Source organism: Streptomyces sp. A18 (assembly GCF_059026065.1).
Map to the genome: position 1 here is coordinate 1 of NZ_JBWLKL010000013.1, position 112,431 is coordinate 112,431.

Sequence of the window (112,431 nt, forward strand, 5' to 3'; positions counted from 1 at the left end):
GCCTACCTGATGATGTGGGGCTCGAACGTCCCCGTCACCCGTACCCCCGACGCGCACTGGATGGCCGAGGCCCGCTATCGGGGGCAGAAAGTCGTCACGGTCTCCCCCGATTTCGCGGACAACACGAAATTCGCCGACGAGTGGATGCATCCGCATCCCGGGACGGACGGCGCACTCGCCCTCGCCATGGGTCACGTCATCCTCAAGGAATTCTTCGTCGACCGGCAGACGCCGTTCTTCCAGGATTACGTTCGGCAATACACCGATCTGCCGTTCCTGATCACCTTGCGGAACACCGAGCAGGGGCTCGTTCCGCACAAGTTCCTGAACGCGTCCGACCTCGGTGAGTCCACCGAGAACGCCCTATGGAAGACCGTTCTCGTCGACGACACGACCGGCACGCCCGTCGTCCCGAACGGAACGCTCGGCCACCGGTGGGGCAGCAACGAAACCCCCGAGTGGAACCTCGACCTCGGCGACACGGTCCCCCGCCTCACCCTGTACGAGGAGGAGGGCGCGGACACCGCGGAGATCGTGCTGCCCCGCTTCGAGGAGGACGCGGACGCCACCGTACGGCGTGGCGTGCCGGTCCGGCGGGTCGGCGAGCACCTCGTCACCACCGTCTTCGACCTCATGCTCGCCCAGTACGGCGTCGCCCGCGATGGCCTGCCCGGCCAGTGGCCCACCTCCTACGACGACGCCTCACAGCCCGGCACCCCCGCCTGGCAGGAGACCCTCACCTCCGTCCCGGCCGCCCAAGCAGCGCGCGTGGCACGGGAGTTCGGAGAGACGGCCGAGCAGTCGCGAGGCCGCTGCATGATCCTCATGGGGGCGGGCACCAACCACTGGTTCCACTCCGAGACCATCTACCGCGCCTTTCTCGCCCTCCTCACCCTCACGGGCTGCCAGGGCCGCAACGGCGGCGGCTGGGGCCACTACGTCGGACAGGAGAAGTGCCGCCCGGTCACCGGCTGGGCCACCCTCGCCGGCGCGTCGGACTGGGGCCGACCGCCCCGCCACATGATCGGCGCGGGCTGGTTCTACCTGCACACCGACCAGTGGCGCTACGACACCCTGCCCGCAGAGTCCCTCGCGTCCCCGCTGGCCGACGGCCACTTCGAGGGGATGAGCGGGGCCGACTGCCTCGCCGCGTCCGCCCGCATGGGCTGGATGCCTTCCTACCCCACCTTCGACCGCAACCCCCTCGAACTCGGCGACGCGGCGGACCCCGTTCAGCACACCGTCGACGAACTCAAGGCCGGGCGGCTGAAGTTCGCGGGCGAGGACCCGGACGCTCCGCGCAACTGGCCCCGCGTCCTCACCGTATGGCGGGCCAATCTGCTCGGCTCGAGCTCCAAGGGGAACGAGTACTTCCTCAAGCATCTGCTCGGCACCCATTCCAACCTGCCCGACGACGGCCCGCGTTGTGCGCCGCGTGACGTGACCTGGCATCCGCAGGACGTCGAGGGAAAACTCGACCTGCTGCTCGCCATGGACTTCCGGATGACGTCCACCACGCTCCTTGCCGACGTCGTGTTCCCGGCCGCCACCTGGTACGAGAAGCACGACCTCTCCTCCACGGACATGCACCCCTTCCTGCACGCCTTCACCCCGGCCGTCGACCCTCCCTGGCAGGCCCGCTCGGACTACGACGCCTTCCTCGCACTCGCCCGCCGGTTCGGCGAACTCGCCGCCGAACACCTCGGCGTACGCAACGACGTGGTCGCGAGCGCGCTGCAGCACGACACACCCGGCGGGGAGATGGCACAGCCCGGCGGGGTCGCCCTCGACTGGTCGAAGGGCGAGTGCGAGCCGGTGCCGGGGCGCACCATGTACAACCTGACCGTCGTGGAGCGCGACTACGGCGCCGTCGGCGAGAAGTTCGCCGCCCTCGGCCCGCTCGTCGACACGCTCGGCGTCACCACCAAGGCCATCACCTTCGACGTGAGCGAGGAAGTCGCCTATCTCAGGGAGAAGAACGGCACCGTACGAGGCGGGATCGCCGACGGCCGCCCCCGCCTCGACACCGCCCAGCGGGCCTGCGAGACGATCCTCTCGCTCTCCGGAACCTCCAACGGCCGCTTGGCCACCCAGGGCTTCGAGACCCTGGAGAAGCAGGTCGGCACCGAGATGGCACACCTGGCGGCCGAGGCCGAGGGCAAGCGGATCACCTTCGCCGACACGCAGGCCCGTCCGGTGCCCGTCATCACCTCGCCCGAGTGGTCGGGCAGCGAGTCCGGGGGACGCCGCTACACCGCGTTCACCGTCAACACCGAGCACCTGAAGCCATGGCACACCCTCACCGGCCGCCAGCACTTCTTCCTCGACCACGACTGGATCCACGAGGTCGGCGAGGCGCTGCCCGTCTACAAACCGCCGCTGAACATGCACCGCCTGTACGGGGAGCCGGAGTTGGGCCGCGTGGACGAGAAGACGGTGGCGGTGCGCTACCTCACCCCGCACAACAAGTGGGCCGTGCACTCCATGTACCAGGACAACCTGTACATGATGTCGCTCGGCCGCGGCGGCCAGACGATCTGGATGTCGCCGCAGGACGCCGCGGCGATCGGCGTCGCCGACAACGACTGGATCGAGGCGGTCAACCGCAACGGCGTCGTCACGGCCCGCGCGATCGTCTCCCACAAGATGCCGCCCGGCACCGTCTACATGAACCACGCCCAGGAGCGCACCGTAGGTGTCCCGCGCACCGAGAAGACCGGAAAGCGCGGCGGCATCCACAACTCGCTCACCCGCGTGATGCTCAAGCCCACCCATCTCATCGGCGGCTACGCCCAGTTGACGTGGGCGTTCAACTATCTCGGCCCGACCGGCAACCAGCGCGACGAGGTCACCGTCGTACGCCGCCGCGCCCAGGAGGTGCAGTACTGATGCCCCGTGACGGAGTCACCAAGAGACGAGTGATGGCTCAGATCGCGATGGTGATGAACCTCGACAAGTGCATCGGCTGCCACACCTGCTCCGTCACCTGCAAGCAGGCATGGACCAACCGGCAGGGCACCGAGTACGCCTGGTTCAACAACGTCGAGACGCTCCCCGGCCAGGGCTACCCCCGCCGCTGGGAGGACCAGGAGCGCTGGAAGGGCGGCTGGGAGCGGACTCGCTCCGGCAAACTGCGACTGCGCTCGGGAAGTCGCATCAAGCGCCTGGGCAACCTCTTCGCCAACCCCGACCTGCCCGGCATGGACGACTACTACCAGCCCTGGAGCTACGAGTACCGCAATCTCACGGATGCACCCGCTGGGGACGACCTGCCCACCGCACGGCCCGTCTCGCAGGTCACCGGCGCTCCCATGGAGAAGATCGAATGGGGCCCGAACTGGGACGACAACCTGGGCGGCGCCCCCGAACACGGGCCGCGCGACCCGATCGTGGAGAAGATCCGCGACGAGGTGGGCGAGAGGATCCGCTTCGAGTTCGAGCAGTCCTTCATGTTCTACCTGCCCCGCATCTGCGAGCACTGTCTCAACCCGGCGTGCGTGTCCGCGTGCCCGTCCGGCGCTATGTACAAGCGGACCGAGGACGGCATCGTCCTGGTCGACCAGGACACCTGCCGGGGCTGGCGGATGTGCGTGAGTGCCTGCCCGTACAAGAAGGTCTACTTCAACCACACCACCGGCAAGGCAGAGAAGTGCACGTTCTGCTTCCCGCGCGTCGAGGTCGGTATGCCGACGGTCTGTTCCGAGACGTGCGTGGGGCGGATGCGCTACCTCGGGGTCCTGCTGTACGACGCCGACAAGGTCGCCGAGGCCGCCGCCGTCGAGGACGAACACGACCTGTATCCCGCCCAGTTGGAGAGCTTCCTCGACCCGCACGACCCGGCCGTGCAGGCCGCGGCGCGCACGTCCGGCATCAGCGACGAGTGGCTCGCGGCGGCCCGCCGCTCCCCCGTGTACGACCTGATCGCCACCTACCAGGTGGCCCTGCCGCTGCACCCGGAGTACCGCACGATGCCGATGGTCTGGTACGTGCCGCCGCTCTCCCCCGTCGTCGAAGCGGTCGCCGCGTCCGGGCACGACGGCGAGGACGCGGGCAACCTGTTCGGGGCGATCGACGCGATGCGCATCCCCGTCGAGTACCTGGCGGAGATCCTCACCGCCGGGGACACGGCCGTCGTCGACGCCGTGCTGCACCGAATGGCCGCCATGCGCGCGTACATGCGGCGCGTCAACCTGGGCGAGGAGCGCGACGAGCGGATCGCGCAGGCCGTCGGCCTGACGGGGGTCGAGATGGAGGACATGTTCCGTCTGCTCGCCGTGGCCAAGCTGGAGGACCGCTTCGTGGTGCCGAGCGCGGCACACGCGGACGCGGACGCACTCGCCGAAGCCCATCCGTTCGAGGACCCGGCACACGATCCGGCGCACGACCCGGCACAGGCTGCCTGTCCGGTCGCGGGACTGCCCGACGCCTCGGCATCCCCCGGCCGTGTGCTGCTCAACCTCGGAGCCACCCGGAGGAGCGCATGACCCCGCCCGTCGCCGCGCCCGTGGCCTCGCCGGTCACCGCGGACACCGTCACGCGGCTGATCGCCGGCCGCTGTCTGGAGTACCCGGAGTCCCGCCTGTACGCGGATCTGCCCTTCCTCCGCGCGGCACTCGACGATGCCTCCCCGCAGGCAGCCGCCCTCCTGGCCGAATTCCTCGATCACGTCGCCGCCACCGACCCACTGGACCTGTGCGCGCACTACACGGCCACCTTCGATACCCGCAACCGCCGCTGCCTGTACCTCACTTGGTGGGCGGACGGCGACACCCGCCGCCGGGGCATGTCCCTCGTACGCGTCAAGCAGATCTACCACGAGCACGGCCTGCGGTACGCCGACGAGGAGCTGCCCGACTTCCTCCCCGTCGTCCTCGACTTCGCCGCCCGCCGCCCCGATGCGGGCACCGAACTCCTCGAGGAGCACCGGGTCGGCCTGGAGCTGCTGCGCCTGGCGGTGACCGCGGCGGACACCCCGTACGGAGCGGTCCTCGAAGCGCTGTGCGGCACCCTGCCCGGCCCGTCCCCACAGACCAAGGAGGAGGCCAAGGCGATGGCACGCAAGGGGCCGCCGCAGGAACTCGTCGGCATCGGCTCCCCGCTGGAGCCGTTCGGCCCCGGCATCGACCTGCCCTGGCCCACCGTCAACGGAACCTCCGAAAGGCCGCCGGCATGACCGATCTGCTCCTGTGGGGCGTACTGCCCTACGTCTCGATCGCCCTGCTGATATCGGGCACCCTCTGGCGCGCCCGCTACGACCGGTTCGGCCGGACGAGCCACTCCTCGCAGCTCCACGAGTCACGGCTGCTGCGGATCGGTTCGCCCCTGTTCCACTTCGGCATGCTCTTCGTCGTACTCGGCCATGTGGTGGGCCTGTTGATCCCACAGAGCTGGACGGACGCGGTCGGCGTCAGCGACCACACCTATCACCTGGTCGCGGTCGGCACCGGCGCCGTCGCGGGCGCGGCGGCGGCCGTCGGGATCGGGCTGCTCGTGTACCGCCGCCTCAAGGTGCCCGCCGTGCGCCGGGCCACGCTGCGCAGCGACCACCTCATGTACACCTTCCTGCTCGGCGCGATCGTCCTCGGCCTGCTGGCCACGATCCTCAACTCGACCGGTGCGACGGATGGTTACAACTACCGCGAGGGCATCTCCCCTTGGTTCCGCTCGTTGTTCACCTTCTCGCCGGACTACACGCTCATGGCGGGTGCTCCGCTCGCCTTCAAGCTGCACATCCTGTTCGGCTTCACGTTGTTCGCGCTGATCCCCTACTCGCGGCTCGTGCACATGTTCAGCGCGCCGGTGCGGTACGTATGGCGGCCGTACGTCGTCTACCGCAGCCGCGACCCCAAGCGGCTCACGCCCGGTCCGGAGCGGCGCGGCTGGGAGCGGGTCCGATGACGACCGCAGCGCCTCGAAGGGCGACCGCAGCTCCCGGAAAGCTGGTGCGCACACCCCGGCACGCCGTCGCGGACCGCCCGTTCCTGGTCATCTGGGAGGCCACCCGCGCCTGCCCGCTGGCCTGCCTGCACTGCAGGGCCGAGGCCGTGACACGGCGCAGTCCGCACGAACTGGACGGGGTTCAGGCCCGCGCGCTGATGGACCAGATCGCTGCCTTCGGGCGGCCCCACCCGCTGTTCGCCATCACCGGAGGCGACCCCTTCCAGCGCCCCGACCTCTGCGAACTCATCGCGTACGGAACGGAATTGGGGCTGCGCGTGGCGGTCTCGCCGTCCGGTACGCCCACCCTCACGCGGGAGAATCTGACGGCGGTACGGGACGCGGGTGCCATCGCGCTCTCGCTCAGCGTCGACGGGTCGACCGCCGCGCGGCACGACGCCTTCCGGGGCGTCGACGGGGTCTTCGACCTCACTCTCGAGGGCTGGCGCACCGCCCGCGAGCTGGGCCTGAAGGTGCAGATCAACACCACCGTCTCGCGGCACAGCCTCGACGACCTGGCCGACATCGCCGCCCTGGTCCACCGCGAGAAGGCCATGCTGTGGTCGGGCTTCCTCCTTGTGCCCACCGGGCGCGGCGCCGCGCTCGACTCGCTCACCGCCGCCGAGACCGAGGACGTACTGCACTTCCTGTACGACTGCGGTGCGTTCATGGCCACCAAGACGACCGAGGGGCACCACTTCCGGCGGGTCGTCCTCCAGCGGACCGCGCTCGCCGAACGCGGCGAGGCGCCCCCTACCGGAGCGCTGCACGCACGGCTCGCGGCGCGCGCGGGAGCGCTCGGGCTCTTCGACGGCGTGCCGCGTGCTGTCCGCCGACCGCCCATGGACGTCTCCTCGGGGCGCGGCTTCGTCTTCGTCTCGCACACCGGTGATGTCACCCCCAGCGGATTCCTACCGCTGTCCGCGGGCAACACCAAGGACCGCCCGCTGACGGACATCTATCGGACGTCTCCGCTCTTCGTCGAACTACGCGACCCCGAGCTGCTGCGCGGCAAGTGCGGCCGCTGCGAGTACCGGACCCTGTGCGGTGGCTCGCGCTCGCGCGCGTACGCCGTCACCGGCGACCACCTCGCGGCCGACCTCTGGTGCGCGTACGAGCCCCCGGTGTCCTCTTCGTCTTCCTCTTCGTCTTCCTGTTCCTGTTCCTGTTCCCGCGACAAGGAGTCGTCGTGCGCTCTGTGATCATCATCGGCGGCGGCATCAGTGGCCTCGCCGCCGCCTGGGAGTTGCGCGGCCGGGCCGATGTCACCGTCATCGAGGCCCACGACCGCGTCGGCGGCAAACTGCGCACCGGCTCACTCGCGGGCGTACCCGTGGACGAGGGCGCCGAGTCCGTCATGGCGATGCGGCCCGAGGCCGTACGGCTCGCGGAGGAGACCGGCCTCGGCGACGCCCTGCGCGAGCCGGCCTCCGCACCCGTCACCCTGTGGACCCGCGATGCCCTGCGGCCGCTGCCCGTCGGGCACTTGATGGGCATCCCCGCCGACCCGTCGGCCCTCGACGGCACCGGCCTGCTCTCCAACGAGGGGCTCGCCGCGCTCGCCCGCGAAGAGGCGGTCCCCGCGCGCCCCGTCGACGCGGATGTCACCGTCGCGGGATATCTCGTCCCCCGGATCGGCCAGGAAGCGGTCGACCGTCTCGTGGAACCGCTGCTCGGCGGGATCTACGCGGGCCGCACCGACCAGCTCTCGCTGCGCTCCGCTATGCCGCCCGTCGCGGCCGTCGCCGCCTCCGGCGATTCCTTGCTCGCCACCCTGCGCCGCCGCACGCGATCGCAGCAGCCGGGCCCCAGGCCGAGCCCGGTCCGCGGCATAGCGGGCGGCACCGGGAGGCTGCCCCTGGCGGTGGCGGCCGCCGCCGGTGCACGCGTGCTGACCCGCAGCACCGCGCTCGCCCTCGAACGAGCCCCGGGCGGCGGCTGGCGTGCGCACGTCGTCACCGGCCAGGGGCCCGTGACGTTCGTTGCCGACGCGGTGATCCTGGCGCTGCCCGCGCCGGCCGCGGCCTCCCTCCTGGGCCCGCACTCACCGGCAGCACGGGCCGAGCTCACCGCGGTCCGGTACGCCGGATCGGCCGTGGTCACCATGGCGTTCGCCCGTACGAAGTCGGGTCCCTACCCGGAGCTGAACGGTTTCCTGGTCCCGCCGGTGGACGGCCGCACGGTGAAGGCCGCCACCTTCCTCTCCCACAAGTGGGCCTGGCAGCGGGACGAAGCGCCCTCGAAGCTGATCATGCGCACGTCGGTGGGTCGGATGGGCGAGGAACACCTCCTGGACCACGACGACCGTCATCTCACCCGGCTCGCACTGGCCGCACTGTCCGCCGCCGTGGGGCCGTTGGGCACTCCGCTGGCCACGAAGGTCACCCGCTGGGGCCAGGGCCTGCCGCAGTACGAGGTGGGCCATGCCGACCGCGTCGCCGCGATCCGGGACGCGACCGGCAAGCTGCCGGGCGTCGAGCTGTGCGGAGCGCTGTACGAAGGGGTGGGCATCGCGGCGTGCGTCGCCACGGGCCGAGCGGCGGCGCAGCGGCTACTGGCGGGCTGACGGACGCACACCTCTGCGTGGGTGAAGTCGGCACGGCTGACGGCGAACCGGCTACAGAATCCGCACCTCGGCCTCGGGGAGCTTCGTCCACCAGTGGTGGTACCGGCTGTAGACCGCCGTCTCGCGGTCACTGAGGAAGGCCGTCAGTGACCGGGCTTCCTCCGCGAGTCCGGCCCAGGTGGCGGGTGCCAGCGGGTGGAAGGCCGTGACCTCGATGCCGTCCTCCACCGAGCGCCACACTCCGGCGACATGGCCGTCGACCAGCACGGTGGGCAGTACGTCGCCGTTGCGCCGGATCACCCGAGGACGGTAGGCCGGAGGTATCAACCGGCCTCGGTCGGAGTAGGCCAGCAGGACGCTGTCCCACATGGCCATGAGCCGGGGAGGTGCGGGGGTGTCCGCGGGCGGCCGGGACGAACCCGGGAGGTCGAACAGCACATCCTTGTCCGGGCCTTGGAGTTGCTCCACGGTGTCACCCAGGGCGAGGAGTGCCGCACGGACGGGTGCCCTTTGCACCATGGCGAACTGCGCCATGTCCGGGACCGAAGCGGGCCCGAACCCCGCCAGGTAGCGCAGGATCAAGGCACGCAGCGCGTCAGGATCCATGGCCCGGCCCGCACGCGCCGGCCCGCTCGGGGCCGCGACGAACGACGGCCGATGGCCGAACGACCAGGGCGCGCCCGTCGGGGCATGGTGCAGGGGTGCGTACCCCTTCAGCCCCCACCACGCGCCGTCCTTCTTTTCGGCGCCGAGCCGTTCCTCGACCCATGCCTGCACCTGTGCCGAGGTCCGCGGCTCGCGGGCGAAGGCCAGCAACTCCGCCACCAGTTCGTCGGCGTCCGAGGGGCTCAGTCCCGCGTCGGCGAAGCGGAAGCCGAGCCGGGAGGCGTGCAGCGTGGGCTGCATCGCCGCACGGAAGACGGGATAGTCGTCTGCGTGCACGGCGTGCAGCGTGATCCTCATCAGGGTCGCCTTGACGATCGAACGCCCGGTGAACGCTGCGTCGAGGTCGTCCGCCGTGAACCCGGTGAGCCTGTTCCACAGCGCGAGGTACGGCGATGCCGGGTGCTGCGCCTGGAGCGCGACCACGCGCCGTACCCCGTCCTGGACGGTCAAGGGCTCACGTTCAAGGAGCAGTTGGCGGCTGAGGGTTGCTCGGTTGAGTTCGCGCGCGCTGATCTTCACAGTCCGGGATTCTGCCCTCCCCGCGCGCCTCGGACCAGGCGATGGCTCACCGGCTCCGGCCGGCGCGCCGCCGGCCAACAGCGGTCAGGTCCCGGCCGCCGGAACGGCGGCGGGGCGCGACGGCTCGGCGGTCGCGCCCCGCAGGGCCTTCCAGTCGTCCTCGAGGATGGAGTACTGGACGATGTCGTGCCACACCCCGTCCACGTGGCCGTAGTGCCGCAAGCGTCCCTCCCGCACCATGCCCGCCTTCTCGATGGCCCGCTGCGCAGCGATGTTGGAGGGCATGAAGCCCGACCACACGCGGTGCAGCCCGAGCCGGTCGAAGCCCAACACGCCCAGCAGGAAGCCGATCTCGACGCTGTGGCCGACGCTGACGCGGTCGGCGCGCAGAGCCAGACCCACCTCCGCGCTGCGGTAGCCGACGCGGACCATCCCGCCTTCGCCCGACTGGTCCTCGACGATCAGCTTCGCGGAGCCGATCAACTCGCCCGTGGCGATCTCGCTGACGCCCAGCCGGTAGTGCGAGCGAGGAGTCCGCCGGGCACCGGCCCTGGCCTGCTCAACGAGCGCCGAGGCCTCGGCACGGCGGAAGGGCGGCATGCCGAACTCGCGGGTCGTGCGGGGGTCACCGAAGATGCCGAGCACGCCGTCGACGTCGCTGGGCAGGAACTCCCGCAGTCGCAGCGTGGCGCCTTCGATGAGAACCCCACGCTGCTCCGGCTCCCGCGGCGGCCGTTCGTCGACCGGCGCCTGGCCCGGGTCTCGCGGAGCCCACAAAGGGGCTTGCTCCCGCTCGGCTTCCAGGCGATCCGTCATCTGCTGACTCCTTGGTGATGTTCCGACAGACCGAACGACACGCGCGTGACCCAGAGGGGTTTGCGCGTACGGATCGCCGGAAGAAAGTTGGCCAGGGGCAGGACCCACCCGCAGAGGAGGCCCCGGCCCCGTGGTTCGCGTACCGCTCGTACGGCGGCGATGTTCGGATGCACCGCGCGCAGCTTCCGCTGCTCCCTCGGCGTCATCCCCCAGAGCATGGGCGGCGGCCGGTACCCGGCGGGGTACTTCCACCGCCCCCGTTCGGTGCGGGCGGCCATCCAGGCGGGCGGGGTGTCGAAGACCAGTTCCGCTCCGGGGAAGCGGGCGGCGCAGGCTTCGATGAGCCGGTGCACCACATCCCGAGGGAGATACATGAGCATCCCCTGGGCGAGGATCAGTACCCCGCGCGTGGCGTCGACCTCGTCCATCCACCCCGCGTCGGTCGCCGAGCAGGACAGGGTGCGGTGGCGCGGCTCGTCCGGCAGCAGCCGCTGCCGCAGCGCCGCGACCTCGGGCAGGTCGACCCCGATCCAGCGCACCCTGCCGTTGTCCACCCGCCAGAACTGCGTCTCCAGGCCTTCCCCGAGCGAGACGACCGTGCCGTCCGGGTGATCCTTCAGGAAGCGGCGCACCTCTCGGTCGTAGCAACGCGCCCGTACCGCCATTCCTTGCGCCAGGCCCCAGTTGCCGGTGCCGAACCGCCGTTCAAAGGGGAAGTCGACGGCGTCGATCACCTCGATCGCCTTCGGGTCGAGCAGGGCCGAGCCAGGGTCCTTCGCGGCCAGAGCGCGGTGGTGCAACGTCCATAGCGTCGTCTCGGCGACGCCATCCAGCTTGGCCTTCCGCTTCTGTCCGTCCATCCGGCGATGGTCACAACTTGGGCGGCGGCCCAGCAAGGAGCGTCACTCGTGCGAGCGGATAGATCACTCCTTCAGTTGGGATTTCGTGGCCTCGGCCCTTTCGCGCTCGACGGTTTCGGCGTTCTCGGCCGCGTCCTCCGGTATGCCGACCGCGCCCCGCGGTCCTCGGGCAAGGACGTAGACGAACAGGGCGGCCATGACGCCGACGCCTGCCCACATGGCCTGTTGCCAGCCTTCGACGAACGACTCCTGGGCGGCACGGATCAGCGTCTGGGCCTGCGTACCGGCGCCGTCCGCGGCCTCAACGGCGTTGGCGACTCCTTCGCGTGCGGTGTCGGCGGCGCCCTGGGGGACGCCTTCGAGCCGGGAGTCGATGGCGCTTCGGTAGCCGGAGGACAGCAGCGCGCCGAGCAGGGCGATGCCGAGCGCGGTGCCGAACTCCCGTGTGACGTCATTGAGTGCGGAGGCGACACCCTGGCGCTCACGCGGCAGGGAGCCCGTGATGGCCTCGGTCGAGGGCGTCATCGACAGACCCATGCCGATGCCCATGGCGAGCATGCCGGGCAGTACGGAGAGGTAGCCGCCGTCGACGGAGACGAAAGCGGCCATGAGGCCAAGTCCGGCGCCCGCCAACAGAATTCCGGCCGCCATGGTCGACCGGGCCCCGATGCGCGCGGCCAGTTGGGGTGCAAGGCCCGAGGCCATCATCATCAGTACGGCCATGGGCATCAGCGCCAGCGTGGACAGTAGGCCCGACCAGCCCAACACGGCCTGGAAGAACGGGAACAGGACCACGAAGATGCCTGCCTGTACACCGAAGACGACCAGGAGCGTGACCGAGCCGCCTGCCAGCGAGCGCTCCTTGAACAGGCGCACGTCCAGGAGCGCGGCGTCCCGTCGGCGCAACTCCCAGGCCACGAAGCCGATGGCGGCCATGACACCGATGACGAGGCCGAGCAGGGTCGCAGCAGCGGTCCAGCCCCGCTCGGGTCCTTCCTGCAGGACGAAGATGAGCCCGACCACCGCGACGACGGAGGTGAGCGCGCCGACGGTGTCGAAGCTGCGCCCGGACGTCTCACGGGAGTTGGGAACGGACCGCAGCGCCATGGCGAGGGCCACGACGACCAGCACGACCGGCAGGACGAAGAGCCAGCGCCAGCTCGCCAAGTCGACGAGGGCAGCGGAGAGGAACATTCCCAGGACACCGCCACCGCCGGCGACGCCGGTCCACACGCCGATCGCCCGGCCGCGTTCCTCCGCGGGGAAGGTGGAGGTGATGACGGCCAGGGTGATCGGCATGATCATTGCAGCGCCGACGCCGCTCACCAGGCGTGCGGCGAGCATGACTTCGGCCGACGAGGCGAGCGGGGCCACCACGTTGGCGACGCCGAATATGGACAGGCCGGCGAGCAGCATGGGCTTGCGTCCCCAGCGGTCGCCCAGCGCGCCGAGCGGCAGGAGCAGTGCGGCCAGGCTGAGGGTGTAGATGTTGATGATCCACAGGACGGTGCTCTGCGAGGCGCCGAAGGCGACGGCGAGGTCGGGCTGGGCCACGTTCAGCCCGGTCACCGAGGCGATCACTGCCATCAAGGCGATACAGACCGCGATCAGAATGGTGCGACGGTGGCGCGCGTCCGGGACGCCCATACCGCCGCCCGGTGCGCCGCTGGGATCGGCGGCACTCAGCTGTGGAGACGGCTTTGGGGGAAGCTGTGGGGGCAGTTGAGGGGGCTGGTTCGTGCTCATGGATTCCTCTCCAAGGGCAGGTCCAAGGCCATGCCCAAGGGCAGGTACAAGGCCAGGTACAAGGGCATGCGGAGATCAGCGCCCCATCAAGCGATGGGGCGCAGCAGGGGTGATGGGTCGAGAGCGGGCAGCGCCGCCGGGGAATGGGCGGGTGGTCAGGCGTGGGTGAGCAATCGCTGTGTGGCTGCCAGGGCCGCTTCGGTGTCGGCGGCGGCCAGATCAGCGTTCATGTGGGCGCCGGCCAGGGCACCTGCCGCGGCCGATGCGCCGACCTGGGCGGCCAGGTCGGTGGCGTTGCCTGCCACCCACACTCCCGGCACATCGGTGGCGCCGGCCTTGCCGGTGGCGAAGTGGCGACCCATGCCGCCGGGCAACTCCTGCATCGGAAGGCCCAGTTCGTCCAGTCCCTCGGTGCGGGCCTCCATGGTGGTGGCGACGGCTAGGACACGCCGGGGCACCAGCTGCCCGTCGCTCAGGCGTACGCCCGCGATGCCACCGTCCTCGGCGGTCACGACCTCGCTCACCGGGGTGTCGACGACGCGGATGCCGCGGGCGGTGAAGCGCACACGGGTGTCCTCGTCGAGGTCGGTGCCGCGGGTGAAGTAGACGAGGTCGTCGGTCAACTGCCGGAACAGCAGCGCGTGGTGGACCGAGGCCGGGCCGACGGCGATGACCCCGATGGGCTCGTCGCGCACCTCCCAGCCGTGGCAGTACGGGCAGTGCACCACCCCGTGTCCCCAGTGCCCCGCGAGCCCGCGAACGTCGGGAAGGACGTCGCGCAGTCCGGTGGCGACGAGCAGGCGGCGCGCCGACAAGGTTCTGCCGTCGGCAAGGGTGACCGTGAAGCGCCGATCCCCCTCGGCGGAGGGGACGGCCGGGGCAGCGGTTGCCACTTCCCCGGTCACGACGAGGCCTCCGTAGCGGCGCACTTCCTCGCGCCCTCGCTGCAGCAGTTCGGCCGGCGGGATACCGTCGAGGCCGAGCAGTCCGTGGACACCTTCGGCGGGTGCGTTGCGCGGGGTGCCGCTGTCGATCACGACGACCGTACGGCGGGAGCGGGCGAGCATCAGTGCGCCGTTCAAGCCCGCGGCGCCACCGCCGATCACCACGGCGTCGACGGTCTCGCCCGGCAGCTGGCCGCTCGCATGCACAGCAGTGGCCTCAGTGCTCTCAGTGCTCTCAGTGCTCTCAGTGCTCTCAGTGCTCTCAGACATGGCTTCGCCCTTTCCTTCGCGCGAACCCCCCGCGGTTCGGGGGCTGCGGTCACGACGATAGGCGCGACTTGCGGACAGGGCATATGATGTTGCCTATGACGCAAGACAATGGCGAGATGGACAGCCTGGTACGCAAACGGATCCGTGCGCTGCGCGTGGCGCAGGGCTGGTCCCTGGAGGAGCTGGCCACCCGGGCATCGGTCAGCCAGTCCACGCTCAGCCGCATCGAGAACGGTCAGCGCCGCCTGGCCCTGGACCAGCTCGTCACGCTCGCCCGAGCCCTGGACACCTCCCTGGACCAGCTCGTCGAGACGGCCACCGATGACGTCATCACCAGCCCGGCGATCGACGCGGCCCATGGGGCCATGCGCTGGCCGATCAAGGCGGAGCCCGGCATGAGCGTCGTACGCCAGCGCATGACCGACCCGCCGCCCGACAGCCCCTCACGCATGCGCGCTCATCCGGGCCGCGAATGGCTCGTCGTCCTGTCCGGCACCGCGGTCCTGCTGCTGGGCAACCGGCGCCTGCGTGTCGAGACCAATCAAGCCGCGGAGTTCCCCACGATGCTCCCCCACGCCATCGGCGCCGAGGGCGGACCGTGCGAGATCATCGGCATCTTCGACCGCGACGCCCGCCGCGGCCACCAACGCGGCGAGGACACGTGAGCAGCGGGCAGTCCCCGCACACGCCCGGCAGGATCGCGATGACCGGACCGCACCGCGATGGTCGGCAGGTTTGCGCGGGCGGCAGCGCGGACGGCCATCTTCTTGCGCACTCCGGGATCCATGGTGCCGCCGGGGCATGACCGGCCTAGCGTCGCTGTCATGAACCACACTTCCTCGTACGCAGCCCACGCCCACGCCGCCGACGCCCACCACGGTCCGCACCACGACCAGGACGCCGACGGCCAGGCGGAGATCCTCGATCTGGACGCCGAGGTACTCGCCGAGCACATCGCGTCGATCACCGCGTGGCTGCCCCTCGAGAAGGCGCCGCGCTACATCGTCGACCTGGGATGCGGGACGGGGGCAGGCACGTTCGCCCTGCTCGCGCGCTTCCCGGAAGCGGAGGTGACCGCCGTCGACGCGTCGGCAGGCCATCTGAGCCGCCTGCGGGCGCGGGCCGAAGCGCTCGGAGTGGCCGACCAGGTGCGCACGGTGTCGGCCGATCTCGACACCGACTGGCCCGAGCTCGGCCACCCCGATCTGGTGTGGGCTTCGGCGTCGATGCATCACATGGCCGACCCCGACCGCACCCTGCGCAAGGTCCACGACCTGATCGCGCCCGGCGGCCTGTTCGCCGTGGTCGAGCTGGCCGGCTTCCCGCGCTTCCTGCCCCCCGACGCCCCGGAGGAGCGGCCCGGCCTCGAGGACCGCTGCCACGCAGCCCTCGCGCACCACGACGCCGAGCACGTGCCGCACCGCGGAGCCGACTGGGGCCCCAAGCTGGCGGCCGCCGGGTTCGCCGTCGAGGGCGAGCGCGCGATCACCGTGAACGTCGAGGGCTCCCGGAGCGAGGCGGTGGGCCGGTACGCACTCAGCAGCCTGAAGTTCTTGCGCGACAGCGCCACCCACTCTCTTTCCGCCGAGGACCTCCGCGCCGTCGACCAACTGCTCGACGCCGAGAGCCCGCTCAGCATTCTGCGCCGCGGCGACCTCGCGGTGCGCACCGAACGCACGGTGTGGGCGGCGCGCCGCGCCTGACCCTGCGAGAAACAAGAAGGGCGGGCCCGCCACGTGCGAACGGAAACGGGCCCACCCACAGCGTCCTCGGGAACGCATGCGGCCACCGTACGATCACCCGAGCCGACGCGCATGCCGAGCGCGGATGCCTGAGGCGTTCCCGCACCTTCGAACTACTGGCGCGCGCCGGGCTGAAGGCGGAGGACGGCCAGCCGTTCCTCACGACAACCGTGTCTCAGGACAACCATGTCTCAAGCCACCGGAACGGTGACTTCGCCTGTCGGCCCACTGTCCTCGGGAGAGTCTCCTTCCGGGCCCAGCGGGCGTCCCTCCCACACCAGGGCCCGCCAGCCCTCATCGGGTGAGCCCGTCAGGATGACCACGCCGGTGTTGCCCAGCGGGTGGCTCGACGCGTACGCCACGTCCACGTTGACCGCACGAGCGGCGACCCATGTCCGGATGGCGGCGCCATGGCTGACCATCGCCACCGTGTCCGCTCCCGTGGCGACCGCCTCGGCGACGACGGCGTCGAAGCGCCCCATTGCCTCCACGCCGTTCTCACCACCGGGCATCCGGCGCTCGGTGTCGCCCGCGGACCAGGCGAAGGCGGTGTTCATATAGACGGCTGCGGCCTCCTCGTCGCCACGCATCTCCAGATCCCCGGCGCTCAACTCCCGGATCCCGTCCCGGACCTGGACCTCCAGCCCGGTCGCGGCAGCCAGCGGCGCGGCGGTCAATTGGGTGCGCAGCAGCGTGGAGACGTACAGGGAGTCGATCCCCTCCCCCGCCAGGGCCTCCGGAAGCGCCGCCGCCTGGTCCTGCCCCAGCGGCGTCAGCGCCGGTCCCGGTGCCCCGGTGTCCAGGAGGTGCTTGAGGTTGGACGGGGTCTGACCATGACGTATGAGCAACAGACGCATTGCGGGGACTACCTCCACTGGACGGAACGATCTCTTCCACTCTGCCACCCGAGGCCTCCGCTCTGGCGCAGGGGCGAACCTGACGACCTCAGGAAGCCATGCCCAGCGGCAGCGCCCGTCAGGCTCTGACCACGCAGAGAGGAGTGCTGCGGGACGGTTTGATCAGGCCGGCGCGGAGCCCCGCCATCGGGAGCGTCCGGGGAAGCGAAGTCGACGGTCCCTCCCGAAACCAGAAGATCGGTGAGGCCGCTCCGGCGCAGGAATCAATCGCGATGACCGTCGCGCGGCCGCCGTCCAACCGCCGCCCTCCTCAGGCTGCGAACACCTGGGAGTCATCGGCGAACGCCTTGAACTCCAGGGCGTTGCCTGCCGGGTCGAGGAGGAACATCGTCCACTGCTCGCCGGTCTGGCCCTCGAAGCGGACGTAGGGCTTGATGACGAACTCGGCGCCTGCCGTGCGCAGCCGGTCGGCGAGTTCCTGGAAGGCGGGGATCGTCAGGATCAGTCCGAAGTGCGGCACAGGGACGTCGTGGCCGTCGACCGGGTTGTGTATGCGCTGGGCGCGCTCCGGCGCGAGGTGGGTGACGAACTGGTGGCCGTGCAGATTCCAGTCCACCCAGGTGTCCGCGCTGCGGCCCTGCTCCAGGCCAAGCACCTCGCCGTAGAAGTGACGCGCGGCGGCGAGGTCGTCGACCGGCATGGCCAGGTGGAACCGCGGGATCGGGGAGTTGAGCACGGTCATGACATGCCTTCCTGCCGTGGACTGGAGCGTGGAGGCCAATGTTAACATTCGGACAATCATCGAGGAGGCGCGGAACCGGACATGAGTGAGCAGCGCAAGGTGACCCCGGCCCGCCGTCGTGGCCTGGCCGATGAGGTCGCGGACCGCATCCGCGAGGCCGTCTTCAGCGGGGCCTACGCCCCGGGCGCGCAGCTGCGCGAGGTGGAGCTGTCCGGCGACATGGACGTCAGCCGCGGCCCCGTGCGGGAAGCCCTGCGGCTGTTGGAGCGCGAGGGTCTGGTCCACTGCGCGTGGCACCGGGGCACGACGGTGACGACCCTGTCCCCCGAGGACGTCGCCGAACTCGACAGCCTGCGCGGCGCCCTTGAAGATCTCGCCGTCCGTCAGGTCATCGCTCGGGCCTCGGACGAGGCCCTCGCCTCCGTCGCGAAGAGCGCCGACCTGATGGAGCGGGCCGCGGACGCGCACGAGATGGTGCGCCACGACATCGCCTTCCACGACGCGGTGTTCGCCGCCGCGGGGCACCAGCGCCTCACCGACGCGTGGGACGGCATCCGGTGCCAGGTCCACCTGTTCCTGCTGACCCGGATCGGCCGCAGCACCGAGGGCTACCTCGCCCGCGTGCCCAGTGAGCACCGCGGGCTCGTCGCCGCGCTGCGCGCACGCGACACCGGCGCCGCCCTCGACCTCTTCGCCGCGCACCGCCGCCTTGCCGTCGACGTGGTCACCGGCTCCACCACCGACGCGGACTGAGCGCCGCCGGTCACCCGTCCCGGCCGACCGGCTCGCAACAAAGGCTCGGCGGATGTCCCGACCGGTTCAGCCGATTCACGCTTCCGTAACCCGCCGGACCCATGCGGATCGCTCAGCTAACATGATCGAACTCACAACGAGTGCCCTGATCGCCCGTACTTCACCGCAAAACACTGCTATCTAGCACAAAGAGTGAGCTATTAAATAACATCTAACAAATCGGCCAAACCATTGATATCTATACCATCCGAAATGTTTTCACGGAAAAACGCCACAAAGCTGTTCGCCGCGTGGCGTCAGCCACGGGCGATCCTGTGGACCGCGGCAGTCGTGGTGGCCCTCGGGTTCCTCGTCGCACTGGAGATCGCCGCACGTCACTACGGCGTGCGGGGGCCGATCGCCAACCAAGTGCGTGAGGTGGTGTTCGCGCCCAAGTCCGGGCCGCTGCTGTACGCCTCCATGGCCTTGATGATGGTGGTGCTCACCTGGCGGCAACGACTCATCGCGGCAGGTGTCGCGGTCGGCATCGACATCGTCTTCTTCCTGGTGCGCTGGGCCGTCGGCGCCGACATGATGTTCGGCAACGGCGCACTGTGGGTGATCTTGGGCTATGCGGTCATCGCCGTCACGCGCCGTACCGGCCAGGAACGTGTCCTGCTGCTGAAGGGCGTCGGGCTCGGCCTGCTGCTCGTGGCCGGGCGCAAGACGGGCGACATCTGGCTGCTCATCACGTCCGAGACCCGCCCGATGGTGCTCGACCAGTACGTGGCCATGGCCGATCACGCGCTGGGCAATCCTTCGTGGGTGGTCGGCAGGCTGGTCTCGGCCACCGGCCCGGTCGGCGCGCACGTTCTCGACTACGTCTACATCCAACTCGCGGTGGCCGCGGTCATCGTCGCGCTGTACCAGCTGCGCAATGTGGCGGTCGAACGCCGCTTCCCGGGCCACCACCTGGTGCGCACGTTCCTGGTGATCGGCCTGCTCGGGCCCGCCATCTACATGATCTTCCCGGTGGTCGGACCGATCTTCACCTACGGCACGGGCGCCTTCGGCACCGGCGGCGAGCACTGGGCCCTCGCCAATCTATGGCCCAATACGCCGCCACCGATCGCCGCCCCGCACGAGATTCCCTTCGACGAGATCACTCCGCGCAACTGCATGCCGAGCCTGCACACGGCGTGGGCGACCACGATCTTCATCCACTCCCGCAAGGGGCCACGCCTCCTGCGCTACGCGGGTGTGTTCTGGCTGGTCGCGACGCTCGGCGCGACGCTGGGATTCGGCTACCACTACGGCGTGGACATCATCGCCGGTGTGGTGTTCGCCTTCACGATCGACGCCGCGCTGCGCTCACTCGACCGCGGCTGGGACCGAGCGGGAATCCAACTGGTCGTCTACGGCACGACGGTCTTCGCTCTGCTCTTGGTGTCGTATCGCTTTCTGCCGATGCAGATGGCCAAGCATCCGTGGCTGTTCGGACCGCTGCTCATGCTGGCGATGATCTCGGTGATCCACGGCTACGTACGGACCACCAAGCTGTGGGAGCCGAAGGCCGCACCCACGCAGCAACCGGAGCCACAGCCCGAACCCGTGTGAGGCGGGTGAAGCGCGTGGCGTCGATCTCTCGGCCGACCGCTTCCCGGGTGACGCCGGGAAGCGGGAACCGCCGGTCAGGCCACCGTCGCGTCCTGCTTTCTGCGCACCATCTCGGTGATCCAGGTGGGCGCGTACGGGGACGTGCAGCCCGGGGAAGTCGGGTAGTCCTTGAGCACCTCCAGGCGCTCACCGATGTCGAGCGCACGGGCGCGGTGCTCGGCGTGCTCGATGCCGATCTGAGCCAGGCAGTGGTTCATCGCCCACTGCAGCCGGTCCGGGGCGTCCTTCATCTCTGCCTCGACGACGTCGAGCAGTCCTGTCAGGTCGAGGCCCTCGGGCTTCTTCGCCACGCGCTCGGTGGTCAGGGCCCAGCCGGCACTCGCGACCACGGGATCCGGATCGGCCGTCCAAGCCACGCGCAGCTCTTCGGCGTGCGGGTTCTTCTTCACCACGTAGTTCACGAGCCAGTCGTGCACCTTGGGCGTGCGCGCCTCGCGCAACATCGCGTCCAATTCATCCCGCTCGAACGCCTTGGGGCGGCAGACCAGGAGCGCGAGCAGTCTCGCCGCGGTGTCATCCGTCCGCCAGAGCTCGCGCGCGAGTTCCTGCTGCGTCTTGAGTCGCTTGGCGATCGCGCGCAGTTTGCCGAGGTTCACACCGTGATCGTCACCGTGTCTCTCGTTCACCTCGCGCGCCTTCGGGTCCTCCAGCTCCGCCAGCTCGGCCATCACATCGGCCACCACCGTCTCGGCCACCTCAGCCTCCCATCCCCACCCGTTCCTGTCCTCACCTGCGGGATTCAGCCTACGAGGGAACCGGCCAGGCAGGTCACCCGCTTCAAGGACCTTCCCTAGGCCCCGCGCTTCTTCGCCGTCGTCTTCTTGCCGGTTGCCGTCGTCTTCTTCGCCGTGGACTTCTTGGAGGCGGTCTTCTTCACCGTCGTCTTCTTGGCGGTCGTCTTCTTGGCGGTCGCCGTCTTCGCGGTGGTCTTCTTGGCGGACCGCTTCTTCGGCAGCTCGTGGACGGTCGCGTCCTTGCCGCTCTCGCTCCGCGAAGCCTTCGCCTTGGACACGGATTCCTGGAGCGCGGCCATCAGGTCCAGGACCTGCCCGGCCGGTGCCTCCTCCTCGTCCGGCTTGGGCGGCCTCTTCCCACCGGCCTTCGCCCGGATGAGCTGCTCCAGGGCTGCGGTGTAGCGGTCCGTGGCCCAGTCCTGGTCGGCGATGCCATCGGTGGTCATGGAGTCGATGAGCAGCACCGCCCTGTCGATCTCCTCGTCGCTCACGTCGACCGCCTTGGGCGCCAGCTCCTGCGGATCCCGGACTTCGTCGTCCCACTTCATGGCGTGCAGCAGGATCACGCCGTCCTGCACGCGGAGCAGACCGAGGCGCTCCCTGCCGTGCCACGCGAATTTCGCGACGGCGGCCTTGCTGTTCCTCTCGAGGGCTTTGCACAGGAGCAGGTAGGGCTTGGTGGCCACCTGCCCGTCGGCCTCCAAGTAGTAGCCCTCCCCGATGCGGATCGGGTCCACGCTCTCGTACGGCACGAACGCCGCGATCTCGATGGCCTTCGCGGTCGGCAGCGGCATTTCGCCGAGCTCCTCGTCACTGACCGCGACGATCGTGTCCTTGCTGACCTCGAACCCCTTGCCGATCTCGGCGTTCGTGAGCTGCTTGCCGTCGAGATCGCAGATCTTCCGTGTGCGGACCCGGCTCATGTCCTCCAGGTGGTACTGGTGGAACGAGATCGAGTGGTTCTCGGTGGCGGGGAGCACCTTGATCGGGATCGTGACCAGGCCGAACGAGATCGCGCCGGACCAGACGGGGCGGGGCATGAGGTACCTCCAGAGCAGCCCCGAGAGGGCCAGGCTATGGCCCGCCTGCGACGGCGGCACGTCGGGATGGCATGCGCGGCCCGGCAGGGCGGGCGCACCCGCGGCCGTACGCAGTGACGTAGGGGCCACGGCGAGGAGCTTGACGCCTGGCTCGACGGCACCGGGCCCGCCCCCCTGGGAGAGAGCGGACGGCTATGCCTGACGGCGGTCAGCGCGGTCCGGCGTACCACTCCCCCGCCGACGGCTGCCCCGGCGTCAGTCGAGCCGCTTCACCCTGCTCAACGCGGCGACGCCCAGCGCCGCGAGCCCGATCTGGATGAGCCACTCGACCCAGTCGACGCCGTCGGTGTCCGCCACGTCCAGACCCGCGGCGACGGCCGTACCGACCAGGGCCGCCGCGATGCCGACGACGAGCGTCCAGAGAATGCCGATGTGCTGCCGCCCCGGTACGACGAGCCGCCCCAGTATCCCGATGACGGTGCCGATCACCACAGCACTGATGAGACCTGAAATCTCCACGATTGCCCCTCTGTTGGCGCCCTCTCACCGACCGAGTGCCCCTGGACCGGACGGATAGGCACCGCTCCCGCGGCCCGGCGAGCCGTCAGCCGTAGCCGGTTCTGTCCAGGCGCCTGAGCACGGGTGAGGCCGCCGCCCCGTGCAGCATCACCGACAGCAGGACGACGAACGTCACCACCGCCCACAGCTCCTCCTGGAACGCGCGGAGATCCTCCTCTCCCAGGGCGTACGCCAGATAGAAGACGGACCCGATGCCCCGGATGCCGAAGAAGGAGGTCACCACGCGTTCGCCTGAGGTGGTCCTCCCCCGCAGTTGGGCGATCCAGCCCGTGAGCGGACGGATCACGAGCAGGACCAGGACGGCCGTCACCGCGCTGCCCCAGGAGAGGGCGGAGAGACCGCCGCAGGCGATGAACCCCCCGATGAGGAACAGCACACCGGCCGTGAGCAGCCGCTCCACCTGTTCCATGAAGGTGTGCATCACCACCTGGTAGCCGTGGGCGCGCTCGGCGGACCGGATCGCGCAGGCCGTCGTGAACACGGCCAGGAACCCGTACCCGTGCAGCACTTCCGTGAGGCCGTACGAGAGAAAGGTCGCCGCGAGCGCGACGAACCCCTCCCTGTGCTCGGACAGCCGCAGCGCTTCCCAGCCCGCCCGGAAGAACATCCAGCCGAGCAGCCGGCCGACCAGCAGGCCGACCGCTACGCCGACCGTGACGCGCACCGCCAGGTCGCTCCACAGCCAGTGGCCCACCCACTCGCCCGACCAGCCCGTCTCCGTGGCGGCGAACATCGCGAGGGCCGCGAGGACCAACGGGAAAGCCAGTCCGTCGTTGAGGCCCGCTTCGCCGGTGAGGGCGAAGCGCACCTCGTCCTCGTCGTGCTCGCCGTCGGTCGGCTCACCTACGCGGACCTCCGCGGCGAGCACGGGGTCGGTCGGTGCGAGCACCGCGCCCAGCAGGAGGGCCACGGCCGGCGGCCAGCCCACCAGGCCCCAGGCCACGAGGGCGGTAGCCGCCACGGTCAGGGGCATCGTGATGCCCAGCAGGCGCCACGCGGTCGACCAGGACCCGCGGCCGAACGGTCTGTTGATCGCGAGCCCCGCCCCCATCAGGGCCACGATCACGGTCACCTCTGTGAGGTGCTCGAGCCACGCCCTGTGCTGGTAGGGGTCCAGGTCCGGAAGCCCGGTCGGCAGCAGATAGACGAGGAACCCCACGGCCAGAAAGACCATGGGCATGGACATGGGCTGGCGCGCCACCAGCCGGGGCAGGACCGCGGCGAGCAGGGCGCCGAGCCCCACGCAGGCGTACCCGACATCCGCAGCAGTCACTTCCATCTACCGGCACCTGTTCTCGTCGTCATCTCCCTCTCCGCCACCTGCTCCCCCCTTCTGCATGGCGGGAAGCGGCCCGATGGACGTGGGGATGTCAGGGTGCCGGGTAGGGCTTTCGGCCCAGCAGCTCGGCCAGGTGGAAGGCGTTGACCGCGAGGGCGTGCGTGGACGAAGCGACGGCGTCGGGAGTCTCGTCGAGGTCCTGGTAGTCAGTGCCCTGTTTGGCCTCGCCCACCCAGTAGGTGACCGCCCAGGGTGCCAGCGAGAAGCCGAGGTCGTTGCAGGCCTGGAAGACGTCGGCGCTCACCTTGTGGGCGCCGTCCTCGTTGCCCACGACTGCCACCGCCGCGACCTTTCCGTACATCAGGGGCCGACCGTCGTCGTCGGTCTCCGACATGTCCGCGTTCAGACGTTCCAGGACCCGCTGACAGACGCTCGACGGGTGCCCCATCCAGATCGGCGTGGCGATCAGCAGGATGTCGGCCCCCATCACCTTCTCGCGCAAGGACGGCCAGGCGTCGCCGTCGCCCAGGTCCACAGCGACCCCGGGGCGGATGTCGTGGTCGGCCACCCGGACCGTCTCGACCTCGACACCCAGCTTGTCGAATTCGGCCATGACCTGATCGGACAACGCGTGGCTGCTGGACGGCGTGGGCGAGGAATTCAGGGTGCAGACCAAGGACAGCGCGCGCATGAGGAGCTCCATTCGTCGGTGGCAGACGTCGTTGCCCTGTGAGGCGTGCCCACTTGGATCAGGCCTAATCGGGTGACCGCGCGACCGAATCACCTGCCGGACCCCTCATGGAGAATCTGCCGATAGTGGGAGCCGATAGCGGGAGCCGACGCCGAGAATCACCGAATTCCAGGGTGGTGAGCCTTTATAGCGCTCACGCCTTTTGGTCAACGTACCGTTCGAGCACATAGCAGGCGTGCTGGAACTCCTCCATGAGGCGGGTGGCCTCGACGACGAGAACTCCGTACGGGCGAGCCGGGTCGGCCAGCGGGAGGCCGGCCCGGCTCGCGCCGTCGGTCACGTTCCGGCAGTGTCCCCGCGCTTCGTCGGCCAGGTCTCGCAACTGGCGGGCCTGCTCCGCGAGGGAGTCCTCGTCCAGGTCGCCGAGCACCTGGGCGATCTGCGCGAGAGCCTCGAGGAAGTCGGCGTAGCCGAGGAGGAAGGCCCGGTCGTCGTGCCGGCCCCCCTCCTCCTCGTGCCACTGGTGCAGGCTGCGCGTCAGGGAGGCCACTTGGTACAGCGAGCGCTCCAGGGCTGCCAACACCGCGCCGTACCCCTCGAAGGAGGTCCTGCCCCGATGCCTGCGCAGCAGCCGCCGGGGGTTGTAGTAGAGGCTCTCCTCCGCCGTACGGAAACCGTCCCTGGCCTGCGTGATCAGCCCTCCGGTCTGCTCGGCCCTCCTGCGCCACTGCCGGCAGCGCTCCTCGTCCAACTCGCCCTCGCGCAGCACCGGATACATGTCGCTCATCAGCTCCCCTAGGGCGGTGGACAGCGAGCGGATCCCGTACTCGGCGCTGCGGTAGCGCATCGGCGGGGCCACCGTGACGTTCACGACGACGCCGATGCCGCAGCCGATGAGGACCAGCAGGATGATCTGCCCGAGCTGGGAGACCTTCTCGGTCGCGGACGTGGCGGCGGCATACGTGGAGAAGGCGAAGAACGCCGCCGTGGCGACCTGCGATCCTTGCGCGCCGAGTGCGGGCCAGCGTCCGATGGACAGGCCCACCAGGGCGACAAGGACGAACGTCAGCAGGTCGGGTCCGCCCAGGAACCCCAGGCCCGCCACCATGGCGACGCCTGCCGCCACCGCCGCCAGATAACGCAGCGACTGCAGTAGGGACTGGTACACCGTCACCTGCATGATCAGCACCGCGGAGAACGGCGCGAACGCCGGTGACGGCGCATCGAGCGCGTAGTAGGAGACCACCCAGGCCAGGGTCGCGGCCAACGTGCTCTTGAGGACGAGGAGCAGGGCATGGCGCTCGTACCCCGGCACCTCCCGGGCCCGCTGCCACCATTGCCGCACGCGGTCGAACCACCCCTGGGCCGCGACGTCCGTCCGCTGCCCTCCGCCCTCGCCGGCCATGCACCGACTCCGATCCGTTCAGCAGGTCATCGAACTCAGCCTGCTACCCGGCGGGGCCGTCCGCATGCGGACCCAGCAATGCGGAATGGCCTACCAGTAATGCTTTCGCCCGCCCACCGCGTGGCCGACGGTACCGAGAAGCCACAGGATCACACCGACGACGACGAGGATGACGCCGATGGTCCACAGAATGGAGATGCCGGCCAATAGGCCAATGAGGAGCAGGATTATTCCGAGTACGATCATTGCGCCCTCCGACCCTCAGAACTATTTCAAGTATGCACCTATGAAATTGGTGAATACACCCTCGTCTTGGGGCGGGCGGGCGGAATCGAGTTCGGCGACGACCGAGCCCTCAGCCGGGCCGGGCGAATGTGACCGAGCGTGACGCCGGGCCATCCCATCGTGCATTCACATCCGTGCTGATCTTGTGCATCTTTGCAGTCAGCGGCATGGAACCCGGACGAGAGCTCACATCTTGCTGAGCGCGCCTGTCGGGCAGCGTGATAACACGGAGTGATCAATTCCAAGGAGACGACGACATCATGGGTATCTTCAGCCGTCGCCAGACCGCGACCCTCGAATCGGCGCCTGTCGGCTCCGGTTCGTCCTTCAACACGGCCGACGGTGCCGCCCTCGACCCGGCGCTTCGTGCGCTGACCGGGCAGTGGACCATCGACCGTCCGCACAGCCGCATCGGATTCTCCGTGCGGCACGCGATGGTCACGACGGTGCGAGGTGCCTTCGCCGACTACGACAGCACGCTGTACTTCGACGGAGCCCGGCCCTCCGAGTCGCGGGCCGAGATCGTCATCCAGGTCGCCAGCGTCGACACGGGTGTGGAGCAGCGCGACGCGCACCTCATAGGAACGGACTTCTTCGACGCGCGCCGCCACCCGGAGATGGCCTTCCGCAGCACCTCCACCGTCCATGAGGGCGGCGAGACCTTCCGCATGGCGGGCGACCTGACCATCCGTGGCGTGGCCCGGCCCGTCGAGCTGCAACTCGACTACCTCGGCTCGGTCGTGGACCCGTTCGGCTTCGAGCGGGCGGGCTTCGACGGCACCACCACCATCGACCGCACCGACTGGGGCCTGGTCTACAACCAGCGTCTGGAGACGGGCGGCGCCATGGTGAGCGAGAAGGTCCGGCTGCAGTTCGACATCTCCGCGATCCGGGCCACGGCCCTGCCCTAGCACCCCATGAGAAGGAAGGGCCCCATCCCGGGCGTCGGGATGGGGCCCTGACTTCGTTCACCGGCCCGCAGGCCGCCGCTCAGTCCTCACCCTCCAGATTGCCTTCCGTCTCCAAGTAGGCCTGCCGCAGCGCAGCGAGCACCGCCGGGTCCGGCTTCGCCCACATGCCGCGGGACTCGGCCTCCAGGAGACGCTCGGCGATGCCGTGCAGGGCCCAGGGGTTGGCCTGTTGGAGGAATTCACGGTTGGTCGGGTCAAGGACGTACGTCTCGGTGAGCTTGTCGTACATCCAGTCGGCCACCACGCCCGTCGTCGCGTCGTACCCGAAGAGGTAGTCGACCGTGGCGGCGAGCTCGAAGGCCCCCTTGTAGCCGTGGCGGCGCATCGCCTCGATCCACTTGGGGTTCACCACGCGGGCGCGGAAGACGCGGGAGGTCTCCTCGACCAGCGTGCGGGTGCGGACCGTCTCCGGGCGGGTGGAGTCGCCGATGTACGCCTCGGGGGCGCGGCCCTTCAGCGCGCGGACCGTGGCCACCATGCCGCCGTGGTACTGGAAGTAGTCGTCCGAGTCGGCGATGTCGTGTTCGCGGGTGTCGGTGTTCTTCGCCGCGACCTCGATGCGCTTGTACGCCGTCTCCATCTCCTCGCGCGCCGGACGCCCGTCGAGCTCACGGCCGTAGGCGTAGCCGCCCCACACCGTGTAGACCTCGGCGAGGTCGGCGTCGGTGCGCCAGTCGCGGGAGTCGATGAGCTGGAGCAGGCCGGCGCCGTACGTGCCGGGGCGGGAGCCGAAGATGCGGGTGGTGGCGCGGCGTTCGTCGCCGTGGGCCGCCAAGTCGGCCCGCGTGTGGGCGCGGACGAAGTTCGCCTCGTCCGGCTCGTCGAGCGATGCGGCCAGGCGCACCGCGTCGTCGAGGAGGCCGATGGTGTGCGGGAAGGCGTCGCGGAAGAAGCCGCTGATGCGCAGGGTGACGTCGATGCGCGGGCGGCCGAGCTCCTCGGCGGGGATGGCCTCCAGGCCCGTGACGCGGCGCGACGCGTCGTCCCAGACCGGGCGGATGCCGAGCAGGGCGAGCGCCTCCGCGACGTCGTCACCGGCGGTGCGCATGGCACTCGTACCCCACAGGGACAGACCCACCGAGGTCGGCCAGTCGCCGTTGTCGGTGCGGTAGCGCTCCAGGAGCGAGTCGGCCAGGGCCTGTCCGGTCTCCCAGGCGAGGCGTGAGGGCACCGCCTTGGGGTCGACGGAGTAGAAGTTGCGGCCCGTCGGCAGGACGTTGACCAAGCCGCGCAGCGGGGATCCCGAGGGTCCTGCGGGGACGAAGCCGCCCTTCAACGCGTGGACGGCGTGGTCCAGTTCATCGGTCGTGGCGGCAAGGCGCGGTACGACCTCGCGGGCGGCGAAGGCGAGGATGTCGGCGACGGACCGCGGGTGCCCTTCGGCCACCCTCGCCACGGCGTCCGGGGCCCAGTCGGCGTCGTCCATCGCCTGGACCAGGGCGCGGGCCTGCTCCTCGACCGCGTCGGCGCTGGTGCGGGTGGCCGCCGACTCGTCGAGGCCAAGTGCCTCGCGCAGGCCGGGGAGCGACGCGGTTCCGCCCCAGATCTGGCGGGCGCGCAGGATCGCAAGGACGAGGTTGACGCGGTCGGCGCCGGCCGGGGCGCCGCCCAGGACGTGCAGGCCGTCACGGATCTGCGCGTCTTTGATCTCACAGAGCCAGCCGTCGAGATGCATGATGAACTCGTCGAAGCCCTCGTCCTCGGGGCGGCCTTCGAGCCCCAGGTCGTGGTCGAGCTTGGCGGCCTGGATCAGGGTCCAGATCTGGGCGCGGATCGCCGGCAGCTTCGCCGGGTCCATGGCCGCGATCTGTGCGTGCTCGTCCAGGAGTTGCTCGAGGCGCGCGATGTCGCCGTAGCTGTCGGCGCGGGCCATCGGCGGTACGAGATGGTCGACGAGGGTGGCGTGCACGCGCCGCTTGGCCTGCGTGCCCTCCCCCGGGTCGTTGACCAGGAACGGGTAGATCAGGGGCAGATCGCCCAGGGCGGCGTCGGGGCCGCAGGCGGCGGAGAGGCCCGCGTTCTTGCCGGGCAGCCATTCCAGGTTGCCGTGCTTGCCGAGGTGGATCATCGCGTCGGCGCCGAAACCGTTGTCGTCGGCGGAGGCCGCGATCCAGCGGTAGGCGGCCAAGTAGTGGTGCGAGGGCGGCAGATCGGGGTCGTGGTAGATCGCGATCGGGTTCTCGCCGAAGCCGCGCGGCGGCTGGATGAGGATGAGCAGGTTGCCGCGGCGCAGGGCGGCCAGGACGATGTCGCCCTCCGGGTTGCTCGACCGGTCCACGAACATCTCACCGGGGGCGGGGCCCCAGTGCTGCTCCACGGACTCGCGCAGCTCGGCGGGGAGCGTGGCGTACCAGCGGCGGTAGTCGGCCGCCGGGATGCGCACGGGGTTGCGGGCCAGCTGCTCCTCGGTGAGCCACTCCTGGTCGTGGCCGCCCGCCTCGATCAGCGCGTAGATCAGCTCGTCGCCGTCACCGGAGGCGAGGCCGGGCACCTCGTCCGTGCCGAAGTCGTATCCCTCGGCCTGGAGTCGGCGCAGCAGGGCGACGGCGCTTGCGGGGGTGTCGAGGCCGACCGCGTTGCCGATCCGCGAGTGCTTGGTCGGGTACGCGGACAGGACGAGCGCGATGCGCTTGTCGGCGGCCGGGATGTGGCGCAGCCGCGCGTGCCGGACCGCGATGCCGGCCACGCGCGCGGCGCGCTCGGCGTCGGCGACGTACGCGGGCAGACCGTCCTCGTCGATCTCCTTGAACGAGAACGGCACGGTGATCAGACGGCCGTCGAACTCGGGCACGGCGATCTGGCTGGCGGCGTCCAGCGGCGATACGCCCTCGTCGTTGTCCTCCCAGTCGGTGCGCGAGCTGGTGAGGCAGAGCGCCTGGAGGATGGGGACGTCGAGGCCGCTGAGGGCTCCGGCGTCCCAGGACTCGTCGTCGCCGCCCGCGGATGCTTCGGCGGGCCGGGTGCCGCCTGCCGCGAGGACCGTGGTCACGATCGCGTCGGCGGCGCGCAGTTCGTCGATGAGTTCGGGCTCGGGGGTACGCAGCGAGGCGACGTACAGCGGCAGCGGGCGGGCGCCCGCGTCCTCCATCGCGCCGCACAGGGCCTCGATGAAGGCGGTGTTGCCGCTCATGTGGTGGGCGCGGTAGTAGAGCACCGCGACGGTCGGCCCCTCGACCTGGCGTGCGGTGCGCTCCAGCGGGCCCCACGAGGGTGCCGGGGCGGGCGGCTCGAAGCCGTGGCCGGTGAGCAGGACGGTGTCCGAGAGGAACCGGGCCAGCTGCTCCAGGTTGTCGGGGCCGCCGTGCGCCAGGTAGGCGTGGGCCTCGGCGGCGATACCGATGGGGACGGTCGACGCGGCCATCAGCTGGGCGTCGGGGGCCTGTTCGCCGGTGAGGACGACCACGGGGCGCCCGGTGGCGATGACTTGGTCGAGGCCGTCCTGCCAGGCGCGTACGCCGCCGAGGAGACGCACGACCACCAGGTCGGCACCGTCCAGGAGCTGCGGAAGGTCATCGAGCGGGAGCCGGGAGGGGTTCGCGTAGCGGTAGGCCACCGGACCGCCGGCGGCGCGGGCGCTGAGCAGATCGGTGTCGGACGTCGACAGGAGCAGGATCATGCGGCGTCGGGCCTTCCTCGGGGTGTCCACGCCCCGGGTGGTGTCGATGGCGTCTCCCCTGCTCGAGCGGACGAGAGCTCGGGGAAGGGAGTTCCTGGCTCACCCGGCAGGTGCACCGGGCTCACAGTGGCGGGACCGCGCCGGAATCACACCGGGCTTCCTCCCCTTGTCGCCGTCTGTGGCGACGACGGGCCGGCTGGCCCGTCACCAGGAATACTAAGGGCCGATCAACTGCCGGGGGGCAGGCGGACCTGCTGCGATGGGTCGGTATGCTCGCCGCCATGCCCCCATCGGTCCCCTCGCCAGCACTCTCGGGAGACGAGTCTGCCCGCGGCCGCGGCGACGCCTGCCCCGGGACGCTGCGGCTGCACCGGGCCGACGACGGGGCCTTGGCCCGCGTCCGCATCCCGGGTGGCCTGCTGACAGCGGGGCAGGCGGACGTGCTGCGGGACCTGGCGGAGCGGCTGGGAGACGGGGAGTTGCATCTCACATCGCGCGGCAACGTGCAGTTGCGCGGACTGCCTTGGGACTGCGGGAGCGAACTGGCTTCTCTGCTGGGCACATCGGGACTTCTGCCGTCCGAACGCCACGAGCGGGTGCGTAATGTGGTGGCCTCTCCGCTCTCGGGTCTCGACGGCCTCGGAGAGCAGGACGTCCGCCCGTGGCTGACCGCGCTGGACGAGCTGCTGTGCGCCGGCGACCGGGCCGCCGATCTGTCCGGCAGGTTCCTGTTCGCCCTCGACGACGGCCGTGGCGATGTGGCGGCCCTCGGCGGTGATGTGACCCTGACGGCGCGGGGCGAGGACGAAGCACTGCTGCGGATCGGCCCCGCGCACGACGCCGTCCTGATCTGCGCCGAGCGGGCACCGCGCGCCGCCCTCATCGCGGCCGAGACCTTCCTGGAGCAAGCGCCCGACGCGGGTGCCTGGCGGGTGACGGATCTGCCGGACGGCGTCGGCCCCCTCTTCGACGCGGTAGTGAGCCGCCTGCGCCAGGCCGGGCTCCGCGCCACCACCACCACCGAACCGCTCCCCCGGGATGCGGGCGGGCCCACCCTCGGCATCGTGCCCGGCCCGCACGACACGGCCGCGCTCTCCCTCGGCCTGCCCCTCGGCTCCGTCAGCGCGCCCCAGTGGCAGACCCTGACGGACGCCGCACGCCACCGAGGTGGCGGCGAACTGCGGCTGACCCCCTGGCGGGGAGTCGTCCTGCCGGGAGTCGAGCGGTCAGCGGCCGGACGGCTCCTGGAGGAGCTCGGGGCCGCCGGTCTCATCACCGGGCCCCAATCGCCGTGGACCGGCGTGGGCGCCTGTATCGGCAGGCCCGGCTGCGCGAAGGCGCTGGACGACGTACGCGCGACGGCGACAGCCGCGGTGGGCCCCGTCGGGGCGCTGCCCGTGTACTGGTCCGGGTGCGAACGCCGGTGCGGACATCCGCACGGGGAGTGGATCGACGTGGTCGCCACTCCCGACGGGCACCAGATCTCCCGCGTACGCGGCGAGAAACGGGACACGCCGGCGACCATCCCCGGCAGCTCGGGCGCACTGGCCGCCGCCGTGGCCGCGGCCCGCGACTGACCACACATGAACACATGATCAACCCCGCAAGACCCGACTGTCCCCTGCCCTATCAAGAGAGCGAACGCACTGTGCACCAGTACGAGAAGGACGGACCGGCGATCTACCGCCAGTCCTTCGCCACGATCCGCGCGGAGGCGGATCTGGCGGGCCTGCCCGCCGACGTGAGCCAGGTCGCGGTCCGTATGATCCACGCCTGCGGCATGGTCGACCTCGTACGCGACCTCGCTTTCACCCCGGACGTGGTGGCCCGTGCCCGCGAGGCCCTGCGCGCGGGCGCGCCCATCCTGTGCGACGTGGCCATGGTCGCCAGCGGCGTCACCCGCAAGCGGCTGCCCGCGGACAACGACGTCGTGTGCACCCTGTCCGACCCGGCGGTGCCCGGTCTCGCGGCCGAGCTCGGCACCACCCGCAGCGCCGCTGCCCTGGAACTGTGGCGCGACCGGATGGAGGGCGCGGTCATAGCCGTCGGCAACGCGCCCACTGCCCTGTTCCGCCTGCTCGAAATGATCGAGGAGGGCGCACCGCGCCCCGCCGCCGTCATCGGTGTGCCCGTCGGCTTCGTCGGCGCCATGGAGTCCAAGGACGCCCTGGCCGCGCATCCGTCCGGCCTTGAACACATGATCGTGCGGGGCCGTCGGGGCGGAAGCGCCATCGCGGCCGCCGCGCTCAACGCGATCGCCAGCGAGGAAGAATGAGCGTGAGCGAGCACAAGACGGGTCAGCTGTACGGAGTCGGGCTCGGCCCCGGTGATCCTTCCCTCATGACGCTGCGGGCGGTGGAGGTCATCGCCGAGGCCGATGTCGTCGCGTATCACAGCGCCCGGCACGGACGGTCCATCGCGCGGTCCATCGCGGCCAAGCACCTGCGCGCCGACCACATCGAGGAAGCGCTGGTCTATCCCCTCACGACGGAGACCACCGACCACCCCGGCGGCTACCGGGGCGCGATGGAGGACTTCTACACCGAGGCAGCGGCCCGCCTGGCGGTGCACCTCGACGCCGGCCGCACGGTCGCCGTCCTCGCCGAGGGCGATCCGCTCTTCTACGGCTCGTACATGCACATGCACAAGCGGCTCGCCGACCGCTATCCCACCGAGGTGATCCCCGGCGTCACCTCGGTCAGCGCCGCCGCGGCCCGGCTCGGCACCCCGCTCGCCGAGGGCGAGGAGGTGCTGACCATCCTGCCCGGCACCCTGCCGGAGGAGGAGCTGACCGCCCGTCTTGCCGCCACGGACGCCGCGGTGGTGATGAAGCTGGGCCGTACGTTCCCCGCGGTGCGCCGCGCCTTCGAGACGTCCGGGCGGCTGCCCGAGGCCCGCTATGTCGAGCGCGCCACGATGGCCGGCGAGCGCATGGACGAACTGGCCGCGGTCGACGCCGACTCCGTGCCGTACTTCGCCGTCGCGGTCCTGCCCAGCAGGATCGACGCCCCGCGGCCCGAGCGCGCCGCGGACGCGGGCGAGGTGGCCGTGGTCGGTACCGGTCCCGCCGGGCCGCTGTGGCTCACGCCCGAGACCCGCGGCGTGCTTGCCGCCGCCGACGACCTGGTCGGCTACACCACCTACCTGGACCGGGTGCCGGTCCGCCCCGGGCAGGTGCGGCACGGCTCCGACAACAAGGTCGAGTCGGAGCGCGCCGAATTCGCCCTGGACCTCGCCCGCCGCGGTCGGCGCGTTGCCGTGGTCTCCGGCGGCGACCCAGGCGTCTTCGCCATGGCGACCGCGGTCCTCGAGGTGGCCTCGCAGAAGCAGTACGCGGACCTGCCGGTGCGGGTGCTTCCGGGGGTGACGGCGGCCAACGCGGCCGCCGCCCGCGCGGGCGCTCCGCTGGGCCACGACTACGCGACGATATCGCTCTCCGACCGGCTCAAGCCGTGGGAGGTCATCGCGCAGCGGCTGACGGCCGCGGCCTGCGCCGACCTGGTGCTCGCCCTCTACAACCCCGGCTCCCGCAGCCGGACCTGGCAGGTGGGCAAGGCCCGCGACCTGCTGCTCGAACACCGCTCGCCGGACACTCCCGTGGTGTTGGGCCGCGATGTCGGCGGGCCGACCGAGAGCGTGCGCACCGTGCGCCTCGGTGATCTCGATCCGGCCGAGGTCGACATGCGCACGATCCTGCTCGTGGGGTCCTCGCAGACGCGCTGGGAGCAGCGGGGCGACGGGCAGCACATCGTGTGGACGCCCCGCCGCTACCCGGAGGACTGAGCCCGAGGCTTCGCTAGGCCTGGCTGCCGACGTGTGCGCGCAGCCAGGCCAGGGCCTGCTCGGGGGTGTCGGCCACCGCGATGCCTTCGGGAACCGGCGGCCTGCGCACCACGACCACCGGGATGCGTGCCTCGCGGGCCGCGGTCAGCTTGGGGGCGGTGGCGGCGCCACCGCTGTCCTTCGTGACGACGACGTCGATGCGATGACGGCGGATCAGCTCGCGCTCACCCTCCAAGGTGAACGGGCCGCGGTCGAGCAGCACCTCCATGCGCGCGGGGTGCGGTGCGTCAGGGGCGTCCACCGAGCGCGTCAAGAACCACAGCTGGTCCAGATCGGCGAAGGCCGCGAGCCCCATGCGCCCCGTGGTCAGGAAGACACGCTGCCCCAGCGCGGGCAGAGCGTCGGCCGCCTCCGTCAGGGAGCCGACCGTGTGCCAGGCGTCGCCCTCGCCCGGCACCCAGCCGGGCCTGCGCAACGCCAGCAGGGGAACATGGGCGGCAGCGGCGGCAGCGGCCGCGTTGAAACTGATCGTCTCGGCGAAAGGATGGGTGGCATCGATGAGCGCGCTCACCCGGTGCGTCCGCAGCCATGCGGCAAGGCCGTCGGCTCCGCCGAAACCGCCCACGCGGACCTCGCCGGGCGGCAGCTTCGGGCTTGCCACCCGTCCGGCCAGTGAGCTGGTCACCTTCGCGGCCGCGGGCAGCGTCTCCACCAGTACCTCGGCGAGGCGGCGGGCCTCCGTCGTCCCGCCAAGTACCAGTACGTGCATCGGATCCATCCATGGGTGAGGCGAAAGGCGGGCGCAGCGCCCAACTCAAGCACACGGGTCTGCGGCCCGGCTGGACGACCGGTGCCTGCGCGACCGCGGCGGCGACGGCCGCGTACACGGCGCTGCTCAGCGGCGACTTCCCCGACCCGGTGACCATCACCCTGCCCAGGGGACAGACACCGGCCTTCGCCCTGGCCGTGGAGGAGCTGGCCGAGGGGCGGGCGACGGCGGGCGTGGTCAAGGACGCGGGCGACGACCCCGACGTGACGCACGGGGCGCTGGTGCGGGCCACCGCGCGGCGGCTGCCGCCGGGTTCGGGCGTGGTCTTCAAGGCGGGGCCCGGCGTGGGCACGGTCACGCTGCCCGGTCTGCCGCTCGACGTCGGCGAGCCCGCGGTGAACCCCGTGCCGCGGCAGATGATCCGCGACCACGTCGCGCGGGTGGCCGCGGAGCACCGGGGTTCGGGAGACGTGGAGATCACTGTCTCCGTGGACCACGGCGAGGAGATCGCCCGCTCCACCTGGAACCCGCGCCTGGGCATCCTGGGCGGCCTGTCGATCCTGGGCACGACGGGCGTCGTGGTGCCCTACTCCTGCTCGGCGTGGATCGACTCGATCCGCCGGGGCGTTGACGTGGCACGCGCGGCCGGGCACACGCACGTGGCGGGCTGCACGGGCTCGACCTCCGAGAAGACCGTGGTCGCCGAGTACGGCATTCCGGAGATCGCTCTGCTGGACATGGGGGACTTCGCGGGTGCGGTGCTCAAATACGTGCGCCGGCACCCGGTGGACCGCCTCACCGTGTGCGGCGGCTTCGCCAAGCTGTCGAAGCTCGCCGCCGGACACCTCGACCTGCACTCGGCCCGCTCCCAGGTCGACAAACCCTTCCTGGCCGAGCTCGCCCGCCGGGGCGGCGCGGACGAGGCCCTGGCGGGCGAGGTGGCAGTCGCCAACACGGGGCTGGCCGCGCTCCAGTTGTGCCGGGCGCGGGGTGTCCCGCTCGGTGACCTGGTCGCCGTGGCAGCGCGCGACGAGGCGCTGTCGGTCCTGCGGGGCGCACCGGTCGCCGTGGACGTCATCTGCATCGACCGAGCGGGCACGGTCGTGGGGCGCAGCGGCGTGCGCTGAGAAGGCACCGCTCGGCGGAGCCCTCAGCAGACGTGGCGATCGCGTTCCGGCGAGTAGAGGTGGCTGTCGCGGAACTGCTCGGCGCCCAGGGTCCGGCCCACCATGATGACGGCGGTACGGATCACGCCTGCCGCCTTCACCTGCTCCGCGATCTCGTCGAGAGGGCCGCGCAGGATGAGCTCGTCGGGGCGCGAGGCCAGCGCCACGACGGCCGTCGGGCAGTCGGCCCCGTAGTGCGGGAGGAGTTCCTCGACCACGCGGTCCACGTACTTGGCGGCCAGGTGGAGCACGATCAGGGCGCCGCTGCGGCCGAGCGTGGCCAGGTCCTCCCCCTCGGGCATCGCGGTGGCGCGGTTGGCGATCCGGGTGAGGATGACGGTCTGGCCGACGGTCGGCACGGTCAGCTCCCGCTTGAGCGCCGCCGCGGCGGCCGCGAACGCGGGCACCCCCGGCACCACTTCGTAGGGCACGCCCACCTGGTCCAGGCGCCGCATCTGCTCGTTGACGGCGCTGAAGACGGACGGGTCGCCCGAGTGCAGGCGGGCCACGTCCTGCCCGGCCTCGTGCGCGGCGACGAGTTCGGCGGTGATCTGGTCGATGTCCAGCTGCGCGGTGTCGACCAGGCGGGCGTCCTCGGGACACTCGGCGAGCAGTTCACGGGGCACCAGGCTGCCCGCGTACAGGCACACGCCGCAGGCGGCGAGCGTGCGCGCCCCGCGCACCGTGATCAGGTCGGCCGCACCGGGCCCCGCGCCGATGAAGTACACGGTCATCTGTTGTCTCCTGAGGGTTCTGCGGGGGCTTCTGCTGAGCGTTCCGCGGTGGGGGCGGTCGAAGGTTTGCGTACGGACCACTGGGTGACCGGCATCGCCTGGCGCCAGCCGGTGAAGCCGCCGACGGGCACGGCGTGCGCGACGGCGAGGCGGACCAGGTCTCCGCCGTGGCGGCGGTACCGCTCGGCGAGCAGTGCCTCGGATTCCAGCGTGACGGTGTTGGCGACCAGGCGGCCGCCTGCGGGCAGCGCGTCCCAGCAGGCGTCGAGCAGGCCGGGCACGGTAAGACCGCCGCCGATGAACACGGCGTCGGGCGTGGGAAGTTCGGCCAGGGCTTCGGGCGCACGCCCGGTGACCACACGCAGGGAGGGCACCCCGAGGTGCGCGGCGTTGCGCTCGATGCGCTGCGCCCGAACCGGATCGCGCTCCACGCTGATCGCCCGGCAGGAGGAATGCGTACGCATCCACTCGATCGCCACGGAGCCCGAACCGCCGCCGATGTCCCACAGCAGTTCGCCGGGGGCGGAGGCGAGCACCCCGAGGGTGGCGGCCCGGACGTGGCGCTTGGTGAGCTGGCCGTCGTGTTCGTAGGCGTCGTCGGGCAGCCCGGGGACGGCACCGAGGCGCGGGGTGTCGGGGGCGCGTCGGCATTCGACCGCGATGACGTTCAGCGGATCGCCCGGCGGATGCGCCCAGGCGTCCGCTGTTCCTTCTGCGTACGCCTCGTTCTCGCCGCCGAGCTGTTCCAGTACGCGGATGTGGCTCGGTCCGAAGCCGTGCTCGCGCAGCAGCGCGGCGACCACGGCGGGCGTGGTGGCGTCCGCGCTGAGCACGAGGAGTCGGCGGCCGTCGTGCAGGGCCGCGGCAAGCCGGGCGGCGGGCCGCCCGACCAGGGTGATGACCTCGGTGTCCTCCAGGGGCCAGCCGACGCGGGCGCAGGCGTAGGACACGGACGACGGGTGCGGCATGATGCGCAGCCCGTCGGCGCCGAGGACTTCGGTCAGGGCCCGGCCGATGCCGTAGAACATCGGGTCCCCGCTGGCCAGGACGGCGATCCTGCTGCCTGCGTGCGCGGCGAGCAGACCGGGAACGGCGGGCCGCAGCGGCGACGGCCACGGCACGCGGAGCCCTGCGCATTCCGGTGGAAGCAGGCCCAGTTGACGCTGGGCGCCGATCAGGACCCGCGCCTCGATGAGTTCCGTACGTGCCGCGTCGGGCAGTCCACCCCACCCGTCGGCTCCGATGCCCACCACGCTCACGGCAGGCGGGGCGGGGGGTGCGGCGGATGCGGGAGTCACGGACGGTACCTCGGTGTTCGGGGGGCTGACGCACCCGAACTCTACTGTCCGGCCCTGGCCGGACACCGGCCAGGTGGTCTTCGTCGTACCCGTATTGCACATGATTTGCAACAACTACCCCATGCGGTGGCGTCGCGCATGGACGAGCACGCCCGGTTCGGCGGAGTGGTGCCGGAAATCGCCGCGCGGGCGCGCGGCAGCCCAGGCTCGGCGGACATGACGGTTCTGATCACGGTGTGCGGAGCATCTCCCGGAGTGGGCAAGTCGACTCGCCCCCTATGAGGTGTCCCCGCCGGTGACCGACGCCGCGTCAGCGGTCGAGTATCTGCTGCGCGAGCATGCCGTGGCCCTTGGCGCAGTCCGCCGGGAGGGCGGGCGGCGCGCCGTGGTCGAGCGGGTCGATGAGCTGTCACGCGGTGAGGTGCTGCGGATCGCGCAGCGGGAGTTGAGGCCGTTGCCGGGCGGGGCTGTTCCCCGATGAGCTGATGCGTGTTCCCGGTGAGCCGGTGCGTGCGCGCCGGCCGCCCCATGCGCTTGTCCCCTTTCGCGGCACCGCACTACCTTGGCGCCGTGGATCTCTTCTCGCGTTCTTGGGCGGCCCTGCGCGCCGCCGTCGCCGACCTGCCGGACGAGGACTTCGCGCGGCCCTCCGGATGTACCGGGTGGCTCGTGCGGGACCTGGTGTGTCATCTGGTCATCGATTCCCAGGACGTGCTGATCACCCTGGTGACGCCCGCCGACACGGAGCCGACCCGCGACGCGTTGACCTACTGGGAGATCACCGAGGCGCTGCCGACCGGCGAGGACCCGCTCGACGCGCTGACCGTCCGGCTTGCGGCGGCGTACGAGGAGCCCTGGCTGCTCAAGTTCCACCTCGACGACGTCGGCTCGGCGGCCGGCCGCGCCGCCGAACTCGCCGATCCCGGCGCCCGGGTGAGCACCCGCGACGAGGTCCTCACCGCGGGCGACTACCTCCTGACGTACGTCATGGAGTGGACCCTGCACCACCTCGACCTGATCGCCCATCTGCCGCACGTGGCCGGACCGCCCTCGGAGGGCCTTGCTCGGAGCCGCCAGATGCTGGAGCAGATCGCCGGTGCCGCGTTTCCCGCGTCGTTCTCCGACGCGGACTCGCTGCTGGTCGGCACCGGGCGGCGTGCCCCGACCGACGCGGAGCGGGCCGAACTCGGTGAGCTTGCGGCAAAACTCCCCTTCGTCCTCGGGTGACCGGCCCGCCGAGCGGACCGGCTACCTCGCCCTGACCGCAGCCGGTCAGCGACGGCGTGGCCTCGAGGGGCTGCGGTCCTGTGGTGCTGTCAGCCGGTACGGACAGGGGGAATTGCGCGGTGCAGCGCCTGGGGCCGGGACACGAGGCTGCCGGTGGGCGCGACCAGCAACGAGTCGAGGCTCAGGCCGAGTTCCTCTCCCGCGTGTGCCGGCTCCGCGAGGGTGAGGGTCACGGGGGTCACCTGTCCGCCCCGTACGGAGAAGGGGCCGACCGCACGTCGGGTCAGGTCCGCGCCCTTCACCAGCCGGGAGTGCTTGCCGACCTGAACCCGGTAGAGCGCCTCGGGGCGGGCCTCGCCGCGTACCGCCACCGACAGCCGCTCGGCACGGTCGGCCGTGACGTGGGCGGTGTGCCGCACCGTGGTCCGGTGAGTGCTGGAGTAACTGCCGTCGTCGGCATAGCTGTAGCCGTGCTCGAGGTCGGCGCCGTCCAGGACGGCGGCCTTGTCCTTGCCGAGGGCGACCGTGTTCTTGGGGATGATCCTCAGCTCGCCGCCGAGTTCGACCTTCACGACGGGCAGCACCTCGTCACGCGGCCGGTCGGGCAGCGTCACCACGAGGTCGCCCCCGTCCCGGTGCCACGTGAGCCGGTCCGTCGCCCCGTCCTCGCGGACATCTCGTACGGAAGTGGCGAGGCCCGGCAGCCGCAGTTCATCGGAGTCGGGCCACTGGCTCACGTGCAGGAACAGGTCGCGGTCGTTGACCGTGACCTCGCCCCACGGCTGCCCGCCGAAGCGGGTGGCGGAGGCGCCGAGCACGGCGTCGGGGTGGCGGTCCAGCCAGTCGCCCATGCCGCGCAGGACGTCGGCCTCGAAATCGACGACCGAACCGTCGCCGCGCGGGCCGATGTTGAGCAGGTAGTTGCCGCCGCGGGCGCGTACGCCGGTCAGGCCGCCGACCAAGTCCCTGATCTTTCCCGGCAGATCCTCACGCTTCTGCCAACTGCGGTAGCCCCAGGTCTCGTGGTAGATCGAGGCGGGTGTCTGCCAGGCACCGTCGAGGGTGTCCGCGGGAATCTCGTTGTCGCCCAGGGTGCGGAAGTCGCCCTGGTTGTTCCACACCCGGCTGTTGATCGCCGCCTTCGGCTGGAGTTCGCGGACGATCCCGGCGAATTTCCGGCTCTGGGCGGCAGTGGGCGACGACATGTCGAACCACACCTCGGCGATCTCCCCGTACCGGGTCATCAGCTCACGGAGCTGCCCTTCGATGACGGGTTCCATCGACGCGGGGATCGGATTGTTGTTGTTGCCGTCGAAGTCGTGGCCCTGGTGCCAGTCGACGAGCGAGAAGTAGAAGCCGAACTTCAGCCCCTGGCCGCGGCATTCGTCCGCGAGTGCCTTCAGCGGGTCCTTGCCGTAGGGGGTCGCGTCGACTACGTCGTAGTCGGTGGTGTCGGTGTCGAACATGGAGAAGCCGTCGTGGTGCTTGCTGGTGATGACCACGTAGCGCATCCCCGCCCGCTTCGCGAGGGAGCAGATCTCCGCCGGGTCGAACTTGTCGGGCCGGAACCGCTGGGCCACTTCGAGGTACTCCTCCTCGGAGATGTCGGCCCACATCTGGATCTGTTCGCTGTAGCCCTTGGTGACCGGCTTGCCCTTCCACACACCTCCCAGTTCGGAGAACAGGCCCCAGTGGATGAACATCCCGAACTGGAGCTCCTGCCAGACCGCGAGGTCCTTGTCGTCGGCGGGTTCGATCTCGCCGGGTATGCCTTGGGTGCGGGGGCCGCCGGTCCGGTCCGCCTGCGTGGCGACCGCCGCGGGAGGACTTGCCACTGCCGCGCCGACGGCGAGCAGGAGCGCGAGCATGACGCCGATCACCTTGCGCATCACGATTCTCCTCTACAACTGCCCCTGCCGATTCATCCGATGTTAAGAGCCGATACGGAGGCCCTGAGTACCGAGAGGGAGTCATGGGGACGGGTACATCGGATGTTAGAGGCAGGACGGCGTGACGTCACCACCTCCGACCAGACCGGCTCGCGACAGATAACGTTTTCTGCGAAGCGATGCTCAACTGACCCTTCTCTCTTGAGTGTTCAAGCACGACCATGCTAGAAACCGCTTACTCTCCGCTCGTCGCACGGATGAACACAGCCACGCGAGCCCCTCCCCCCACTCGCAAGGAGCCCCTCATGCGCAAGCGAACCGGCACACTCACGGCCGCCGCCTCCTCACTGGTCCTGCTCACCGCGTCTCCCGCCGACGCCTCCGTCATCTGGGACGGGGACGCCTCCGGAGGGACCGGAGTCTTCTCCTCGACGCTGTGCGAAGCCCCCGGCAGCGTCACCGCACAGGACAACGGCGACGGCCGCGGCCAGGTCTTCAAGTTCAACAAGCCGCTCGGCCTTGAGCGTTGCGAGGCCCACGGGATCAGCGTCGGCGGCTCGCGCTACACCTTCAAGAACAACTCGACGTACTGGATCGGCTGGGACACCTCCACCAACACGCCGGACGCGGGCACGATCTTCCAGTGGAAGTCGTACGGCACCAACGACCAACACCAGCAGAACTACCCGGTGTTGATGAAGGTCGAGGGTGGCGTCCTCAAGCTGTTCCACATCGAGGTCGGCGAGAAGTGGACCCTGAAGTGGTCGACGCCCGTCACCACCAGTACGTACAAGCGCATCGTCCTCGGCATCCACACGTCGTCCGACGCCTCCGCCGGCTGGGTGGCGGCGTTCTACAACGGCACGAAGGTCGCCGAGTTCTCCGGCCGCACCTGGGACGACCTGGGCAACGACACGCGCTTCGGGTCCTACGGCTCCGAGGTCAAGGACAAGCGCGTCATCAACTGGATCGACGGGCTGAAGGTCGGCACGACGTACGGAGACGTGGACGGATAAGCCTGGACCTCAGGCCCGCTGGGCCAACCGCCCTTCGGCCAGCTCCAGGAGGCTGTCCTGATGGCGTTCGCGCAGGACCCGGTCGTGGGTCACCATCACGACCGGCCCTGTGAACTGCTCCACCGCTTCCTGCAGTTGCTCGACCAGGCCCAGGCTGAGGTGGTTGCTCGGCTCGTCGAGCAGCAGCAGGTGCGGACGTCTGGAGAACAGCAGCGCGAGTTCGAGCCGCCGCAGCTGCCCCACGGACAGCCGATTCACCGGGACCTCGAACTCCGCGGTTCCGAACAGGCCGAACCGAGTCAGTTCCCTCGCGGCGTCATCGACGTAGGCAGCGCGGTGGGCGGCGAACGCCTCCAGTACGCCGCGCTGCTCCTGGGAGAAGTGGCTCTCCTGCGGCAAGTAGCCGATCCGCAGGCCCGGCTCGGCCACGACCGCTCCCGCGTCGGGTGCCCGAAGACCGGCCAGGACGGACAGGAGCGTGGACTTGCCCGCGCCGTTCGCTCCGGTGATCACATGCAGCGAGCCCGGAGCGAGTTCCAGGTCCACGCCACGCACCACGTCGCCGACGACCAGACCCTCGGCCCGGAGCAGCACCCCGTCGGACAGCTCAGCGCCCTCGCTCTCCAGCGGCCTGAAGGCCAGCGGCTCGGGCGGGCGTTGCACCTCCTCGTCCAGCAGCCGCCCCAGGTGCTGGCGGGCGGCGCGGGTGGCGCGGGCGGCAGCGGCCTGGGCGCCGCCTCCGGCGAGGTTGTACGACAGCTTGTCGCTGTCCCGCATCCCGCCGAAGGTGCGGCCTGACCTCCCGGCCCTGTCGAGCCGCCGTTTGGTCTCCGCCAGTTCCTGGCGCCAGTCGCGGTACTCCTGCCACCACCGGGCTTGGTCGGCGGCGCGTTCGTCGAGGTAGTCGCGGTAGCCGCCGCCGTAGCGCACGGTGGAGCCGCGGGAGCCGTCCAGGTCGACGATGGCGGTGACGGCGGTGTCGAGCAGCAGCCGGTCGTGCGACGCGATGAGGCACGGCCCCTGGTACTGGGCCAGCCACTGGACGAGCCAGTCCACCGCACGGTCGTCGAGGTGGTTCGTCGGCTCGTCGAGCAGCAGCCCGGCGGGTTCGGTGAGGACCAGCCCGGCGAGCGCGAGGCGCGATCGCTCGCCGCCGGACAGCGTCTCGGTGGGCCGAAGCCGGTCCAGGCCGCCCAGGCCGAAGACGTCGAGGACCTCGCCGACACGGGCGTCGAGCTCCCAGCCGCCGCGCCGGGCGAACTCATCCTGGAGGCGGCCGTACTCACTGAGTACGTCGCGCAGATCGCCCCTGCCCGAATCACCCCTGCCGAAATCGCCCTTGCCTGAATCACCCTTGCCTGAATCATCGCAACCGGCATCGTCGTAGCCGGCATCGTCGTACCCGCCATCGCCGTAGCCGGAAGACATCAACTCCTCAGCGGCGCGCATCCGTTCGGCCATGTCACCGAACTCGGCGGTCGCCCGCGCGAGCACGGTCGCGATGGTCGCACCGGCCGGGAAGCCGGGCTGCTGCGGCAGGAACCCCACCTGCCCCGCGACCGCGCGTACGACCTGCCCGCGCTGCAGCGGCAGTTCACCGGCGAGGGCGCGCAGCAGCGTCGACTTGCCCCGGCCGTTCTCGCCGATCAGGCCCACCCGCTCGCCCCGGGACACCTTCAGCGAGACATCGCGCAGGACGAGACGGTCCCCGAGCGCGCAGTGCACGTTCTCGGCGAGGAGGTGCGCGGAGCGGTGGTCGCCGGACAGGACGTCCTGAGCACCGGGATGACCCGCCTTCGATTCTGACATCGTGAGAGAACTCCTGTAGTACGCGTCGATTTCGCCGCCCCCCGGCATGCGGATGGATCCGTCAGTCGGCCAACGGCGTCCCGCAGCGGGCGCAGTAGCGGGCGTCGTGTTCGGCCGCGAGTCGGCCGCACTCGGGGCAGACACGGTCGAGCAGGCAGACCGGCTCACCCGCCTCCGAACCACCGGCGGGACCTGTGCCGAGGAGCGGGCGGCGGCGGTGGGCGGTCGTGTAGACGATCCCCTCCTCCCCCGCGTCCACGCAGCGGGTGATCCCCGCGGGCAGCCAGGCGAGGGCGCCCGGCGCGAGGTGCCAGGCCATATCGGGGGTGCGGAGTTCACCGGTGCCGTTCAGGACGGTGAGCAGGACACCGAACTCCTCCTCCACGTGCTCGCCGACACTCGCCCCCGGCGCCAGCCGGACGACGTCGGAGTCCAGGTCCCTCGTGCGGTCGCCGAGCGACCACAGGACGCTGATCGGACCTCGCCCGACGGCCGCGGTCTGTTCCGGTCCGACGAACACCGGAGCGGAGGGGGCAGGGGTGCTCATGCGGACTCCAGTCGGCTGATGCGGGCGGCGCGGGAGGGACACCCAGGGGCGAGTCGGTAGCTTCGGCGCACCTCCTGGACGTACAGCTCTCGTGTTGGTCGGCTCCTGCTGGTCGGCTGCGGAGCCGGCGGGATTCGAACCCGCGGACAGGGAAGGGCAAGGCCCGCCCGGCTCCCGTCAGTCGACGTGAGAGGGGCTTCCCTCACGCCGATCGCATTGGGCCGCTCTGCCACGGCTCCGCAACCTACGAGACTGCGCGATCTCGCTCCGCCGAGGATAGGGACAGCGCCGGTCCGGGGGCGAGTTCATTATCTCGGCGCCCGCCCCGCGTGCCGAGCACCTTCCGGCACGCCTCATCGGCCCTCGCGTGCGATCGGCACCCCGGCCTGCCCGGCGAAGATCATCCGGTGCAGAATGACTCGTATGTCGATATCGAACACTCCGAAGACGGCAACAATCGAAGACGCTGCGCCGATCGGGCGCGCCCTGGCCCGTGCCTTCGACGACGACCCGATGATGCGCTGGTTCTTCCCCGACGAGGCCACGCGCGCCGTGGGGCTCGGCCGCTACTTCACCACGCTCTTCACCCGGCAGTACGTCCACCACGGCGTCTGCGAACACACCTCCGCGGCAGCCGCCTACTGGGTGCCGCCGGGCGCGCAGGACAAGGCCGTTCCCGACGCGGAGACCATCGAGGAACTCGTGGCGATCCTGGGCGACCGGGCCCCGCTGTTCCAGCAGGCCGTGGCGGCTGCCGCCGAGCACGGGCCCCAGGAGCCGCACTGGTACCTCGCCGTGGTCGGCGCGGACCCGGCCGCCCAGGGACAGGGCCACGGAGCCGCTCTCCTGCGCTCGGGCCTCGCCAAGGCGGACGCGGACGGTCTGCCCACCTACCTGGAATCCTCCAAACCCGCCAACCTCCCCGTCTACGAGCACTTCGGCTTCTCGGTGCTCGGAGAGGTGCAACTCCCGGGCGGCGGACCGACCTTGTGGTCGATGCGCCGCGAGCCGCGCCGCCACCCGGCCGAAGCCTGAGCCGGACGCGCCCGAGCCGGATGCGCCCCAGCCGGACGCCGCCTCAGCCGTGGCGGCGGGGCAGGCGTACGACCCGGCTGATCGGCCGGGCGTAAGGGGTGGTCACGTCAGGGCCTCTTCCTCGGGGGTAGTCCTGGGCGCCCGCGGCCACGGCGGCGACACCTGCCGGACCCCCGCCGTGGCGCTCTCGGAGGCCATCCGCGCGCCGGAAGTCCATGGCCGTGACGTCACCGCCCGCCCCCTGTCTCCCCGCCCCTCGTTACTGGCCCACCCTGCCGTCGACGCACTCGCGCAACAGGTCGGCCTGCCCGCAGTGACGGGCATACTCCTCGATCCTGTGCACCATCAGTTCCCGGACGGCGAACCCGTCCTTCCCCAGACGCTCCCCCAGGTCCGGGTGCTCGGCCAACTCGGCGTCCGTCGCGGCCTGTTCGCGCTCCAGGTCGGCGTATGCGGCATCGACCAGCGCTTGCTCGCCGACGGCTCCGTCGAAGTCCGCGTCCCGCTCGCCGTACAGCTTGGGCAGGGGGTCGCCCTCGCGGATCCAGTTGCGCCAGTCCCGCTCCACCTCGGCGAGGTGCCGCACCAGACCGAGCAGCGACATCGTGGACGGCGGAACCGACCGGCGGGCCAGCTGCTCCGCGTCCAGGCCCTCGCACTTCATCCGCAGGGTCAGGCGATAGTTCACCAGGAAGTCCTGCAGCGTGGCGAGCTCACCGTCCGGGCTGACCACGTCGCTGTTGCGGGGGTCGTCGTCCGGGTCCGACCACATGTCGGGGTAGGTGGTCGCCTGGCTCCATCGTTCGGGTTCGTCACTCATGCGGGCCATGGTGGCCCGTGCGGAGCCGGGCCACCACCGACTTATTGGTGGCCCGCCACCGACTTACTGGCTCGGCATGATCTGGATCAGGACTGGCTCTGCATGATCTGGATCAGGTTGCCGCAGGTGTCGTCGAGGACCGCCGTGGTGACCGGACCCATCTCCAGCGGCTCCTGGGTGAACCGCACCCCGAGCCCGCGCAGCCGGTCGAACTCTGCCGCCACGTCGTCCACGGCGAAGGACGTGGCCGGAATGCCGTCCTCGACCAGCGCCGTCTTGTACGGCTTCACCGCGGGGTGCCCGGAGGGCTCAAGGAGCAGTTCGGTCCCTCCTGGCTCCTCCGGGGAGACCACGGTCAGCCATCGGTCCTCGCCGCCCACCGGGACGTCGTGCTTCTTCACGAAGCCCAGTACGTCGGTGTAGAAGCGCAGGGCCTTCTCCTGGTCGTCGACGAAGACACTGGTCAGGTGGATCCTCATGGGGTGTTCTCCGATGTGTCGGGCTTGAGCCATCGGGTCACGATGACCTCAAGAGGTTCGGTGTTCAGGTCGTGGAACTTGTAGCGACCCTGCCGCCGGGAACGGACCAGGTCCGCGGATTCCAGGACGGCCAGATGCTGGCTGATCGCCTGCCGGGACAGCCCCAGACCGTGCTTGGTGAGAAGCCGCGCACATATCTCGAACAGGGTCTGGCCGTCCCGCTCCACCAGCTCGTCAAGGATGCGCCGACGGGTGGGGTCGGCCAGCGCCTTGAAAACATCCTCCGTCATGAGCCCACCATAGGCAAGTCACGACTTACCTATCAAGCGGGACCCCACGCCAGTCGGGACCACCCGATGCGGACGACGGCAGGCTTTCGACCTTCGTCTGGATCTCCCGCATGACGGACACGACACGACTCTGGTGCTCTTCGGTGAGCCGGGCCACGGGCACGGAGCAGCTGATGGCATCGACGGCCGGCACGTCGTACCGCAGGGCGAAGCCGAAGCCCGCGATGCCCGACACCGTTTCCTCGCGGTCGATGGCGTAGCCGCGTTCACGCACCCGCCCCAGGTCGGCGAGGAGTGCGGCGCGGTCGGTGTGCGTGCCCGGCGTGAAAGCGGTCAACGGGCCGTCGGCGAGCGGGAGTTCACCGTCCGGGCGCTCGGCGAGCAGCGCCTTGCCGAGGGCACCGGCGTGGGCGGGGACGCGGCGGCCGACCCGGCTGATGGTGCGCAGGTACTCGTGCGACTCCCGCGTCGCCAGATAGACGACGTTCGGGCCGTCCAGGCGCGCCAGATGGATCGTCTCGCCCAGGGCGTCCGAGGCCTCGTCCAGGTACGGGCGGATGGCGCGCACCCGCACGTCACTGTCGAGGTAGCTCGTGCCGGTGAGCAGCGTGCGGATGCCGATGCCGTAGAGGGATCCGGTGGTGTCCGTGCGCACCCAGCCGCAGTCGACGAGCGTGCGCAGCAGTTGGTACATGCTGCTGCGCGGTACGTCCAACTCCTCCGCGAGCTCGTCCAGACGGGCCGGCCTCTCGGCGCGTTCCGCGAGCAGTTCCAGGAGCGCGACGGTGCGCAGCGCCGACTTCACCCCGCGAACCCCGGCACCCCCACCACGCCCGGCACCGCGATCCACCCCGCGGTCCGTTCCGCTCTCCGCCATCTGCCCATCGTAGATCGGTGACGCCTGCCCATTGACCCCGGTCGTTCACGACTCTAGCCTCCATTCTCATACATGGACGCCATCTGCATATAGAGATGAGATTCGTGAACGAGCTCAGTACGAGACCCCAAGACGTGGCCCAGCGGCTGCGGGAGGGCATGGCCCGCGGCGTGCTGTCCTTCCCTCTCACCAGCATGCGGAGTGACGGCAGCCTCGACGCGGAGGCCTACCGGGCCTATCTGACGGCCCAGTTGGCGGCGGAGCCGGGCGTCGTGTTCCCCGCCTGCGGGACCGGCGAGTTCTTCTCGCTCGACGAGGAGGAGTACCGCTCGGTCATCAGGGTCACGGTCGAGGTCGCCGACGGCCGGCTGCCAGTGGTGGCGGGCACCGGATACGGCTGGGCCCAGTCGCTGCGGTTCGCCCGGATCGCGGAAGAGGAAGGCGCGGATGCCCTGTTGGTGATGCCCCACTACCTGGTCGATGCGTCACAGGACGGCCTGGTGGAACAGCTGCGCCGCATCGCCGCCGGCACCCGGCTGCCTCTCATCGCCTACCAGCGCGGCCAGGTCACCTTCAGCGCCGACACCCTGCGCCGGATCGCCGAGATCCCCACCGTCATCGGTCTCAAGGACGGGCACAGCGACCTCGACCGGCTGCAGCGCCTCACCCTTGCCGCCCCCGACGGCTTCCTCTTCTTCAACGGCGCCGCCACCGCTGAGATCCAGGCCCGTGCGTACGCCACCGTCGGCGTCCCCGCCTATTCCTCGGCCGTGCACGCCTTCGCCCCCGAGATCGCCAAGGCCTTCCTCACCGCGCTGCGGGAACGGGACGACATGGCGGTGGACCGGCTGCTGCGGGAGTTCTACGTCCCGCTGGTCGAACTGCGGGACCGGGCGCCGGGCTACGCCGTCTCGCTGGTCAAAGCCGCCGCCCGGCTGCGCGGTCTGCCGGTCGGCCCGGTGCGCGCGCCCCTCACCGATCCCGGCCCGGACGACATCGCCGAGCTGGAGAAGGTGCTCGACGCCGGACTGGATCTGGTCGCGGCGGTGCGGGACGACCGGCGGAGCCTGCCGGCGACTTGATCCACAGTTCGGAACAGTTCAAAGGGGAACTGAAATGCCGCTCGTCGTAGTCGGGGTCAGCGTCCTGATCCTGTTGTTCCTCATGACCCGGCTGAAACTGAACGGTTTCGCCGCGCTCCTGTTCGTGGCGGTCGCCGTCGCGCTGGTGCAGGGCATACCCGTGGCCACGATCCCCGACGTCCTCTCCGAGGGCATCGGCGGTCAGATCGGCGACACGATGCTCGTCATCGGGCTCGGAGCCATGGTCGGCCGCGTGATGGGGGACTCCGGTGCCGCACAGCGCATCGCCAACAAGATGCTGGACGCCTTCGGGCCGCGGTGGGTCCAAGTGGCCATGGTGGTCACGTCCATGCTCATCGGCGTCACCATGTTCTACGAGGTCGCCTTCATCATCATCGTGCCCATCGCGTTCACCCTGGTACGCGTCACCGGGGCGAAGCTGCTGTGGATCGGCCTGCCGATGTCCATCACGCTCTCCACGATGCACAGCTTCCTGCCGCCGCACCCCGGCCCCACCGCCGTGGCCGCCACGTTCCACGCCTCCGTCGGACTGACGCTGGTCTACGGCCTGTTCATCGCGATACCCGCCGGCGCGCTGATCGCGCTGGCCTGGCCGCGGCTTCCGTTCGTCAGGGCGATGAACCCCTCCATCCCCAAGGGCCTGGTCAGCGAGCGCGAGTTCACCGACGAGGAGATGCCCGGCACGGGCTGGGCCCTGGCCGTGGCGCTCTTCCCCGTCGTACTGATCGCCGGTGCGTCGGTGACCGAGATGGCCGCCTCCGGCGAGAGCCCGCTCCTCAACGTCATCACCTTCATCGGCTCGGCACCCATCGCGCTGCTGCTGACCCTTCTCCTGGCGATCTGGGCGTTCGGGCCGCGCATCGGCCGCAGCCTGTCCGACGTCAGCGCTTCCTGTACGTCGGCGGCGCAGGCCATGGCCATGATCCTGCTGGTGATCGGGGCGGGCGGCGCCTTCAAGAACGTACTGGTCGAAGGGGGCATCTCCGACCACATCAAGGACACCACCGACGGCTGGTCCATCTCACCTCTCGTCCTCGCCTGGCTCATCGCGGTGATCCTCCGCATCGCCCTCGGCTCCGCCACGGTCGCCGTCGTGACCGCGTCGGGAGTGGTGCTGCCGCTCCTGGCGAACAGCGGCGTCCACCCGGAGATCCTGGTGCTCGCCGTCTCCTGCGGGTCGATCGCGTTCTCGCACGTCAACGACCCCGGATTCTGGCTCTTCAAGGAGTACTTCAACCTCTCGGTCATCGAGGCGATCAAGGTCCGCACCACGTATACGACGGTGCTCGCGATCCTCGGCCTCGGCGGCGTGCTCGCGGTGGAGTGGGCCCTGGACGTCCTCAGCCTCTGACCCACCGGCCGGCACCGTACCGCTCCCCCGCATCTCTCAATCGAGGAGTCTTTGATCATGAACAGGCAGCCGACCGTCACCGCGTTCAGCGTCTATCCGGTCGCGGGCCGGGACTGCATGGAGCTCAACCTCTCCGGCGCGCACGGCCCATACTTCACCCGCAACATCGTGGTCCTGCGGGACTCCGAGGGCCGCACCGGTCTGGGCGAGGTACCGGGCGGCGAGAAGATCACCCAGACCCTGCGCGACGCAGAGCCCCTCGTCGTCAGCGCCCGCATCGGTGACTACAAGCGCGTCCTGCGCGGGATCGGCGACCGCTTCGCCGACCGTGACGCGGGCGGACGCGGCGCCCAGACCTTCGACCTGCGCACCGCCGTCCACGCAGTCACCGCCGTCGAGTCCGCGCTGCTCGACCTCCTCGGCCAGCATCTGGAGGTGCCCGTCGCGGCGCTGCTCGGCGACGGGCAGCAGCGCGACTCCGTCCGCGTCCTCGGCTACCTCTTCTACGTGGGCGATCCCGACCGCACCGATCTGGAGTACGTCCGCGAGCCCGAATCCCCTGTCGACTGGCACCGCATCCGGCACGAGGAGGCCCTGACCCCCGAGGCGATCGTCCGGCAGGCCGAAGCCGCCTACGACCGTTATGGATTCCGGGACTTCAAGCTCAAGGGCGGCGTCCTGAAGGGCGCCGATGAGGTCGCGGCCGTACGCGCCCTGAAGGACCGCTTCCCCCAGGCCCGCATCACCCTCGACCCCAACGGCGCCTGGTCCCTGCGCGAGGCGATCGAGCTGTGCACCCCCCTGACCGGCACGCTCGCCTACGCCGAGGACCCCTGCGGAGCCGAGGGCGGCTACTCGGGCCGCGAGGTCCTCGCCGAGTTCCGCCGCGCCACGGGCCTGCCGACCGCCACCAACATGGTCGCCACCGACTGGCGGCAGCTGACCCACGCCCTGGCCCTGCAGTCGGTCTCCATCCCCCTCGCGGACCCGCACTTCTGGACCATGCAGGGCTCCGTACGCGTGGCGCAGCTGTGCAACGCGATGGGCCTCACCTGGGGATGCCACTCCAACAACCACTTCGACATCTCCCTGGCCATGGTCACCCACTGCGGAGCCGCGGCCCCGGGCGACTACAACGCCCTGGACACCCACTGGATCTGGCAGGAGGGCCTGGAGCGCCTCACCACCGCCCCGCCCCGCATCACCGACGGGGAGATAGCCGTGCCCGACGCCCCCGGCCTGGGCATCGAACTCGACATGGACCGCCTCCTGGCGGCCCACGACCTCTACCGGCGGAAGGCGTTGGGCGCACGCGACGACGCCACCGGCATGCGCTACCTCATCCCCGACTGGCAGTTCGACAACAAGCGTCCCTGCTTGGTGCGTTGACGGGGCCGGGGCGGTCGGCAACCACTCACCCTCTTGGGCGCCGCCGAGTACCTCGGCGCCGACGCGGGTATCGCCGCGCTGTACGACCTGGCACTGGAGAAGCAGCAGGCCGAGGGTATGACGGCCCACACCGCTCCCGCGGCGGTGCGACAGCTCAGGATTTCCGGCTGACCGGCGGGGGCCCCTCGATGAGGGCCTCGATTCCGTCCAGGAAGCGCTCGAGCCCGAACTCGAAGAGTGTGCCGAGCTCCAGGCTGAAGTCGTCCTCGCCGAAGAGCGAGGACAGGACCGGATAGGCCGTGGCGGTCTGGATCGCTTCCATGCGGGGCTCGTTGGACGCCATCCACTCCTCGGGCGTCATGCCGGTGTCCTGCCGCGCCTGGGACTCCAGCTCGATGGCCAGCGCGACGCCCTGGGCGTACCCCAGGACCGCGAGATGGACATGGATCATCTGGTACGGCGTGAGCCCAAGGCCGCTCAGGACGGCCAGGACCCGCTCCGTGTACCGCATCGCGTGGGGCGATGCCATCGGCCGGGTCAGGCCGGCCATGGCCCGCCCGAGCCAGGGATGGCGCTCGTACAGACCCCACAACCACCGTGCCTCCTGGGCCAGTTGGGCCCGCCAGCCACGCGGTCGGGGCCCGGACGGTTCCTCGCTGAACACCGCCTCCGACATGAGCCGTACGAGTTCGCCCCGGCTCGGCACATGCCGGTACAGGGCCATGGTGGAGGTCCCTAGTTCGGCGGCCACGCGGCGCATGGAGAGAGCCGCGAGTCCCTCCACGTCGGCGAAGGCGATCGCGGTGCGGATGACGCGCTCGCGGTTCAGCCCCTGGCCGGGAGCCGCACGGGGTTCCCGGCCCGGCGGCTCGGCGACGACCGTGCCGACACCGGGTACGGCGCGCACCAGGCCCTCCTGGTTCAGTGCGGCGAGCGCCTTCGTCGCGGTCGCCATGGCGACGCCCCACTCCTGGGTGATGTGCCGGGTGGAGGGGACGCGATCGCCCGGAGCGAGATCGCCGGAGGCGATGCGGTGGCGGATGTCTCCCGCGATACGGAGGTAGGGCGGATCGGCGGCCATGCGTCCACTGTACTAGTGCACCGGATGCGCCATTCCCCGGGGCAGGAAGGGTACTCAGGGCAGTGCACTAGGTCTCTGTTTGCGGCGTACACGCCGAGCCGATTCCGTACCTGGCATGGAGAACACACCCGACCCCTTCGCGGGCCGCAAGGAATGGTCCGCCCTCTGCGTCCTCATGCTGCCCCTGTTGCTCGTCTCGATGGACGTGTCGATCCTCTACTTCGCGATTCCGTACATCACCCAGGACCTCGAGCCCAGCGCCACCCAGCAACTGTGGATCCTCGACATGTACGGCTTCGTCCTCGCCGGACTACTCATCACCATGGGAGCCCTCGGCGACCGGATCGGCAGGCGCACACTGGTGCTCGGGGGCGCCGCGGTCTTCGGCGCGGCCTCGGTGGCCGCCGCGTACGCGCACTCGGCCGAACTGCTCATCGCCGTAAGGGCATTGCTGGGGCTCGGCGGCGCCGCCCTGATGCCATCGACGCTCGCCCTGATCCGCAACCTCTTCCGCGACAAGAGGCAGCGGGCCAAGGCCGTGACCCTGTGGACGGCCGTCATGACCACGGGCATCTCGCTCGGCCCAGTGGTCAGCGGACTGCTCCTCGAACACTTCTGGTGGGGTTCTGTCTTCCTGATCAATCTGCCCGCCATGGCGCTGCTGCTCGCTCTTGTCCCTTTCCTGGTGCCGGAGTTCAAGTCGCCGCAGCCGGGCCGCTTCGACCTGCTGAGCGCGGCGCTGTCGCTCGCCGCACTGCTCCCAGTCATCCACGGCATCAAAGAACTGGCCCAGCACGGCTACGAACCGCTGCCCGCCCTCGGGCTCACCTCGGGCCTTGTACTCGGCTTCGTCTTCGTACACCGCCAGAAGCGCCTCGCGCACCCGATGATCGACCTGGGCCTGCTGAGCCGGCGCTCCTTCGGTGGACCGTTGTTCGCCAATCTCCTCGCCATGTTCGCCACGGTGGGCATGGCCGTCTTCCTCACCCAGTACCTGCAATCCGTCCTGGGCATGAGCCCGTTCAAGGCCGCCCTGTGGAGCATGCTGCCGGCGGTGGGCATGGCCGTCACGGCCCCTACCGCGGCGGCGCTGGCCCAGCGCTTCGACCGCGCATATGTGATGGGCGGCGACTTTCTCATCTCCGCCTGCGGCTTCCTCTGGCTGACTCAGGTGCACACCGACACGGCCCTCTGGGTCCCGCTGGCCGCCGCATCCGTCTACGCGGGTGGCCTGGTCGCCGCCATGACGCTCGCCAATGAACTCGCCCTCGGGGCCGCGCCTCCGGAGCGCGCGGGCTCGGCCGCGGCCGTCCTCGAATCGGGCCAGGAACTGGGCGGGGCGCTGGGCATGGCGATCCTCGGCTCCATCGGCGCGGCGGTCTACAGCCGCGACATGGCCGACGCCCTGCCTGCGGACGTTCCCCACTCCGACGCGGTACGCGAAACCCTGGGCGGCGCGACGACAGTGGCCGCGCACCTCCCCTCCCGAACAGCGGACATGGTGCTGACCGCCGCGCGGGACGCCTTCACCCACGGGATGGGCTTCGCCGCGATCGGCGCGGCGACCGTCATGGCCGGGGCGGGTCTCTTCTGCCTGATCGTGCTGCGCGGCGCGGGCAGGACCAGCCACCCGACCGAGCAGCACCCCGAACCCGAACTCGCGGCGCCGGGCCGTTGACCTGCACGTTCGCTGCAGGTTCGCCGCACCTTCTGCACCGCGGCACCACCGACGGCGCAAGCGGCACCGCAATGCCGCTCGCCATGGCGTCATTCATCCGCCATGGCGAGCGGCATTGGTAACGCACCCCTCGGCCTCGCAAGGCCGGGGGTGCACGTCGCACGGTTCGTGGTGCTGCGCCTTGTCGTCTTCGCACGCAGCCGCGCGCAGGCGGAAGCCACCGTGCGCGCCACCCGCCTGCCGGGTTCAGCGCACCTGGGGGCAAGTCCTTCCGAATGCCCGGCACTTGGCCTCGAAGTCCGGCGGCAGCCAGTGTCCGCCCAGGAGTCGAGGGTGAGCGGGGAAGGCGGCGCGAGCAGCCAGGGCGAATATCAACGACGCCCAGAGGCTGTGGAGTCGTATCAACCGTGACGCACCGTTGTACATGTCGCGGAAGGCGCACTCGAAGATGTCGGGCCCGACGAGGTCCACCGCGTCGAGACCACCCCATTCGAGATCCAACCAGCTCTGCGGATGCCCGAAATAGGCCCGTCTGTTGGTGACCGTCACCTCTCCATGACCATCGCCCACCCAGCGGGGCTGGGCATCCGCGGCCGCCCGATTCCGGCGCGCGGCATTGCCGAGCGCCGAACCGACCATGCTCCCGATGACGAACCCGGGCCCTCCGACGGCCAGCGTCGTGTTGGAGGTGTAGGAGCCGTCGCCGAGAGCACGCCACGTGACACGAGAGGCGGGCCCCACCGCCAGGGACAGTTCACCGGGCGCGAGGCGGGCCATCGAGGGCACCGGCGACCGTTCGCCGAGCCTGTCCTGCGCGACGTCGTCGACGACGAAACACGCGTACAGGAGATGATCGTCCAACGCGGTCCAGGGAGTTGGCCCTCCGTTCTGCGGCCCTCCCGTGTACGGAACATTAACCACGGCCCACCCCAACCGACACGACCCGACCCATCCGGTCACCCCACAACGACGATCAGCATCGTAGAGATCTTCGAAGCGCCGCGTCGACGCGGCGGCGCGATCCGATGTGCCCCACGACGGACCGCGCGGTCGGCGACGGTTCGGTGCGAGCCTTGCGATCGCCGCATTGGGCCTGGTCAGCGCAGTGATCACCGGACCTGACCACAGGCCGCTCGGCAGGGCTTCGTAAGATCTTGGGTGAGTACGCGGATGCCCCGACCCCGGGCCGCCGACGCTGCCCGCGCCCCCTGCCGACCGCACGGGCGGGTGTGGCGACTCCTGCCCTCTGTCACCCCGCCGTCCGGGTCCCCCGCCGGCTGAAGTCCGGAACGTCCTTCTCTTGAGCACCGACGAAATCATCGAGGCGCCGCCCGCGCCTGCCCCGCCGAGCTCCCCTGCCCGGGGTACACGCACACGCCCACGCATCCTGCCCCGCCTCGCGGGCCGCGCCCCCGCCCCGCCGCCCGCGGGCACCGCCCTGCACAACATCAGTGCCGTCACCGCCGTGCTCCTGGCGCTGGTCGCTGTCGGCTCCGTCGTCCACGAGCCGGTGCTGATACCCCCGCTGGCGGCGTCCGCCGCGATCGTGCACAGCGTGCCGCGGCTGCCGCTTGCCCAGCCGCGCAGCGTGATCGCGGGCCATCTGCTGTGCGCCGGGGTGGGGTACGCGATCCTCGCCGCGCTGGGCAGCGCCCCCTGGGCAGCCGCCCTTGCCGCGGGTGTCGGCCTGGCCGTCATGACCGCGGCACGCACTCCGCACTCGCCTGCCTGCGCGACCGCCGTCGTCATCGTCCTGCACCAGCCCCGGCCCACGACCTTCGTGCCCCTGCTCGCCGGGGCCGTCCTCGTGGTCGTGCTCGCGGGCTGGGCCGCCTCGTGCGCCCGTCCCAGCGCGCCGCGCTATCCCGCCTACTGGTGGTGAGGTTCTTGGCGTGAAGGCCGGGCATGGAGTGAGATGAATCCGGGCATCCGCGCTGACGGGTGCGGATCAGTGCATATGTGCAGAGCAGCGCAGAGCATGCGACCTGCAGAGTGACGAGAAGGGATTCGCGATGGCAGCGGCCAAGACAGTGACGTTCCCCTCCAGTGTGAGCGTGCCCGCCCTGGGCCAGGGAACCTGGCGCATGGGCGACGACCCCACGCGCCGCGCCGAGGAGCTTGCCGCCCTTCGCAGGGGCCTCGACCTCGGCATGACGCTGATCGACACGGCCGAGATGTACGGGAGCGGCGCCTCGGAGGAGTTGGTCGGCGAGGCGATTCGCGGACGGCGCGACGACGCGTTCCTGGTGAGCAAGGTGCTGCCGTCGAACGCCGACGCCCGCGGCACCGTCGACGCCTGCCACGCGAGCCTGCGCCGCCTTGGCACCGACCGGATCGACCTGTACCTGCTGCACTGGCGCGGCGGCGTACCGCTCGCCGAGACCGTAGAGGCTCTCGAAGGCCTGGTGAGCAGCGGAAGCATCGGCGCCTGGGGCGTGAGCAACCTCGACGTGGACGACCTGGAGGAATTCCCGGCGGACGCCCTCCCGCAGACGGACCAGGTGCTCTACAACCTCACCCGCCGCGGCCCCGAGTACGACCTCTTCCCCTGGTGCCGCGAACGCTCGGTGCCCGTGATGGCCTACTCGCCCCTGGAGCAGGGACGGCTTCAGCGAGGAGCGGGCGTCCAGGCCCTGGAGTCGGTGGCGTCGGCGCACGGGAGTACACCGCTTCAGGTGGCGCTGGCCTGGGTGCTGCGTCACGACGACGTCATCGCCATTCCCAAGGCCTCCACCGCGGCGCACGTGGAGGAGAACCACGCCGCCCTCGGCCTCGGCCTCACCGACGAGGACCTCAAGACGCTGGACGCCGCGTTCCCCGCGCCGGTGCGCAAGGAGCCCCTGGAGATCCTCTGAAGTGTGCGCTCCGCTTGTCGGGGCACCCGTCAGTCGCTGCGCATGCTTCCCCGAGCATGTCGCTCTAGGGTGAATCCGGGGCCCGCAACGCCCGGAGCCACAGGCTTCGGGCCCTACAGGAGGCACGCTCCATGCTCCTTGCCGCAAGCGGAACCTCCTCGCTGATGCTGATCATCGGCGTGGTGATCGTCGTCGTACTCCTCGCCCTGTTCTATTTCGGACGGCGCCAGGCCACCCGACGCCCCAACCCACCCCAGCAGCCCCAGCCACGCGCGGATTCCTGGGAGGAACCCGACGAGCCCCACGAGGACCGCCAGGATCCTCCCCAGTCGCGTTAGGCGCCACCAGGAGGAGCCCCGAGGAGGAACGGCATGCCCATCGCCACGGTCGATCCCGCCACCGGCGAGACGCTCAAGACCTTCGAGCCGCTGACGGACGCGGAGGTCGAGCACCGCCTGGCCGTCGCCCACGCCGCGTTCGGCCAGTACCGCACCAGCGCCTTCAGTGAACGTGCCCGGCTCTTGAACCGGGCGGCCGACCTCCTGGAGGAGGACAACGCGGCCATCGCCCGGACCATGACCGCGGAGATGGGCAAGCCCATCAAGGCGGCGAGGGCCGAAGCGGCCAAGTGCGTCAAGGCCATGCGCTGGTACGCCGAACGGGCCGAGGACCTGCTCGCCGACGAGCACCCCGCGCAGGCCGACGTGACGGACTCCGGCGCGACCCGGGCGATCGTCCGCTACCGCCCGCTCGGCGTCGTGCTCGCCGTGATGCCGTGGAACTTCCCGCTCTGGCAGGTCGTACGGTTCGCGGCCCCCGCCCTCATGGCAGGCAACGTAGGCCTGCTCAAGCACGCGTCGAACGTGCCGCAGACGGCTCTCTACCTCCAGGACCTCTTCCGCCGCGCCGGGTTCCCCGACGGTTGCTTCCAGACGCTGCTCGTCGGTTCCGGCGCCGTCGAGGGCATCCTGCGCGACGAACGCGTGGTGGCGGCGACCCTCACCGGCAGCGAACCGGCAGGACGCTCGGTGGCGTCCGTCGCGGGCGACGAGATCAAGAAGACGGTCCTGGAACTGGGCGGCAGCGACCCCTACATCGTGCTGCCGAGCGCCGACATCGACCGTGCCGCCGCGACCGCGGTGACCGCCCGGGTGCAGAACAACGGACAGTCCTGCATCGCCGCGAAGCGCTTCATCGTGCACGCCGACGTCTACGACGCCTTCCGCGATCGATTCGTCGCGGGCATGCGGGAGTTGACCGTCGGCGACCCGGCGAGCGAGGACACCGACGTCGGCCCGCTCTCCACCGAACAGGGCCGCAGCGATCTGGAGGAACTCGTCGACGACGCTCTCGCCCATGGCGCCACCGCGCTGTGCGGCGGGCAGCGCCCCAAGGAGCAGGAGCGGGGCTGGTACTACTCCCCCACCGTCCTCGCCGACGTGACCGAGCAGATGCGCATCCACAAGGAGGAGGCGTTCGGCCCGGTCGCCACGCTGTACCGCGTGGCGGACCTGGACGAGGCCGTGGCCCTGGCCAACGACTCGACGTTCGGGCTCAGCTCGAACGTGTGGACCCGCGACGAAGCCGACGTCGAACGCTGCGTACGGGACCTCCAGGCGGGCGGCGTCTTCCTCAACGGCATGACCGCCTCCCACCCCGGCCTGCCCTTCGGCGGCGTCAAGCGCTCGGGCTATGGACGCGAACTCGCGGGGCACGCCATCCGCGAGTTCTGCAACGCTACGACGGTCTGGTACGGCCCGTCGGACCCGAAGGGCTGACAGGAGCCGCCTTGTGCTGACAGGAGCGCCTTGCTCAGTGGCCGGGCAGCGGAGGCTCCCCCTGCTCGGCGCCCGTCAGGCGCAGCTGCACCTGTACCTCCTGGTCGCCGGATACGGTGCCGCCGGGTGAGACGACGAAGGCCGACTCCAGCGTGGTGCGCAGGCGGTCCACCGCCACCGGGCTGCCTTGCAGGTCGGCGGTGACCGGGCCCGCCAGGAGCACGCCCCGGACGGGTCCCGGGCTGCCGACGGCGAGGAAGCCGCCGGTCCAGACGGCGGGGCGGGGCTCTTCCGTCCGGTGCGGTGCGTCCTCGCCGCGGTCGCAGGGGAAGTGGGTCCGCAGCACGCCGAAGACGGCGTCCGCGTCGGCGGCCGAGCACTCGCCGAGTACCACCTGCACCAGATGGGGCGAGTCGGACTGGGCGATGGGGGAGGCCGGGCCGGGTGTGTCGTTCACGCTGTTCTCCAGTGGGGTCGCGGTACCTGCTGACGTGTGGTCACGGGTACCCGATGTGCGGGCAGGTATCTGAGGGGATCAGAGGTCGCGCAGGGCGGGCAGCAGCTTCTGCTCCGCCCAGTCGATGAAGGGGCGCTGGTGGTCTCCGCCCACCTGGACCAGGGCGACTTCCGTGAAGCCCGCCTCGACGTAGGGACGTACGGCGTCGACGAACGCGTCGACGTCGTCGCCGCACGGGATCTGGTCCGCGATGTCGTGACGGGTGACGTACTGGGTGGCGCCCGCGAAGCCGGAAGGTCCCGGCAGCTCGGCGTTGACGGGCCAGCCGCCGACCGACCAGCGGAACTGGTCGTGGGCGCGGGCGATCGCCGCGTCCTTGTCGGTGTCATAGCAGACGGGAAGCTGGCCGACGCGCGGCTTGCCGCTGCCGCCGTGCCGGTCGAAGGAGGCGAGCAGGTCGGCCTTGGGTTCGGTCGCGATGACCAGGTCGGCCAGGCGTCCAGCCAGTGCGCAGGAACGGCCGCCGGAGACCGCCACTCCAATGGGCGGCAGCTCGTCGGGGACGTCCCACAGGCGGGCGTTCGCCACGTCGAAGTGCGTCCCCTGGTGATTGACGTTCTCGCCGGTGAACAGCGCGCGGATGATGTCCACCGCTTCCTCGAGCATCTCCAGGCGGACCTGCGGCGACGGCCAGCCCTCGCCGACCACGTGCTCGTTGAGGTTCTCCCCCGAGCCGAGCCCGAGCCGGAAGCGGCCCTCGGAGAGCAACTGCATCGTCGCGGCCTTCTGCGCCACCACGGCCGGGTGGTACCGGACCGTCGGGCAGGTCACGTACGTCATGAGAGGGATACGCGACGTCGCCTGTGCCGCCGCGCCCAGGACGCTCCACGCATAGGGCGCGTGGCCCTGGGAACCGAGCCAGGGGAAGTAGTGGTCCGACGTGACGGAGAAGTCGAAACCGGCTCGCTCCGCCGCTACCAGGTCGTCGACGAGGGCGCGGGGGCCCGCCTGCTCGGTCATCATCGTGTAGCCGATTTGCACCATATGTGTACGCTTTGCCGAACTGTCCCCGCTGAAACATCACCACCAGCGGCCACGTGAGGCCACTGCCCGCGCGGCGCGGGGCTACCCGGGTCCCTCCGGCTGCACTTCACTTCCAGTCGTACGCGTAGGCCGCGACCCAGGTGATCTCCAGCTGTGCGCTGCTGCCGGGCGCCGCACCCGGCCCTTCCAGCGCACTCTCGTTCTGCAGGATCCACGACAGCGGGCGGTCCGGCACGCTGCGGGTGTCCTGTCCCGTCTCGCGTCCGTCCACGAAGAAGCGCACGCGGCCGGGGGTCCATTCGGTCGACACCGTGTGCCACTCGGTCCACTCGTCGGCGCCGTGGAACGTGCCTTGCTCCCCGCCGCCGCACGGGTGGTGGAACGCGGTGAGGGAGCCGGACCAGTTGCCCTCGGGGTGGTCCATCTCGCAGCCCCCGCCGTAGTGCAGCCACGCCGACTTGTAACCGGGGGCCGGCTTGGTCACCTTGATGCGTGCGCTGTACTTGCCGTACTTCATCTGCATGACGGCACGCGGTACGACCGCCGCGGCGTGGACCGGACCTCCGTCGTCCGGCCGCCACATCCGGACGCGCATACGGCCGTCGCCGTTCGCCGCAGGGCCCACGCTCACGGTGTCCTCCGGATGGTAGACACCGACGACGTCGCGGCCACGGTCGTTGGCCGTGTCGCGCCAACCGGTGGGGTAGGCCCACCAGTTGTCGCGGTAGGAGCCTTCGAGGCCGCCGCAGTACGCGGCGGACGTGTCGGCGTGGTGGTCGCAGTCACTGAAGGCGCCCAGCGGCACGCGGTCCCCGTTGAAGTCCTCGGCGACGACCTGCCAGAACGGCCCGCAGTCGCCGCGCGGAAGCTCGGTGCCGACGCTGCCGCAGGCGTCGGCCGACCGCGGCGCTCCCCCGGCGCTCGGGACGGCCAGCAGAGCGGCGAGCAGGGTGGTGCCGAGGGCCGCGAGCACGAACGGCCTGCGCCGTCCCGCCGCCGCGTGTGATCCCATCGCGATGCCCTTCCTCCCGGCCGCACACGCCCCACGGGACCCGGCGGACGCCTCATGCGAAGGGGGGCATCCTCGCGGAGGCCGGACGGCGCCGCCATACCGTTGACGCGGCCTCTCACCCGGCTCCGGTCGTCGAACGCGCCGAGCGTGAACTGGTGTACGCGTTCGGACGGTTGGGACGTAGGTTGTGCGTTGGAAAGTTTCACGCCTCGGTGGAAAGACGGACGCAACCCATGACCGATCCCGCGACGACGCCCGGACCTGCGGCGCATCACAACATCGACACATCGGTGCCGCACTCGGCCCGGATCTGGAACTACTGGCTGGGCGGGAAGGACAACTACCCCGTCGACGAGCAGGCGGGCGACGCCTACAGCGCCGTCTTCCCCGGCATCGTCACCGTCGCCCGCAGCAGCCGCGCCTTCCTGCGCCGCAACATCACCTTCCTGGTCACCGAGGCGGGCATCGGGCAGTTCCTGGACATCGGCACCGGCCTGCCGACCGTGGACAACACCCACGAGGTGGCCCAGCGGCTCGATCCCCGGACCCGGATCGTGTACGTCGACCACGACCCGATGGTCCTCGCGCACGCCCGCGCCCTGCTGACCTCCACCCCCGAAGGAGCGACGGCGTACATCGACGCCGATCTCTCCGACCCCGACCGCATCCTGGCGGCCGCGGCCGAGACGCTCGACCTCACCCGCCCCACCGCCCTGATCCTCAGCAACATCCTGGGCCACGTCGCCGACTACGACCAGGCACGGGCCATCGTCACCCGCCTGATGGAGGGCCTGCCCTCCGGGAGCTACCTCTCCATCAACGACGGCTCCCGCGGCACCGACGCCGACTACGAGCAGGCCCAGGACGCGTACAACGAAACCGGCGCCGTCCCCTATTTCCTGCGCCCGGTCGACCAGATCACCGCGTTCTTCGAGGGCCTCGAACTCCTGGACCCCGGGGTCGTCTCGGTCCCCTTCTGGCGCCCGGCCCCCGGCTCCCCCACCCCGGAGCCCATCGGCGAACACGGCGGCCTCGCCCGCAAGCCGTAACGGCAACGCTCTGGCCGTCCCCGTGGGTGAGTCGCTGCGCCGCCTGCGCGCGTCCGGCATGCCGGAACGTGGGTCCTGGCTCAGGCTGGTTACGCGGTCATACCGCAGACCACGCTTCGACGAGGGAGCAGAGCGCCATGGGGACCGATGTGTTCCGCTCGGAAGTGCCCCTGACGGTGAACGGCGAACCATGCCGCGTCACCGTCGACCACCGTTCGACACTGCTGGACGTCCTGCGCGAGCAGCTCGGGCTCACCGGTGCCAAGAAGGGCTGTGATCACGGCCAGTGCGGTGCCTGCACCGTCCTCGTCGACGGGCGCCGCGCCAACAGCTGTCTGCTGCTGGCCGTCGCCCAGGAGGGGTGCGAGATCACCAGCGTCGAAGGGCTGTGCGCCGCTGACGGTGAGGGTCTGCATCCCGTGCAGCGGGCCTTCCTGGAGCGTGACGCCTTCCAGTGCGGCTACTGCACCCCGGGACAGATCTGTTCGACCGTCGGCATGATGGCGGAGGCCGCGGCCGGCACCGCCTCGCACGTCACCGATCCCGGCGCGCACACCGGCGCCCCCGTGGAGCTGACCCGGGACGAGATCCGTGAGCGGCTCAGCGGCAACCTCTGCCGCTGTGGCGCCTATCCGCACATCGTCGAGGCCGTCGAGGACGTGACCCGGTGAAGCCCTTCCGCTACGTACGCGCCTACAGCGTCGAAGAGGCCGCCGCGGCGCACGCCGGACGACCGGGCTCCCGCTTTCTGGGCGGCGGCACCAACCTCGTCGACCTGATGAAGCTGGGCGTGGAAAGGCCCGGGACGCTGATCGACGTCAGCAGGCTGCCGCTGGACACGGTGGAGGAGCTGCCCGACGGGTCCGTCCGCGCGGGGGCGACGGTGCGCAACAGCGACCTCGCCGCCCATCCGCTGGTGCGCGACCGCTACCCCGTCCTGTCCCAGGCGCTGCTGGCGGGGGCCTCGGGCCAACTGCGCAACGTGGCCACGACCGGCGGCAACCTGCTCCAGCGCACCCGCTGCCCCTACTTCCAGGACCTGAGCAAGCCGTGCAACAAGAGGGAGCCCGGCACCGGGTGCGGCGCGCGCGACGGCGTCCACCGCGACCACGCGGTCCTTGGACACTCCCCGCAGTGCATCGCCACGCACCCCTCCGACATGGCGGTCGCACTCGCCGCGCTCGACGCCCGAGTGGAGCTGCACGGCGTGCGGGGCCGACGTGTGCTGCCCGCCGCCGATTTCCACCGTCTGCCCGGCGACCGTCCGGACCTGGACACCGAGATCGCACCCGGCGAACTCATCACCGGCGTACTGCTGCCGTCCGCGTCCGCGGGGCTGCCGTCCGCCTACCGCAAGGCCCGCGACCGCGCCTCGTACGCCTTCGCGCTCGCCTCGGTGGCCGTGGTCCTGGACGTCGAGGACTCCGTCGTACGCCAGGTGCGGATCGCTTTCGGCGGTCTGGCCCACCGGCCCTGGCGTGCCCGGCGTGCCGAGCGGGAGCTGCTGGGCTCCGCGCCGGGCGAGGAGGCGTTCCTGCGGGCCGTGGACGCCGAACTCTCCGCGGCCGAACCGCTGCGGGACAACGCGTTCAAGGTGCGCCTCGCCCGCAATCTCGCCTGTGACGTCCTGAGGCGTCTCGCCGACTCGACTGCGCCTCTTGACCCAGCCTCCTGACCCGTCCCCCGCCCGCCTCCAGGGAGAACCCCATGCCGGACACCGCCAGCGCCCTCGGGACGCCCGCCGAGCGCAGGGAGGGCCCCCAGAAGGTGACCGGGACCGCCCGTTACGCCGCCGAGCACACCCCCGAGGGGTGCGCCTACGCCTGGCCGGTCCCGGCCACGGTGGCGCGCGGCGAGGTCACGGGCGTCGACGCATCGGCTGCTCTTGCGCTGCCCGGCGTCGTCGAAGTCCTCACGCACCTGAACGCGCCGCGCCTCGAGAAGCCGGACGACGCCACGCTCGCCGTGCTGCAGGACGCACGCGTCCCGCACCGGGGCTGGTACGTCGCTCTCGTCGTCGCCGACAGTCTGGAGGCCGCCCGCGAAGCCGCCGCGGCCGTCGAGGTCAGCTACGCCGAGGAGAAGTACGACGTCACCCTGAAGGCCGATCACCCCGACGCGTTCGTACCGGAGGACGAGGACGGCACATCGGGTGAGCACGTGCGCGGCGACGCGGAGGGCGCGTTCGCCTCCGCGCCCTCCCGCGTCGATGTCTCCTACCGGGTGGCGCCCCTGCACAACCACCCCATGGAGCCGCACGCGGCCACGGCGCAGTGGCAGGACGGGCGGCTGACCGTGCACGACTCCAGCCAGGGCTCCAGCACGGTCCGCGACGTCCTGGCCGGTCTCTTCGCGCTGCCGAAGGAGCAGATCACGATCGTCTCCGAGCACGTCGGCGGCGGCTTCGGCTCCAAGGGCACGCCCCGTCCGCACGTGGTGCTCGCCTCCATGGCCGCCCGCATGACCGGCAGGCCCGTCAAACTCGCCCTTCCACGGCGCCAGTTGGCGGCCGTGGTGGGCCACCGCTCGCCGACCCTGCACCGGGTGCGTCTCGGAGCGGACAGGGACGGCACGCTGACCTCCGTGATCCATGAGGTGACCGCGCACACCTCGCGCATCAAGGAGTTCGTCGAGACGGCCGCCGCCGCCACGCGCGTCATGTACCCCTCGCCGCACGCCCGCACCACTCACCGTGTGGTGCCGCTCGACGTGCCGAGCCCGTCCTGGATGCGGGCCCCGGGCGAGGCGCCCGGCATGTACGCCCTGGAGTCGGCGATGGACGAGCTCGCCGCGACCCTCGGCATCGACCCCGTCGAGCTGCGCCTGCGCAACGACACGCACAGGGAACCCGACAGCTCCAAGCCCTTCAGCAGCCGTCACCTCGCCGAGTGTCTGCGCGAAGGCGCCCGGCGGTTCGGCTGGTCCGAGCGCGACCCGCGCCCCCGCTCGCGCGTCGAGGGGCCCCTCCTGGTGGGCAGCGGGGTCGCCGCGGCGACGTACCCGGTGATCGTCGCGCCGTCCCGGGCGAGCGCCCACGCCTACCCGGACGGCAGCTTCGTGGTCCGCGTCAACGCCACCGACATCGGCACGGGCGCCCGCACGGTCCTCGCCCAGGTCGCCGCCGACGCGCTCGGGGTCCCGCTGGACTCCGTGCGCACCGACATCGGCAACAGCGACCTGCCGGCCGCCTCGCTGGCGGGTGGTTCGTCCGGGACGGCCTCCTGGGGTTGGGCGGTCCACGAGGCCTGTACGCGGCTTGCCGAGCGGTTGGCGGGACAGCAGGGCCAGCAGCTGCCCCCGGAGGGCGTGGGTGCCACCGCGGACACGGCGGGCGAGGCCGACGCGGACAGCGACTACGCCCGCCACGCCTTCGGCGCCCACTTCGCCGAGGTCGGCGTCGACACGGTTTCCGGCGAGGTCCGGGTACGTCGGCTGCTCGGCGTCTACGCGGCGGGGCACATCCTCAACTCCCGTACCGCACAATCCCAGTTCATCGGCGCGATGACGATGGGCCTTGGCATGGCGCTGACCGAGGGCAGCACCATGGACGCGGCCTTCGGCGACTTCACGGAGGCCGACCTCGCCGCCTATCACGTACCGGCGCACGCGGACGTACCCGAGATCGAGGCGCACTGGATCGACGAGGACGATCCCCACCTCAACCCCATGGGCAGCAAGGGGATCGGTGAGATCGGCATCGTCGGGACGGCCGCCGCCATCGGCAACGCGGTGCATCACGCGACCGGGCTGCGACTGCGCGAACTGCCCCTCACTCCGGACCGCATCCTTGCGGGCGGCCTCTGAGACCGAGGCACCTCTGCCGCCGGGCCGGTCACGCGGTCCTCAGGCAGCGGCCCTGCTGTCCGCCGTCCAGGCCAGCAGCTTCTCCGCCGTCCAGGTCGTCACCACGCGCTCGGCGGGCACGCCGCACTCCTCGGCCCGCGCGCACCCGTACACCTGCCAGTCCAGCTGCCCCGGTGCGTGCGCGTCGGTGTCCACGGAGAACAGCACCCCTGCCGCCACGGCTTTGCGCAGCAGCCTGCGCGGCGGGTCGAGCCGCTCCGGACGGCTGTTGATCTCCACCGCGGTGCCCGCGGCGGCGCATGCGGCGAACACCGCCTCCGCGTCGAACTGCGACTCCGGTCTGCCGCGCCCGGTGACGAGGCGGCCGGTGCAGTGGCCGAGCACGTCGGCGCGGGGATCGCTGACGGCGGCGACCATGCGGCGCGTCATCGCGGCGGCGTCCATGCGCAGTTTGGAGTGCACGGAGACGACCACCAGGTCCAGCTGGTCGAGCAGCTCCGGCTCCTGGTCGAGCGAACCGTCGTCGAGGATGTCGCACTCGATGCCCGTGAGCAGCCGGAAGGGCGCCCAGCGCTCGTTGAGGTCGGCCACCACCGCCAGCTGCTCGCGCAGCCGCTCCGGCGACAGGCCGCGCGCGACGGTCAGCCGGGGCGAGTGGTCGGTGAGCACGGCCCACTCGTGGCCGAGCGCCTGGGCCGCGCGGCCCATCTCCTCGATCGGACTGCCGCCGTCGGACCAGTCGGAGTGCAGGTGGCAGTCGCCGTGCAGCAGCGCCCGCAACGGGGTGCCGCCCTCGACGAGCGGGGTGTCCGCCTCGCCCTCGAGCCGCTCCAGGTACCCCGGCACGTCACCGGCCAAGGCCTCGCGGACCACGCCGGCGGTCTTGGGTCCGATGCCCTTGAGCGACTCCAGGGACCCGTCGGCGACGCGCCGCGCGGCCTCGCCGTCGGCCAGGTCGCCGACCACCGCGGCCGCGGTGCGAAAGGCCTTCACGCGGTAGGTCGGGGCACGGCCGCGCTCCAGCAGAAAGGCGATCCGCTCCAGCGCCTCCACGGGATCCATCAGCACCTCCGGCCGTCGGGTCCTGCGACGGCGTACGTGTGCTTCCAGCGTGACCCACAAAGGGCTGCGGGGCATGCGAGACGCCGGGTCGTGACCGGATCCTCCCCCGCCCCGGGGGACGCCTACGCCGCGGGTTCGGCGGAGGGGGCGTCCGGGACGACCGTGATCGGCCCCCTGAAGTCCAGCACGGCCTCGGCTCTCTGCTGGGTCTCCTCGGCGGCCTTGCGGGCTGTCGCGAGGACGTCGCCGTGTTCCTGGACGAGGGTTTCGTAGATCGGCGCCTCAGCGGCGTCATGGGCTGGCATGACCAGCGGCTCCTTGTTCGGGTGACTGTGTTGGTTCAGTTCGGCCGCATACGGCCGGTCCGCGACCTTACGCTGCGCTTGCGGTCCTCTGCGGACCGGGGTCGACCGCTGAGACGGCGGGACCGCTGCGCCGGGGAGAGGGCGCGTACGCCCGAAATCCGGCTGGCGTAGGCGAAATGGGCGCCCTGTCGGCCCGCAGCCGAGCGGGATCCGGGGCCCGATGTGAGACTGCTGATGAGGCGGTGATCACAGATGTCGAGCCAGCCCAGGGAGCCCAGACCTCAGAGCCCGGGGACCCGGCCTGAGAGCCACGGGCCTGGAAGCGCCGGTGCCGGACACGCCGATCCGGGCAGCCCCGCCACGGAAGGCGCCGGTACCGGGAAGCCGAAGCCGGGCCCTCGGCAGCCCGGTCCCGGGGAGCAGTTGTTCGAGCAGCTGCTCGCTCAAGCGCACGCGGCGGCTCCGATGGAGCTCTCCGTCCTGGCACAGCGGTTCGCCGATGCCGTCGGGCTCGACCGCGTCGACGTCTACCTCGTGGACCTCCAGCAGCGGTGTCTGGTGCCGCTGGCCGAGGGGCCGCCCACCCTCGGTGTGGACACCTCCGTCGCCGGTTCGGCCTACCGGGCGCACGCGCTGCGCGTCGAGGAACTGCCCCAGGGGCGGATCGTCGCCTGGCTGCCGCTGATCGACGGCGCCGAGCGCCTCGGCGTGATCGGCGCCACGGCGTCGGTGATCGATGTCGCGCTGCTGCGGCGCTGTCGCATGCTGGCCTCCGTCCTGGCCATGACGATCACCTCGAAGCGTGCGTCGAGCGACAGTTTCGCGCGCCGGACGCGGTCTGAGGCCATGCAGCTGCCCGCCGAGATGCTGCGGGCCTTCCTGCCGCCCAGGACCATCGGCAACTCCCATGTGATCTCGACCGCCGTGCTCGAACCGGCGTACGAGATCGGCGGCGATGCCTTCGATCACTCGCTGACCCCGTCGACCCTGCACGTGGCGATCCTGGACTCCATGGGCCACAACCTCGCGTCGGGTCTGACGACCGCCGTGGCGATGGCCGGCTGCCGCAACGCCCGCCGGGCCGAGGCCGAGCTGCCCGAGCTCGTCGACACCGTCCAGCACGCGCTGGCCGGGTGGCTGCCCGAGCAGTTCTGCACGGGGATCCTCGCCCAGCTCGACCTGGCCGACGGCGTGCTGCGGTGGTGCAACTGCGGCCATCCGCCGCCTCTGCTGATCCGGGATCAGCGCGTGCTCGACCGTGCCCTCGAACGTCCTGCCCAGCCGCCCATGGGTACGCCCGCCCTGCTGGCCGACATGGTGTGGGAGGTGCACGAGGAGACGCTCGAACCAGGTGACCGGGTGCTGATGTACACCGACGGGGTCACCGAGCTGCGGACCGGCGGCGGCGCCGAGTTCGGCCTTGAGCGGTTCACGGACAGCATCATCCGCGCGACCGCCGCGGGCGAACCGGCGCCGGAGGCGCTGCGCCAGCTCATCCACTCCATCCTCGACCGGCAGGACAACCAACTGCGCGACGACGCCACGCTGCTGCTCCTCGAATGGCGCCCGCCGGGAACGCAGTGACTCCGCCCTCGCATGCCGGAACGTGTGTTCTGGATCAGGGTGGATAGGTGGACAGACGGCAGGACGACACGATCAGTCGCGCGTGAAGGAGGACGAGCACCGTGGGAAACGACGAGGTCATGGGCGACGAGGTCTACCAGCCCGACGCGGAGGAGGTCCGCGAGGACGAGGGCATCCTCGACGCGGAGGACACACTCAGCGACCGCGGGACGGATCCATACGACGAGGGCTGGTCACCTCCCGAGCGGCCGTTGGGAGTGGCCCAGACCGGCACCACCGCCCAGGAGCAGCAGGACGGCGAGACCCTGGCGGAACGCCTCTCCGAGGAGCGGCCCGACCCCGCGCTCGCGGTTCCCGGTCCTGCCGAGGACGACGACGGCATCGGGGACACGACCGACACCGACGGCGAGCCGATCGACGAGACACAGGTCGGCGACGCCCGCGCCGGACGCCTGTTCGCGCCCGATGACGGGGCGAGCGGTGACGCGGAGGACGACGCCGAACAGGACATGATCGGCGAGGACATGGGCATCGACGGCGGGGCCGCCTCAGCCGAGGAGGCCGCGGTGCACGTCATCGACGCGGACGCGGCCGAAGGGGCGGACACGCCGGGCTGACGCGCCGCCTCGGCACGGGTCCGCCGCGTCAGCGCAGGTCGAGCCGCATCACAACCCGGGGGTGACCGGCAAGGACGGAGGTCGTGTCGGCGGCGTAGGTGAATCCGGCCCGCTCGAAGTTCTTGCGGATCCCGGCGTACGCCATGGTCAGGTCGACCTTGGCGGCACCGTTGTCGAGCGGGTACGCCTCGACCACCGGCGCGCCGTGACTGCGGGCGAACTCGACGGCACCGGAGATGAGGGCGTGCGAGATCCCCTGCTTCCGGTGGCCGGGGCGCACGCGGATGCACCACAGGGACCAGACCGGCGACTCGTCTACGTGCGGAATCTTCCGGTTCCGTGCGAAGGACGTCTCCGAACGCGGCGCGACGGCCGCCCAGCCCACCGGCTCGTCGCCGTCGTAGGCGACCACGCCCGGAGGCGGATCCGCGCGGCACAACTCGGCGACGTACTCACCACGGGCAGGCCCGCGGAGCTCGTTGTTGAGCTTGGACGGGATCCGGTAGCTCAGGCACCAGCAGACATTGGCGCCAGGCGACTTGGGGCCGACCACGGCACGGACGTCCTCGAAGACCGAAGCCGGGCGCACTTCAATGGGCATGACACCACAGTGGCACGTGCGCCTCCGCTTCGCTGTCCACCGCCAAGCGGTACGACCGGGCAGAAGCGGAACGGCCCGGCAAGCTCTACACGATCTCCACGTGAACCCTTGCCCAACGGTTGACGCTTCGACCAACTCGCAGATCAGGGGCGCTTATTACTCAATCTTTGGCAAGTTTTTGCTCTGTCATCAGAGGTTAATGCGATGGCAAAGTGAGAGACACAGCCGAAGTACAAGCTGTCACCGGGGCGACGTCGTGCCCGCTGCCACTCAGCGGCCCCCGCCGCCTCACTGTCACCATCGACCCGACCACACCGCGTCCCGGCTCAGCCGCAGCGACGCAGGAGGCAGGCCAGCATGAAGTCCCTGATCGACAACGCCCGTTCCTTCGCCGCGACACACGTCGCGGCCCCGCAGAACACCGCGGCCTTCGAGGCCCTCGGAGCCGGGCAGTCTCCCGAAGCGCTGTTCGTCACGTGCTCCGACTCACGCGTCGTCCCGGCCCTGATCACCGGAGCACGCCCCGGCGAACTCTTCGAACTCCGCACGGCGGGCAACGTAGTACCGCCCTACCCCTCCGGCGACGACGCCGACCGGGAAGGCCACCCCATGAGCGAGGCGGCCACCATCGAGTACGCCGTGTGCGTGCTCGGCGTCCGCGACATCGTCGTCTGCGGGCACTCGCACTGCGGCGCGGTGGGCGCCATGGTGCGCAGCGAGGACCTGTCGGCCGTACCGGCCGTGCGCGACTGGCTCGACCACGCCGTCGCCCCGGACGCCGCCGTGCGCACGCTCGTCCCGGCCTCGGCCGACGTCGCCGAAGCCGTACAGACACACGTACTCGCGCAGGTGGAGAGGTTGCGCGCGTACCCCTGCGTGAGAGAGCGGATCGCCGACGGCACGCTCACCCTGCACGCCTGGTACTACGAGGTGCATACCGGCACCGTCACCGCCCATGGTCCGTCGTTCGACGACCGGCCGGCGTTCGGTCCGCTGTGAGAGCCGCCACGCCCCACCGACCGGCCCGCTCCCACGACAGGACCCCCCACCCTCATGTCCTCTTTCCTCTCCTCCCTCCGCTCCCCCTTCCGCCCGCTGCGTGAACCGGGCGTCCCGCGCCGGGACTTCCTCGCCTCGCTCGTCGTCTTCCTGGTCGCCCTGCCGCTGTGCGTCGGCGTGGCGGTCGCCTCAGGTGTGCCCGCCGAACTGGGCCTGGTCACCGGCATCGTCGGCGGCCTGGTCGTCGGTTTCCTGCCGGGCAGCGCCCTGCAGGTGAGCGGGCCCGCCGCCGGACTGACCGTGCTCGTCTTCGAGGCGGTGCAGGAGTTCGGGCTCGGCATGCTCGGCGCGATCGTGCTGCTCACCGGCGCCCTGCAGATCGTGCTCGGACTGCTGCGCTGTGGCCGGTGGTTCCGCGCCATCTCCGTGTCCGTCGTCCAAGGCATGCTGGCGGGCATCGGACTCGTACTGATCCTCGGTCAGCTCTACACCATGGCCGGGGCCGAGCAGCCGCGCTCCGGGCTCGACAAGATCGCCGGACTGCCCGGTCTGCTGGTCGACGTACTGGGTGACACCGCCTCACTGACCGCCGCGGCCCTGGGCCTTGGCACCATCACCGTGCTCGTGCTGTGGCCGAAGCTGCCCGCGGCGGTACGGGTGGTGCCCGCACCGCTGGCCGCCGTCGCCCTGGCGACCGCCGTGGCCGCCGGTCTGGGCCTGGACGTGGCCAACGTGACGGTGCGCGGCCTGTTCGATGCCATTCAGCCGCCGGGGTTCGGCGACTTCGCCGCCCTCGGCAGCGTCGCCGTGCTCGGCACGGTCCTGGCGTTCACGCTCATCGCCTCCGCCGAATCCCTGTTCAGCGCGGCAGCGGTGGACCGCATGCACGACGGGCCCCGCACGCAGTACGACAAGGAGCTGGTCGCCCAGGGCATCGGCAACGCTACGTGCGGCGTCCTGGGCGCGCTGCCGATGACGGCGGTGATCGTGCGCAGCTCGGCCAACGTCGAGGCAGGCGCACGCACTCCGCTCTCCCGCGTCCTGCACGGCGCTTGGCTGCTGCTGTTCGCCGTGCTGTTCCCCGCCGCGCTCGGCATCATCCCGCTGGCGGCGCTGGCCGGCGTCCTGGTCCACGCGGGCTGCAAGCTGATCCCCTTCAAGGAGATCGTCCCGCTGGCCCGCGCCCACCGTGGCGAGGCCCTGGTCCTCGCCACCACCGCGATCGCCATCGTGGTGACCAACATGTTCGAGGGCGTCGTGCTCGGCCTCGTGCTCGCGGTGGTCAAGTCCGCCTGGGACACCTCCCATGTGCACCTGGACGTACGGGAGTTGACCGGTGGCCGAATGGTGGTCACCCTCACCGGCAACGCCACCTTCCTGCGGCTTCCGCGAATTCTGGAGACCCTGGAGGCGCTGCCCAAGGACCGGCCCATCGAGCTGGACCTGACCGCGGTGCGCCATCTGGACCACGCCTGCCGTACGACGCTGGAGAACTGGGCGCTGCGGCACAACGACAGCGGTACGGAAGCCGTGCGGATGAAGACGTTCCCCGTGGCGGGTTCTCCGGTGGCCGAGGAACCCGCGGAGGCACCGCTGCGAAGCTGACGCCTTCCCACCGCGCATGACTGCGTATGACTGCGCATGACCCACCGCACATGACACACCGCGCCGCCCGCCACCCGCCCGGTGGCGAGCGGCGCGGTGCCATGCGCGCGGCGCGGTGCCATGCGCGCGGCGCGGATCCACGCGAAAACAACCGGCCGAAGCAGGCATGAGGCTCACTTCGGCGGGCACTCGTCTATGTGGCCCCGCCGCGTCCCCCCGTCGCGGCGGGGTCGCTGTGTTCCTCGGCAGGGCCGTGACCAGGCAGACCAGGCAGACCAGGCTCAGTCGACGATGGCCCCGCAGGAGATGTTCACGTCGGTCGACGTCAGCGTGCGGGCCCGGTCCGAGGCCACGAACGCGGCCACGTGGCCGACGTCGCTCAGCTCGGCGGTCCGCCCCAACTGCGTGGCCTGCTCCAGGCCGGCGACGATCTCGTCGCGTCCCGCGAAGCCCTCGGGGATGGACTCGGGCACGCCTCCCGACTTCAGGGTGACCACGCGGATGCCGTGCGGCCCCAGTTCACACGCCCACTGGCGGCGCAGCCCCTCAAGAGCGTCGAGGGCGATCTTGAAACCGCCCAGGCCGGGCAGGGTCTGCGTTCCGCCCCCTCCGAAGGCCAGGATGACGCCCGTGCCACGAGGGACCATGTGCCGGGCCGCGGCACGGGTGGTCAGGAACTGTGAGCGCAGCACGGTGGTGACGGGCTGCAGGAAGTCGTCCACCGAGATCTTCTGGAGCGGTTCCTGAACGTCGGCGGCTCCGATGACGTTGAACGAGACGTCGATCTGCCCGGCTCGGGCGACGATGCCGTCGACGCACTCGTCCACCGCCCGTTCGTCCAAGGCGTCGAGGACCACGGACTGCGCCTGGCCACCGCCCGCGCGGATGGCTCCGGCGAGGGCGTCGAGGGTGGCCCGGGTTCGCCCGGCGACGAACACCCGGGCCCCTTCGTCGGCGAAGGCGCGGGCAGCCGCTCCACCGATCGTCCCTCCAGCCCCGTACACCACAGCGACCTTGTTCTCGAGCAGCATGTCCACCACGCCCTTCCCACGCAGGCATCTCCGGATCTCCCGGCTTCCATGAGATACGTCGGAGCCGTCGGCCGGAATTCGACACGGCCGCCGGATGCCGCTGGTCGTGCGGTCAAGGACCGTGTCCTGCCGCTGCTCGGGCAGCGCGGAACCATGGCGGCGTAGCGAAGCACGCGGCAGCCGCCGCTAGCGGCGGCTGCGCACCAGCAAGTACACGAAGTAGGGCGTTCCGACGACCGCCGTCATGAGTCCCGCGCCCAGTTGGGCCGGGGCGATCACGGTCCGGCCAAGGAGGTCCGCGAGGCAGACGAGGGTCGCGCCAAGGAGCATCGCCACGGGGACGACCCGGATGTGGCGCCGGCCCACCAGCGCGCGTGCCGCGTGCGGCGCCACGAGTCCCACGAAGCCGATCGTGCCGGCCGCGGCCACCGCGGTGGCGCTGAGCAGGACGCTCACGATGAGGAACCCGAGGCGTCCGCGGGCCAGGTCGAGGCCCAGGAGCCGGGGCGTGTCCTCGTCGAGCGACACGAGGTCGAGTTCCTTGCGGCGGGCGAAGGCCACGACGGCCGCGGCCACCAGCACGGCGGCGACCGGCAGGATGTCGGTGCCCGTCCGTCCGTAGGTGGAGCCCGAGAGCCAGATCAGCGCCTTGGTCGCGCTGAACCGGTCGGTGAGCACGATCAGCAGGCTGATGAGCGCCATCGTTCCCGTCGACACGCCCATGCCCACCAGGACGAGCCGGCTGTTCTGGAAGCCGCCCTTCGCCGCGAGTCCGAAGACGACGACGGCGCTGATCGCCGCGCCGCCGAACGCCGCGCCCGCGATACTCCACGGCCCGGAGCCCGGTGCCGATGTGACGAGGAGGATGGCGCCGAGCGCCGCGCCCCCGGAGACGCCGAGGACGCCGGGTTCCGCGAGCGGATTGCGGGTCACGGACTGCACGAGCGTCCCGGAAAGCGCGAGCGCGGCACCGGCACAGAGCGCGGCGAGTACTCGTGGCACCCGGGTGTCGAGGACGAAGGTGATGGCCTGACCCGACTGGCCACGGACCCAGTTGACGACGTCGCCGAGCAGGAACGTGCTGTCGCCGACGAGCACAGCGGTGATCGTGACACCGACCAGCGCGCCCACGAGGAGCACCACGGTGATGAGGTAGGCGGTCCGGCTCGGGATGCGCAGCCGGTCCGGCGCGGCGGCACCGCCGCCGTCGCGGGTGCGCATCGCCATGACCACGAGGAACAGGGCGCCGACGACGCTGGTGATCACTCCCGTGGGCACGGTGACCGCGGTCTGGGACGATGTCACGGCGCGCAGGAGTACGTCGGAGCCGAGGACGAGGGCGGCGCCCACGAGACCCGCGACGGGGATGCGGGTCCGGTGTCGCAGCAGGGCACGGACGCGGCCGGCGAGTGGCCGCACCAGGGCCGGCGCGCACAGTCCCACGAAGGCGATCGGTCCGGCCAGCGTCACCGCGCCCGCCGAGAGCAGCGAGGCGAGGACGACGGCCGTGACGCGGGTGCCGCGGACCGGGATGCCGAGGCCGCGCGCGGCGTCGTCGCCCAGGGCCAGGGCGTCGATGCGGCGGGCGATCAGGAGCAGGCCCGCAAGGGCGGCCAGGACGACGGGCGCCATCTCGGCCACACCGTCGAAACCGTTCTGGCTGATGCTTCCCTGGCCCCACTGGTAGAGGCCCTCGGTCTGTTCGGGGAACAGCAGGAGCAGCGCCTCGGTGATGGCGTTGAGCCCGAGGGCGAGCGCGCTGCCTGCGAGCACCAGACGGACCGTGCCGGCGCCTCGTCCCGCGAGCGCGAGGACGACGGCGGCAGCCGCGAGGCCGCCGACGAACGCCACTCCCGAGGATGCGAGCAGCGGCGCCGTCGCACCGCTGGCGACCAGGAGGGTCATCGCCAGGTACGAACCGGCGTTGACGGCGAGGGTGTCCGGTGAGGCGAGCACATTGCGGCTGACCGCCTGGAGGGCGGCGCCCGCCGCGCCGAGCGCGACGCCGACGAGTATCCCGGCGACCATGCGCGGCAGGCGTGAGGCGATGACGACGGAGGCGTCGCCCTGCTCGGCCTGGCCGGTGAGAGCCGTCCACACCTGGGCGGGGCCGACGGAAGCGGTGCCCTGCGTGATGTCGACGACGGCGAGAACAGCAACCAGAAGAACGAGACCGGCCGTCACCGCGACCGCGCCCAAGGGGGAGGCGACCGCGCGCTCGGGCGTGGCTGAGTGCGTTGCGGTGACGGCCACGGCGCTACTTCTTCAGGGTGTCGATGAGGGCGTCGATGTACGCCTCCATCGCCCCGGGGCCGCCGAACATCCAGATGCCGTCGGGCAGACGGTGCACTTCGTCGTCCTTGACGAACGGCAGCGACTTCCACACGGAGTTGTCGGCGAGTTCGTCGGTGAACACGTCGGAGCTGTCGTCGCCCTTGTTGCCGATGTAGACGAACTTCACGTCGTCGTCAAGCTCCGTGAGGCCCTCGACGTCGGTGGTGGCGAGTCCGTAGTCCTTGTCGCCCTTCGCCTTCCAGGCGTTCTTGAGGCCGAGCTCCTCGTTGACGGCGCCGAGCAGGGAGTTGCTCGTGTAGCCGCGCAGGGAGACCTGGTTGGAGGCGGCGTAGCCGTCGCCGAAGGCGATCTTCGAGCCGTCGAGCTTGGCCTCCTTCAGCGCCTTCTTGCTTTCGGCGACCTTCGCCTCGTACGACTCCTTGACCTTCTTGGCCTCGCTGGTCGTGCCGGTGGCCTTGGCTATGGCGTCGAGGGTGTCGAACATCTGGCCCACCTGGTCGGAGGCGTCGGCGGCCTTGACCTGGAGGACGGGGGCAACCTTCTTCATCTGCTTCACCGCGGAGGCCGACATGTCGGTCGTGGTGACGATGAGGTCCGGGGTGAGACCGGCGAGGGTGTCCATGCTGGGCTCGCCGCGCGTGCCGATGTCCTTGGGGTCGTTCTTCAGCGGGACCGCGGAGTCCCAGGCCTTGTAGCCCTTGACGTCGGCGACGCCGACGGGCTCGACGCCGAGCGTGACCATGGACTCGACGACGTTCCACTCGGTGCCGACGACCTTCTTGGCCGGACCGTCGAGCTTCACCGAGGCGCCATTGGCGTCGGTGAGGGTGATCGGTCCGGACTTCTTGTCCGAACTGGTCTCGGCGGGCTCGGAGGTGCCGCAGCCGGACAGGATGAGGACCACGGCGGTGGCGGCGGCCGCTGCAAGGAGGGGGCGTCTCATGAGGAGGTGTGGAGCCTTTCGCTTCTGCTGTGGTGGCGGCCTATCGCGCGGGTGCGCAGCCGGCCGGTGAGGGGGTCGGTGTCGACCTCGATGCGGATGCCGTACGTCTCGGACAGGCGCTCCGGCTGCAGTACGTCCTCGGGGGCGCCGTCGGCGACGATGCGCCCGGCGTCGAGGAGTGCGATCCGGTCGGCGACGGCTGCCGCCTGGTCGAGGTCGTGCAGGACGACGCCGACGGCGATGCCGCCGTCGTCCGCGAGGTCACGCATCAGGTCGAGGAGTTCGATCTGGTAGCGCAGGTCGAGGTAGGTGGTCGGCTCGTCGAGGAGGAGCACGCCGGTCTCCTGGGCGAGACAGCTGGCGAGCCACACCCGCTGCAACTGGCCGCCGGAGAGCTGGTCGACGGCGCGGTCGGCGAGGTTCTCGACTCCGGTCAGGGTGAGCACGCGCTCCACCACGGCGGCGCCCCCGGCGTCGGCCTGGCCCCAGCGGCCCCGGTAGGGGTAGCGGCCGAACTCCACCACGTCACGGACGGTCAGACCGCCCGGTGTGGGGCGTCCTTGGGTCAGGAGTGCGACGCGGCGGGCGAACTGGCGGGCGGTGAGGTCGAAGCCGTCGGCGGCCTCGGCCGTGCCGGAATCGAGGGTCAGCGTGCCGAGCCGGGCGCCCTGAAGGCGGGCGACGGTGCGCAGAAGCGTCGACTTGCCGCTCCCGTTGGGGCCGACGAGTGCGGTCACTTCGCCGGGTTTGAGCTGGATGGCGGCGTCATGGACGACGTCGACGCCGTCGTACGACACGGTCATGTGCGCGGCGGACAGTTCGTGACCGCGCGGACGTAGAGCGCTACCTGCGCGTTCACCTGATCTCACGGCGTGAAGGTTAGCCTACCCTTAGTCTGGCTGGAAGTAGGGGGTTGGAATCCGGGCGAAGGGCCCAGCGGCACTCCCCCGGCGGCGGCTGCGACGAGCCGCCGCCCGCTACCCCCAACCAGACTTCACAGAAGCCGTGTTGACGCCGTCAGTACAGCTTGCCGACGGCCTTGAGGGTCGTGGACTTGAAGTCGGCCACCTGCGCGTTGGCGAAGTCGCCCATCTGTCCCCACTGGACGACCGTCACCGTCCTGCCGTCCCGGCCGACCGAGAACATGTTGATGTCGGACGCTCCCCACGTGGCCTCGGTGTGGAAGCCGTAGACGTGCGCGCCTTCCTCGACATTCAGCTTTCCGTAGTACTTCTGCGTCGCGGTGATCTCGGGATCCTGCTGCATCAGCTTCTCCGCGCAGCCGGCCAGGTCCTTGCGCAGCAGGACCGCGAAGTCCTTGGCTCGCTGCTCGCTGCGCTCGACCACCGTCACCTGGAGGGCGCCGGTGTCGTAGTCCGTGCGGTAGGCGCGGTGCACGGAGGTCGAGGGCAGCGCCTCTCCCACGCACATCGGCAGCGGGTCGGGCTGTCCGCCGGTCACCGGGCCCGCGGTCCACGCCGACGACGCGTGCGGCGGCAGTTCGGCCGGAGCCAGGAATCGCGGCGAGTCCGCGGCGGCCGCCGGACTCGTACCCGCGACCACACCCGCCACGGCCAGCGCGGCCCCCAGCGCACACAACCCGCGGTTCATACGAACGTTCATGATCGTCAACTCCCCGTCAGCGAAAGGTCAGCTTGCCTGACTCCACGCCACATACGACCCGCGACACCCTGCGGTCGTTGCCCCCTGCCTCGTCACGAATCCGTCCGCAATGTCACTGAATGGCAACGATGGCGGCTTATACCGGGAGGATGCCGCACCACAGGAGGACTGGCGGCGCGGTTGCGAGGAGAGCCGCGACAGCCGGGGCTGAGGTCTCCGCTCTCCGTGGACCACCGCCCGGGGCGGCTACAGCGGGCGAGTCGGGGAAGGGGAGGATTACGTTCCGCCCGTCATCGCGTAACGGATCCGCGCGGCCGGCGTCCAAGGGTGCAGCGGGAGGGCGGCACGGCGCGCCGCGGTGACAGACAACGAGGAGTAGCCCATGGACAGTTCCGCGACGCCCGCACGTACGGCGTCCGCCCGCGTCACGGAAGGGGCGGGCGCGCTTCCCGCTCCCGCCGGGCCTGCCGGGGCCCCTTCCCTCTGGGCGCGGCGGGGCGCCGCGCTGCGCCGCACCCCGGTGGCGATGTGGAACGACGACGTGTCGGACTGGGCCGCGGCACTGACGTACTACGCGATCCTCGCCCTGCTGCCCGCCCTCCTGGTCACGGTCAGCCTGATCAGCCTGGTCAGTCCCGACACGACCCAGACACTCATCGCCGAGGTCACCGACTGGGCACCCGCGCAGTCGGGCAGCGCCTTGAACGAGGTGCTCACCGAGATGGCCGGTGCTCGATCCGCCGCCCTGACGGTCGTGTTCGCAGGCGCCGTCAGCGCGTTGTGGTCCGCCTCCAGCTACGCGGCCGTGTTCCGGCGTGCGCTGCACCAGATGCACGGCGTCAAGGACACACGGCCCGTGTGGCGCAAGGCGCACCGTGTGCTCATGACCGCCGTCGCGCTGCTCGCGCTGTTGGCCGCCAGTGCGCTCGTGCTCGTCCTGAGCGGCTCGCTCGCCCAGGCCGTCGGTGAGCGCGCCGGGGTCGGCGACGCGGGGCAGACCGCCTGGAATGTCGTGAAATGGCCTGCTCTGGTGTGCCTGGTGGTCCTGCTCGTCCTCGTGCTCTTCCGCAACGCGCCGCCCACGGAGCGCAGTTGGCGCCGGAGCCTGCCGGGCGGCCTGCTGGCCGCGCTGCTGTGGCTCGTGTCCTCGGGCCTGTTCACCTTGTACGCCTCGGGGTTCGGCACCTACGGCAAGCTCTACGGCTCACTGGCGGGCGTGGTGGTCTTCCTCGTATGGCTCTGGGTCTCCAATCTGGCGCTGCTCGCCGGAGCGCAGTTCACGGTGGAGATGGCCCGCGCGCCCATCACCACACAGTGACCCGCACGCCCGCCACAGGGCGCGATCGGTGCCATACATGCGCAGGCCGACGCTGCGGTCGGTGACGGCCGGGCGCGGCGACCAGGGTGTCGGTGGGGGTACTGGATGGCATGAAGCCCAAGACCGCCATGGCGACGGCCAGTTGTGCGCCCCCAGGCGGAAACCCGGGCCCATGTGCCCGCGTGTGCCCTTCCCTGCGCGCCGCGTGCGCTTCCCTCACAGGGGTTCGGGTGGGGCACGCACCGGTGATACGTCTGAAGGCTCGGCGGAACCGCGGCAGCCGTACCCCGGCAGCCTGCCCCCGGGGTACGGCGACCGGCATCACCGCGCTCCTCAGCGTCTCGGAGCAGGCTCCGGCAGCGTCCGCCGCTCTCGTCCACATCCACAACGGAGAGGTCCAGCGTGCCCGGCACGAACTGGACCGGGCTGGACCGGGCTGGACCGGGCACGGACCCAGCCGGGCGGGGCGGCCCTCACTCCAGCGGGGCTGCCCCGCCGCTCCCCCAGCGCGTGACCACGGCGCTGCGCCTCACGCAGGGGATCACCAACTTCTTCCCGTCCGAAACGGAGCAGGTCCTGGTACGGGCGGCCCTCCCCTAGCCGGTCGGCACCACAACCACCGGGCCCGGAACGGCTTCCCGACCAACCCGAAGGTCACCCGTTTGGGCTAGTCCGCGAGGCTCTGGGCCAGATCGGTCCGATCGCCGCAATCAGACCGCCGAAGGGCTCCCGCGACGTTTCCCGCACACGCTCAGTCACCCTCCTGGTTGCGTCGCGCACCGGTCAGGCGCGCGATGGAGGAGACGCGTGCGACGTCCGTGGCGAGATTCGATTCTGCCCGTCGCGCGCTGCGAGGGAGTGATCACCCATGACTCAGGGCGAGGCCTTCACCAGCGCCGACGGGCTCGCGGGCCTGACGGCCTACGACCGGACCGGCGAGAAGATCGGCAGCGTCGAGCAGGTGTATCTCGACGACCGAACTGGGCGTCCCGAGTGGGTGACCGTCAAGACCGGTCTCTTCGGCATGAAGCAGAGCTTCGTGCCGCTCTCCGGAGCCCGCCGCCAGCAGGACGAGCTGCACGTGGCGGCCACGAAGGAGGCCGTGAAGGAGGCCCCCCGCGTGGACGCCGACCAGCACCTCGAACCGGGCCAGGAGCAGGACCTGTACACCCACTACGGGCTGACCCGACCCACCGGCAGCAAGCCCCGCTCCGCCCCGACGACGGGAGCTCGTGACCGCGCCGGAGCCGCCGGCATGACCGGAGACGCCGGAGCCGGTGCCGGTGCCGGTGCCGGAGCTGGAGCCGGGATGGCCGGAGCTGGAGCCGGGATGGCCGGAGCCGGTGCCGGGATGGCCGGAGCCGGTGCCGGAATGGGCACGGGCGAGGGACGCCACGCGGGCACGCGTGAGTTCGCGAGCCGCTCCGCCGCGGGCGACGACGGCAAGAGGGACGAAATGATCCGCTCGGAGGAGCGGCTGCGCGTCGGCACGGAGGAGACCGAGGTCGGCCACGCCCGACTGCGCAAGGTGGTCGTCACCGAAGATGTGAAGACCTCCGTCCCCGTCTCGCACGAGGAGGTCCGCGTCGTACGCGAGCCCATCCGCGAGGGCGACCGCACGCGCGCCACCATCGGCGAGGAGCAGACCGAGGTGACGCTGCACGCCGAAAAGGCAGTGGTCAGCAAGGAATCCGTACCGGTCGAGCGAGTCCGCCTGGAGACCGAGAAGGTCACCGAGACCCAGGAGGTCACCGGCACGGTGCGCAAGGAGCAGATCGAGTTCGAGGACGGCAAGGGCGAGCGCGGCGCGAAGGGTGAGGCCTGGCGCGACCGGAAGCAGGGCCCGTCGCACTGACGACCCTCAGTCGGCTCGCCCTGATCGAGGGCAACTGGATGGTGGAGGGAGGGAGCACTCAGCAGGAGTGCTCCCTCCCTCGGCGTGCTCAACGCACGGGACGCGATGGACCTGAGGTCCTTGGGGCGCGGGCCTGTGCACCCTGCCGGTCAACCGCGGCTGGCGCTCGCGCACTCGATGCACGCCGGGCTGCCGTCGATCGCCGTCCCGGCGTCGGATGCGGCTTCGCAGATGCCGGGCCGGCCGGGGTGGTTGGCCATGCAGTGGCAGGTGCAGGTGTCGGTGACCGCTTCCAGGCCGGAGTCGCGTTGCGGGGCAAGGCCCATGCGGATGTCGTGGCAGTTGCGGCACAACGGCACGTGCTGAGGGCCAGCGGAGGGCGAGTCGACGACAACGGTGAGGCCTGGCTCGGCGTAGCCCCGGCAGGTTCCGGGGAACTCGGGGTGGGTGCCGCACCGACAGTGGCAGGAGCCGATCTCGGGCTGTCGGACGGTCTGGAACTGCTCTGCGTCCGGCTGGGGCGCGGGCTTGGTCATACGTCCATTGTCCGCCACGTCACGGATCAGGTGCGGTACCGGCGAGCACCCCGCTCGCCGGTACCGCACGCCGATGCCCGCGCCCGGCATCACCCGGCGGGCACCGACCCGGTGGCGAAGTACGGCTTGCAGACCGAGCCGGACCAGTCCGTGGCGATCTCCAGGAGACTGTTGCCGTCGGTCGACGGCAGGAGGCTTGAGCTGTAGTTGGGGCAGTAGTCGACGGTCGTCGACTCGACGGCCACCGGGGCGGGGATCTCTCGCCAACTCCCGGCACCGCCAGCACTGTTGACCCAGACGGTGCGTCCACTGCCGGCCGCCCGGCTGCCGTCGCGGTTGTACATGACCTGGCCGACGAGGAAGAGCCTGCCCTTCGGGTTTCCCGCCTCGGGCGCCCACGCCAGGTTCGGCGCGTGCTTGAAGTACTTGCCGTCGGCGGTCTCCGGGCGGATGCCCAGGTAGCTGGTGGCACCCCAGTTCCAGCCGTCGGACGAGGTCCGGTAATGCACGACGCACTGGAACTGGCCCGCGGCCGCGCAGATCTCGAACGACATGAAGTAGGTCCCGTCGCCCATCTTGCGCACCACCGCCATGCCGGGCCGGTCCGAGGCGAGCGTGCTGGCCACTGTGTCGTGGTGGCCGGTCCAGTTCACTCCGTTCGCGGTGCGGGCGGCCACGAGTTTCTGGCTGTGCGCACCGTCGGTCTCGTCGGAGTAGTGCGCCACCAGCTGCCCCGAGGCGTCGACGGAGAACTCCGGCTCCCAGAGCCCCTTGTCGTTCGACGCCGTGGCGATCGTGGACAGATAGCTCCAACTGCGGCCCACGTCATTGCTCTTGAAGACCCGCAGGGCCATACGCCGGTTCGGCTCGTCCTGCCCGATCGACGCCGCCCACAGAAGTGTCCCCGCGGGCAGATCACCGATGCGCTGCGGGAGTTCGTACAGGGTCGAGCAGCACAGCCCCTGCCCGCCCGCGGCCTCGGGGTCGCGAACCGTGCCGACCTCGCGGAACGAGCCACCCCCGTCCGTGCTCTCGTGGATCGCGCCGAGTCCGTCGTTCCCGTTGAACGTGACCACGGAGGCCAGGACCCGGCCGTTGGCGTCACCGCTGTGGGCGAGTCTGACGGCCCGCGGGTACAGCCCGGTGCCGTCGCGCAGCAAGGTGCCGGTCGCGGCGTCCGCGGACGAGCCGCCCTGCGTGACGAGCAACGACGCAAGGAACGCGAGCAACAAGGGGAACAGGACAGTGGGGCGGAGGAGACGTGGTCGTGCGGGGTCGTGCGCTGACATGGGCTTCTCCTGACTCTGCTGTGGGCGGGCGGGAAGGGAGGAGCACGAACTACGGGTGTTCTCAGGCAGCTTGGGGCGCCAGCCGGATGACGTTCCAGGACAGCGGCGGCAGTTCGGCCGCCAGCGCGCCCTCGGCGGTGACGTGCGTCCCGGACGCCTCGCGCGGCACCACACGGTCCGGCTCCGCCTCGGTGTTGACCGCGTCGGGGTCCTGGTCGGCGAGGACCAGGTGTTCCACGACGCGGTAACCGGCGACGTCCCCGCGCAGCGCGGCCTCAAGGCGCAGCGGCTGCTCCTGGTCTCGGTTGACGGCGAGGACGGTGAGCGCGCCGCTCTCCTCGTCGTGCGTCACCACGGTGTCGAGGGTGGACACGTCCCCGTACTGCGGTGTGTCGATGCGAGGGCCGGTGGCATCGGTGCGCAGGACGCGGCCGGTCGCGAACCGGGCCGCTTGCGCGAAGGGGTGGAAGATGGTCTGACGCCAGCTGGCTCCGCCCGGTTCGGTACGGATGGGTGCGATGACGTTGACCAGTTGGGCGAGGCAGGCGATGGCCACCCGGTCGGCGTTGCGCAGCAGCGTGATGAGCAGCGAGCCGACCACGGCCGCGTCGGTCACGCTGTACGTGTCCTCGATGAGGCGGGGCGTCTCGGCGGTCTCCAGGTTGCGCTCGCCGACGAAGCGGGCGGCGTACCAGACGTTCCACTCGTCGAAGGAGAGCTTGATGTGCTTCTTGGAGCCCCGCACCGCCCGCACGTGCTCGGCGGTCGACACCACGTCACGGATGTACTGGTCCATGTGCGCGCCTGATGCGAGGAAACTGGCGCGGTCGCCGTCGAACTCCTCGTAGTAGGCGTGCAGGGAGAGATAGTCGACCTCGTCGTACGTCTGCTCCAGGACCTCCCGTTCCCAGGTGCCGAAGGTGGGCATCCGCGAGTTGGAGCTGCCGCACGCGACCAGCTCGATGGACGGGTCGACCTGGCGCATCGCCTTGCCGGCCTCGGCCGCGAGCCGCCCGTACTCGGTGGCCGACTTGTGGCCCGTCTGCCACGGCCCGTCCATCTCGTTGCCCAGGCACCACAGCTTCACGCCGTGCGGGTCGGGCACGCCGTGCTTGATGCGCAGATCCGACCAGGCGGTACCGCCCGGGTGGTTGCAGTACTCGACCAGGGCGCGGGCGGCGTCGATGCCGCGCGTGCCGAGGTTCACGGCCATCATCGGGTCGAGGCCCAACTGCTTGGCCCAGCCCAGGAATTCGTTGGTGCCGACGTGGTTGGTCTCGATGGAGCGCCATGCCAGGTCGAGGCGGCGCGGGCGGTCGGCGACCGGGCCGACGCCGTCCTCCCAGTGGTAGCCGGAGACGAAGTTGCCACCGGGGTAGCGCACGAGGCCGGTGCCCAGTTCGCGTACAAGGTCGGCGACGTCACCGCGGAAGCCGTCGGCGTCGGCGGTGGGGTGCTCTGGGTCGTGGATGCCGGTGTAGACGCAGCGTCCCATGTGCTCGACGAAGGTTCCGTACAGGCGCGGGTCGACGTCGCCGACGCTGAACTCCGGGTCGATGACGAACCGTGCGGTGTGCGGCATGTTCGGGTGCCTCTCTCTGGTGCGGCTTGCTGATGCGGCTGGCTGATGTGGGCGATGGGTGGGCTATTTGAGGCCGGTGCCTGCGATGCCCTCGACGATGCGGCGCTGGAACAGCGCGAAGACGGCGAGCAGCGGGATCGCGCCGAGCACGGCGGACGCCATGAGCTGGGCGTAGGGCACGCCGAACACGTCCTGGACGGAGGTGAGTCCGACGGGCAGCGTCATCATCTCCGGGTCGGTCACCACGAGCAGGGGCCACAGGAAGTTGTTCCAGACCCCGACGAACACGAAGATCGTGACGGCGGAGACGGCCGGGCGGGAGATCGGCATCACGATCTGCCAGTAGATGCGCAGCCACCCCGCACCGTCCGCGCGCGCCGCGTCGATCAGCTCACGCGGGATCCCGTCGAAGAACTGCTTGAAGACGAACACGGCGACGACGTTGGGGACTTGGGGCAGCACGACACCCCAGTAGGTGTTCAGCAGCCCCGCCGACTGGAGTGCGAGGAACTGCGGGATCATCAGGACCTGCCCCGGGATCATGATCCCGGCGAGCAGCATCACGAACGCGACCCGGCGCATCCGGAAGCGGGTCTGCGACAGGGCGAAGGCGGCGAGTGACGCCATGACCACCGTGAGGACCGTGGTGAGGATCGAGGTGATGAAGCTGTTGGCGTACCAGTAGGGCAGCTTGCCCGCGTCGAAGATCTCCCCGTACGCCGAGAGGGTCGGGTGCGCGGTGAACCATCCGGTCGGATTGGTCACGACCTCCTGCGCGGGCCGCACCGACGTGGCGAGTGCCCACGCCAGCGGCACGAGCCACAGCACGGCCAGGGCGATGAGCGTGCCGAGCGCCACCCGGTTGAAGAGGCGCTCGGAGTCGCGCCGAGGGGCCGGCGGGGTGGTGCTGCCGCGGTGTTCGGTCTCGGGGCGCGTGGCGATCGCGGTCATGGTCAGTTCTCCTTCTCGGCACGACGTACGAGGGCGAACCAGACGAGGGAGACGAACAGGATCACCACGAACAGGAGCAGCGACACGGTGGAGGCGTAGCCCACGCGGCCCTCGACGAACCCGGTGTCGTAGATGAGCTGCAGTGAGGGGCGGGTGCTGCCGTCGGGGCCGCCGTTGGTCATCATGTAGATCTGGTCGAAGACCTTGAGGGAGGCGATGACCTGCAACACCGTCACGAGCGTCGTCGTGCGTCCCAGCATCGGCACGACCACGTGGCGGATGCGCTGCCAGGGCCCGGCCCCGTCGATGGCGGCCGCCTCGTGCACCTCGCGGGGCACGTCCTGCAGGCCGGCCAGGTAGAGCACGAAGTTGAAGCCGACGGTCCACCACACCGTGGCCGCCGCGATGGAGATCATCGCCCAGTCCGGGTCGCCGAGCCACGACGGCGGGGTGTCGACGCCGAACCACGTCACCACCTCCTGGGCCAGGCCCAGCTGATCGGCGTAGATGAACATGAAGAGCAGCGAGACGACCGCGGACGGCAACACGAACGGCGCGAAGAACGCGAAGCGGAAGAACCAGCGGCCGCGCACGAACCGGTCGGCGAGCACGGCAAGGACCAGGCTGAGCACCACCAGTGGCACGGTCGTCAGGACCGTGAACCACAGCGTGTTGCCCAGCGTGCGCCAGAACTCCGCGTCGCCGAGCACCGCCTTGTAGTTCGTCAGGCCCGCGAATTCACCGAGGCCGCTCCTGAGCAGGCTCGTCTCGAAGAACCCGGCGACCACGGTGTAGATCAGGGGCCCCACCAGGAACACCAGGTAGAAGAGGGCGAAGGGCAGCAGCATCCCCGGCCCTGCCCAGCGGTCGCCTCTGCTGGACGTCGGGGTGGGAGCGGTTGTCGTGGCCACGGTTCGGCCTTTCGGTCAAGGCGTACGGGATCCAAGGGCGGGTGGAGCAAGGGGGGTTGAGCGACAGCTGTCGGCGGGGCCGGTCATACGGGTGCGGGGCGCGAGGCCAGGGTCCGCAGCTCGCGGCGCAGGCGGGCGGCGCCCGCGGTCGGGCTTGTGTCGCCGGAGAACACGGTGTTCACCACGTCGCCCACCACGGTCTGCATGGTGCCTCCCGCGCCGCCGTACCAGGCGACCGGGTCGTAGACGGCTCCGTCGGCGGCATCGGCGTAGTGCGACTGCGGGACCAGTTCTTTGTAGGCGCGTGAACGCTGCGTCGGCAGCCATGCCGGCACATGGCCGCCCTCCGCCCACAGCTTGCTGGAGTGCAGCATCGACGCGGCGAACCCCAGGGAGAGGTCGAGGCGTTGGGCCTTCGCGGTGGGGGCCTTCGGCAGCACCAGGGCGTGTGAGTCGGCGGCGCAGGCGTAGGGCGCGTCCTTGAAGATGCGCGGTAGGGGCCGCATGTCGAACTTCACCTTCGCCGACTGGACCGCGAGGGCCTGCCAGACCCCGTCCATCAGGAACCCGGCCTTGCCGGTGGTCAGCAGTGTGATGGCGCCCTTCCCGTCGGTGTTGGCGGGGATCACCTTCTCTTCGCTGAGGCGGCGGATGTAGGCGAGCGCCTCGGCCGCCGCGGCCGTGTCGATGACCACCCGCTTGCCCTGGTCGGCGACGAGGTCCCCACCGCCGATCTGCCGGTACAGCGACCAGAAGATGCGGAACTGCATCGAGGCATCCTTCACCGAGGCGATCGAACCGCCCCAGGCACCGGTGACCTCCTTGGCCGCACGCAGCGCGTCGATGAACGCGTCGGGTCCGTCGACATCCACCAACTGGCCCTTGCCGTCGAGCAGTCCGGCCTTCTCGGCGATGTCCGTGCGGAAGTAGAGAACAAAGGGGTGCGTATCCAGCGGCACGGCGTGCGGCTTGCCGCCGAACTGGGACTTGCGCCAGGGCCGCGCGTCGAACTTGTCCTCGGTAAGCCCGTGCCGGGCCAGATCCTCGGTGCGCAGCTCGCTGAGCAGACCCGCCTCGGCCAGCGTGGGCAGCTTCGACAGGTGGATCACCGCGGCCTGCGGCGGGCGGTCGCCGAGCGTGGCCAGGGTGAGTTTCGTGTAGTACGGGTTGCCCCACAGGAACGTCGCCGACTTCAGGTCGATCGAGCGGTGAGAGGCCCGATAGGCGTCCTGCATCGCCAGCATCCGCTCGCCGTCGCCGCCGGTGAACGGGTTCCAGAAGTTCAGCCGCGACGGCGAGGGCGCACCTCCGGTGAACCCCTGCGCGAGCGTGCTGCCGCAGCCTCCGGCGGTGAGCGCGGCGGCGCCGGTCGCACCGAGCGCGATCCCGCCGCGGAGCAAGCGGCGGCGGGACGGGGCGGGCGGCGACGGGGTCGGTATGCGGTCCCGCATGGGCATGCGTCCTTCCACGGCGAACAAGTCAGGTACGACAGGTACGACAGGTATGGCAGACAGGGCAGTCATACGTGCCGTGCAGTACAACGTTGGAATCTCTCGCGACAACAACCGGCCCTTGGGCCGCCTGCGGTGTTTACAACGTTGTACTCAGCTGGCAATACGGCGTCAACACCTCGGCACGCATTACCTGTTCACGTACCCGCCGGATCCGTATCGCTCCCCGCCCGTTACAACGTTGGACCATGACGTACGCTGCTGCAGTCGGGGGAGGGAGAACCACCGTGGCAGGCACCCGCCTCAAGGACGTCGCGGAGCGCGCCGGAGTATCGATCAAGACCGTGTCGAACGTCGTCCGCGGCGAGACGCGAGTCGCCGACCGGACACGTGAACGCGTGCTGCGCGCCATCGCGGACCTCGACTACCAACCCAACGCCTCCGCACGCCACTTGCGCACCGGACGCAGCGGCATCATCGCGCTCGCCGTTCCCGAGCTGGTCGCGCCCTACTTCGCCGAACTGTCCGCGCAGGTGATCGCCGCCGCGAAGAAGCGCGGCTGCACCGTCCTGATAGAGGACACCGGGGGCAGCGCGGACGAGGAACTCCGCATCGCCTCTGGGCTCAGCGACCCGCTCATCGACGGCGTCCTGCTCAGTCCGCTCCGCCTCGACGAGCAGGCCCTCGCCGCCCGCGAACGCCGCGTACCGCTGGTGCTCCTGGGCGAGCGGTCGTACGAGATCCCCGCCGACCACGTCCTGATCGACAACTCGGCGGCGGCGCGCGAGGCCACCGAGCACCTCCTGGCCCTCGGCCGGCGCCGCGTAGCCGTCATCGGACAGCCATCGGGCCCCGCACACGCCACGACGGTCCAACGCATGCACGGCTACCTGACCGCGCTGCACGCGGCGGGCGTCCCGCACGACCCCCGACTCGCCCCGGACACAAGGGCGTTCACGCGCACCGAAGGTGCCACTGCCATGCACGCACTCCTGACACTGGACGACCCGCCGGACGCGGTCTTCTGCTTCAACGACCTGCTGGCCTCCGGCGCGCTGCGCGTGGCGCACGAGCACGGGCTGCGGGTCCCGCACGACGTGGCCGTGGCCGGCTTCGACGACGTCGAGGAGTCCCGCTACAGCGTGCCGAGCCTGACCACCATCGCCCCGGACAAGCGGGGCATCGCGGAACTCGCCGTGGACGCGCTGCTGCGCAGGATCGATGCCGGAGCGATGGCGCCGCACACGCGGCTGACCGCGGGGTACGAGCTGATGGTGCGGGAGAGCACACGCGCGACCGGCTGAACCGGCTGAAGGTGCCCGCCCCTGACGCCCAGGTGACAGGCGAGCCCGCGGGATGAATCCGCGCCGACAGCCCCAGGAACCCCTCGCCCTCAACCTCACGCTCACCTTGAGGTTGAGACGCCACTCGACAAGCGCAACGGAAGAACCCGCCCCCTGGCCAGACCCTGGCCAGATCCTTGCACTCCCTGGCCATCTGGCCACTCGTCCACCGCCGGGGCGCGGCGGAGGATCGATGGCATGAAGATTCTTTGGGTATTCGCACATCCCGAACCGCAGTCCCTCAACGGCTCCTTGCGTGACGACGGGATGCAGGCCCTGCGCGACCTCGGGCACGAGGTCCGCGAGTCCGATCTCTACGCCATGGACTGGAAACCCGTGGTCGACTCCGGCGACTTCCACCGCGAAACGGTCGACCGACTCCTCGTCGGAGCCGAGCAGGAACACGCCTACAGCGCCGCCAAGCTGAGCGACGACATCGCCGCCGAGCAGGAGAAGATCGCCTGGGCCGATGCTCTGGTGTTCCAGTTCCCGCTGTGGTGGTTCGGACCGCCCGCCATCCTCAAGGGATGGTTCGACCGGGTCCTCGTCCAGGGCTTCGCCTTCGGACTCCAGAACGACGCCGGCCAGACCCTGCGCTACGGGGACGGCGGCCTGGCCGGCAAGCGCGCCATGGTCATCACCACGGTCGGCGCACGGGAGTCGGGCTTCGGCCCACGCGGGATCCACGGGCAATTGGACGAGGTGCTGTTCCCGGTCCTGCACGGCACCTTCTGGTACACGGGGATGGACGCACTCCCGCCCTACGTCGTCTACGGCGCCGACCGTCTGGACGCGGCCGGCTACCGCACCCGCGCGGCCGAACTGCGCGACCGGCTCAGGACGCTGCCGACCACCGAGCCACTCCCCTACCGCCACGAGCACCGCGGCGACTACGACGACGCGCTGGTCCTGCATCCGGAGATCGAGCCCGCCCTCACCGGCGTCGCGGCACACCGTGCGCGAAGGCCGACCCCCTGATCCCCTGTTCCCCCACACATCAGGGCTCCGCGTCCAGCGTCGCGAGCAGCGTGTGGGCGCATTCCGTCAGCTGGGCCGGGTCGGCCGGGGCTACGTCCTGGAACCACGGTGAAGCGGACCGGTTCGCCGCTGAGGTCCCTGAGTCCGGTGCGGCAGCTCAACCTGTCCGTGGAGCTGGAGAACGCGAAGAACCTCTTCGAGGCCGCGGGCATCCGCGTACGCGTCAACCGCGAGGGTGACGTCGACGAGCGAATCGACGGGCTGCTCGGCCAGGTCCTGCGCGAGACGACGACCAACATCCTGCGCCACGCGCAGGCCACGCGGGTGCGGATCACTCTCTCGGGTTCGGGCATCACCATCGTCAACGACGGTGCGCGGGAAGGGCCCCTCTCCGCCCTCGGCGGCCTGGCCACCCTGAAGGAACGCGTGGGCCACAACGGAGGCGAGCTGACGGTGGAGCAGAAGGACGGGCGCTTCGTCACGGCCGCGGCGTTCCCGTCCGGCTCGACGACGCCGCCCTCCACAGCGACGGCGGCGCGGGAGGAGAGCCGATGACCAGCGTGGTACTCGCCGACGACGAGGCCCTTCTCCGTAAGGCGCTGGCGGCGCTGCTGCCCCTCGAAGGCGAGATCACCGTGCTCGCCGAGGCGCACGACGGCGCGTCCGCCATCGAGGCCACCCTGCGACACCGGCCCGACGTGCTGGTCATCGACCTGGAGATGCCCGGCGTGGACGGCCTCGGCGCGGTCGAGGAGATCCGCCGTACGCTGCCGGACCAGGTGATCCTCATGTTGACCCGCCACGCCAGGCCCGGAGTGCTCCGCAAGGCCCTGAAGCTCGGGGTCCAGGGCTTCGTCAGCAAGTCGGCGGAGCCCGCGCACATCACGTCGGTCATCAACACGCTGCGCGAGGGCAAGCGGTGGATCGACCCGGACGTCTCCGCGCTCGCAGTCGTCGACGACTGCCCGCTCACAGAACGGGAGATCGACGTCCTGCGAGTGACCGGCGACGGGTACTCGGTCGCCGAGATCGCCACCCGCCTCCGCCTGGCGCAAGGCACCGTACGCAACTATCTCTCGAACGCCATGCAGAAGACCCAGACACGGACCCGGCACGACGCGGCACGCTATGCGCGTGAGCACGACTGGCTGTAGCGGGTCCTGGCACCACTCGCGGAAGGCGTCACGGGCGGTGCGGCCGTCCCACTCCACCCGCTCCCATGCCGATCTCACCCGGCCACGTCGGCCGGCCTCCCCGTCGCCATCCGTGCCAAGTACGTGTCGACCAGCGCGATCTGCCGCTCCGCGGGGAACTCCCGGGGCGCGAACAGCGCCTGGACGACCAGACCCAGTACGAAGCTCTGGGAGGCCGCAGCGGTGTCGTCGGCCCGTGGGCCGGGCGGCAGTTCGCCCAGCTCCTGGGCATCGGTGATGTGCCCGGCCATCCGCTCGCGCGCACGGCGGTAGCGCTCTGCGTGTTCCTGGGCCAGCTCCGGGTCGGCGAGCGCCACGTCCCAGGAGGCCACCCAGATCCGGTTGCTCGCCGCGCTCTCGGCGTCCAGCGGGAGGATGTCGAGCAGCGTCGCCCGCAGCATCACCAGGCCGGACGACTGCCCAGCCCGTTCCGCCGCCGGGCGCCGGCGGTCGGCCGAGCGCCTGTCGAGCACCTCGAGGGCGTGTTTCAGCAGGGCGCGCTTGCTGGGGAAGTAGTGCGTGAGGAGGCCGGTGGTGGCCCCCATCTCCGCGGCGACCGCTCGCAAGGTGAGACCGCCGAACCCGTGGGCGGCAAGGACTCGCCAGACCGCCTCGGAAACCTCGGTGCGGCGGGCGTCATGGTCGGTACGGGCCGGCGGCGTCATAGCCGTTAGAGTACATACCCAACGTTCGTTACGTACCTGGTGCGCAGCGCCCGACACCGCGCCCGCCCAGCCGGACAACCGCATAGGACCAGCCATGTACGCGATACCGCTGACCGAGAATGCCGAACTCCGCATGCTGGAGCCCTGGCAGGACGCCGAGTTCCTGGCCCACATCGACCGCGCCCGCGCCAACACCGACCCCTGGATCCCGTGGGCCTCCCGCTCCACCGATCTGGAATCCGCCCGCACCACCCTCCAGAACTACGCGGACAAGCAGGCCGCCGACTCCGGACGGATCTACGGGATCTGGCGCGACGGCATCCTGATCGGTGGCGTGATGTTCGTGCGGTTCGACGCCAAGGCCGGCACCTGCGAGATCGGCGTATGGGCCGAGCCGGCGGGCGAGGGGCACGGTCTGATCAGCGCCTCGGTCCGGCACTTGATCTCGTACGCGTTCGGCGAGCGCGGCATGCACCGCATCGAGTGGTGGAACAGCGCCGGGAACACCCGCAGCCGGGCCGTCGCCCAGCGGATGGGCATGCACCTGGACGGCACTCTGCGCGAGCAGTCCCTCTACAAGGGGGTCCGCCACGACATGGAGATCTGGTCCCTGCTCGCGCACGAGTGGCAGGGCGAGCCGAACGCCGCGTGACGGGCTCCGCGTCATGGACCCCGCGTCATGGACCCCGCGCGAGTGACGCGCCTCAGGCCGCGAGGCGTTCAGCGAGCAGCAGTGCGCCGATCACGATCATGGCGGCCCCCGACACGCGGGTGACCATGCGGGCGGCCGTCGGGCGCGCCCGCAGGATGGTGCGGGCCAGTACGCCCACGCACAGGTAGATCGCGGCGCAACTGAGCGTGTGGACCAGGCCGAGCGTGCCGATCTGGGCCGCCAGCGGCCAGCTGCCGTGCGGGGCGGTGAACTGCGGCAGCAGGGCCAGGAAGAGCAGGAGGGCCTTGGGGTTGAGGCCGCTGATCCCGACCCCCTTGAGGACCCTGGCCCCCACCGCGCCGCTCTCCGCGTCCTGCGAACCTGTCCCGGCGACGGACGGCCGGGCCAGCGTCGTGGCGCCGAGCCACACGAGGTAGAGGGCGCCGAGGACCGTCAGGGCGGTGAGGACGGTGGGCGTCCGCGCCACGACCGCCGCCACCCCCGCGGCGACCACCGCGGTCAGCGCGACATATCCGAGCAGCAGGCCACTGACGGCCGGCACCACGGACCGGTCGCGGAGCCCGGCGTTGATCGCATAGGCCCAGTCCGCCCCCGGCACGAGGATGAGCAGGACCGAGACGGCCCAGAAGGCGGTTATGGAGCTGACTGCCACGACGTACTTCTCCCTCTCAAACGGTTCTGAGAAGGAGATTAGTACTGATACGCCCAAAGGTGTTTCTAACTATTGCCCACCATGGCGGGTGTCGTGGCAGGATCTCCCTCATGGACGATGTGGACCGGAAGATTCTTGCCGAGCTCCAGGACGACGGCCGTCTTACGGTCACGGAACTGGCGGCCCGCGTGCGGCTGAGCCTCTCCCCCTGTCACCGTCGGCTGCGCGAACTCGAACGCAGCGGGGCCATCACCGGCTACCGCGCCATCCTGGACGCACGCGCCGTAGGCCTGAGCTTCGAGGCGCTGGTCTTCGTCACCATGCGCCAGGAGGACCGCGACACGGTCTCCTCCTTCGAGCAAGCGCTCACCGAAATCCCCGAGATCCTGCAGGCCGAGCGCCTCTTCGGGGATCCCGACTATCTCGTACGCATCGTCACCAAGGACCTCCCCGCCTTCCAGCGGCTCTACGACGACAAACTCGCCACTCTGCCCGGCGTGCAGCGCCTGAGCTCCACGCTCGTCATGAAGCACGTGGTGAACGAGCGTGCCCTGCCGCTGTGAGAGCACCGCGCGTCTTGGCGAGCAGCAGAATCAAAGGGTTCCACCAGGCCGTTGGGGCGGTGTACCCGTGGATCAGCACGAGGGCGGCTACGTCCTGGCCGGCTGTCCCCGCGGGGTCATGGCTGCGCATGGACCCACCCTCACGGGCCGCGGCGCGTCACGTCTTGGACGAATGTTCCCCGCCGCTCTTGCCCCCGCCAGCATTGCCCCCGCCGGTCTGCTCCCCGCCGATCATGGCCGGTCCGTGTCCGGCGGCGGGCCCAGCGCGCCCGGCGTGCAACCCGCGAAGGCCAGTACGTCGCGATGCAGATGGGACTGGTCGACGTAACCGCACGTCACGGCGACTTCGGCTGCGCCCCGGCCCGCCGACAGGCCGGTGACGGCGCGGTCGAAGCGTACGAGCATCGCGGCTCGCTTGGGCGTCAGGCCGACCTGGGCGGTGAACCTCGACCACAGCCGCTTGCGGCTCCACCCGCACGACACCGCCAGATCGCCGACCCGCACCTGGCCCCGGCGCGAGACGATGCGCTCCCAACTGGCGACGACCTCAGGGTCCATCGACCGCGCCGAGGCGTGGCGCCGAGCAAGGCACTCGTCCAGGAGCGCGAAGCGGTCGTCCCAGTCCCTTGTGACGGTCAACTGCTCGCGGAGCCGTGGCTCCTGGCGCCACAGATCGTCCAGGCCGATCACGATGCCGTCCAGATCGGCGAGCGAGACGCCCAGCAGCGAATAGGCGCTCACCGGGGACATGCGCACCTCTACGCAGTCCACACGCTCCGCCCGGATGCGGGCCTCCCCCGGCGAGAGACCGGCGGCGAGGCTCCTCAACGCCCGGCTTCCACTGGAGTGTTCGACGTCCAGGGCGCCGCCGCCCAGTTCGATCACGACCGTCACGGTCGGCTGCGGGATGACACGCATGTCCAGTCCGGCCGCCGCACGGTCGCGGAATCCCGCCACCTCCACACCGGCGAACGGCGAAGGGCGGCGCGGGCACACGACCTCCCACCCGCGCAGGCGGTCACCCTCGTGCTGAACCGATTCCACGCCGCCCAAGCTACCGGCCCGCCGACCGTGGCGCGGCGGACGCCCCGGCCACTCGCAGCGCTCCCACGGATCTCACAGCGCTCACCACTCGGCGAACGAGCCGTCCTCGTGCCGCCACACCGGGTTGTGCCAGTCCGCCTGGCTGTCGTCCGCCGCGCGCACCGCCTTCTCGTCGATCTCGATACCGAGGCCCGGTCCGGTCGGGCGCAGCAGATGGCCCTGGTGGAAGCGGAAGACCTCGGTGTCGGCGAGGTACGAAAGGACGTCGGCGCCGGTGTTGTAGTGGATGCCGATCGACTGTTCCTGGATGAGGAAGTTGGGCACGCTCACGGCGATCTGGAGGCTGGCGGCCAGCGACACCGGACCGAGCGGGCAGTGCGGGGCGATGAGGGTGTCGAAGGTCTCCGCAAGCGAGGCGATGCGGCGGACCTCGGAGATGCCGCCCGCGTGGGACAGGTCGGGCTGCAGGACCGCGACTCCGGCCTGCAGCACGGGCAGCACGTCCTGCCGCGAGAACAGGCGCTCACCGGTGGCGATCGGCACGGGCGAGGAGGCGACCAGGCCAGGCAGCAGGTGGTCGTACTCCGGCAGGATCGGTTCCTCGACGAACATGGGGGCGAGCGGGGCCAGGTGAGGCAGCAAACGGCGGGCGTTCGCGGCATGGAAGCGGCCATGGAAGTCCAGCGCGAAGTCCCTTTCCGGGCCAAGGACTTCGCGGGCCGCGGTGGCGCGGGTGACGATCTCGTCCACGTCGGCCACGGTGGCAAGGCGGTTCATGCGGCCGCTCGCGTTCATCTTGACCGCGGTGAAACCCGCCTCGACCTGGGCCACCACCTGGTCGGTGATGTGGGCGGGAGTATCACCGCCCACCCAGCTGTACGCCCGTACCCGCTCGCGGACCGGACCGCCGTGCAGCACATGCACCGGCACGCCGAGCCGCTTGCCCGCGATGTCCCACAGCGCCTGGTCGAGCCCGGCCACCGCGCTGGACAGGACGGGTCCGCCCCGGTAGAAGGACCCCTTCGTCATCACCTGCCAGTGGTCCTCGATGCCCGACGGATCCTTGCCGATGAGGAGTTCGGCCAGCTCCGCGACGGCCGTACGGACGGTGGCGGCGCGCCCCTCGACCACCGGCTCGCCCCAGCCGACGACTCCCTCGTCGGTCTCTACGCGGCATAGCAGCCAGCGGGGCGGTACGGAGAACGTCTCGACGCGGGTGATCTTCATCGGGTGAACCTCCTTGAGCGGCAGGGGAGATGGCCGGTGGCAGGCGCCAGATGGCAGGTGGCAGGTGGCAGGTGGCAGGTGGCAGGTGGCAGGTGGCAGGTGACGAGTCTCAGCCTGCTGGATCTGGTCGGCTCAGGCGGACGTCTTGAACACACTCCATCCGCCGTCCACGACGAGGCTTGCCCCGGTGACGAAGGACGCCTCGTCGCTCAGCAGGAACGCCGCGCTCGCCGCGACCTCTGCCGGGCGGCCGAGTCGGCCCGCGGGCGTCTGCTCGATGGTGCGCGCCCGGTCGTCCGCGCCGATCGTGTCCCAGCCCCGGGTCAGGATGGGGCCCGGCAGGAGGGCGTTGACCCGTACGCCAGGTGCGTACTCCACGGCCAGTTGGCGCGCCAGACCGGTCAGGCCCGCTTTGGCCGCCGCGTAGGCCGGGCGTCCGGGCAGGCCCATGACGGCGTGCACGGACGAGACAAGGACCACCGCGCCCCGCGTGGCACGCAGGTCGTCCAGGCAGGCCCGCACCCCGAGGAAGGCGCCGGTCAGCATGACCGACAACTGCCGGTCCCAGTCGGCCGGTTCGATGGCGTCGGCTGCGCCGCCGCGCACCGTGTACGCATTGCTGAGCAGTCCTGCGACCGGGCCGAAGCGGGCGCGGGCGACCGCCACCGTCCGCGCCCACGCCGCTTCCTCGGCCACGTCACACACCTCGAACTCCGCACGCCCGCCGTCCTGACGGATGGCATGCGCGGTGCGCTCGCCCTCCTCGGCATCCACATCGGCGATCACCACCCCGGCCCCTTCGGCCGCGAGCCGCCGGGCCGTCGCCGCACCGATCCCGTGCGCTCCACCGCTCACGACCACACACCGCCCGGCGAACCGTCGGTCGGAGCCGACCGGCACACCACCGGCGGAACCCGACGACTCAGCACTCACAGGGATCTCCCCGCCTTTCGCACCGGCGCACACGACAACAACAGACAACGACAACAGACGTCGCACACCCACGCCATTAACCCCCACAGCCCACCTCCCCGCCAACACCCCCTCCCTCCCTGACCGAGGCCCCACCCTCACCACGACGTCCCCAGGGACAGGGTTGGTGGACATGACGGTGCCGAGTGCTCGACGATCAGCTCGTGGAACAACGCATCGATCTCGACAGGGCTGCCGCGCAGATCAGCACCCCTCGGCAGCGATGGACGGCCGCCGGCCTCATCGTCGGTCCGCTCACCTGGCGGGACATGGCCGCGCGCTGGCCGCAGCCACTGGAGCAGAGCCGTTCACGGGTGGCGGAGCCGGACTCCGTCGGAGTCCACGTCACTGGGCCCGCGGATTCCGAACTCTTGATGGTCCTCTTCAGGGGCGGCTGGGCCGACGTGGACTTCCTCGCAGGCCTCGACGAGACAGATGGGGACGGCGAGGGCGACGCGTCAGACGCGCGCGTCGTGAGCGAGGCCCCGGATGTCACCTCGCCCCAAGAGTTCGGGGAACTCCTCGACGGATACGTGGTCCGGGCGTTCGGTTCACCCAGGCCTGTCCAGGCTGCCCGCATGTGGAGAGAAGTTGCGGGACTGGCATGCCCGGAGGCCGAGTTCAGCGCGCCCGTCGACGCGGCGGGCGTGGCCGCCGCGGAGGAGCGGCTGGAGTGTTCGCTTCAGCCCTGCCGCTGAGCTGAAGCGAGGTCCATGGTGAAGGCCACCCGGTCGAGGCCGGGGCCGTCGTAGTCCGCCTTCACGGCCGATGTCGTGAAGCCGAGCCTTGTGTGGAAGGACTGCGAAGCGGTGTTCTGCGGGCTCGTGATGCAGTGCACGTACCGGCGACCGTGTGATGCGGCCAGGGCGAAGAACGCGTGGTACAAGGATCGCCCGATGCCCTGTCCGTGCAGTTGCGGGTCGACGCCGACGAAGTGGACGTACGCGACGTCAGGCTCGGTCTGCGACAGGAATCCGACGAGGAAGGCCGCGACCTGACTCTCATCGTCCTGGCCCGCATCGCGCTGTGCCCCATCTCGGCGTTCCCCATCACGCTCGATCAGAAAGCTGGTGGTGGTGAAGTGCTGGAAGTACAGCCTGGGCAGGAGCAGCGCTCGCTCCAACGCCCCTGCCCGCCCTTTCAGCCCGCCCCACCATGAGTCCAGCACCGCGAGCACACGCGGGTGGTCTTCCTCGGCGAGGTGTCGTGCCGTCAGTCCACCAGGAAGGTCGTCGATCATGGGCGCAGTCTGTCATCAGCGCCGGGCGGGGAACAGTATCGGTCGAACGCCTCACGAGCGTCCGGGACGAACGCCTCGTGACGCACCAGGTCGGCCAACTCGTGCTCCGTCAGCCAGTCGTGCCAAGCGACCTCGGAGGTGTCCGGTCGCACTGGAGCCTGCACGACGACCTGGTGCAGCCCGAGCCAGTAAGGGCTGATCGCTCCCGCGCAGCGGAACTTGAACATGGACCGCTGGCCCAGGCTTCCTTCCCCTCACGAGGGCTCCCTCCCCTCCAGGACTCCGTCGACGGCCCCTGCTCCGGCTCGCACTGCCGGAGAACGGAGGGCGTCGCCAGGGCGCTTCGGAGCGGCCTGTTCGGATCCGTCGTCGCAGCAGCCGACCTCGGCATACCGCTCCTCGACGTCGTCGCGCCGGGGCGAGTCCGGCACGGGCTGACTGCCCTTGCCCTTCGTCTCGTCGCCGTCCGGTCCGTCGTCATTCGGCCCGTCGTCCCTCGGCCCAGGCCCCGGCCGCTGCCTGTCGGGCGAGGACTGCTCGCAGGTCGGGCCTATGCACACGTCACCGTCCTTACGCCCACCCCGGGCAGGGCCGTTCTTGACGGACGGGCCGTCCTTCCTGTCGATCGACCGGGAACCCGGAGCGGTCGTCGAGGAGTCGAGCAGCCATCGCTGCTTCGCTGATCCGTCGCGGACCTTGACCACGACGTCAGAGCCCTTGCGCGAGGCGGCGGGCACGACCGCGAGGCCTTCGTGCCACCGGGGCAGCAACTCCCCCAGCACGGTGAAGTCGTAGCGCACCTCATCGGCGCGCGCCGCCGAGGGCGCCACACAGGTGCCGAGGGTGGTCACACCGCTCTCCGCGTGGGAGTCCAGGCAGAGTTCGGGTCGGGTGACGCTGCTGAGGAGTCCGTTCTCCTGGTACGACCACTGCTGGTTCGCCTCGTCCGAGCATTTGGCCAGCTTCGTCTCGGCACCGGGCCTGGCCTTGCCGCCCCGGATGTCGAGACACAGGTCGGCCGCCTTGTTCCGGAGCCTTCCCTGGTCGGACCTGTCGGGATATCCCGCCGAGGTGGGGGCGGGAGAGCCCGCAGGCGGCTCCTCCGGATCCGCGCTCGGGCGGGCTTCGCTGCCCCCGGCCATACCGGTCGGCGGCACAGAACCGCCGCTGTCGCCCTCACCCGACGAGAGCGTGATGACGAGCACGGTCGCGAGCAGCGCGGCGGCCCCCAGGGCCGCTCCGGTTCGCAGTGCCGTGGAGTGCGTTCTCGGCCCGAACGCACCGCCCGGCAGGGGGATGTGGGCCGGGGGCCGACGGCGTCCGCCATTGCTCGCGTGCCTGCCGCCCTGCCCGGTGGCGCCCGCGCCCGCGCCACGCCTCGCGGGGCTTCTGCGCCCCGGCCTCGACTGCAGGTAGCGACGGGCACCCCAGCCGAGTACCGCCTCGGCGAGAAGAGCGCCGAGGCCGCTCTCGAAATGGCCGAGCTGGTCGGCCACGTCACGGCAGTGACGGCACTCCACCAGATGCTGCCGGACATCGGGCAGCAAGGAACCTCCCCGGCGAATCGTGACATCGAGGAGTCGGTTGTAAAGGGGGCATTCCTTGGTCGCCGCGAGTTCCCGGTGAGCGCGAACGATGTCCGCCCGGAATTGTTCACGCGCTTGCTCAAGAGCGTCGGCCGCGATGTCGGCGCTCAAGCCAGACAAACCAGCGGGTATGGATATGTGCTCGGCCTCGACCTCGGTGTGCCACAGCAGGCACTGGGCGACTGCGGGAAGAGCCCAGAAGGAGCGCGCGGCGAGTTGTCGTTTTTCGACCGTCACCGATGTTGCCGCCCGCATGCCCCGACCGCCGGTCGGCTTGCGGAGTTCCGGCATGAGGGTGGATATGCGGTCGTCGAAGGACCATCCCCGGACCGTCTCCCGGACGGTCACCAGGAGATGCGGGCGCAGCGCCCCGACCGGCTCGCCCCGCTCCATGTGTCCGAGCGCCTGGTGGAAGGATGCCGTGGCGACCATCGAGGCCGAACTCGTCGATGCCGCGAGGCAGATGGCCGCGTAGTCGTGCGTCGCCTGCCAGTGCCGCGCGAGCAGGAGGGCGCCGGGGTGGCCCGACTCGTCCGCCGGCCGGCCGCGCAGTCCGGCGGCGAGGCTCATGTCGGATTCCCCGGTGCGGACACCGGGACGAGGAGGGTGGGACGGGCGCGGGGGGTGGGGGGATTGCACAGAACCCTTTTCCTTCCGAGCGGAAAGACGGCACACGGAATACACGCCCGCCGAAAAGCGGGCGTCTGATTGGTGCATACCTAATGCCCGCCGAGGCGCGGACGAGAAAAGCGGACTGACCATTGCATCGTCACCATTGCCTCAGCGTGAGGACGCTCACCTTGGCACAGCCTACTGACGGGAAACAAGAAGCTCGGGCGACTTCCATTCAAGAAATGGAGGGGTACGCCGACGTTACCGGCAGTACTCGCACCCGCTTTCGAAAGCCTTCCCGTCAACGCCTCCCGTGGCCCGGGGGGCGGCGGGTCAGGGAGTGCGCCGGGGGTGCGCCGGGGGGTGCGCTAGGAGGTGCGCCAGGAAGCGGGGCTTGTCACCGACTTGGTGTGAACACACAATCTCGTCAGCCGAGGGATAGCAGGGGGTGGCTCATCGCGTCGTGATGGTTGCCAAGAAGGGGAGGGTCGATGGAGGCCTCAAGTCACGACGAGTTCCGGGAGTTCGTAGCGATGCGCTCCACCGCGCTGCTCCGGCTCGCGGTGTTGCTCACCGGCGGGGACCGGCATGCCGCGGAGGATCTGCTGCAGATTGCGCTGATGAAGGCCTACGGACGCTGGGCGCGCATCGAGCAGCCCGAGGCGTACATCCGCCAGATCATGTACCGCCAGCAGGTCAACCGCTGGCGGCTGCGCAGAAATCGCGCCGAGACGACGGTGCCCGTACTGCCCGAGTCAGGCGGTGAGGCAGGCGCCGATTCGGACTCCGAGCTGCGGATCGCGCTGTGGGCGGCGCTCGGCCGCCTGACGAAGCGCCAGCGGGCCGTGGTCGTGCTGCGGTACTTCGAGGATCTACCGGAGGCCGAGGTCGCGGCGCTGCTGCGGTGCCCGGTCGGCACGGTGCGCAGCACGGCCCACCGATCGCTCGCCAAACTCCGGTTGCTCGTACCGGAGCTCGGTCCCGAAGGGTCCGCGGAAAGGGTGCAGCCGCTCAGCTATACGCCGAAGGAGATGCGGGGATGACGACGGAACGCGTGGAGGAGAAGGTCCGGGAGACGCTGCACGCGGTCGCCCTGGACCGGGTGCGCGCGCCCGGGGATCTGGTGGAGCAGGTGGTACGACGGCGCAGCCGACGCCACTTCTCGCAGGCGGCGGGGGCAACGGTGGCCGTTGCCGCGATCACCGTGGGGGCGGTGTTCGGCTTCGGGGGCGGTGCCGGGGCCGAGCAGGACCGGCCCGTGCGACCGGCCGCGTCGCCGGAGGGCTGGAAGCCATGGCAGAGCAGCGACCCGGGTGCAAGCGAGCGGGGCTGCCTGGTGGATGGTTCCGCGCTCTACTGCGGCGGGTCCAAGTACGACGCCGCGAAGTTCGACGCCAACACCGGCGAGCGGCTGTGGACCGTCAAGGTCAATCGCGAGGGCGACGGGCCCGACCACCCGTTCGCCGTGCGCGACGGCGTCGTCTACGCCTACCGCAATCACACCGCGAAGAACCAGCCGAACGGTGACTACGCGGGCGGTACCGACCTGATGGCGGTGGACGCCGACAACGGCGACGTCCTGTGGAAGGTCGAGATGCCGCAGGACGACCGCACCGACCAGGCCGCCATGCTCATCGACGGCGCGATGCTCGTGAACACCCCGACGCTGCGTACGATGTCGGCCCTCGATCCGCTGACCGGTGAGGAGAAGTGGCGCCATACGTGGGACAAGGGCATCTCGTGCCAGCGGGCGGTGTTGAGCGGTGTGCCCCATCTCCTGTGCACGCGGCACTCCGAGAAGCCGGACGACACCGATGTCTTCCGCCTCGATCCCGCAACCGGAGACGCCAAGAAGGTCACGACCGTCCTCGGAAGGCCGCAGTTCGTCGGGGTCTCGGGGGACCGGATGGTCCTGAGCGAACCGGAGGGCACGTCCGGCAGGAACATGCGCCTGACCACTGTCAACACCTCCGGGGAGCAGACCTCGCACGCGTATCGGACCAAGGGGGAGCTGGCCGCCTCGGAGGTCATCGGTGATCGTCTGATCACCGTGACCTGGCAGGGCAAGGCTTCGGTCTACTCGCTGTCCACGGGAAAGGCCCTGTGGACCAAGCCGGTTGGGGTCAGGCTGCCCGACAAGCACGCACTGGCGGGCATGGCGCCTCCGGTCGTATCACCGGGGCGGGGAGTCGTGTACTTCTTCAGCTCGACCGGAGATCTGTCCGGCCTCGATCTGCGCACGGGTGAACGGGTCTGGCGCGATCATGTCGACACCGGAGAGGCAGGCCCGGGGGGCGGCGGCTTGACGGGGATGCCCCAACTCCTGCTCTATCACGATGTGTTGGTGGCCCAGAACGGCAGCAAGATGGTCTCTCTCCTGCCGCAGGTCGGCGACTGACCCGTAAGAGTCCAGGCCGGGGCGGCACCGCCGCCCCGGCCGACGGCTGCTCGCCCGGGGGGTCAATTCTGGACGCACCCTGGCCCCAGCGGAGCACTCCCCGGCCCCCTCACCGACTACTTGAGGAGCCGGAACCCAGTGGCCAGCTCATCGCGCTGGATCTCGTGGGCCAGCGCGCGGCGCACGGAAGCCGAGCCGACCGCTGTGGCCTTCGTGGGGATGTCGAGGCCGCGGCTGATCTCGTCGTACGCGGCTCGGTGGCCGGCGGGCAGCTGTGACTGATGCTGCCTCAGGTCCTCTTCCAGGAGCCGCCGCAGCTCGTCGACGTTCTGGGGCGTGAAACGCTTCTTGCCCCGGCCGATGGCGTTGACGTAGCGGGTGCAGTGGGCGCCGTCGTCCAGGGTCTCGGAGACCTCCTCGGCGAGGCCCCATAGGCGCCCCTCCAGCCAGGGGACGTCCCGCTGGTCGAGGTGGAGCTCCATCGGCGGCAGACGGTCGGCCGCCCTGGACTTCGTCATCTGCTTGGACACGGCGGGCTGACTCATGTCCGCGAGTTCGGCGATCTTGTCCTGCGTCCAACCGAAGTCGGCGAACAGCCTGATCATTTCCGCGCGCAGCTTCCGCATCTCCTCGCCCGCGCGGATCACCTCGTTCATACCGGCGAGCATCCGCTCGGCCCGCTCCTCGGTCAGCGGCACACGGTGCTGGGTCTGGGGCTGGGTCCGGGTCTGGTGCGCGTCCTGTTTGCCTGGCATGGCTTGGTTATACAGCGCGGCCCTCCCATCTCCATAACCCGGTTGTATAACCTGGTTATGACTGTCAGGATTCCCGCCATGCCTACCTTCTCCGCCCCTGACGGAACCCGCCTCGCCTACCACCTGCACGGAGACAGCGGCGCGGACCGCCCCCCAGTCGTGTGCGTACCCGGCGGCCCCGCGGACTCCCGCTACCTCGGCGACCTCGGTGGCCTGTCCGCGCACCGGCGACTCGCCGTCCTGGACACGCGCGGCACCGGGCGGTCCGCGATCCCAGCAGACCCCGCCTCCTACCGGTGCGACCGCCTCGTCGACGACGTCGAGGCCCTGCGCGTCCACCTCGGACTCCCCCGGATGGACCTGCTCGGCCACTCCGGCGGGGCGAACATCGTGACGCAGTACGCGGCCCGCTACCCGCGCAACCTCAGCAGGCTCGCCCTGATCAGCCCCGGCACCCGAGCCGTCGGCATCGCGATCTCCGGCAAAACGCGACGTGAGCTCGCCCGACTGCGCAAGAACGAGCCGTGGTTTCCGGCCGCGTTCGCCGCCCTGGATGCGATCTCCGAGGGCACCGGGACCGACTGGGAGGCCATCACCCCCTTCTTCTACGGACGGTGGGACACCGCGGCCCAGCACCACCACGCGGCCAGTCGGCCGAGCAAGGAAGCCGTCGCCGGCTTCGCGGCGGAGGGCGCCTTCGACGCCGAGGCCGCGCGCGCGGGGCTCGCCGACTGCCGGATCCCCGTCCTGCTGCTCACCGGGGAGTTCGACCTGAACAGCCCCCCTCAGCCGGTCTCCGAGTTCGCGGCACTGTTCCCCCGGGCGACCCTCGTGGTGCAGTCGGAAGCGGGTCACTATCCCTGGCTCGACGACGCCGAACAGTTCGTGGCGAAAACGGCCCCGTTCCTCGGGTAGCGGCCACCCTCCACACGTGTGACCGGTCGAATTCGGGTCAGATGGGGATCATGACGCGTTTCGCAACGGTGGGCCTGCTGATGGCCTGCGCAGTGGGCAGTGTGCTGCTGGCCCTCCTGACATCCACGTGGTGGTGGTTCGCCGCGGCGCCCTTCGTGACCGTGGCGCTGACCGGGGTGTACGACCTCGTCCAGCGCAGGCACTCCGTACTGCGGAACTATCCCGTGCTCGGCCACCTGCGGTTCCTCATGGAAGCGCTGCGCCCGGAGCTGCAGCAGTACTTCGTGGAACGCAATTACGACGGCAGGCCCTTCGACCGCGACACCCGCAGCATCGTCTACGAACGGGCCAAGGGCGTCGCCGCCGAGGAACCGTTCGGCACCGAGCGCGACATGGACGCCCGCGGCTACGAGTTCCTCGTGCCGTCCATGGCTCCTGCGGAGGTGCCCGACGAGCCGCCCCGCGTCCGGATCGGCGGGCCCGACTGCAGCCGGCCGTACGACATGGCCCTGCTCAACGTCTCGGCGATGAGCTTCGGCTCGCTCTCCTCCAACGCCGTCCTGGCCCTGAACACGGGCGCGGCACGCGGCGGGTTCGCGCACGACACCGGCGAGGGCGGCCTGTCCTCCTACCACCTGCGGCCCGGCGGCGACCTCGTCTGGGAGATCGGTACCGGGTACTTCGGCTGCCGCACCCGTGACGGAGAGTTCGACGCGCGGCAGTTCGCCGAGAAGGCGGCCCACCCTTCCGTGCGCTGCGTGTCGCTCAAGCTGTCGCAGGGCGCGAAGCCGGGGATCGGGGGCGTCCTGCCCGGCAGCAAGGTCAACGCCGAGATCGCCTCGGTGCGGGGCGTACCGGAGGGCGAGACGGTCGTCTCACCGCCGTACCACCGCGTCTTCTCGACCCCTCGCGAGCTCGTCCGGTTCCTCGCCCGGATGCGGGAGTTGACGAACGGCAAACCCGTGGGCTTCAAGCTGTGCCCCGGATCGCGGGCCCAGTTCCTCGCCGTGTGCAAAGCCATGGTGGCGGAAGGGGTGACCCCGGACTTCATCGTCGTGGACGGTGCGGAGGGCGGCACGGGGGCCGCGCCGCTGGAGTTCGCCGACAACCTCGGCATGCCGCTTACCGAGGGTCTCTTCACCGTGCACAGCGCCCTGACGGGCACAGGGCTGCGGGAGCGGATCCGCATCGGCGCCGGCGGCAAGGTGGCGACGGGCTCCGACATCGTCAAGCGCCTGGCCCTGGGCGCCGACTACACCAACGCGGCCCGCGCGATGATGTTCGCCGTCGGCTGCATCCAGGCCCAGCGCTGTCACACCAACCGCTGCCCGACCGGCGTCACCACCCAGGACCCGCACCGGGCCCGCGCCCTCGACGTCGTCGACAAAGCCGCGCGCGTCACGCGCTACCAGCAGGCCACCGTCCACAGCGCGCTGCAGATCATGGCCGCGATGGGCATCCGGGACACCGCGGAGCTGGGCCCGCGGCTGCTGCGGCGCCGCGAGGACCACGGCCGGTTCCGGTCCTATGCCGAGCTGTACCCGTGGCTGTCCCCCGGCGAACTCCTCGCCGCACCGCCCGAGAGCTGGGCCGCCGACTGGCAGACGGCGGATCCGGACACCTTCGCCGGCTGACCGCCCGTGAGAGACCCCCGTACGGAAACGGGCCGGATCGCCACGTATCGGCGGCGCCAAGTCGGGCACCCGGACCCTGTCCGGCGAAAGATCCAACCGGACCGACGAGGGGCAGCACGGCCCAGGAGGTCGACGACAAATGGCCACACCGGTAGAAAAGCCGCAAGATGGACTCGATGCCGACGCGGCGTCGAGATCCGCACGCCACAGACAGACCTCCACACGGCCCTTCGCGGCAGCTGCAGGACCTGCCCCTCGCGGCGCAGAGGACACCACCACCGAAAGGCACTCTTAACCCATGAACGACGTCACAGGTAAGGCGACCACCACCGACGCCGGCGTTCCGGTCGAGAGCGATGAGCACTCGCTCACCGTCGGCGCGGGTGGGCCGATCCTCCTCCAGGACTCGTATCTGATCGAACAGATGGCGCAGTTCAACCGGGAGAGGATTCCTGAGCGGCAGCCGCACGCCAAGGGCAGCGGCGCCTTCGGCCACTTCGAAGTCACCGGAGACGTCAGCGCCTACACGAAGGCCGCCCTCTTCCAGCCGGGTACCCGTACCGACCTGGTGATCCGGTTCTCCACCGTCGCCGGTGAGCGCGGGAGCCCGGACACCTGGCGCGACCCACGCGGATTCGCGGTGAAGTTCTACACCACCGAGGGCAACTACGACATGGTCGGGAACAACACCCCGGTCTTCTTCGTGAAGGACCCGATGAAGTTCCAGCACTTCATCCGGTCCCAGAAACGCCGGGCGGACAACAACCTCCGCGACCACGACATGCAGTGGGACTTCTGGACCCTCTCGCCCGAGTCCGCCCACCAGGTGACGTGGCTGATGGGTGACCGCGGCATCCCGCGCACCTGGCGCCACATGAACGGCTACACCTCGCACACCTACATGTGGATCAACGCGCAGGGCGAGCGGTTCTGGGTGAAGTACCACTTCAAGACCGACCAGGGCATCGAACACTTCACGCAGCACGAGGCCGACCAGATGGCCGCGGCCGACACGGACTATCACACCCGGGATCTGTTCGAGCACATCCGGGACGGCGAGTACCCGAGCTGGACGCTGTACGTGCAGCTCATGCCGTACGAGGACGCGGCCGACTACCGCTTCAACCCGTTCGACCTGACCAAGGTGTGGCCGCACGGCGACTACCCGCTGGTCGAGGTCGGCAAGATGACCCTGGACCGCAACCCCACGGACAACCACGCCGAGATCGAGCAGGCGGCCTTCCAGCCGAACAACCTGGTCCCCGGCATCGGCCCGAGCCCCGACCGCATGCTGCTCGCGAGGCTGTTCTCGTACGCCGACGCGCACCGCCACCGCATCGGCGGCAACTACCAGCAGCTGCCGGTCAACGCCCCGATCGTGCCCGTCCACACGTACTCCAAGGACGGGGCCATGGCGATCCACAAGCGGCAGGACCCGGTCTACGCACCGAACTCCAAGGGCGGACCGGCCGCCGACACGGCCCGCTATGGCTCTCCGCCGAGCTGGTACGCGGACGGTGACATCACCCGCGCCGCCTACGTCGACCACGCCGAGGACGACGACTGGGGCCAGCCGGGCACCATGGTGCGCGAGGTACTCGACGACGCGGCGCGCGACCGCCTCGTGGACAACGTCGTCGGGCACCTGCTCAACGGAGTGACCGAACCCGTGCTCGTCAGGGCCTTCGAGTACTGGTCGAACATCGACAAGTCGATCGGAGAGCGCATCAGGCAGGGCGTGCGCGCCAAGGCGGACGAGAAGGACCCCAAGGCCGCGGAGCAGGCCAACCCGGCCCGCAGCAGCATGCAGGACAAGGCCTGAGCGACCCGCACGTACGGAGGCCGCTGCCCCTCGGGCAGCGGCCTCCGCCGCGTTGGCGGACGAACGGGCTGGTGAACGAACAGAGCGGCGAACGAACAGGGCAGTGAACGAGCGGCCCTTCACGCCTCCGGCTCGGCGAACTCGCACCAGACGGCCTTGCCCTCGCCGCGCGGCTCCACTCCCCAGCGTGACGCGACCGCCTCCACCAGGAGCAGTCCACGGCCGGAAGTGGCGGTCTCCACGGGGGACCTCTTGCGGGGGCGTGTGCTGGAGCGGTCCTTGACCCAGAGGCGGACACGGCGGGGCGGGCCGGTCAGCACCTCGAGCGTGAGGATGGCTCCCCCGTCGGTGTGGACCAGGGCGTTGACGAGGAGTTCTCCCGCCGCCACCTCGACGTCGTCGGCGACCGCGCCAAGTCCCCACGCCGCGAGGTGTTCGCGCAGCGCAGCGCGCGCGTCGGCGAGCCCTTCGGGATCGGCCTGGTGGACGTACCGGTGGATCCGCGGCTCCTGGAGCGTCCCGGGGTCGGGGAGCCTGCGCAGGACCAGGAGCGCGACGTCGTCACTGCTGCCCCACCTCTTCCACAGCACGCGCGAGAGATGGTCCGCCAGGTCCCCCGCCCTTTCCGGACCCGCGGACAGCACCTCGGCGAGGTTCTGGAGCCCGGTGTCGAGATCGAGGGTGGCGTCCTCCACGAGCCCGTCCGTGCACAGCACCATCGTCTCGCCCGGCACGAGGTCGATCCGCACCTCGGGGTAGTCCTCCATGCCGAAGTCGGTCGCCAGGCCCAGCGGCAGCCCGCCATGGACCCGTGGCACGCCCACACGGCCGTCCACGTGCCGCACGAGCGGCGGCAGATGCCCGGCCCGTACGGCGCGGACGATCCCGGACGTGGGGTCGAACTGGGCGTAGGTGCAGGTGGCGAACCGGTCGGTGTCCAGCTCGGCCAGGAAGCGTGAGGCGCGCGAGAGCACCGTCGCGGGCGCATGCCCCTCGCCGGCGAAGGCCCGCAGGGCGATGCGCAGCTGCCCCATGATCGCCGCGGCGTGGGTGTCGTGTCCCTGTACGTCGCCCACGACCACGCCGATGCGCCCGCGGGGCAGGGTGATGACGTCGTAGAAGTCGCCTCCGACGTCCCGGCCGCCCCAGGCCGCGTGATAGCGCACGGCGACCTCGGAGTCCGGGACGTCGGGGATCCCGCGCGGCAACATCGTGGCCTGCAGGCTCTTGGCGAGGTCCCGCTCCTCGTCGAAGAGCATGGCGCGCTGCAGCGACTGGGCGACGATGCCGGAGAGACCGATGCAGAGGTTGCGGTCCGCGTCGGTGAAGTCCTTCCGGCCGCGGTAGAAGAGCGCCAGCCCGCCGATGGCGCGGTCCTGTGCGACCAGCGGCAGGAACGCCGCCGAGTCGAGTTCCATGTGCTCGATGTAGGGAGCGAGACGGGTGAAGCGCCGCCCGAAATCGGGCAGCGAACCCACGAAGCGGGGCTGGCGGGTCAGGACGGCCTCGGCCAATGGCAGCGATTCGTCGACCTTGTACAGCTTGAGTTCGTCGAGCGCCTGCATCGTCTGGCCCACCAGCGCGATCAGCTTGAGGTCCTCGCCTTCGACCAGGCCAAGGACCAGGCCGTCGGCGGCGAACCGGTCGAGGCCGCTGGCGCCGGAGAGGACGGCCACCACGTCGTCGACCGTGACGGCCCGGGAGAGGGCCTCCGTGGTGCCCTGCACCATGAGGGCGATGCCCTGGCGGCGTTCCTCCCGGGGGTCGGTGGCCGCGAGCTCCCGCCCGTCGTTCGAGGCCTTCCGGATGACTCCGACGGCGCGTACGGCCCGGCCGTCGTCGTCGCGCAGGACGCGTCCACGGACGTGTGTGAGGTGCCGCGTGCCGTCGCGGTGACGGACACGGAAGTAGACGCCGTAACTGTCGGCACCCGTCGTGGACGCCTCCGTGACGGCGAAGCTGATGCGCACGGCCTCCTCGGGGGGCACGCGCCCCTGCAGGGAGGTCACCTGGCCGTGGAACTGATCGGGAGGCAGGTCGAGCACCATGAGGGCGCTGTCGTCGAGGCTGAGCCCGCCGGTCTCCAGGTCCCAGTCGAAGCTGCCCATGCCGGTCAGGAGCAGGCACTGTTCCAGGTCGATGTGTGACTTCTTGGCTGACGTCATAGCTGTCTCCGTATGCCGCTCGGTCACCATAAGCGCCTGGCGTCCCAGGCGCGCGGCACGTCACTCTCCGTCGCGGTCAGCACGCCTTCACCCCGTGCAAAACGTGGAGATCACCCTTCCGGCGATCTATCGGAAGAACGGGGTATTCGGTCAGTCCGGAGAAGCCCGCACCCGGCGAGACCGTCGACCTGGAGGAGCTCGCCGCGTCCGGCGGGAAGGGCTGATCCACGCGCAAGCGGAGTCGCGCGCAAGCGGAGTGACGCCTTCGAATGGTCCGTCCACGAGGGGGTACCGGAGTTCCACGCCCGAGCGGCCCGGGGAGATCCGTGGCCACCCCGTCCAGAAAGAGGTGTGTATGTCCGCGTCCCTGATCGAGTCCGTCGACGTCCAGGCGCCGGTCTCCGTCGCCTGGGAGCTGTGGA

The 112,431-nt window shown here is 70.6% G+C and carries 105 protein-coding genes, 1 tRNA gene and 1 riboswitch (1 of these 107 only partly in view); of the genes, 52 read left to right on the forward strand and 54 right to left on the reverse strand.

Features of this window, described 5'->3' with window-relative positions; all coding sequences use genetic code 11:
• The 6 genes from AC5P1C_RS21405 to hemG all read left to right on the forward strand — a co-directional run.
• Positions 1-2,889: nitrate reductase subunit alpha (locus AC5P1C_RS21405; RefSeq protein WP_493867492.1), on the forward strand; the 2,889-nt coding region annotated here is incomplete at its 5' end.
• Entirely contained in the window at positions 2,889-4,484 is a 1,596-nt protein-coding gene (narH, locus tag AC5P1C_RS21410) for a nitrate reductase subunit beta (protein WP_493867493.1), read from the forward strand. The genes AC5P1C_RS21405 and narH, both read left to right, overlap by 1 nt.
• A complete protein-coding gene (gene narJ / locus AC5P1C_RS21415) occupies positions 4,481-5,173 on the forward strand; it encodes a nitrate reductase molybdenum cofactor assembly chaperone (RefSeq protein WP_493867494.1) in 693 nt (230 codons plus the stop codon). The genes narH and narJ overlap by 4 nt, the downstream gene beginning before the upstream one ends.
• Positions 5,170-5,898 (forward strand): respiratory nitrate reductase subunit gamma, encoded by a 729-nt coding sequence (gene narI, locus AC5P1C_RS21420; RefSeq protein WP_493867495.1) that lies wholly within the window; start codon positions 5,170-5,172, stop codon positions 5,896-5,898. The genes narJ and narI overlap by 4 nt, the downstream gene beginning before the upstream one ends.
• Positions 5,895-7,139, forward strand: a complete 1,245-nt coding sequence (locus AC5P1C_RS21425) for a TIGR04053 family radical SAM/SPASM domain-containing protein (RefSeq protein ID WP_493867496.1) — start codon at positions 5,895-5,897, stop codon at positions 7,137-7,139. The genes narI and AC5P1C_RS21425 overlap by 4 nt, the downstream gene beginning before the upstream one ends.
• Positions 7,127-8,503, forward strand: coding sequence for a protoporphyrinogen oxidase (gene hemG, locus AC5P1C_RS21430; RefSeq protein ID WP_493867497.1), 1,377 nt, complete (start codon positions 7,127-7,129; stop codon positions 8,501-8,503). The genes AC5P1C_RS21425 and hemG overlap by 13 nt, the downstream gene beginning before the upstream one ends.
• Positions 8,504-8,554: 51 nt before the next feature.
• Here the strand turns inward: hemG and AC5P1C_RS21435 are convergent, their stop codons facing one another.
• The 5 genes from AC5P1C_RS21435 to AC5P1C_RS21455 all read right to left on the reverse strand — a co-directional run bounded on the left by AC5P1C_RS21435 (position 8,555) and on the right by AC5P1C_RS21455 (position 14,324).
• Positions 8,555-9,688, reverse strand: a complete 1,134-nt coding sequence (locus AC5P1C_RS21435) for a winged helix DNA-binding domain-containing protein (RefSeq protein ID WP_493867498.1) — start codon at positions 9,686-9,688, stop codon at positions 8,555-8,557.
• Positions 9,689-9,772: 84 nt separating this feature from the next.
• Positions 9,773-10,504 carry a GNAT family N-acetyltransferase gene (locus AC5P1C_RS21440; protein ID WP_493867499.1) on the reverse strand — a complete coding sequence of 244 codons (732 nt, stop codon included), beginning with the start codon at positions 10,502-10,504 and terminating at the stop codon, positions 9,773-9,775.
• A complete protein-coding gene (locus AC5P1C_RS21445) occupies positions 10,501-11,364 on the reverse strand; it encodes a class I SAM-dependent methyltransferase (protein ID WP_493867500.1) in 864 nt (287 codons plus the stop codon). The genes AC5P1C_RS21440 and AC5P1C_RS21445 overlap by 4 nt, the downstream gene beginning before the upstream one ends.
• Positions 11,365-11,427: 63 nt before the next feature.
• Positions 11,428-13,110: an MFS transporter gene (locus tag AC5P1C_RS21450; RefSeq protein ID WP_493867501.1), complete on the reverse strand. Its 1,683-nt coding sequence runs from the start codon at positions 13,108-13,110 to the stop codon at positions 11,428-11,430.
• A 155-nt stretch (positions 13,111-13,265) separates the two neighbouring features.
• Positions 13,266-14,324, reverse strand: a complete 1,059-nt coding sequence (locus tag AC5P1C_RS21455; protein WP_493867502.1) for an NAD(P)/FAD-dependent oxidoreductase — start codon at positions 14,322-14,324, stop codon at positions 13,266-13,268.
• Between the two features lie 95 nt (positions 14,325-14,419).
• Here AC5P1C_RS21455 and AC5P1C_RS21460 point away from each other — a divergent pair, with 95 nt between their 5' ends.
• Complete coding sequence (locus tag AC5P1C_RS21460; RefSeq protein WP_493867503.1) at positions 14,420-14,989, forward strand: helix-turn-helix domain-containing protein; 570 nt, start codon at positions 14,420-14,422, stop codon at positions 14,987-14,989.
• A gap of 159 nt (positions 14,990-15,148) precedes the next feature.
• Positions 15,149-16,027 carry a class I SAM-dependent methyltransferase gene (locus AC5P1C_RS21465; protein WP_493867504.1) on the forward strand — a complete coding sequence of 293 codons (879 nt, stop codon included), beginning with the start codon at positions 15,149-15,151 and terminating at the stop codon, positions 16,025-16,027.
• A 230-nt stretch (positions 16,028-16,257) separates the two neighbouring features.
• Here the strand turns inward: AC5P1C_RS21465 and AC5P1C_RS21470 are convergent, their stop codons facing one another.
• Together AC5P1C_RS21470 and AC5P1C_RS21475 are read right to left on the reverse strand one after the other, a co-directional pair.
• Positions 16,258-16,923: a histidine phosphatase family protein gene (locus tag AC5P1C_RS21470; protein ID WP_493867505.1), complete on the reverse strand. Its 666-nt coding sequence runs from the start codon at positions 16,921-16,923 to the stop codon at positions 16,258-16,260.
• A gap of 310 nt (positions 16,924-17,233) precedes the next feature.
• The gene (locus AC5P1C_RS21475; RefSeq protein WP_493867506.1) at positions 17,234-17,665 is read right to left on the reverse strand and encodes a VOC family protein; all 432 of its coding nucleotides are present in this window, start codon (positions 17,663-17,665) and stop codon (positions 17,234-17,236) included.
• Positions 17,666-17,746: 81 nt separating this feature from the next.
• On the opposite strand from AC5P1C_RS21475, the gene AC5P1C_RS21480 reads away from it, so the two are divergent.
• Together AC5P1C_RS21480 and AC5P1C_RS21485 are read left to right on the forward strand one after the other, a co-directional pair.
• Positions 17,747-18,418, forward strand: a complete 672-nt coding sequence (locus AC5P1C_RS21480) for a GntR family transcriptional regulator (RefSeq protein ID WP_493867507.1) — start codon at positions 17,747-17,749, stop codon at positions 18,416-18,418.
• Between the two features lie 252 nt (positions 18,419-18,670).
• Positions 18,671-20,014: a phosphatase PAP2 family protein gene (locus AC5P1C_RS21485; RefSeq protein WP_493867508.1), complete on the forward strand. Its 1,344-nt coding sequence runs from the start codon at positions 18,671-18,673 to the stop codon at positions 20,012-20,014.
• A 74-nt stretch (positions 20,015-20,088) separates the two neighbouring features.
• On the opposite strand, the gene AC5P1C_RS21490 is transcribed toward AC5P1C_RS21485, so the two are convergent.
• From AC5P1C_RS21490 to AC5P1C_RS21520, 7 genes are all read right to left on the reverse strand, one after another.
• Entirely contained in the window at positions 20,089-20,742 is a 654-nt protein-coding gene (locus tag AC5P1C_RS21490; RefSeq protein WP_493867672.1) for a DNA alkylation repair protein, read from the reverse strand.
• Between the two features lie 122 nt (positions 20,743-20,864).
• Positions 20,865-21,848: a non-homologous end joining protein Ku gene (gene ku, locus AC5P1C_RS21495; RefSeq protein ID WP_493867509.1), complete on the reverse strand. Its 984-nt coding sequence runs from the start codon at positions 21,846-21,848 to the stop codon at positions 20,865-20,867.
• 255 nt (positions 21,849-22,103) lie between these two features.
• Complete coding sequence (locus tag AC5P1C_RS21500; RefSeq protein WP_493867510.1) at positions 22,104-22,367, reverse strand: GlsB/YeaQ/YmgE family stress response membrane protein; 264 nt, start codon at positions 22,365-22,367, stop codon at positions 22,104-22,106.
• 85 nt (positions 22,368-22,452) lie between these two features.
• Positions 22,453-23,706, reverse strand: coding sequence for a cation:proton antiporter (locus tag AC5P1C_RS21505; RefSeq protein ID WP_493867511.1), 1,254 nt, complete (start codon positions 23,704-23,706; stop codon positions 22,453-22,455).
• 91 nt (positions 23,707-23,797) lie between these two features.
• Positions 23,798-24,397 carry a flavodoxin family protein gene (locus AC5P1C_RS21510; RefSeq protein WP_493867512.1) on the reverse strand — a complete coding sequence of 200 codons (600 nt, stop codon included), beginning with the start codon at positions 24,395-24,397 and terminating at the stop codon, positions 23,798-23,800.
• Between the two features lie 193 nt (positions 24,398-24,590).
• Positions 24,591-25,802 (reverse strand): FUSC family protein, encoded by a 1,212-nt coding sequence (locus AC5P1C_RS21515; RefSeq protein ID WP_493867513.1) that lies wholly within the window; start codon positions 25,800-25,802, stop codon positions 24,591-24,593.
• A 90-nt stretch (positions 25,803-25,892) separates the two neighbouring features.
• Entirely contained in the window at positions 25,893-26,048 is a 156-nt protein-coding gene (locus AC5P1C_RS21520) for a DUF6131 family protein (protein ID WP_493867514.1), read from the reverse strand.
• Between the two features lie 299 nt (positions 26,049-26,347).
• Here AC5P1C_RS21520 and AC5P1C_RS21525 point away from each other — a divergent pair, with 299 nt between their 5' ends.
• Complete coding sequence (locus AC5P1C_RS21525) at positions 26,348-26,998, forward strand: YceI family protein (RefSeq protein ID WP_493867515.1); 651 nt, start codon at positions 26,348-26,350, stop codon at positions 26,996-26,998.
• A gap of 79 nt (positions 26,999-27,077) precedes the next feature.
• Here AC5P1C_RS21525 and cobN read toward each other — a convergent pair whose 3' ends face one another.
• Positions 27,078-30,674: a cobaltochelatase subunit CobN gene (gene cobN / locus AC5P1C_RS21530; RefSeq protein WP_493867673.1), complete on the reverse strand. Its 3,597-nt coding sequence runs from the start codon at positions 30,672-30,674 to the stop codon at positions 27,078-27,080.
• A gap of 69 nt (positions 30,675-30,743) precedes the next feature.
• A riboswitch (cobalamin riboswitch) is annotated at positions 30,744-30,895 on the reverse strand.
• Positions 30,896-30,943: 48 nt separating this feature from the next.
• On the opposite strand from cobN, the gene cobG reads away from it, so the two are divergent.
• From cobG to AC5P1C_RS21545, 3 genes are all read left to right on the forward strand, one after another.
• A complete protein-coding gene (gene cobG, locus AC5P1C_RS21535) occupies positions 30,944-32,251 on the forward strand; it encodes a precorrin-3B synthase (protein ID WP_493867516.1) in 1,308 nt (435 codons plus the stop codon).
• A gap of 71 nt (positions 32,252-32,322) precedes the next feature.
• Complete coding sequence (locus AC5P1C_RS21540) at positions 32,323-32,949, forward strand: precorrin-8X methylmutase (protein WP_397709171.1); 627 nt, start codon at positions 32,323-32,325, stop codon at positions 32,947-32,949.
• Entirely contained in the window at positions 32,946-34,457 is a 1,512-nt protein-coding gene (locus AC5P1C_RS21545; protein WP_493867517.1) for a precorrin-2 C(20)-methyltransferase, read from the forward strand. Before AC5P1C_RS21540 ends, AC5P1C_RS21545 begins: the two co-directional genes overlap by 4 nt.
• 13 nt (positions 34,458-34,470) lie before the next feature.
• Here the strand turns inward: AC5P1C_RS21545 and AC5P1C_RS21550 are convergent, their stop codons facing one another.
• Positions 34,471-35,226 (reverse strand): cobalt-precorrin-6A reductase, encoded by a 756-nt coding sequence (locus AC5P1C_RS21550; protein WP_493867518.1) that lies wholly within the window; start codon positions 35,224-35,226, stop codon positions 34,471-34,473.
• An 11-nt stretch (positions 35,227-35,237) separates the two neighbouring features.
• Here AC5P1C_RS21550 and AC5P1C_RS21555 point away from each other — a divergent pair, with 11 nt between their 5' ends.
• Positions 35,238-36,353, forward strand: a complete 1,116-nt coding sequence (locus AC5P1C_RS21555; RefSeq protein WP_493867519.1) for a cobalt-precorrin-5B (C(1))-methyltransferase — start codon at positions 35,238-35,240, stop codon at positions 36,351-36,353.
• A 23-nt stretch (positions 36,354-36,376) separates the two neighbouring features.
• Here AC5P1C_RS21555 and cobM read toward each other — a convergent pair whose 3' ends face one another.
• Entirely contained in the window at positions 36,377-37,126 is a 750-nt protein-coding gene (gene cobM, locus AC5P1C_RS21560) for a precorrin-4 C(11)-methyltransferase (RefSeq protein WP_493867520.1), read from the reverse strand.
• Positions 37,123-38,424, reverse strand: a complete 1,302-nt coding sequence (gene cbiE / locus AC5P1C_RS21565; RefSeq protein WP_493867521.1) for a precorrin-6y C5,15-methyltransferase (decarboxylating) subunit CbiE — start codon at positions 38,422-38,424, stop codon at positions 37,123-37,125. Before cbiE ends, cobM begins: the two co-directional genes overlap by 4 nt.
• A gap of 295 nt (positions 38,425-38,719) precedes the next feature.
• On the opposite strand from cbiE, the gene AC5P1C_RS21570 reads away from it, so the two are divergent.
• Complete coding sequence (locus AC5P1C_RS21570) at positions 38,720-38,905, forward strand: hypothetical protein (protein ID WP_493867522.1); 186 nt, start codon at positions 38,720-38,722, stop codon at positions 38,903-38,905.
• Between the two features lie 89 nt (positions 38,906-38,994).
• Positions 38,995-39,651, forward strand: coding sequence for a maleylpyruvate isomerase N-terminal domain-containing protein (locus AC5P1C_RS21575; protein WP_493867523.1), 657 nt, complete (start codon positions 38,995-38,997; stop codon positions 39,649-39,651).
• 89 nt (positions 39,652-39,740) lie between these two features.
• Here AC5P1C_RS21575 and AC5P1C_RS21580 read toward each other — a convergent pair whose 3' ends face one another.
• Positions 39,741-41,540, reverse strand: coding sequence for an alpha-L-fucosidase (locus AC5P1C_RS21580; protein ID WP_493867524.1), 1,800 nt, complete (start codon positions 41,538-41,540; stop codon positions 39,741-39,743).
• A gap of 305 nt (positions 41,541-41,845) precedes the next feature.
• On the opposite strand from AC5P1C_RS21580, the gene AC5P1C_RS21585 reads away from it, so the two are divergent.
• Positions 41,846-42,556: a polysaccharide lyase family protein gene (locus AC5P1C_RS21585; RefSeq protein ID WP_493867525.1), complete on the forward strand. Its 711-nt coding sequence runs from the start codon at positions 41,846-41,848 to the stop codon at positions 42,554-42,556.
• Between the two features lie 9 nt (positions 42,557-42,565).
• Here the strand turns inward: AC5P1C_RS21585 and AC5P1C_RS21590 are convergent, their stop codons facing one another.
• The 3 genes from AC5P1C_RS21590 to AC5P1C_RS21600 all read right to left on the reverse strand — a co-directional run bounded on the left by AC5P1C_RS21590 (position 42,566) and on the right by AC5P1C_RS21600 (position 45,151).
• A complete protein-coding gene (locus AC5P1C_RS21590; protein ID WP_493867526.1) occupies positions 42,566-44,365 on the reverse strand; it encodes an ABC-F family ATP-binding cassette domain-containing protein in 1,800 nt (599 codons plus the stop codon).
• Between the two features lie 61 nt (positions 44,366-44,426).
• Entirely contained in the window at positions 44,427-44,912 is a 486-nt protein-coding gene (locus tag AC5P1C_RS21595; protein ID WP_493867527.1) for a hypothetical protein, read from the reverse strand.
• 119 nt (positions 44,913-45,031) lie between these two features.
• A tRNA-Glu gene (locus AC5P1C_RS21600) sits at positions 45,032-45,151 on the reverse strand.
• A 175-nt stretch (positions 45,152-45,326) separates the two neighbouring features.
• Between AC5P1C_RS21600 and AC5P1C_RS21605 the strand changes: the two genes are divergently transcribed.
• Positions 45,327-45,947, forward strand: coding sequence for a GNAT family N-acetyltransferase (locus AC5P1C_RS21605; protein WP_493867528.1), 621 nt, complete (start codon positions 45,327-45,329; stop codon positions 45,945-45,947).
• Positions 45,948-46,206: 259 nt separating this feature from the next.
• Here the strand turns inward: AC5P1C_RS21605 and AC5P1C_RS21610 are convergent, their stop codons facing one another.
• The 4 genes from AC5P1C_RS21610 to AC5P1C_RS21625 form a co-directional block, all read right to left on the reverse strand.
• The gene (locus AC5P1C_RS21610) at positions 46,207-46,776 is read right to left on the reverse strand and encodes a DinB family protein (protein WP_493867529.1); all 570 of its coding nucleotides are present in this window, start codon (positions 46,774-46,776) and stop codon (positions 46,207-46,209) included.
• Positions 46,777-46,853: 77 nt separating this feature from the next.
• Positions 46,854-47,246, reverse strand: a complete 393-nt coding sequence (locus AC5P1C_RS21615) for a VOC family protein (RefSeq protein ID WP_493867530.1) — start codon at positions 47,244-47,246, stop codon at positions 46,854-46,856.
• A complete protein-coding gene (locus AC5P1C_RS21620; protein WP_493867531.1) occupies positions 47,243-47,536 on the reverse strand; it encodes an ArsR/SmtB family transcription factor in 294 nt (97 codons plus the stop codon). Before AC5P1C_RS21620 ends, AC5P1C_RS21615 begins: the two co-directional genes overlap by 4 nt.
• Before the next feature lie 25 nt (positions 47,537-47,561).
• A complete protein-coding gene (locus AC5P1C_RS21625; RefSeq protein WP_493867532.1) occupies positions 47,562-48,413 on the reverse strand; it encodes an IclR family transcriptional regulator in 852 nt (283 codons plus the stop codon).
• A gap of 104 nt (positions 48,414-48,517) precedes the next feature.
• Here AC5P1C_RS21625 and AC5P1C_RS21630 point away from each other — a divergent pair, with 104 nt between their 5' ends.
• From AC5P1C_RS21630 to AC5P1C_RS21645, 4 genes are read left to right on the forward strand one after another with little or no spacing between them, the layout of a single operon-like run.
• On the forward strand, positions 48,518-49,495 hold the full coding sequence (locus AC5P1C_RS21630; protein WP_493867533.1) for a 5-dehydro-4-deoxyglucarate dehydratase: 978 nt from the start codon (positions 48,518-48,520) through the stop codon (positions 49,493-49,495).
• 34 nt (positions 49,496-49,529) lie between these two features.
• Complete coding sequence (locus AC5P1C_RS21635; protein WP_493867534.1) at positions 49,530-50,867, forward strand: gluconate:H+ symporter; 1,338 nt, start codon at positions 49,530-49,532, stop codon at positions 50,865-50,867.
• A gap of 57 nt (positions 50,868-50,924) precedes the next feature.
• Positions 50,925-52,256, forward strand: a complete 1,332-nt coding sequence (locus AC5P1C_RS21640) for an enolase C-terminal domain-like protein (protein ID WP_493867535.1) — start codon at positions 50,925-50,927, stop codon at positions 52,254-52,256.
• Between the two features lie 33 nt (positions 52,257-52,289).
• Positions 52,290-52,427 (forward strand): hypothetical protein, encoded by a 138-nt coding sequence (locus AC5P1C_RS21645; protein WP_493867536.1) that lies wholly within the window; start codon positions 52,290-52,292, stop codon positions 52,425-52,427.
• Here AC5P1C_RS21645 and AC5P1C_RS21650 read toward each other — a convergent pair.
• Positions 52,411-53,337, reverse strand: a complete 927-nt coding sequence (locus AC5P1C_RS21650; RefSeq protein ID WP_493867537.1) for a TetR/AcrR family transcriptional regulator — start codon at positions 53,335-53,337, stop codon at positions 52,411-52,413. The genes AC5P1C_RS21645 and AC5P1C_RS21650 overlap by 17 nt on opposite strands.
• 115 nt (positions 53,338-53,452) lie before the next feature.
• Here AC5P1C_RS21650 and AC5P1C_RS21655 point away from each other — a divergent pair, with 115 nt between their 5' ends.
• Complete coding sequence (locus AC5P1C_RS21655; protein WP_493867538.1) at positions 53,453-55,015, forward strand: MFS transporter; 1,563 nt, start codon at positions 53,453-53,455, stop codon at positions 55,013-55,015.
• 246 nt (positions 55,016-55,261) lie between these two features.
• On the opposite strand, the gene AC5P1C_RS21660 is transcribed toward AC5P1C_RS21655, so the two are convergent.
• Positions 55,262-55,876: a hypothetical protein gene (locus AC5P1C_RS21660; protein WP_493867539.1), complete on the reverse strand. Its 615-nt coding sequence runs from the start codon at positions 55,874-55,876 to the stop codon at positions 55,262-55,264.
• Between the two features lie 439 nt (positions 55,877-56,315).
• Here AC5P1C_RS21660 and AC5P1C_RS21665 point away from each other — a divergent pair, with 439 nt between their 5' ends.
• From AC5P1C_RS21665 to AC5P1C_RS21680, 4 genes are all read left to right on the forward strand, one after another.
• On the forward strand, positions 56,316-56,897 hold the full coding sequence (locus tag AC5P1C_RS21665; protein ID WP_493867540.1) for an HPP family protein: 582 nt from the start codon (positions 56,316-56,318) through the stop codon (positions 56,895-56,897).
• Positions 56,898-57,027: 130 nt separating this feature from the next.
• Complete coding sequence (locus tag AC5P1C_RS21670; RefSeq protein WP_493867541.1) at positions 57,028-57,870, forward strand: aldo/keto reductase; 843 nt, start codon at positions 57,028-57,030, stop codon at positions 57,868-57,870.
• Positions 57,871-58,001: 131 nt separating this feature from the next.
• Positions 58,002-58,208, forward strand: coding sequence for a DUF6479 family protein (locus AC5P1C_RS21675; protein ID WP_493867542.1), 207 nt, complete (start codon positions 58,002-58,004; stop codon positions 58,206-58,208).
• A gap of 33 nt (positions 58,209-58,241) precedes the next feature.
• Positions 58,242-59,648, forward strand: coding sequence for an NADP-dependent succinic semialdehyde dehydrogenase (locus AC5P1C_RS21680; protein WP_493867543.1), 1,407 nt, complete (start codon positions 58,242-58,244; stop codon positions 59,646-59,648).
• A 34-nt stretch (positions 59,649-59,682) separates the two neighbouring features.
• Here the strand turns inward: AC5P1C_RS21680 and AC5P1C_RS21685 are convergent, their stop codons facing one another.
• From AC5P1C_RS21685 to AC5P1C_RS21695, 3 genes are all read right to left on the reverse strand, one after another.
• The gene (locus AC5P1C_RS21685) at positions 59,683-60,105 is read right to left on the reverse strand and encodes a hypothetical protein (protein WP_493867544.1); all 423 of its coding nucleotides are present in this window, start codon (positions 60,103-60,105) and stop codon (positions 59,683-59,685) included.
• Positions 60,106-60,183: 78 nt separating this feature from the next.
• Positions 60,184-61,149 (reverse strand): LLM class F420-dependent oxidoreductase, encoded by a 966-nt coding sequence (locus AC5P1C_RS21690; protein WP_493867545.1) that lies wholly within the window; start codon positions 61,147-61,149, stop codon positions 60,184-60,186.
• A 106-nt stretch (positions 61,150-61,255) separates the two neighbouring features.
• Positions 61,256-62,161 carry a glycoside hydrolase family 16 protein gene (locus AC5P1C_RS21695; RefSeq protein WP_493867546.1) on the reverse strand — a complete coding sequence of 302 codons (906 nt, stop codon included), beginning with the start codon at positions 62,159-62,161 and terminating at the stop codon, positions 61,256-61,258.
• Between the two features lie 233 nt (positions 62,162-62,394).
• Between AC5P1C_RS21695 and AC5P1C_RS21700 the strand changes: the two genes are divergently transcribed.
• The 4 genes from AC5P1C_RS21700 to AC5P1C_RS21715 all read left to right on the forward strand — a co-directional run bounded on the left by AC5P1C_RS21700 (position 62,395) and on the right by AC5P1C_RS21715 (position 67,014).
• Positions 62,395-63,210 (forward strand): SAM-dependent methyltransferase, encoded by an 816-nt coding sequence (locus AC5P1C_RS21700; protein ID WP_493867547.1) that lies wholly within the window; start codon positions 62,395-62,397, stop codon positions 63,208-63,210.
• Positions 63,211-63,347: 137 nt separating this feature from the next.
• Positions 63,348-63,881 carry a 2Fe-2S iron-sulfur cluster-binding protein gene (locus AC5P1C_RS21705; RefSeq protein WP_493867548.1) on the forward strand — a complete coding sequence of 178 codons (534 nt, stop codon included), beginning with the start codon at positions 63,348-63,350 and terminating at the stop codon, positions 63,879-63,881.
• Positions 63,878-64,885 carry an FAD binding domain-containing protein gene (locus tag AC5P1C_RS21710; RefSeq protein WP_493867549.1) on the forward strand — a complete coding sequence of 336 codons (1,008 nt, stop codon included), beginning with the start codon at positions 63,878-63,880 and terminating at the stop codon, positions 64,883-64,885. Before AC5P1C_RS21705 ends, AC5P1C_RS21710 begins: the two co-directional genes overlap by 4 nt.
• Before the next feature lie 32 nt (positions 64,886-64,917).
• Complete coding sequence (locus AC5P1C_RS21715; protein WP_493867550.1) at positions 64,918-67,014, forward strand: xanthine dehydrogenase family protein molybdopterin-binding subunit; 2,097 nt, start codon at positions 64,918-64,920, stop codon at positions 67,012-67,014.
• A 39-nt stretch (positions 67,015-67,053) separates the two neighbouring features.
• Here AC5P1C_RS21715 and AC5P1C_RS21720 read toward each other — a convergent pair whose 3' ends face one another.
• Positions 67,054-68,076, reverse strand: a complete 1,023-nt coding sequence (locus tag AC5P1C_RS21720; protein WP_493867551.1) for a PHP domain-containing protein — start codon at positions 68,074-68,076, stop codon at positions 67,054-67,056.
• Positions 68,077-68,198: 122 nt separating this feature from the next.
• Positions 68,199-68,381 (reverse strand): hypothetical protein, encoded by a 183-nt coding sequence (locus tag AC5P1C_RS21725; protein ID WP_493867552.1) that lies wholly within the window; start codon positions 68,379-68,381, stop codon positions 68,199-68,201.
• A gap of 465 nt (positions 68,382-68,846) precedes the next feature.
• Here AC5P1C_RS21725 and AC5P1C_RS21730 point away from each other — a divergent pair, with 465 nt between their 5' ends.
• Both AC5P1C_RS21730 and AC5P1C_RS21735 read left to right on the forward strand, forming a co-directional pair.
• Entirely contained in the window at positions 68,847-69,965 is a 1,119-nt protein-coding gene (locus tag AC5P1C_RS21730; RefSeq protein WP_493867674.1) for a PP2C family protein-serine/threonine phosphatase, read from the forward strand.
• Positions 69,966-70,084: 119 nt separating this feature from the next.
• On the forward strand, positions 70,085-70,582 hold the full coding sequence (locus tag AC5P1C_RS21735) for a DUF5709 domain-containing protein (protein ID WP_493867675.1): 498 nt from the start codon (positions 70,085-70,087) through the stop codon (positions 70,580-70,582).
• A 28-nt stretch (positions 70,583-70,610) separates the two neighbouring features.
• On the opposite strand, the gene AC5P1C_RS21740 is transcribed toward AC5P1C_RS21735, so the two are convergent.
• Positions 70,611-71,183 carry a GNAT family N-acetyltransferase gene (locus tag AC5P1C_RS21740; RefSeq protein WP_493867553.1) on the reverse strand — a complete coding sequence of 191 codons (573 nt, stop codon included), beginning with the start codon at positions 71,181-71,183 and terminating at the stop codon, positions 70,611-70,613.
• 357 nt (positions 71,184-71,540) lie between these two features.
• Between AC5P1C_RS21740 and AC5P1C_RS21745 the strand changes: the two genes are divergently transcribed.
• Positions 71,541-72,182, forward strand: a complete 642-nt coding sequence (locus AC5P1C_RS21745; RefSeq protein WP_493867554.1) for a carbonic anhydrase — start codon at positions 71,541-71,543, stop codon at positions 72,180-72,182.
• Between the two features lie 54 nt (positions 72,183-72,236).
• Complete coding sequence (locus AC5P1C_RS21750) at positions 72,237-73,787, forward strand: SulP family inorganic anion transporter (protein ID WP_493867555.1); 1,551 nt, start codon at positions 72,237-72,239, stop codon at positions 73,785-73,787.
• A 281-nt stretch (positions 73,788-74,068) separates the two neighbouring features.
• On the opposite strand, the gene AC5P1C_RS21755 is transcribed toward AC5P1C_RS21750, so the two are convergent.
• The 5 genes from AC5P1C_RS21755 to AC5P1C_RS21775 form a co-directional block, all read right to left on the reverse strand.
• Positions 74,069-74,818: an SDR family NAD(P)-dependent oxidoreductase gene (locus AC5P1C_RS21755; protein WP_493867556.1), complete on the reverse strand. Its 750-nt coding sequence runs from the start codon at positions 74,816-74,818 to the stop codon at positions 74,069-74,071.
• 186 nt (positions 74,819-75,004) lie between these two features.
• The gene (locus tag AC5P1C_RS21760; RefSeq protein WP_493867557.1) at positions 75,005-77,071 is read right to left on the reverse strand and encodes an iron ABC transporter permease; all 2,067 of its coding nucleotides are present in this window, start codon (positions 77,069-77,071) and stop codon (positions 75,005-75,007) included.
• 4 nt (positions 77,072-77,075) lie between these two features.
• Positions 77,076-78,056 (reverse strand): ABC transporter substrate-binding protein, encoded by a 981-nt coding sequence (locus AC5P1C_RS21765; protein ID WP_493867558.1) that lies wholly within the window; start codon positions 78,054-78,056, stop codon positions 77,076-77,078.
• Positions 78,053-78,859, reverse strand: coding sequence for an ABC transporter ATP-binding protein (locus tag AC5P1C_RS21770; RefSeq protein ID WP_493867676.1), 807 nt, complete (start codon positions 78,857-78,859; stop codon positions 78,053-78,055). Before AC5P1C_RS21770 ends, AC5P1C_RS21765 begins: the two co-directional genes overlap by 4 nt.
• Before the next feature lie 214 nt (positions 78,860-79,073).
• Positions 79,074-79,679, reverse strand: coding sequence for a hypothetical protein (locus tag AC5P1C_RS21775; RefSeq protein ID WP_493867559.1), 606 nt, complete (start codon positions 79,677-79,679; stop codon positions 79,074-79,076).
• Between the two features lie 382 nt (positions 79,680-80,061).
• On the opposite strand from AC5P1C_RS21775, the gene AC5P1C_RS21780 reads away from it, so the two are divergent.
• The 3 genes from AC5P1C_RS21780 to AC5P1C_RS21790 all read left to right on the forward strand — a co-directional run bounded on the left by AC5P1C_RS21780 (position 80,062) and on the right by AC5P1C_RS21790 (position 82,852).
• On the forward strand, positions 80,062-80,997 hold the full coding sequence (locus AC5P1C_RS21780) for a YihY/virulence factor BrkB family protein (RefSeq protein WP_493867560.1): 936 nt from the start codon (positions 80,062-80,064) through the stop codon (positions 80,995-80,997).
• 402 nt (positions 80,998-81,399) lie between these two features.
• Complete coding sequence (locus AC5P1C_RS21785; RefSeq protein ID WP_493867561.1) at positions 81,400-81,597, forward strand: hypothetical protein; 198 nt, start codon at positions 81,400-81,402, stop codon at positions 81,595-81,597.
• Between the two features lie 268 nt (positions 81,598-81,865).
• Positions 81,866-82,852: a DUF2382 domain-containing protein gene (locus AC5P1C_RS21790; RefSeq protein WP_493867562.1), complete on the forward strand. Its 987-nt coding sequence runs from the start codon at positions 81,866-81,868 to the stop codon at positions 82,850-82,852.
• Positions 82,853-83,001: 149 nt separating this feature from the next.
• Here AC5P1C_RS21790 and AC5P1C_RS21795 read toward each other — a convergent pair whose 3' ends face one another.
• The 6 genes from AC5P1C_RS21795 to AC5P1C_RS21820 all read right to left on the reverse strand — a co-directional run bounded on the left by AC5P1C_RS21795 (position 83,002) and on the right by AC5P1C_RS21820 (position 89,572).
• The gene (locus tag AC5P1C_RS21795) at positions 83,002-83,388 is read right to left on the reverse strand and encodes a hypothetical protein (RefSeq protein ID WP_493867563.1); all 387 of its coding nucleotides are present in this window, start codon (positions 83,386-83,388) and stop codon (positions 83,002-83,004) included.
• Positions 83,389-83,477: 89 nt separating this feature from the next.
• Positions 83,478-84,677, reverse strand: coding sequence for a sialidase family protein (locus AC5P1C_RS21800; protein WP_493867564.1), 1,200 nt, complete (start codon positions 84,675-84,677; stop codon positions 83,478-83,480).
• Between the two features lie 61 nt (positions 84,678-84,738).
• Positions 84,739-86,259 (reverse strand): arabinosylfuranosidase ArfA, encoded by a 1,521-nt coding sequence (arfA, locus tag AC5P1C_RS21805; RefSeq protein ID WP_493867565.1) that lies wholly within the window; start codon positions 86,257-86,259, stop codon positions 84,739-84,741.
• Positions 86,260-86,322: 63 nt separating this feature from the next.
• Positions 86,323-87,210 carry a carbohydrate ABC transporter permease gene (locus AC5P1C_RS21810; protein ID WP_493867566.1) on the reverse strand — a complete coding sequence of 296 codons (888 nt, stop codon included), beginning with the start codon at positions 87,208-87,210 and terminating at the stop codon, positions 86,323-86,325.
• A 2-nt stretch (positions 87,211-87,212) separates the two neighbouring features.
• Positions 87,213-88,121: a carbohydrate ABC transporter permease gene (locus AC5P1C_RS21815; protein ID WP_493867567.1), complete on the reverse strand. Its 909-nt coding sequence runs from the start codon at positions 88,119-88,121 to the stop codon at positions 87,213-87,215.
• Positions 88,122-88,204: 83 nt separating this feature from the next.
• Complete coding sequence (locus AC5P1C_RS21820) at positions 88,205-89,572, reverse strand: extracellular solute-binding protein (protein WP_493867568.1); 1,368 nt, start codon at positions 89,570-89,572, stop codon at positions 88,205-88,207.
• Positions 89,573-89,859: 287 nt separating this feature from the next.
• On the opposite strand from AC5P1C_RS21820, the gene AC5P1C_RS21825 reads away from it, so the two are divergent.
• The 4 genes from AC5P1C_RS21825 to AC5P1C_RS21840 all read left to right on the forward strand — a co-directional run bounded on the left by AC5P1C_RS21825 (position 89,860) and on the right by AC5P1C_RS21840 (position 93,047).
• The gene (locus AC5P1C_RS21825) at positions 89,860-90,876 is read left to right on the forward strand and encodes a LacI family DNA-binding transcriptional regulator (protein WP_493867569.1); all 1,017 of its coding nucleotides are present in this window, start codon (positions 89,860-89,862) and stop codon (positions 90,874-90,876) included.
• 237 nt (positions 90,877-91,113) lie between these two features.
• Positions 91,114-91,893, forward strand: coding sequence for an NAD(P)H-dependent oxidoreductase (locus tag AC5P1C_RS21830; RefSeq protein WP_493867570.1), 780 nt, complete (start codon positions 91,114-91,116; stop codon positions 91,891-91,893).
• Between the two features lie 108 nt (positions 91,894-92,001).
• Complete coding sequence (locus AC5P1C_RS21835) at positions 92,002-92,448, forward strand: sensor histidine kinase (protein WP_493867571.1); 447 nt, start codon at positions 92,002-92,004, stop codon at positions 92,446-92,448.
• Positions 92,445-93,047, forward strand: coding sequence for a response regulator transcription factor (locus AC5P1C_RS21840; protein WP_493867572.1), 603 nt, complete (start codon positions 92,445-92,447; stop codon positions 93,045-93,047). The genes AC5P1C_RS21835 and AC5P1C_RS21840 overlap by 4 nt, the downstream gene beginning before the upstream one ends.
• A gap of 74 nt (positions 93,048-93,121) precedes the next feature.
• Here the strand turns inward: AC5P1C_RS21840 and AC5P1C_RS21845 are convergent, their stop codons facing one another.
• Entirely contained in the window at positions 93,122-93,751 is a 630-nt protein-coding gene (locus AC5P1C_RS21845) for a TetR/AcrR family transcriptional regulator (RefSeq protein ID WP_493867573.1), read from the reverse strand.
• Between the two features lie 94 nt (positions 93,752-93,845).
• Between AC5P1C_RS21845 and AC5P1C_RS21850 the strand changes: the two genes are divergently transcribed.
• Positions 93,846-94,403, forward strand: a complete 558-nt coding sequence (locus tag AC5P1C_RS21850; RefSeq protein WP_493867574.1) for a GNAT family N-acetyltransferase — start codon at positions 93,846-93,848, stop codon at positions 94,401-94,403.
• Positions 94,404-94,455: 52 nt separating this feature from the next.
• Here AC5P1C_RS21850 and AC5P1C_RS21855 read toward each other — a convergent pair whose 3' ends face one another.
• Complete coding sequence (locus AC5P1C_RS21855; RefSeq protein WP_493867575.1) at positions 94,456-95,076, reverse strand: LysE family translocator; 621 nt, start codon at positions 95,074-95,076, stop codon at positions 94,456-94,458.
• Positions 95,077-95,186: 110 nt separating this feature from the next.
• Between AC5P1C_RS21855 and AC5P1C_RS21860 the strand changes: the two genes are divergently transcribed.
• Complete coding sequence (locus tag AC5P1C_RS21860) at positions 95,187-95,639, forward strand: Lrp/AsnC family transcriptional regulator (RefSeq protein ID WP_493867576.1); 453 nt, start codon at positions 95,187-95,189, stop codon at positions 95,637-95,639.
• A 231-nt stretch (positions 95,640-95,870) separates the two neighbouring features.
• Here the strand turns inward: AC5P1C_RS21860 and AC5P1C_RS21865 are convergent, their stop codons facing one another.
• The 3 genes from AC5P1C_RS21865 to AC5P1C_RS21875 form a co-directional block, all read right to left on the reverse strand.
• On the reverse strand, positions 95,871-96,683 hold the full coding sequence (locus tag AC5P1C_RS21865) for a helix-turn-helix domain-containing protein (RefSeq protein ID WP_493867577.1): 813 nt from the start codon (positions 96,681-96,683) through the stop codon (positions 95,871-95,873).
• 81 nt (positions 96,684-96,764) lie between these two features.
• Positions 96,765-97,910: a galactonate dehydratase gene (gene dgoD / locus AC5P1C_RS21870; RefSeq protein WP_493867578.1), complete on the reverse strand. Its 1,146-nt coding sequence runs from the start codon at positions 97,908-97,910 to the stop codon at positions 96,765-96,767.
• A 132-nt stretch (positions 97,911-98,042) separates the two neighbouring features.
• Positions 98,043-98,843 (reverse strand): SDR family NAD(P)-dependent oxidoreductase, encoded by an 801-nt coding sequence (locus AC5P1C_RS21875; RefSeq protein WP_493867579.1) that lies wholly within the window; start codon positions 98,841-98,843, stop codon positions 98,043-98,045.
• Positions 98,844-99,046: 203 nt separating this feature from the next.
• On the opposite strand from AC5P1C_RS21875, the gene AC5P1C_RS21880 reads away from it, so the two are divergent.
• Entirely contained in the window at positions 99,047-99,580 is a 534-nt protein-coding gene (locus AC5P1C_RS21880; protein WP_493867580.1) for a hypothetical protein, read from the forward strand.
• Here the strand turns inward: AC5P1C_RS21880 and AC5P1C_RS21885 are convergent.
• Positions 99,565-100,122 carry a GNAT family N-acetyltransferase gene (locus tag AC5P1C_RS21885; protein ID WP_493867581.1) on the reverse strand — a complete coding sequence of 186 codons (558 nt, stop codon included), beginning with the start codon at positions 100,120-100,122 and terminating at the stop codon, positions 99,565-99,567. The two genes, AC5P1C_RS21880 and AC5P1C_RS21885, sit on opposite strands and share 16 nt — an antisense overlap.
• A gap of 254 nt (positions 100,123-100,376) precedes the next feature.
• Positions 100,377-102,278, reverse strand: coding sequence for an RICIN domain-containing protein (locus AC5P1C_RS21890; protein WP_493867582.1), 1,902 nt, complete (start codon positions 102,276-102,278; stop codon positions 100,377-100,379).
• A gap of 533 nt (positions 102,279-102,811) precedes the next feature.
• On the opposite strand from AC5P1C_RS21890, the gene AC5P1C_RS21895 reads away from it, so the two are divergent.
• Together AC5P1C_RS21895 and AC5P1C_RS21900 are read left to right on the forward strand one after the other, a co-directional pair.
• Positions 102,812-103,363, forward strand: coding sequence for a SigE family RNA polymerase sigma factor (locus tag AC5P1C_RS21895; protein WP_493867583.1), 552 nt, complete (start codon positions 102,812-102,814; stop codon positions 103,361-103,363).
• On the forward strand, positions 103,360-104,718 hold the full coding sequence (locus tag AC5P1C_RS21900) for an outer membrane protein assembly factor BamB family protein (RefSeq protein WP_493867584.1): 1,359 nt from the start codon (positions 103,360-103,362) through the stop codon (positions 104,716-104,718). The genes AC5P1C_RS21895 and AC5P1C_RS21900 overlap by 4 nt, the downstream gene beginning before the upstream one ends.
• A 116-nt stretch (positions 104,719-104,834) precedes the next feature.
• On the opposite strand, the gene AC5P1C_RS21905 is transcribed toward AC5P1C_RS21900, so the two are convergent.
• Positions 104,835-105,473, reverse strand: coding sequence for a sigma-70 family RNA polymerase sigma factor (locus AC5P1C_RS21905; protein ID WP_493867585.1), 639 nt, complete (start codon positions 105,471-105,473; stop codon positions 104,835-104,837).
• A gap of 78 nt (positions 105,474-105,551) precedes the next feature.
• On the opposite strand from AC5P1C_RS21905, the gene AC5P1C_RS21910 reads away from it, so the two are divergent.
• From AC5P1C_RS21910 to AC5P1C_RS21920, 3 genes are all read left to right on the forward strand, one after another.
• Positions 105,552-106,388, forward strand: a complete 837-nt coding sequence (locus AC5P1C_RS21910) for an alpha/beta fold hydrolase (protein ID WP_493867586.1) — start codon at positions 105,552-105,554, stop codon at positions 106,386-106,388.
• A 50-nt stretch (positions 106,389-106,438) separates the two neighbouring features.
• On the forward strand, positions 106,439-108,022 hold the full coding sequence (locus tag AC5P1C_RS21915) for an FMN-binding glutamate synthase family protein (protein WP_493867587.1): 1,584 nt from the start codon (positions 106,439-106,441) through the stop codon (positions 108,020-108,022).
• Between the two features lie 298 nt (positions 108,023-108,320).
• The gene (locus AC5P1C_RS21920) at positions 108,321-109,844 is read left to right on the forward strand and encodes a catalase (RefSeq protein ID WP_493867588.1); all 1,524 of its coding nucleotides are present in this window, start codon (positions 108,321-108,323) and stop codon (positions 109,842-109,844) included.
• Between the two features lie 119 nt (positions 109,845-109,963).
• Here AC5P1C_RS21920 and AC5P1C_RS21925 read toward each other — a convergent pair whose 3' ends face one another.
• A complete protein-coding gene (locus tag AC5P1C_RS21925; protein ID WP_493867589.1) occupies positions 109,964-112,009 on the reverse strand; it encodes a SpoIIE family protein phosphatase in 2,046 nt (681 codons plus the stop codon).
• A gap of 355 nt (positions 112,010-112,364) precedes the next feature.
• Here AC5P1C_RS21925 and AC5P1C_RS21930 point away from each other — a divergent pair, with 355 nt between their 5' ends.
• Positions 112,365-112,431: the beginning of an SRPBCC family protein gene (locus AC5P1C_RS21930; protein WP_493867590.1), read on the forward strand. It continues 359 nt past the right edge of the window; only the first 67 of its 426 coding nucleotides appear in the window; it begins with the start codon at positions 112,365-112,367; its stop codon lies beyond the right edge, outside the window.

Excerpts from the sequence above, each read along its gene's own strand:
- AC5P1C_RS21595 (WP_493867527.1), bottom strand. The coding sequence starts at position 44,912 with ATGAGCACCCCTGCCCCCTCCGCTCCGGTGTTCGTCGGACCGGAACAG.
- AC5P1C_RS21465 (WP_493867504.1), top strand. The coding sequence starts at position 15,149 with ATGAACCACACTTCCTCGTACGCAGCCCACGCCCACGCCGCCGACGCC.
- AC5P1C_RS21510 (WP_493867512.1), bottom strand. The coding sequence starts at position 24,397 with ATGCGCGCGCTGTCCTTGGTCTGCACCCTGAATTCCTCGCCCACGCCG.
- AC5P1C_RS21725 (WP_493867552.1), bottom strand. The coding sequence starts at position 68,381 with ATGCCAGCCCATGACGCCGCTGAGGCGCCGATCTACGAAACCCTCGTC.
- AC5P1C_RS21735 (WP_493867675.1), top strand. The coding sequence starts at position 70,085 with ATGGGCGACGAGGTCTACCAGCCCGACGCGGAGGAGGTCCGCGAGGAC.
- AC5P1C_RS21515 (WP_493867513.1), bottom strand. The coding sequence starts at position 25,802 with ATGGCCGGCGAGGGCGGAGGGCAGCGGACGGACGTCGCGGCCCAGGGG.
- AC5P1C_RS21550 (WP_493867518.1), bottom strand. The coding sequence starts at position 35,226 with ATGCACGTACTGGTACTTGGCGGGACGACGGAGGCCCGCCGCCTCGCC.
- AC5P1C_RS21605 (WP_493867528.1), top strand. The coding sequence starts at position 45,327 with ATGACTCGTATGTCGATATCGAACACTCCGAAGACGGCAACAATCGAA.
- AC5P1C_RS21635 (WP_493867534.1), top strand. The coding sequence starts at position 49,530 with ATGCCGCTCGTCGTAGTCGGGGTCAGCGTCCTGATCCTGTTGTTCCTC.
- AC5P1C_RS21440 (WP_493867499.1), bottom strand. The coding sequence starts at position 10,504 with ATGACGGATCGCCTGGAAGCCGAGCGGGAGCAAGCCCCTTTGTGGGCT.
- AC5P1C_RS21475 (WP_493867506.1), bottom strand. The coding sequence starts at position 17,665 with ATGACCGTGCTCAACTCCCCGATCCCGCGGTTCCACCTGGCCATGCCG.
- AC5P1C_RS21850 (WP_493867574.1), top strand. The coding sequence starts at position 93,846 with ATGTACGCGATACCGCTGACCGAGAATGCCGAACTCCGCATGCTGGAG.
- AC5P1C_RS21655 (WP_493867538.1), top strand. The coding sequence starts at position 53,453 with ATGGAGAACACACCCGACCCCTTCGCGGGCCGCAAGGAATGGTCCGCC.
- AC5P1C_RS21770 (WP_493867676.1), bottom strand. The coding sequence starts at position 78,859 with ATGACCGTGTCGTACGACGGCGTCGACGTCGTCCATGACGCCGCCATC.
- AC5P1C_RS21690 (WP_493867545.1), bottom strand. The coding sequence starts at position 61,149 with ATGGTGCAAATCGGCTACACGATGATGACCGAGCAGGCGGGCCCCCGC.
- cobG (WP_493867516.1), top strand. The coding sequence starts at position 30,944 with ATGCTCGCCGCCATGCCCCCATCGGTCCCCTCGCCAGCACTCTCGGGA.
- AC5P1C_RS21615 (WP_493867530.1), bottom strand. The coding sequence starts at position 47,246 with ATGAGGATCCACCTGACCAGTGTCTTCGTCGACGACCAGGAGAAGGCC.
- AC5P1C_RS21820 (WP_493867568.1), bottom strand. The coding sequence starts at position 89,572 with ATGCGGGACCGCATACCGACCCCGTCGCCGCCCGCCCCGTCCCGCCGC.
- AC5P1C_RS21450 (WP_493867501.1), bottom strand. The coding sequence starts at position 13,110 with ATGAGCACGAACCAGCCCCCTCAACTGCCCCCACAGCTTCCCCCAAAG.
- AC5P1C_RS21580 (WP_493867524.1), bottom strand. The coding sequence starts at position 41,540 with ATGCGCAAGGTGATCGGCGTCATGCTCGCGCTCCTGCTCGCCGTCGGC.
- AC5P1C_RS21925 (WP_493867589.1), bottom strand. The coding sequence starts at position 112,009 with ATGACGTCAGCCAAGAAGTCACACATCGACCTGGAACAGTGCCTGCTC.
- AC5P1C_RS21730 (WP_493867674.1), top strand. The coding sequence starts at position 68,847 with ATGGAGCTCTCCGTCCTGGCACAGCGGTTCGCCGATGCCGTCGGGCTC.
- AC5P1C_RS21555 (WP_493867519.1), top strand. The coding sequence starts at position 35,238 with ATGGGTGAGGCGAAAGGCGGGCGCAGCGCCCAACTCAAGCACACGGGT.
- AC5P1C_RS21470 (WP_493867505.1), bottom strand. The coding sequence starts at position 16,923 with ATGCGTCTGTTGCTCATACGTCATGGTCAGACCCCGTCCAACCTCAAG.
- AC5P1C_RS21780 (WP_493867560.1), top strand. The coding sequence starts at position 80,062 with ATGGACAGTTCCGCGACGCCCGCACGTACGGCGTCCGCCCGCGTCACG.
- AC5P1C_RS21695 (WP_493867546.1), bottom strand. The coding sequence starts at position 62,161 with ATGGGATCACACGCGGCGGCGGGACGGCGCAGGCCGTTCGTGCTCGCG.
- AC5P1C_RS21915 (WP_493867587.1), top strand. The coding sequence starts at position 106,439 with ATGACGCGTTTCGCAACGGTGGGCCTGCTGATGGCCTGCGCAGTGGGC.
- AC5P1C_RS21900 (WP_493867584.1), top strand. The coding sequence starts at position 103,360 with ATGACGACGGAACGCGTGGAGGAGAAGGTCCGGGAGACGCTGCACGCG.
- AC5P1C_RS21455 (WP_493867502.1), bottom strand. The coding sequence starts at position 14,324 with ATGTCTGAGAGCACTGAGAGCACTGAGAGCACTGAGAGCACTGAGAGC.
- AC5P1C_RS21840 (WP_493867572.1), top strand. The coding sequence starts at position 92,445 with ATGACCAGCGTGGTACTCGCCGACGACGAGGCCCTTCTCCGTAAGGCG.
- AC5P1C_RS21705 (WP_493867548.1), top strand. The coding sequence starts at position 63,348 with ATGGGGACCGATGTGTTCCGCTCGGAAGTGCCCCTGACGGTGAACGGC.
- cobM (WP_493867520.1), bottom strand. The coding sequence starts at position 37,126 with ATGACCGTGTACTTCATCGGCGCGGGGCCCGGTGCGGCCGACCTGATC.
- AC5P1C_RS21765 (WP_493867558.1), bottom strand. The coding sequence starts at position 78,056 with ATGAGACGCCCCCTCCTTGCAGCGGCCGCCGCCACCGCCGTGGTCCTC.
- AC5P1C_RS21745 (WP_493867554.1), top strand. The coding sequence starts at position 71,541 with ATGAAGTCCCTGATCGACAACGCCCGTTCCTTCGCCGCGACACACGTC.
- AC5P1C_RS21680 (WP_493867543.1), top strand. The coding sequence starts at position 58,242 with ATGCCCATCGCCACGGTCGATCCCGCCACCGGCGAGACGCTCAAGACC.
- AC5P1C_RS21795 (WP_493867563.1), bottom strand. The coding sequence starts at position 83,388 with ATGACCAAGCCCGCGCCCCAGCCGGACGCAGAGCAGTTCCAGACCGTC.
- narJ (WP_493867494.1), top strand. The coding sequence starts at position 4,481 with ATGACCCCGCCCGTCGCCGCGCCCGTGGCCTCGCCGGTCACCGCGGAC.
- AC5P1C_RS21640 (WP_493867535.1), top strand. The coding sequence starts at position 50,925 with ATGAACAGGCAGCCGACCGTCACCGCGTTCAGCGTCTATCCGGTCGCG.
- AC5P1C_RS21800 (WP_493867564.1), bottom strand. The coding sequence starts at position 84,677 with ATGTCAGCGCACGACCCCGCACGACCACGTCTCCTCCGCCCCACTGTC.
- AC5P1C_RS21830 (WP_493867570.1), top strand. The coding sequence starts at position 91,114 with ATGAAGATTCTTTGGGTATTCGCACATCCCGAACCGCAGTCCCTCAAC.
- AC5P1C_RS21505 (WP_493867511.1), bottom strand. The coding sequence starts at position 23,706 with ATGGAAGTGACTGCTGCGGATGTCGGGTACGCCTGCGTGGGGCTCGGC.
- AC5P1C_RS21700 (WP_493867547.1), top strand. The coding sequence starts at position 62,395 with ATGACCGATCCCGCGACGACGCCCGGACCTGCGGCGCATCACAACATC.
- AC5P1C_RS21485 (WP_493867508.1), top strand. The coding sequence starts at position 18,671 with ATGTTTTCACGGAAAAACGCCACAAAGCTGTTCGCCGCGTGGCGTCAG.
- AC5P1C_RS21720 (WP_493867551.1), bottom strand. The coding sequence starts at position 68,076 with ATGGATCCCGTGGAGGCGCTGGAGCGGATCGCCTTTCTGCTGGAGCGC.
- narI (WP_493867495.1), top strand. The coding sequence starts at position 5,170 with ATGACCGATCTGCTCCTGTGGGGCGTACTGCCCTACGTCTCGATCGCC.
- AC5P1C_RS21810 (WP_493867566.1), bottom strand. The coding sequence starts at position 87,210 with ATGACCGCGATCGCCACGCGCCCCGAGACCGAACACCGCGGCAGCACC.
- AC5P1C_RS21650 (WP_493867537.1), bottom strand. The coding sequence starts at position 53,337 with ATGGCCGCCGATCCGCCCTACCTCCGTATCGCGGGAGACATCCGCCAC.
- AC5P1C_RS21910 (WP_493867586.1), top strand. The coding sequence starts at position 105,552 with ATGCCTACCTTCTCCGCCCCTGACGGAACCCGCCTCGCCTACCACCTG.
- AC5P1C_RS21670 (WP_493867541.1), top strand. The coding sequence starts at position 57,028 with ATGGCAGCGGCCAAGACAGTGACGTTCCCCTCCAGTGTGAGCGTGCCC.
- AC5P1C_RS21890 (WP_493867582.1), bottom strand. The coding sequence starts at position 102,278 with ATGAGCCTCGCCGCCGGACTGCGCGGCCGGCCGGCGGACGAGTCGGGC.
- AC5P1C_RS21425 (WP_493867496.1), top strand. The coding sequence starts at position 5,895 with ATGACGACCGCAGCGCCTCGAAGGGCGACCGCAGCTCCCGGAAAGCTG.
- AC5P1C_RS21920 (WP_493867588.1), top strand. The coding sequence starts at position 108,321 with ATGAACGACGTCACAGGTAAGGCGACCACCACCGACGCCGGCGTTCCG.
- AC5P1C_RS21610 (WP_493867529.1), bottom strand. The coding sequence starts at position 46,776 with ATGGCCCGCATGAGTGACGAACCCGAACGATGGAGCCAGGCGACCACC.
- arfA (WP_493867565.1), bottom strand. The coding sequence starts at position 86,259 with ATGCCGCACACCGCACGGTTCGTCATCGACCCGGAGTTCAGCGTCGGC.
- AC5P1C_RS21545 (WP_493867517.1), top strand. The coding sequence starts at position 32,946 with ATGAGCGTGAGCGAGCACAAGACGGGTCAGCTGTACGGAGTCGGGCTC.
- AC5P1C_RS21895 (WP_493867583.1), top strand. The coding sequence starts at position 102,812 with ATGGAGGCCTCAAGTCACGACGAGTTCCGGGAGTTCGTAGCGATGCGC.
- AC5P1C_RS21905 (WP_493867585.1), bottom strand. The coding sequence starts at position 105,473 with ATGCCAGGCAAACAGGACGCGCACCAGACCCGGACCCAGCCCCAGACC.
- AC5P1C_RS21740 (WP_493867553.1), bottom strand. The coding sequence starts at position 71,183 with ATGCCCATTGAAGTGCGCCCGGCTTCGGTCTTCGAGGACGTCCGTGCC.
- AC5P1C_RS21480 (WP_493867507.1), top strand. The coding sequence starts at position 17,747 with ATGAGTGAGCAGCGCAAGGTGACCCCGGCCCGCCGTCGTGGCCTGGCC.
- AC5P1C_RS21860 (WP_493867576.1), top strand. The coding sequence starts at position 95,187 with ATGGACGATGTGGACCGGAAGATTCTTGCCGAGCTCCAGGACGACGGC.
- ku (WP_493867509.1), bottom strand. The coding sequence starts at position 21,848 with ATGCCCCGCCCCGTCTGGTCCGGCGCGATCTCGTTCGGCCTGGTCACG.
- AC5P1C_RS21520 (WP_493867514.1), bottom strand. The coding sequence starts at position 26,048 with ATGATCGTACTCGGAATAATCCTGCTCCTCATTGGCCTATTGGCCGGC.
- AC5P1C_RS21750 (WP_493867555.1), top strand. The coding sequence starts at position 72,237 with ATGTCCTCTTTCCTCTCCTCCCTCCGCTCCCCCTTCCGCCCGCTGCGT.
- dgoD (WP_493867578.1), bottom strand. The coding sequence starts at position 97,910 with ATGAAGATCACCCGCGTCGAGACGTTCTCCGTACCGCCCCGCTGGCTG.
- AC5P1C_RS21620 (WP_493867531.1), bottom strand. The coding sequence starts at position 47,536 with ATGACGGAGGATGTTTTCAAGGCGCTGGCCGACCCCACCCGTCGGCGC.
- AC5P1C_RS21460 (WP_493867503.1), top strand. The coding sequence starts at position 14,420 with ATGACGCAAGACAATGGCGAGATGGACAGCCTGGTACGCAAACGGATC.
- AC5P1C_RS21845 (WP_493867573.1), bottom strand. The coding sequence starts at position 93,751 with ATGACGCCGCCGGCCCGTACCGACCATGACGCCCGCCGCACCGAGGTT.
- AC5P1C_RS21590 (WP_493867526.1), bottom strand. The coding sequence starts at position 44,365 with ATGTCAGAATCGAAGGCGGGTCATCCCGGTGCTCAGGACGTCCTGTCC.
- cobN (WP_493867673.1), bottom strand. The coding sequence starts at position 30,674 with ATGATCCTGCTCCTGTCGACGTCCGACACCGATCTGCTCAGCGCCCGC.
- AC5P1C_RS21445 (WP_493867500.1), bottom strand. The coding sequence starts at position 11,364 with ATGGACGGACAGAAGCGGAAGGCCAAGCTGGATGGCGTCGCCGAGACG.
- AC5P1C_RS21675 (WP_493867542.1), top strand. The coding sequence starts at position 58,002 with ATGCTCCTTGCCGCAAGCGGAACCTCCTCGCTGATGCTGATCATCGGC.
- AC5P1C_RS21775 (WP_493867559.1), bottom strand. The coding sequence starts at position 79,679 with ATGAACGTTCGTATGAACCGCGGGTTGTGTGCGCTGGGGGCCGCGCTG.
- AC5P1C_RS21755 (WP_493867556.1), bottom strand. The coding sequence starts at position 74,818 with ATGCTGCTCGAGAACAAGGTCGCTGTGGTGTACGGGGCTGGAGGGACG.
- narH (WP_493867493.1), top strand. The coding sequence starts at position 2,889 with ATGCCCCGTGACGGAGTCACCAAGAGACGAGTGATGGCTCAGATCGCG.
- AC5P1C_RS21885 (WP_493867581.1), bottom strand. The coding sequence starts at position 100,122 with ATGATCGACGACCTTCCTGGTGGACTGACGGCACGACACCTCGCCGAG.
- AC5P1C_RS21790 (WP_493867562.1), top strand. The coding sequence starts at position 81,866 with ATGACTCAGGGCGAGGCCTTCACCAGCGCCGACGGGCTCGCGGGCCTG.
- AC5P1C_RS21525 (WP_493867515.1), top strand. The coding sequence starts at position 26,348 with ATGGGTATCTTCAGCCGTCGCCAGACCGCGACCCTCGAATCGGCGCCT.
- AC5P1C_RS21585 (WP_493867525.1), top strand. The coding sequence starts at position 41,846 with ATGCGCAAGCGAACCGGCACACTCACGGCCGCCGCCTCCTCACTGGTC.
- AC5P1C_RS21625 (WP_493867532.1), bottom strand. The coding sequence starts at position 48,413 with ATGGCGGAGAGCGGAACGGACCGCGGGGTGGATCGCGGTGCCGGGCGT.
- AC5P1C_RS21490 (WP_493867672.1), bottom strand. The coding sequence starts at position 20,742 with ATGGCCGAGCTGGCGGAGCTGGAGGACCCGAAGGCGCGCGAGGTGAAC.
- AC5P1C_RS21715 (WP_493867550.1), top strand. The coding sequence starts at position 64,918 with ATGCCGGACACCGCCAGCGCCCTCGGGACGCCCGCCGAGCGCAGGGAG.